Genomic DNA, 115343 nt, shown 5'->3' on the forward strand with positions numbered 1-115343 from the left:
GATCCGAGTAAGGTTGCCTATCCGACGATCGAAGATGGCTTGAACGGCCTTTATTTCATCGATGCCTGCATCCGATCCAATCAAGCCGCAAACGGCTGGGTCGATGTACAAACCTGTTCGAGGGAGAATGCATGATGAAAACCTATGACAATCTGATTGGCGTTCATGCACTGGTGTGGACCGGCGATACATCAAAAGCTTCAATTGAACTGGCTGCTAAGCGCAGTGTGGAGGCCGGTTACGATTTGCTGGAGCTCTCGTTGCATGACCTTGATAATCTTGACGTCGAGCATGCACGCTCTGTCCTAAGCGCATCGGACCTTTCGATTGTCTGCTCGCGCGGGCTGGCATTTGATGCCGATGTTTCAAGCGATGACACATCCGTGGTTCGCAAAGGTGCAGAATTATTGCGTCAGTCGCTTATCGCAACACATGGATTGGGCGGAAAATTACTCACTGGCGCGCTTTATAGTGCTCTTGGCAAGTATGGCAAACCAGCAAGCGCAAAAGGGCGCGAGAATGCTGTCGCTGTTATCAAGGATCTGGCAAATGATGCCAGCAAACTCGGCATCACACTGGGTCTTGAAGTCTGTAACCGCTATGAAACCCATCTCGTCAATACAGCAAGACAGGCGTTGTCATTGGCTGATGAGATCGGTGCCGACAATATGGTTATCCATCTTGATACTTATCACATGAATATCGAAGAGGATAACTTGATCCGTCCGCTGCATGAAGTTGGTGAGCGCTTGGGATATATCCATATAGGTGAAAACCATCGCGGCTATCTGGGGTCAGGTCATATAGACTTCACGGGCTTCTTTCATGCACTGGTGGATATTGGCTATAAGGGGCCCATTACATTTGAGTCCTTTTCGTCGGCAGTGATTGCTGAAGGGCTTTCGAACGATCTCGCTATCTGGCGCGATACCTGGACTGACGGATTTGAACTTGCACAGCATGCACGCTCATTTGTCGACACCCACCTTTGCGTCGGCTGACTGTTGATTTCAACACGGTGAGTTCAGGCTGAAGCGCGGCTTTTTTTGGTCTGAATTCCCACGCGATTATTTCCTAGCATCACAATGAACGGATTTCACTGAGAAAAATATATCCCTCGGGACGCTATACCGTCAGCCGCTCCGCTGCAGCCACTCGACGAAGGGCAGGCCCGATACTGGGGCCGACTAATCTTTTTCCAAAGGGCAGGTTTTGCAGACTGATAAACTGGGGATGAAATAACGCAAGCAGCAAATGCGACGTTTGCGTTGCGTTTCTGCGTTATGGCAAGTGTACCGCACCGGTTCGAACAGCGGATTGAGGGAATTGTCGTCAAAACGGCGCGTTGCAAGATAGTGTTGCCCGTCCCGGACGCCCTGGTGTTCGGGGCCTTGGAACGCAGTGCAACGCTGCACCACAGTTTCAAGAATATTTCCGGCATTGCTCCAAAGAACCTTGCGCGGCAATCCGCTGACTTCCGACAGTATTGGAATGACATGGCTAAGGTGCGCGTCAACAAGAAAAGAAAAACGGTCCTTGGAGTTGAGCGGGGTTTGCTTTGTGCCCTTTGAGCGCAAACCAAAACGCATATTACCGCCATCGTCATCCAGAGCGATCCGCATGGTTGAAAGATCAAGCTCAAGCTTCCAATCAAACAGGATTACGGCTGCGGCGGCGGGTAAAATAAGCCGAGAGAAGTAAAGTTTAGACCATTGCGAAGCCACCGCGCGCGGCTCAGGCTCCTCATACCGGGTAGAGAATTTTTTCAAAACGCTATCTAAGCGACTTGCAGTGAATATTGAAAGTGCGGGCTCAAAATCTGGCGCCGTTTCAACCATCAAAAAAAGCGTCTCAGCCAGTTCGGCAAGTGGTCCTGTAAACTGATCACCAAGCACTTTGATCATCGGCGACCTGCTACCGCGCAGACAAAGAAACCACCAACAAACGTGGCGATTAGCCCGGCTGGTATTTCCCAAGGAAACGCGACATACCTGCCCACCCAGTCTGCTAGTGTAAGGATGGCAGCACCCAACATGGCTGAAGCAAGCAAAAAAGGGACCGGCCTTTGCTGGCCAGTTAATCGAGCAATATGCGGCGCCAGCAAACCAATAAAGCTGATTGGGCCAATAAGGAGAATGGAGGTGCCTGTCATAATGCCAGTCAGAAGAATTATCAGCAGACGCGCTCTGCTCAACCTTAAGCCTAGTGAACGGGAGACTTGTTGGCCGAGTGGCAGGATCTCGATCCAACGCTGTTGTAGCAATGCCATGCAAAGGCCGGTCAAACAGATTGCTGATGCGATCAAAGCGTCGGACATGCGGACTGAATAAAGCGACCCCGACATCCAGCCCAGCAATCGGGTCAGTCTCATATCCCCAAGAAAAATCACAATTGACATGACAGAGCCAGAAAGCGCCGTGATTGCAATGCCGGTCATCAGCAGTCTTTCCGGCGAAAAACCGGATCTTGCCGTCAAACGAAGGGAGAGGGAGAGAAAAAATATGCTGCCGAGCGCCGCAATTATAATAGTTTCTGATCGACCGAGCGGCGGCAAAAACAGGACAACCGGGATCATTAGGAGCGCTGCTCCAGAGGAAACGCCCAGTAATTCAGGACTTGCCATCGGATTGCCGGTCATACGTTGCATGAGACATCCCGAAGTAGCAAGCATGGCCCCGCTCGCAGCTGCAGCTATTGTGCGCGGAACCCTCCAGTCAAAATAGCTTCTCCATTCACTGGGCGTCAGAATATACCAGCCTTCCGGATTTCGGCCGATAAAGAGGACCAATATCATCAAAGCCGGCAGTGCAAAAAGGCTAACTATGAGAAATCCGTAATCGGGGCGGTTGATTGAGGCGGCTGAAGTTAAAGTTGATATCTGGACGCCCAACGATCTTGATTTTCGCAGAATGATCAAGAGCAATGGCGCACCAATGACTGCCGTCACGCTACCCGCTGGGATATCAATCGAGGGCAGAAGGAATACCATCAGTTGATCAGTCGTCACCAACAGCCCGGCCGCAATCAGTGGTGCCGCAATCAACCGATCTTGGAACCGCCTTGCTCCAGAAAACTGGGCTATCGCTGCGCCGCCAAGGCCTATAAACGCAATCACGCCGCACGCAGCAACTACAATCGCTGATCCGACAACCGCCGCGACCAAAGCGATCCCCCGGATGAGTTTAGGTGATGAACCCAGGCTGGTTGCCACCTTTTCGTCGACACCCATCGCCGTCAAAGGGCGCAACAGCAGAAAAGCCACCGAGGTGAGAGCCAGAACTGAACCCAAAAGCAGCAGCGTCACATGCCAGCTATTCTGTGACAAAGATCCCGATTGCCAGACGATCAGTTCACCTAGATCTTCAAAATGCGCAATCAATAGCATTGCAGTTACGGCTTCAAAACAAAGCGAAAGCACCATTCCGTAGAGGACGATCCTGAGCGGAGCGAACCGTTCTGCGCGAGTGAGAAGTAGAATGATTGCCAGCGCAATGCTGCTGCCAATCAGTGAGGGAAGAATAAACCCAGAGTTTGCCGCGAGGGGAAGGAAGAGGATCGTCATAGCAACGGCAAGGCGCGAAGCCGAGAAAATGCCTAAAGTGCCAGGCTCGGCGAGCGGATTGGAGAGCACCTGCTGCAGTAGCGTTGTGCACAGACCAAGCAGTAAACCAGCTAGAATAGCGACCATTACACGTGGCAAATAGCCATAATGAACGAGCATTTCAGTAAGCCGCGCGTCATCGGGAATAAACATCGCCCTAATAGTGACAGGCCAGGCCCCACTTTGCCGAAGGTTAAGAGCGAAAAGGACAAGCCCCAGAACAATCAGAGAGCTTCCAAGGGCGATACTTTTATTGCGAGGGGTTTCAGGTTGCGACGCTGCAGTGGAGGTGGCTTTAGGCACGGGAAAGCCCTTCGCTCAATTGTATGGCCAATCGTTCAGCCGAACGCACACCCCCATTGGGATAGATTACAGGCATACGAAGAACGCGACCGGCACGCACCGCCGGAAAAGCATTCCAGATTGGATTTTGTGAGAGCCTTTCTAACGCCGCGTCTGTTTCTGAACCTCTGTCAAAGTGGACAATGACTGCTTCAGAATTCTCCGTAAGACGGTTGAGCGCAGCCGATGTAACACCAGATGCATTCACGCGGCCAGTAAAAGCATTTTGCAAATCAAGGCGCTTTAGCATATCACCGATCAAACCATTGCCGCCGAATATAGCTAGATTTCGGCCGTCACGATTGAAGCGGCAGACGTAAACCGGGCGGTCAAAGCCAGTAAGTGAGCGCGACGCTGCACTGATTGCACGTTCGCAGTCATTGATTGCTTGGTCTGCAACCGCAGAACAATCTGTCTGTTTGGCAATTTGGCGAAGAAGCGCCTGAACATGGTCAACGGCGGGGGTCTTGCCCGCAAAGACCGGGTACGCTGTGACTGGGGCGACTTTTCTAAGGGCATCGAGCGAGGGAGCCTGCCAGTCAGCGATCAATATGTGATCAGGTCTTAGTGAGAACATATATTCGATATTTGGCTCGTTCAGTGGGCCAAGATCAGCAACATTGCTATCAAGTACCGGATCGCCCACAAGACGTTGATAAAGCGGGACATTAGCCGTTGCCACCGGTTGTTGGCCCAGCGTCACAAGTAATTCAGTTAACAGCAAATCCATGCTGACAATGCGTGAAATCGACGATGTATCGCCTGATTGGTCGGTCTTGCCGGACGTACTAACAAACGCGAAAAGAGCGGCTAATGCCGCCCCAAGTAACTCTCGACGCGTGATGCTTCTATCGATTACCATTTATATCCGAGAGTCGCTGTGACTGTAAGCGGCTCGCCATAGCGGCATCCGTCCTGAGCAACACATGTGTAATACTTTTTGTCGAAAAGATTGCGTGCATTGATCGTCAAAGAGGTCCCCTCAAGTTCGTTTTTAAAGGCACCCAAATCGAACCGCATCATCGCATCGACCATCGTGTAGCCCGGGACATCCTGCTCCATATCCGGCAAGTTGGTTTTTCCAACATAACGAAGACCTGCTCCGACATTCACCCCGGTCACGCCGATCTTATCAAGGTCATAATCAGCCCAAAGTGAGAAACTATGGCGTGGAACGAGGGCGACCTGCTCTCCGATTTCGTAGGGTCTAGCGCTTTGTTCGATCGTCGCATCGGTAAAAGTATAGGCTGCAATCAGGCCAAGATCCCCAACTTGCCCTCTAGCTTCCAGTTCGAGGCCGCGCGAGTGAACTTCACCTTGTTGAAACGCCTCACCGAAAGAATTGTAGGTAACCACATTTTTTTGGGTCAGGTCGAACACTGCAGCGCTCAACATGAGATTGGTTCCATCTGGTTGATAGCGAATGCCAGCTTCGTATTGCAGTCCCTTGTTCGGCTCAAGAGCATCACCCTTTACATCTGCTCCGATTTGCGGATCAAATGACTGGCTAACGCTTACATAAGGGGCTACACCGCTATCAAAAAGATAGACGAGACCAGCTCGTCCGGTGAATGCGTTATTCTTCTGATCTGTGACCTTTCCATTTTGATAATTCGTCGTTGTGCTCTCAGACCAGTCATGTCTGCCACCAAGCAACAACGTCCAATGCTCGTCAAAATTAATTTGGTCCTGTAGATAAAGCCCGTATTGATTACCTAATGCTCTCTGACCGCGATTGACGGCGTGACTCACTGCAGGGCTACCAGTGTATTGGCCTGTTTCAAGATCGAGCACGCTATAAGCTGTGCCTCTGTATCGATTTGAATCATATGACCGTCGATAATAGTCGAAACCACCTATAACTTTATGTTCGATCGAACCCGTGTTGAAGGTATATTCAAGAGACGTGTCAGAGGTCGCGCCATACGACGTCTCAAAACGTTCACTCGCAAGACGCGTAAGCTTTCCATTGCTTGACGGAGCCAGATTGCCGAACATGTAGTTCCACTCAACGTCAGAATGAAAATAGCGATTGTTGCTACGCAACTTCACGCCATTTTCAAATTGGTGCTCGAACAATCCACCAATTGTATACATATCGACGTTGTATTTATCGAAGCCTTCAATTCCCAGAAAACGATCGCTCGGAATAGTCTGCTGGCTGACATCTTCATAACGAAGTGGAGTGGCAAAACCAGTTTTGATACGCTGATAGCTGCCAAGCACGGTAAGCGATGTCGCCTCATCCGGCTTCCACGTCAAAGCTGGCGCGATGTAAAACTTGTCGTCTGGAGTATGATCGACCCAGTTGTCCGCATCGCGGAATAGGCCCGTTAAACGATAGGTCAGACTGCCATCATTGGTAATTGGGCCCCCGAAATCGGCCGAGAGCTGCTTGCGATTATAGCTGCCATATTCAACATTGACTTCATGCAAAGGCTTATCGGTAGGGCGCTTGGAAACACCATTAACTACACCACCCGGAGAAAGTTGCCCATAGAGAACTGAGGAGGCACCGCGCAGAACTTCTACTCGTTCTAATCCGTAGGGCTCTTGCCCACCGTCATAAACGTTGGATTGCAGTTTCATACCATCGCGCAAAGTTCCACTGTTGCCGGAAGCTACATTGAACCCACGAATGGTCAAATCATCAACCATCCGGCTGAATGAGCCTGATTGCGCGGAGACACCAGGCGTATAACTCAGTGTCTGGGCGATCGATGTGGCTTTCTGATCTCGCACCTGATCGGCAGTAACAACCGTGATTGACTGCGGTGTTTCAATCAGTGGCGTATCCATTTTGGTTGCAGATGAAGTGCTGGGCGCGAAATAGCCGTCGACGGGACCAAATGCGCTCTGACCGGCATTTCCTTCAACCGTGATCGTGTTGAGCACCAAAGCACCGTCGGGCGCAACGCCGCTCGGATTGCTAGATTGCTGCGCCGATATCGTGACCGTATTGCTTTGCAGGCTATAGCTGAGACCAGAGCCGGAGATAATCCGGCTCAACGCTTCTGTACGTGTCAGAGAACCTTGTGCACCTGCTGAGTTTTTGCCACGCACAATATTTGCGTCAAAGAACAGCTGGACGCCGGTTTTGTTTGAGTATTGAACCAGGGCTGAGGAAAGCGGCTGTGCTGGAATGTCAAATGACGTGCGCTGCACCTGGCCATTTCCTGCAACTTGCGCCCAAACGGTACTTGGTGCGAGTGCCGTAATCGCTACCAGCGCACTGGCTGCAAGCAAATGCACAGAGAACCCGGTTTTAAGAAGAGCCTGAGAACCCTGGCTGTTACAGTTCCGAAGTTGGCTCTTCATATCGACGCGCATAGTTTAATCCTCGATGTCTGACGCCCCTGCGTTTGGCAGGATTTTCCTGTTAATTCATGGCCGCCGCGCAGCCCTCAGAGGAATAGACACCTCGGAAACACGATCTAATGATCGCCTTCGTAAAAAATCTGATTTTTCTGATTCAGTTACTATCGCCGTGTAACGACAGTTATCCAGCCTAAACCGTTGAGCACCCTAACCGGCAAGGCTTCGGCAATGGTCGCAAGAGCCGCTTCGGCATCACGCGTATCGAAAATGGCGGTCACTGGCATATTGCCGATTTCAGAGTCGGTGAGGAAAATCCTTCCGCGACGATAACGTTCCAACTCGCTGAGTACCCGGCGCAGCGGAACATCCTCAAAGATGATCCGGTCGTTCCGCCATGCTTCCACCGTCTGCGGGTCAGCGCGATGAGGGAAAGTTGCTTCATCGCCCCCATAGCTCAGTTGCCAACCCTCATTAAGGCGCACGGGTGTACCCTGATCGAACGCCACAGAAACCGCGTGTTCGATAACTGATACTGTGACTGCTTGATCTAGCAGTTTCACGTCAAAAACAGTCCCGAGGGCGGTTATCGTGCCTCCATTGGCACTAACTACAAAGGGACGTGACGGATCGGAGGCGACCTGAAAGAATCCCTGTCCCTCATGGAGCACAAGATTGCGGGTATTCTCCGAAAAATCGACGGAAAGAGCCGAATAGCTTCCCAGTTCCACAGAGCTGCCATCGGCAAGCCTAAAGCTGCGGCGTTCGCCGACACTTGTTTGATAAGTGGCAAAACGACCGTCGCGCGACATGAGATAGGCATTTGTAATGAGAACGAGAGCTGCAATTCCGCCCAAAACCACGCCACGCCGACCCACACGTCGAGCCGATGGATGACCCGATCGACGGAACCGGTCATATTCAGGCTTAACTGTGTCAAAGCGTTGCCATAGCGTTTGCGCACGCTCATAGGCCATCCGATGTGCAGGATCAGAATCAATCCATGCCGAGAACGCACGCCGGTCATCAGCGCTGACGCTTTTATCCTGCAACAGGACAAACCATTCCAGCGCTTTCATATAAACCGGATCGGTTTCAAACTCCGTCATGCGCGCCTTGATGTCCCGCTTATTATTATTCTGAAAGCCGTCGGTCGAGTTCAGCCAAGGCTGCAACAATTTGCGTTATAACAGTATTTCGCGAAATTCCCATACGTTCGGCGACCTCGTCATAACTCAATCCTTCAATTCTGTTGAGAACAAAGGCTTCGCGTCGACGGGGCGGAAGCTGCGTAATCGAATGTAAAAGACGATGAAGCTCACTGCGATAAAGCACAGTCATTTCCGGCGAAGGTCTTGAATCAGCAAATCGCTCCGGCTCATCCACCGCGACTTCGACATCCGCCCTGCGACGGGAATCGCGTAGGTGATTAAGCGCGAGATTGCGCGCTGTCCGCTTCACATAAGCGGGACCTGGCGCCTGTGCCGTATCATCATAGCGGGAAAGGAGGTTCAGGAAAGCTTGTTGAACGACATCCTCCGCAGTGGCAGAGTTTCCAACAATACGACGCACAAAAGCCCGCAGACCGCTCTGCTCACTTTCATAGAGTTCTGTCAGATCCCACAATCGGGAAGTCATTCCTTCGCGCACTCCGTACAGGGCATAAATCGTGACATCTGCAAATTCGCAGAAGCTCTCTCACGCATTAATGGTCTGAAAAATATTGCGCAATCACAGTGATTTAGAAGAATTCCAAGCAATCAAATAAAATATGTATTGGAAACTCATCTTTTATCTTTGCAAAACAGAGGCTTCTGCAAGACGAGGTCGCTGCTATCATTATTTGCAACAAGAATATAAGCCGAAGCCTTTGTCGTACTGATGTACCTAAAATATCACATTCACGCTCAGCCTGTCCAAGATAGAGTGGCGATGAAGCTCATCAACCCGGATCTGATTGAAATCGTCACCGACATAAATGCGTATCGGTGCTTGCGTGTACGCCGCTTTAAACCTCCTTTTCGGTGTTTTGCTTGTCATTCACACGCTTCTTAAAGCGGTTGTGCCGCTTCATTGCAGCCAATGTCTGTAAAATGGTGAATGGAAACTCTTCGATTTTATGCGCAATCGTTGATTTCCCCAGGCTTAGTACGCTTCTGCAAATTATGGTCTTTTAAAAAGAATTAGTATCGTGAAAGCAAGCAGACCTAAGCCAACGCTTGTCGGGACAGCACTTGGCGAAACCCATTCCAGAAGCAGGCCAGTGCCCGTTGATCCGATTGCGCTGCCGATGGAATAGGCCAGCGAGAAGCTGGCGGTTCCCGCTATCAGCATCCCGCCATCAAAACGTTCTCCCAGAATTGTGAGGGCGCAAGTGCTCAGTGCAAAGGTCGCGATGCCAATAATGGCAAATATAATCAAAATGAGGGTTTGGGACTGAAGGAATGGAATGATCAGGAATGCGATCGCGCCCAAAAGGCCACAGCTGATCGTCACACCGGCCCGCGAAGCCTTGTCTAGCAGCCACCCGACCACCGGCTGGGCAAAAGCTGTAGGAAGCGACAGCACAGTGATCGCGTAGGCTGCAAACGCTTCTGAGTGACCGACGCGAACAAAGTAGACGGCCATACCGGATATAGCAGCAATATCCGAGAAGCCGAAAGCTAACTCAATGAGTACCAGCATAGGCGCCGTGCTGATGAAGCGTAGCAAACCGCCAGCTGGCGCGCGTTCTGGTACTGTGCGCGTCCTGCCGTTAAAAACTGCGCACGCAAACCCAATCGTTGCAATATATCCAGCCACAACCGTAAAGGCCACGCCGCTGCTCGTGCCCAGAAGCGGAATGGCCAATGGGCCGGCTGCAAATCCCACACACATTCCGGCCCCGTAGAAACCGGATACCCGTCCGCGTATGGCGTCGGGGGTTGCGGTGTTAAGCCATGCTCCGCTGAGGATTGAGATCAAACTCGCACAAAAGCCAACAGTAAAACGGGCAATGAACCAGACTGACAACAAGTCAGTCATCGCGAACGCCGCGAGACTGGCCGAGCAGCCAAATAACGCCGCGACAATCAAGCGGCTTCCTGGAACTTTCACAGTGAGCCGATCTATAATCAGAACAGAGACAATGGCACCGGCAGCGTAGGTGGCGGCATTTAGACCGATCAAACTTCCCGTCACGCCTCTTGCTTCAAGCGCAAGTGATATGAGCGGAAAGGTGAGACCCTGAGCGACTGCAAAGGCTGTTACACTCAATATGACGATCACGATAGCGGCCCAATCCGTCACCACGTTCTGGTGTGTTGAAGTTGCGACCATGGCGGCAATGTCCCTTCGCTGTCCCAGTTTACGGCAAGAATAGCGGAAAACGCACTGTCTTTCTGTCGACGATTGATCTATCTATATCTAGATTTCGTCAAATCGACACTTGGTGCCACAGCGATGCCTGACGCAATGCGACCTCGATATATTCGCGACATTGAGAGCCAGGAGGCAGGACGAGACCTCGGCTGGCATACCCACGACTTCGGGCAGTTCTTTTCTGCCATTCGCGGATCAATGTATGTTGGAACGCGCGACCGTGTTCTTCTTCTCAATCCCGCTATGGCTGTTTGGATACCGCCTCATGCTGACCATTGGCTCCGCTATGTTTCGAACAATGAGATCATTTATGTCGACGTTAACCGGGCTGAGGCAGACAAACTCGGAACAGAGGCGCGCATCGTTCAGATGACACCGCTTCTTCAAGCCCTCATGCGCGTTATCCCAAACAGCGAGCGGTCTAGTTTCACAAAGCCACATGAGGCTGCTTTATATGACCTGCTCTGTCACGAAATATTGGCTGCCAGAGACATCCCACTTTCAATTGCAATGCCGCAGGATAAGCGTACCACGGCACTCGCCCAGGCTGCGCTAGATGATCCGGGCTCGATTACGTCTGTTGATCAATGGCTGTCTGGTGCCTCGGCTAGCCGTAAGACAATCGAGCGGCTTTTTATAGCCGAAACCGGAATGGCGCCTTCGCGCTGGTTGAGGCAAGTCCGCATTCTTCAAGCCGTTTCCCAACTAGCCGCAGGTAAAAAAATCAGCTCGGTAGCGCTCGATCTAGGATACCAATCGCCCAGTGCCTTCACCTACATGTTTCGTAGTGCCATTGGGTTGAGCCCGCGCGCCTTCCGTCAAACAGAGAAGAGAGGCGGCAGCTAGCGTACGCAGAGAATATAGTTTCGCTGCCAGGACGTTAAGACATGGCTACAGAGCAAGATGATTTGGGATCCTCAGATTGCAAGATGTCAAGGCGCGAATTCGTCGAACGGCAACTCCTATTCGGTCCAGCTTCCAAGATTTGTTCATCGCCGTCATAGTATCTAAAGCGACTGATCGCCGTTCTCGTCACTGACAGATCATAGCGGAGAGCGAGCGATCTTGCTGCTATCAAGGCATGGAGCAAAGAATGCTACCTGGCTGATCTCAGGATTGGTTGCATCCAGTCACGGGCGTTGTATTGAGAAATCAACTGATTTCAGACATTTAGCGCAAGTGCTTTTGAATTATTTATGTGCTCTGATAATGCTTCAATCGCCTTATCGGGATCTCGCGTTTCGATAGCATCGATGATGCGCAGATGTTCTTGCATGACGGGAGCGACGCGTCCCTCAATCGTATAGCGTTCTTGGTTTATCAGTCTGGTTTTAACTGAGTTTACCCGATAAGCCGTCGAGATGATATTATTGCCCATCGCGTCTATGAATGTGTTGTGCATTTTCCAGTCAATTTGCTGTGCCGCCTCTTCCTCCTCGGACGTTAGTATGCGTGACTGAGCGAGAGTCAGCATCTCTTCATGTTCTGCCCGGAGCGACTTTATGACAGCATCAGACGCATTGCGCGTAAATAGCTGCACGGCCTCTTTTTCCATGACGAGCCTGAACTGGAAAGCTTCGCGGATAAGGTTAAGGTCCACATGTGCAATCTGAATTCCACGCTGTGGCAGAGCGGTTAGAAGACCTTCTGACTCGAGGCGAGGGATAATTTCCCGGATGGGGCCGAGCGGGAGCCCAGTGCTTTCCACAAGCTGGCGCTGAGAGAGAAACTGCCCCGGCACAAACTCACGCGCCAACATCTTGTCAATAATGCTCGCATACGCAAGTTCGCGCTGTTTCGTAACCTCTTTGCCACCTGCCGTAGCCCGGCTTGTCGTCACCATGCAAGACCCTTGCGAATAATTGATTCATCACTGATTTATAGTTGAGTGCGGCCTGAGACGAAATGCAAGCTTTCCTTCTTGCCACAGCTCTCTGGACAGCAAATCAATCCCCAAACCGTGTGTGATCTAGTGGAGGATCTGACTGAGGAACAGCTTGGTGCGTTCATGCTGCGGATTGTCGAAGAACTCGGCTGGCGAATTCTGCTCAACGATCTGACCCTGATCCATAAAGATCACGCGGTTTGCGACCTGACGGGCAAAGCCCATTTCATGCGTTACGCAGATCATCGTCATGCCTTCATCTGCAAGGCTCACCATTGTATCCAGAACTTCCTTGACCATTTCCGGATCAAGTGCCGAGGTCGGCTCATCGAACAGCATGACCTTCGGGCTCATGCAAAGCGCGCGGGCAATCGCCACACGCTGCTGCTGACCGCCTGAAAGCTGGCCCGGATATTTGTTGGCCTGCTCTGGAATTTTCACGCGTGCCAGATAGTGCATCGCGATTTCTTCCGCCTGCTTCTTTGGCATTTTGCGAACCCAGATCGGTGCGAGCGTGCAGTTCTCCAAAATGGTCAGATGCGGGAAGAGGTTGAAGTGCTGGAACACCATGCCGACTTCGCGGCGCACTTCGTCGATCTTCTTGAGATCATTGGTGAGCTCAATACCATCAACAATGATCTGGCCCTTCTGGTGCTCTTCCAGACGATTGACGCAACGGATCATGGTTGACTTGCCGGAACCCGAAGGGCCAGCAACGACGATGCGTTCGCCACGCATGACCTTCAAGTTGATGTCACGCAGAACGTGGAACTCACCATACCACTTGTGCATGTTCTTGATCTCGATGGCCACATCGGTCTTCGAGACTTCCAGCTTTGAACGGTCGAGTTCGACACCGAGTTCGGATTGCGGGAGGGCGCTTTGTGCACTCATTTGTATTATTCCCTTTATTTTTTATCGTTTATGACCCGTGTCGAGCTTTCGTTCCATGTGCATTGAGTATCTCGACATAGCGAAGCAGAAAACCCAAAATACAAAGCCAGCGAATATTAATCCAGTCACTGGAGTGACGGGTGAAGCCCAATTTGCGTCGGAAAAATTCAGACGAACAATCCCGAGCAAGTCGAACATTGCGATAATTGTCACGAGAGAAGTATCCTTGAACAGGCCAATGAAAGTGTTAACGATGCCTGGGATCACCAGTTTCATTGCCTGCGGAAGGACGATGAGGATCATTTTCTGCCAATAGTTCAAGCCAAGCGCATCTGCGCCCTCATATTGGCCTTTCAGCATTGCTTGAAGACCACCACGTACCACTTCAGCCATGTAAGCTGAAGCGAAAAGCGAGACACCGAACAATGCGCGGATAAATTTATCGACGGTAAAACCTTGCGGGAGGAAGAGTGGCAAGACGACACTTGCCATGAACAATACCGCCAGCAATGGTATCCCGCGCACCAGCTCGATAAACGCAGTTGAAAGAATACGGACTACAGGCAACCCGGACCTGCGGCCTAACGCAAGCAGGACACCCAGCGGCAGTGATACAGAAATGCCCACAAAGGAAAGTGTCAGCGTGACAAGCAACCCGCCCCAGAGTGAGGTTTCGACATATGGCAAGCCGAAAATGCCACCAATAAGCAAGACCACTGAAACAACTGGCAATAGCAGGAACATAAGTGCTGCATTCAGCGCTTTGTGTCCGACCTTTGATCGAAGGAGCGGGATCAACAGGACTGCGAAGAGCACAAAGACTACAATCGGACGCCAGCGCTGATCCATTGGATAACGACCGAAAATAAACTGATCCATCTTTGCATTGACAAACGCCCAGCACGCGCCCGACCAACCTTCGGGCTGGATGCCACCCTGAGCAATCGTCGAACAGGCCTCGCGTCCGCTGCCTGACCATGATGCATCAATGAAAAGCCACTTTACTGCGGGCGGCAGCATCCATCCGATGAGAAGCAGAGCCATAATGGTAAAGATGCTATCTTTCAGGCTCCCAAACAACGAACGATGTATCCATCCGAGCGCACCAGTACGTATTGCTGGTGTTGGCAGGGCAGGGTGCATTTCTTTGCGGACGAAATGTGTATCGCTCATTTTACCGCTCCTTCAGCGCCACTTTTGTATTGAACCAGTTCATGAAGCCGGAAGCGGAAAGGCTTAGCGATACGAACACGATGGCCCAAATTGTAATGACTTCAATCGCCTGTCCTGTCTGGTTCATGATTGTTCCACCGATAGAGACGATATCAGCGTAGCCGACCGCAATAGCGAGTGAGGAATCCTTCATTAGGTTGAGATACTGGCTTGTGAGCGGAGGAATAATGATCCGCATTGCCTGAGGTACGACAACAAGGCGGTTGGTCAATGAGGGTGACAGTCCTAATGCATGTGCGGCTTCTGTCTGGCCACTGCTAACGCCAACGATACCGGACCTGACAATCTCGGCGATGTAGGCTGCCGTGTAAAAAGACAGTGACAAGAACAATGACAAGAACTCTGGTCCAACTGTCATGCCGCCCTGAAGACGGAAGCGTCCAAGTTCGGGAAGGTCGAAGGAAAGCGTGCCGCCACTCATGAGTAGTGTGAGTGTTGGCAACACTAGAAAAAGTCCAATTGATGTCCAAAGGACGGGCAAACGTCTGCCCGTCGCAACCTGCCTTTTGCGTGAGAAAAACCCAATTGTGATACTTGCTAGGATGGCGATGACAAAGGCTGAGAAAACCAAACTACTAGAACCACCAAAGTCAGGTTTCGGAAATGATATGCCCCGATTGTTAATGAAGATCGATAAAGGAAGTTCAATCGATTGCTTAATTTGCGGCAAGACTGAAATCACGCCAACGTACCAAAAAAAGACGATCAGAAGTGGCGGAATATTTCGGAAAATCTCGATGTAGACTGTACACAATTTGGCGACCAGCCAATTGTTAGATAGCCGGCCAATACCAATGAGGAAACCCAGAATGGTTGCAGCGACAATTCCAGTGGCAGCCACAAGCAAAGTGTTGAGAAATCCAACAAGAAGCGCGCGCCCATAAGTAGAGTCGCTCGAAAAGGGAATTAACGCCTGTGAAATATCGAAGCCCGCGCGGCCGTCCAAGAAGCCAAAGCCTGATGCGATATTCGCACGCTGCAAGTTTGTGATTGTATTTGAGATAACCCAGTATCCAGCTGCAACAAGGCATATGAGTACAGCTATCTGAAATAGTTGCCCGCGAAACTTCGGATCGTTTATGGGACGCATTTTTTTGTCTGGACCAAGCTCTTTGGTCATGACGTTTTCAGCCATGGATGAGTTCCCTCCGAATGTCAGGCGCGTCCTGGTAGGCTTTGGTGGAAGGACCCCAAAACTATACCAAGGCAGATATAAGGAAGAGCGCATCAGCGCTCTTCCGGATATGGCGAAGGATTACTTAGCGAACAGGTGGGGCATATTGGATGCCACCCTTATTCCAAAGCTGGTTCAAACCGCGGTCGATTTTCAATGGGCTGTCTTTGCCAAGGTTTCGCTCGAAGATTTCGCCGTAATTGCCGACGCTCTTGATCGCATTTTCAGACCAGGCGTTTTCGAGGCCGAGATCCGTGCCAATCTTGTTGCCGCTTTCAACACCCAGAAAGCGCTGAATATCCGGATTCACAGATTGCTTCATTTCATCAAGATTGGCCTGTGTAATGCCAAATTCTTCAGCATTGATCAGTGCGTAGTGAACCCAGCTGACAATATCGAACCATTGATCGTCGCCGTGACGTACGACGAGGCCGAGTGGCTCTTTGGAAATGATTTCAGGCAGGACAACGTGATTGTCTGGATCTTTCAAAGTCAAGCGCAGCGAATAAAGTGCCGATTGGTCTGTAGTGTAGACATCGCAGCGGCCTGCTGCATAGGCGCCGTCAACCTCTTCCTGTTTCTCGAAGACAATTGGTTCATACGTAATCTTGTTGGCGCGGAAATAATCCGCCACGTTCATTTCTGTCGTGGTGCCGGTTTGAAGACAAACAGAAGCGCCATCCAAATCTAGAGCGGATTTGACGCCAAGGTCTTTGCGGACCATGAAGCCTTGACCATCGTAGAAATTGACGGGACGAAAGTTGAAACCAAGGGCGGTATCACGGCTGATTGTCCAGGTTGTTTCGCGTGAAAGCAGATCCACTTCTCCCGACTGGAGAGCTGGTGTGCGTTCCTTAGAGGTCAAAGGAATGTACTTCACCTTTGTCGCATCGCCCAGAACGGCCGCGGCTACGGCTTTACAATAATCGACAGAAAAACCTGACCATTCACCTTTGTCATTTGGGGCTGCGAAGCCGGCTAGCCCGCTGTTGACACCGCAATGCAAAACACCCCGTGCTTTCACATCCGATAGGGTGGATGCTGAAGACATCGATGTTGCAGATGTGGCGGCAATCATTCCCATTACAGTGCTAAGAAGAACCTTTTTCATTGTTACACCCTATTTATCTGGCTTAAAGAGCCGCTTTAAGTTGAGAAGGTCCATCAGCAGGCGGCAAAACACTGCCTGCTGAAAATTTCTAGATGTTATTTCTGGAGTTTGTTGACTGCTGCAACGACGCGTGCGCAAGCACCGCGCAGGGTTTCAGTCGCTACTGCATATGCGAAGCGAATGTGGCCTGGCATGCCGAATGCATCGCCATGGACAACGCCAACATGTGCTTCCTCCAGAAGATATGAAGCGACATCGAGATCGCTTGCAATAACCTTGCCGTCAGTAGTTTGACGGCCGAACAAGGCCGAGCAATCTGCAAAAACATAGAACGCGCCTTCTGGAGCATCTGCTTCGAGCCCATCAGCTTGAGCAATCATGTCCATTGCAATCGCGCGGCGCTCACTCAGAATTCGGAGCCACTCGGGCATGAAGTCATGGCCACCATTAAGCGCTGCGACGGCGGCTCCCTGACTGATGGATGACGGATGTGCCGTGCTCTGGGACTGCAACATCTCCATTGCAGAAACGAGCCAGGCAGGACCGCCAGAATAGCCAAGCCGCCAGCCAGTCATGGAGAAACCCTTGGAGACCCCATTGATCGTAAGTGTGCGATCAAAAAGTGCGGGCTCTACCGCTGCGGGCGTTTCAAAGGTCCCCTGATAAACAACATGTTCATAAATGTCATCTGCCATAACAAGCACGCTAGGATGACGCAAAAGGACATCAGTCAATGCCTTGAGTTCATCCTTAGAGTAAACGGCTCCAGTCGGATTGCTTGGCGAATTTAGAATAACCCAGCGGGTATTTGGGGTGATTGCAGCTTCTAATTCTTCGGGCTGCAATATCCAGCGGTTGCTTCGCTTTGTTGCGACGGAAACTGGAACGCCGCCCGCAAGGCGGATCATATCAGGATATGAAACCCAGTAAGGTGCTGGGATAATGACTTCATCACCCGCATCCAGAGTGGCAAAGAATGCGTTGAAAATCAGCTGCTTGGCGCCAGCCCCTGCAATGACCTGGTTGGACTCGTAACTCAGATTATTCTCAGACTTGAATTTATGGATTATCGCAGCCTTTAGGGCCGCTGTGCCGGACACGGCCGTATATTTTGTTTCGCCATTACGGATGGCTTCAACACCTGCATCGGCGATTGATTTTGGCGTGGCGAAGTCAAGCTCACCTTCGCCGAGGTTTACGACGTCGAAACCTGCTGCACGTAAGGCGCGGACTTTATTGGAAATTTCGGCTGTTGGAGACGCGCCGATAACACTCATGCGTGGTGCAAGACGTTGGATGGACATGGGATAGTCTTTCCGGGGTGTGGCAAGGATACTTGCAAATTGAGGGGGTGCCGAATAGCGGCACGCCGTTGTCAGTATGCGCGCAACTTTTGATCGTCTGACCGTGGGGAAGAGGGATTACTGATGCTTTTATATGCGTCCAACGCGCCTTTCGCCGCATCGCGAAGAAGCGCGACGTCATGCGGTCCAGCAATAATACGATATCCACGTTCGACCAGGTCTGCGACCGAGGCGCCTGCGTTAGGAACGGTCCCCATGATCTTTCCTGAACGCAAAATAGCTTCTTCGGCTCTCTTAACGAGCGCACGAACTTCGAGATCATCCGTCTGTTCCAGCTTGCCGATAGATCCGGCCAAGTCATTAACGCCAATGAAGACGCAGTCGAGACCTTCAATTGCACAGATAGCGTCAATCTGCTCGACAGCTGAGGCAGATTCAACCTGACAAATTGTTAGAAGGTTTTCGTTTGCCTGATGGATGTAATTTGGAACGAGTCCATAGGTCGATGCGCGTACGACACCAGCCGCATAGCCACGGCGTCCATGTGGTGGATAATAGCAAGCTGCGACCGCAGAACGTGCTTCCTCAACATTTTCCACGGACGGGATCATGACTGACTGAACGCCAGCGTCGAGAATACGCTTCAAATAGACATGATCGTTCCACGGAACGCGTACAATCGCGGGCGTTGGGGTTCCTGCGACGGCCCGCAACTCATCAACGATTGTTGCAGCATCACCGACGCCGTGCTCATGATCAAGAAGTAAAAAATCAAATCCGATATGACCTAAAATCTCGGCAGCTGTAACGGAGCCGCCGGCCACCCAGCAGCCGAATGCGACCTCTCCCGCCAAAAGGCGAGCTTTGAGTTGATTAGTTTTAAACATGCAGTGAGGACTCCATCAGCTCGATACGTGCCGCCGACGAGACAAGCTCCTCCACAGCCTGATCGAGCTTTTATCAAGAGCTGAAACAAAGAGTCAATATGATTGATTGGTAAAAGATACTTCACTAACATGTCAGTCACAAATAAGGTAATTTAATAGAAAATTTCCCGCGCATTAAATCATCACAATCGCAGAGCCTATGATGATCGATTTTCGTTCCATTGCGGGGTGGGCACGCGTCCAATCGCAGAATTTCCGCGTCACAATTCAACAAAAGGCGCTAGCACTTCGACGGCAACGGGCTCTTCACACAAACTCAACCCAACTAAGCCCATAGGGATGGTTGGGGCAGGAGAGAGCTATTGCGAGGATCGCTACGGACAAGCCGATATTCATTAGTTTCAAATTCGAAGCGAGGGAAAAGTGTTTGTTTCCATGTTCTCCCGTTCCATCGAAGGCAAACGTGTCACGCCGTTGGCAGCGGAGGACGAAGGCTTTCGGCATGATTCAATGCGGGCATGAAGCGGCCTCCGTCACTATCCACTCGATAAATTTGCGCATTTCGGGTCGTTGTGTCCGATGCTCTGCGGTCACGATGTAATAGGCAAATTCCGTGGGCCAAGGCTGATCGATTGCCACGACCAATCGACCGGCGTTTACTTCCTCCGCGGCATAAATATCGCGGATCAAGGCAATCCCTTGTCCTGATATCGCAGCTCTGATGAGCAGATAATCATCATCAAACGAAGGGCCGCGCAACATACGTTCATCAGGAGCAACGCCCAGCGCTTGAAACCACAGCTGCCAGTCGGCGCGGTCAGCATCTTGGAGAAGTGGATGAGCCAAACAATCTTCTATAGTCCGTATCTTTGGACCTGAAGCCAACAATTCAGCGCTTGCGACAGCGACCATTTTAGGGGTGATCAAATGGGCGCTGTTACAGCCGGGATAGTTCCCAAGCCCGTGCCTGATCGCGATATCAACTGGACCACGACGCAGATCAACGAGATTGGGGTTTGCTTCAATGCGCAATTCAATATCTGGATTCTTGTCTTTGAATTTTCCCAAGCGCGGTACGAGCCAAGACGCTGCGAACGAAGGAACCGTCGATATCGTGACTGACCGGGACTTGGATTTGCTCTCGAGCTGATTGAGACTGAGTTCAATCTGATCGAAGGCCAGTTGAAGGGCAGGGTAAGCACACGCACCGTCATCTGTCAGTTCAACGCCGTAACGTGTGCGGGAGAATAGGCTTTTTCCGGTACGCTGTTCCAACAGGCGCAATTGTTGGCTGACAGCGCCCGCAGTAACGCCCATAGCCTCTGCTGCCCGTTTAAGGCTCCTATGGCGGGCGGTCTCTGTAAATGCCCGCAATGCCAGAAGCGGTAGCACTCGTCCCATCACTTCCTCTTATCTTTCAAGTCTGCTCGGGTCATCTAAAGGAGCCCCGCTAGGCCTGATTGCTAACACTGAAACCTTAAAACCTGAACAGATATTTTTCGTCTAAGAATATAGGAAATCTAAATTATGGTTGAGAATTGATCGTTTCTCAAACCCAGCCTCTCCTTTTAACTGTTCCGTACCGAATGCCCCACTCGTCCCAGGACAGGTTGAAGAAAGGACGCCATAAATTGTCAGATTTGAAAGCGAAGCACTTCGAAAGAAGACGGGATGATTGACCTCTATACAGATGCATCGCCCAATGGGTTCAAAATCACTATCGCGCTTGAAGAGCTTGACCTTGCTTATCAAACCCATCACGTGAAAATTGAAAATGCGGATAATCGCACGCTCGAGTTCCTGGAGCTCAATCCTCATGGGCGCATTCCGGTCATCGTCGACAACGATGCCGGCATAACACTGTTTGAATCAGCAGCAATTCTTCTCTATCTCGCAAAAAAAGCCGGGAGACTCTTGCCCGTCGATTCCGGTGATCGCTGGAAAGCAATCCAGTGGCTACAGTTCCATGCATCGAGCGTGGGACCAATCCTCGGGCAGCGTGTTCATTTTGAGATGTTTGCTCCCCAGTCTTTCCCGGCTGCAATCGAGCGCTACCAAGTTTTAACTGAGGAAGCCTTTTCAACTTTGGACCGCCATTTGAGCCGCAATCAATGGTTCGCCGGAGACGAGTATTCCATCGCAGATATCGCCAACTTTGGTTGGACACATATTGCAATGATCTGCGGATTTGACTTGTCGAATTTCAGCAATCTCTCAGCCTGGCATTACAGAGTGGCAGAAAGAGATGCTGTTAAGCGCGGCGTGCTTATCCCTGTCCCTGCTACTGGCCCTTAAAAATAGTCTGGAAATTCCTATGCATCTCTCGTCTAATCATAATCATAATCATAATCATAATCAGGCTCAATCCTTATCGGGGGTATCCTCCGACGCCTTTGAAAACCATCCCGGTTACAGACGAATGTTTGCACCAGACAAACTCACCCTCGGTGTTTTTCTGCCGTTGCGGTTCTATCAGGGCAGTCTCGACGTGTGCAGGATCAGTCGCGGGTGGTGCAAAACATCGACAGACTTGGGTTCGCTGCCATATGGGTCCGCGATGTTCCACTTTTTGACCCGGCATTCGGAGATGCGGGACAAGTATTTGATCCCTTTACATATCTCGCCTATCTCGCAGCAAAAACTAAGAATATCACTCTGGCGACGGGTAGCGCCATATTTACATTGCGCCATCCCATCGATCTGGCAAAAGCTGCATCGACTATTGATAATCTTTCTGGCGGGCGTCTTGTGATGGGTATAGCATCAGGCGATCGCCCCAGCGAATTCCCAGCTTACGGGATCGATATGGATCAACGTGGCGCTCGCTTTAAAGAAGCAGTTTCGTTTTTTCGTCAGCTTACCGTTTCACAACGACCGGAAATTGCTTCAATACTTGGTAATGTGAACGGGGTTGAATTCCTGCCCCAACCGACAGTGGGGCGTATTCCGCTGATTATAACAGGCTCGAGCCGACAGACACACGAATGGGTTGCACACAACGCGGATGGATGGCTCACTTATCCGCAATCTACCCACACAGCGGATGGACCCAGAAGTCTCGCACAAAACATCGCAGCGTGGCGTGCAAAGATTCCTGATGGAGGGTTTCGCCCTCACATGACAAATGAATGGATCGATCTCGTTGATGATCCAGATTTCCCCCGAACGCCGTTACAAGGTGGGTATGTTCTGAGGACTGGTCGCAAAGCTCTCGTCTCTCTGCTTGAAGAATGGCGGGAGGCTGGTGTCAATCATGCTGCTTTGGGAATTCAGTTCGCACAGCGCCCTCCATCTGAGATTATCGAGGAGCTTGCTCAGGAAGTTCTACCACTCTTCCCGGCACTAAGTGGGTCAGAGTCTTTAAAAGTGCAGTACTGAACCCGGTTTCTGTCACTTTGCATCTGCCATCCCCTCTCCACCAATGACCCTCAATTAATCGCGGTGAGAGCGGGATTGCAGTTTGATTGCCAATTTGTCCGCGGCGTGGGTCGTACCAAGCGCAGAGAGCTGCATAAGGCTCAGATGCGAAAGCGACAGCCGGTTGATGGTATGTTCGCGCCCGTTTTCAAGCAAGTCTTGCAGATCCGGCCGTGATCACGACCGCGGTTCGGGCGCAACGATTGCGATTTTTTCCCATGCTTCCGCCACAGCATTAGGGGTCGAAGCTCGGATACCACACAGGTCACGCGGGTAGTCGACGCTGTCGGCTTCCACCGCACGAGTGGCATGAAACTGACCGTTTGCAGCACGCAATATCCATCCCCCTTCTTTGCACTCGGGAGAAGCAAGAAAAGCTACACCTGGAGCGACGGTTTCCGGCTTTAGCTCGTCCGGTTCGCCTTCAACGCCCCACATCCGTGTCTTAGCAACGGGAGAAACAGCATTGACGACGATGCCGTGTGCCGCTCCCTCGTGGGCGAGTACATTCGTGATGCCCACGGCGGCCATCTTGGCTGCGGCGTAAGCGATCAGCCCTTTTTGAACGTATTGAGGATAAAGCGCGCGGCAGGAGGTTGTAAGGACGATCCGTCCATATCCAGCCTTACTCATTATAGGCCATGCTGCTTGAGCGATCCAAAGTGGTGCTTTCGCGGCGATAGTCATCATGCGGTCAAATGAAGCTTCCTCAAGTTCCTCAACCGGTTCGTAGTCTACCCAACCAGCGTTGTGGATGACCGCATCAAGACGTCCATTTACGTTCAGACAAGCCTCAATAAGGCTATGGCAGCAATCGCGAGTGTCGATTGGAGTGTGGAAGGGTTGCGCCATGATCCCATCACTTGAAAGGCTTGAGGCAGCGTTCTCCGCAATCGCGGGGTCCATTCCGGTTCCATCGCGTCTCGCGCCGACGTCGTGCACGAGGATCGTCGCGCCGAGATGACCGATGGCGCGTGCATAGGCGAGCCCCAAGCCACGGCCCGCTCCCGTTATAAGCACAGTACGTCCGCGAAAATCTAACTTCTTCATGATTTTTTCCTTCATTGCATGCAGGATGGTCGAAATATTATGATACGTCCAATATTGAAAAAATTAGGATTTGATATGTTTGATATATCGAGCGGGAACGCTTCACCAAAACGCGGCATGATCGACCTGCGAAAAATGGAGCAATTCGTGGCAGTCGCGGAGGAGGGGCACTTCCACCGTGCGGCCTCACGGCTTGGCATGTCTCAACCGCCGTTAACAGTTGCCATTCGACGGTTGGAGGAAGAGCTAGGTGTCGACCTGATCGATAGGGCCCCAAATCGGATCATCGGGCTTACCGCCGCAGGTCACGCGTTTCTGCGCGAAGCGCGCGAGACCCTTCGTCAGGCACATTTCGCAATCCGCACGGCGCGGGAAACTGCAGCGGGTTTCTCAGGCATTGTCAGACTGGGATATGTTGGCAGCGCGCTCTACGGACGGCTCCCCGACACGGTAAAGGCGTTCCGCCACGCAAGGCCGGACGTGCGATTGGAATTGCGCGAAGCAACAACGGCAATGCAAATTGTTGGCCTGCGCGACGGGGCACTCGATGCAGCTATCGTCATTCCTCCCCTTGGAGATGCTGACGGTATCGCTCAACATGTCTTCGATCATGACCGGCTTTGCATAGCCTTGCCGTTCGATCATCCCTTGTCTCAGAGCACGGGGCTAGTCCTCGCTGACCTTTCGGACAGCAAGTTTATTTTGTGGCCTATGCTTGAAGGACGTGGGTTTCACCTTAAGGTGGTGCGGTTGTGTGCGGATGCCGGCTTTGTTCCGCAAATCGCCCAGGAAGCGCACGGGATGCACGCCGTTTTATCGCTCGTTGCTGTGGGCGCAGGAATTTCCATTGTTCCCGCCAGCATGGCGAGCTTCCGCCCTGATCGCATTGCCTATCATGAAATCGCCGACCCACAAGCCGCGTTCGAGCTGTGTTTGATGGTTTGCGAGCCAACACCCGCCACCACGGCATTTGTCAAAATTGCCACAGACTCGACAGGGCGTTTCAGTTCTTAGATCGACTAGCGCCTGAACAACTGTGGAGTGGAGGAAATATACCCAAGTTTAAAAGGGGTGGGGAAAGCGGTCGCAACACCCGCGATTGTGGTTTCAGCCTAAATCGCTCTGTAATTGACCCAACCCGATGCGTTCAGTGGTGCTTGAAGCCACGAAGAAACGCGATTTGCAGCACTTTGGCTCCGCATACGCCCGCAACAAATAAGTTGCCCCTTTTTTCGACAGAGATTGCAATTTTTATCTGATAAATCCGTGTTCAACCATTTCGCATCTCGATAATCCTTGTCGGCTGGGGAACGGTAGCGGGCACAATGCCGGTGCGATAGGCATTAAAGCAAAGCAGTCTGGTTTTCATTTTCGTTTGGCGTATATAAATGTAAAGATCACATATTATAAAGTTTAGAATTAACGGAATGGAATTAAACAAGTAAATAAGAAATGTATTTTGATATATTTCTTGCATTACGCACTCGATTATTTTTCGCTTAAAACTTATAATATTAGAATATATATCCTGAATTAGCGCCACGCCTTTAAATGACCTTAATTTTTTTCTTGCATTATATATCGAAATGCCCGACTGTAGGCCGTCGGCAATAGATTTTTTAAACGGGTCGTCGACGGGGCAAAGTGTCCATGCCCGCAATGTGAAAGGAGGACGCCATGTCTTCCAGTATCCATCTTGTAAATTTCCATATCAGCAACAGAATCCTCAATCAGATGATGGCCAAAGCAGGTTACGTGACGGCTAGAATGAAGCCACTACCCGGCCCCCTCTTTCATCAATCGAATTTAGTGTTACATCACTTCATGTCGGGCGTGATGCGAGACCATCGGGTTGAAAGCGCGCCATTCCCAGAAGCGACTGCTGCTTACGGAACGCCCTAATTCATCAACTGCGCTTCTCTAGCGCCGTTGACCCCACCCACCTCATCGCTAAAAAACGTTTAAGTAATTCTTTCAGGTCATTCTCTTTCAAAATAAAATCAATAAAAGGTTTTGTTTTTCGAGATAAAACTTGACTAATAGAACGCTGAGAATATAGTACGAGTATAGTTTTCGCGCATTTATTAATGCGCTGTGAACGAATAGCATTCTTATAGATTGTATAAACTCACGCCAAGCATCAGAGCGAAGCAATTTATATTTTAGTATATTGGTTTTTCATAAAAACGAAGCGGCTAAGCGGTTAAATGCCCCTGCCTTTCTATTCGATGACCGCAGCGTGGACGCCGATGGTATCCTGTCAGCAGTTCGTCGGTCTGCCTCTGTGGCGCGTCGTATGGACTATCAATTGATCTGTAACATGAGACAAAGATGGCTGGCCGGGAACTTTAGCCTGTCAGTTCATCCGGGCATGGACGGCGCGCGGACGCGTATTCGAACTACGATGCGTGTTCAATACTCTGGATCAGAGCCGCTTGAAGATTAATATTTTACAGGAAGGTTCCTATGGTAAACCCCACAAGTCATGCATTTACACCTGTCGCACAAGCAGAACTAAGAGGTGCGTCGACTAAAAAGCCACAGCAAGTGCCGATTGTGCCGATAATCCAGCAACGTCGATCAAACGAATGGTCAATGCTCTCAAACGTCCTGAGACGGAGCGGCGGCGGATGTTCGAAAAGTCGTGCTCGATAGGCTCAAATCAAGCTCGGTTTGAGTGTGTGAGCAGACAAAGGAGTAGCGATGATGCCAGAACTCACTAAAGACAATCTCTTTAAGCCGCAGCCTGCGTTGAGTGCTTCTCAGAGATTGCGCGTGAACCATCCAGCATGGAAAATCCTCGATGATGAGAAATCAGCGGTTAAACTAAAGACGGATCGTTTGAGGGCGGCGCGCGTCGCACGTGACGATCTTGGTGGCCGCTAGGTCAAATCATGGTCTTTAAGCTGTGGTGCGAGAGAAAATGATCGCCCACGTCTTGCGCTTGTTTTTAAAGAAGCTGCCGCGAGAAGGGCTACTTTGGAAACTCTACCCAAGGGCGGCTATGAAAAGCCGATAGGCCAATGGTTGCGACAAAAAGAATGCCGCACCCGCGCCCCAATAACACGCCAGTAACAAGGCTTGACGCGCAAACTTGAACGCTTAGCTTAGACTTAAGCCCTTCTGCCGATGATTACGTCATTCTAGTGCAGGACATCTCGGCGATTTGCGCTGACCTTCTTAAAATCAACAACGTGGATATCGATCGCGATTTCTTCGCCATGCATGCAGACTCCTGGACCCTCGTCGAGGTTCAGATGCGCTTAGCAGAGAGGCTTCATCTACCGATCAAATGGAGAGACATACTTCGATGCAGAAGTGTCTCATCGCTTGCGTATTATCTCTGTTCTCGTCATCACAAAATGACGCCTCCTCAAACTGGCTCGAACATCAGTCTGGCGGATTTTGCTATCGCAAAGTTGGGTCACAAAAAAGCCAGCAACCAACCAAAACTTGTAATTGGTGGCGGTTTTAAGGACAATTATTCGCTGCTCCATCTCGAAAGTTTGCTCTTAAGCGACAGTCCATCATTCTCGTTGATACACCGCGCATAAGCGCCGCTGACGATATTCCAGAAGATGAGGGCTTCGCATTTCTGGCAGCCTGCATCTCTAAGATATCTAAGATCTCGAAGGCAGAAGATCTGACGAGCATAGATCTGACCGGTATATCCTAGGGTGGTTTAGTGCGACTGAGTTTGCGTATCAATGGCCAGAGAGAATTGAGCAGATGGTGCTAGTTGGTGCATCCGAAACCCAGAATGCGACAGCCAGGCAGCGATTAGACTATGCCCTTGATCTGCTTAGACGAGGCGAGAAAAATGCAGCCGTGATGGGAATCCTCATAAAACGAAGCTGGATGGCGGACACACTGATTGGTTCATAGCAATATTGGAGCAGAAGGAAAATAAGGTTAACTTAGAACCGCGCGGCACCCATGCATGAAAGACCCACGTGACCCACTGCTTTCAGCGTAAAGCGATGCTTGGCTAAGGAGGCCGGCCGAGTCTAGGAAATGATATTTGAAGGATACGCATTCAGCGTGGAGTATGGCCGTTCGGCCCACTTGACCGTCGAATAAGTCTCGCAAGTCAGACGGCATTCAACGTGAGTATTGTCACTTGGCAACAAAACTGGCTGGCCGACATCTGCGGTGCCTTGCGATTAAATCGTAATCATCGTGGCTGGTAAGGGGGGTATATTGGTGAGTATCACAGACCAAGTCGGCTGATTGTCACAGTTATTGGTAGGGCGTCTCTTATTTGAAAAACCTTGCCTTCATTGGAGAGAACGAGAGGCAGTCACTCGGCAAATAGCGTGGAAGTCCGAGTGACTGCCCTTTTTTCTTTAATTATCAAGTCATAAAATCTGATTTGAATATTTATAAGGCCTCGCTAATGCGGTGGATGAAAAATAATAGTTTAATATAAAAACACATTACTATTTAAGATTAACTAATGATACCCCAATATATTGCCCCAAATTTACTTATCAATCTCAATAAAATCGCAAACCGGCACGCACCACTTCTATTCTATATGGCTGCAGTCCGCTACTGATACGAGAAATTCTCAACCCGTTTGGTGATGGGGATTGAGCTTGAAAATTCAGTAAAATCATTGAGTGACGATTGCGCCCTCGACGGAAATTGCGAGGTTCTCAATCAGACGATACGCTTCCTGATTACATTGAACTCTTATCCGGAGACGACGATTGCAGGCCGGTCTCACCGGGTTCAGTGGCCGTTCCGGGCGCTGCCTCAATTCTCGTCAATCTAAAGAAAAGCCTGCGTTGATTGCGGGTCCGTTTGATATCGATTGCGGTTCGCTACAATCAAGTGCCGGTTGCGGGAGCGACCACGCTCACTTTACGCCAAGTTCCGCTATGTTGTTCTCCACAGCTGCAATGTTTAGTTCCAGCTCAGCAATTTGTCTGAGCGCATTATTGCTGGGCAAGCTGTCATTCTCAGATGCAATTTCCAGAAGCCGCCGCTGCTCGGCCTTCAAGTTTTTTGAAAGCTGCTTAAAGCGTTGCACAAGCTTTTTGTCGTCAGTTGAAGTCAACGGATTGTCCTTGTTGTCGTTTTGTTATTGCATTATCTAGCAAATAGGCACAGAAAAACATAGCACTGATCGCTCATCTAACTGTTAAAAGCTTCAGGTGTGCCGAAAGCTGTCAGACGGACAAATATCAACAGTGACTGAAATTCTTAATTTGTGCGGGTTCTGTGCAAGTAGCCATTTTCAGCGCATAACGCTCACTTCGAAATCGAAGTGAAAGCGCTTCATAAGGAAAACAGTCCAACTTTGGGTTTTCCGAGCTAATCGTGGCTACAATTTTTAAAAGTATCCCTCGATTACATCCTTCTCAATTAGACAAAATTTCGAGCGTAAGGATTACAGGGATCGTTGGAGGGTTCATTGAATCATACCTCAATCATCAATCAACGCTGTTTCGCACCTAAGCCAGACCAGCTCGCTCCTCCGAAGCTATTGGCTTTGGCTTAATACCCGCCTGGGCCAACGTGCGGTCAAGTAATTGCTCGTAAAGCGGTCGCCCACCCATGAACTGTGCAGTAAGGTTAGCCGCCAAGCAAGTCAAAATTAGCGGTATTGTAAGACCATAAGAAGAAGTGAGTTCTAGCGTCAAAACAACTCCCACGATAGGTGCGCGTACGGAAGCTGTAAAAAGGCCACCCATAGCAGCGATCGCGAAGGCAAGAGGGATATTCTCAGCATTCAGAACGAGCATTTCAATCACACCACCGAAAGCCAAACCAATGCAGGTTGCAAGTGCAAGTATGGGAGCAAAGATACCCCCAGGAACGCCACTGGAATAGCTGCCAACCATCGTTAAGAAACGTAAGCAAGCAAGTCCCAGAAGCAGCAGTAAGCCCGGGTTTCCATTGGTGAGTTGCCGAATGATCAGGTCGCCGCCTGTGACTGAGAGAGGCATGAGGATAAACAGCACACCAATGCCCAGACCAATCAGTGCAGGAAAAAGATAGGGTACCCGCGAATGCAACCGGGCTGCGATACCACCTGTCCAAAGGATGCTTCTATTCAATCCAACACCAATGAAACCAAGCAGGCACCCCAGAACAAAAAAGCCTGGGAGCAGGTGCAATGACACGTCAATTTTGGGCATTGAAAGGTCAGGGGCCGTGCCGCCGATGATCTGAGCCATGATCGTTGAGAGTAATGCGGCTGCTATAACGCCCATATAGGTGCGGAACGTGTAGGGGAATTGGCGGTGCGTTTCTTCAATGACGAACAAAACGGCTGCAAGCGGCGCATTGAAAGCGCATGCAAGGCCAGCCGCAGCACCTGCGGCCAGCAGTCCTCGGCGCTCAGGGACGCTGTTTCTGAAAAAATCATTGAGAGCAGCACCCAGCGAAGCGCCAATATGGATTGTAGGGCCTTCACGACCGAGTACCAGACCCGATGAGATCGATAAGATGCCCATACTGAACTTCACAGGGAGAATTCGCCGCCAATGAACGACCCGCAGGCCTTCCATTGCGCCTTCGATCTCTTGAACGCCACTGCCGCCCGCTTCTGGTGCAATACGTCTGACGATATAGGCGGCAAATACCGTACACAGCATCGTAATCAGTGCAACGCTGATCAGCAGCTTAGGACCACTGATATACTCACTGACCATATGAGGCCAAGCAATCAGAATATTGATGATAAGATGAAAGTAAGATCCCACGATCCCGGTGAGAATGCCTGTCAAACAAGCCAGTGCGATGAACCTTGCCTGAGCGGAACGGCTTCCGGCATTTCCCAGCAGAAGAACTGGATCAGAAATCTTCGTTAGAGAACCCGCATTCTCAGTAATACCATTTGTGGATTCTTCTGTCTTCACCACCACCCTTTACCCCATTTTCTATATCGAGAAACAGCAAACCCTCGTTTGATGTCGAGTACAATGGTTTGTCATTTATCCCTGATGGACAGAAACATTCAAGCCACGAAAGCCTCTGCAAGTGTATGTCAAATTGCTGCCTGCAGGCTACATTTCAGGAGAACCAAAGCACTACAAAAAAGCATAAGGCACCAAATAGCATAGAACTGTCCGAATATGTCAAAAACCCTTTGTGGGTTCTGACTTCGTTGCGGTGGATGCGATGGCTGAGAGCATAACAGTCCGCTGAGCAAATTGATAAAGACAGTCTGCCAAAAACGGTCAATCCAATGCCCTTCATCTCGGTATTCACGGATCTGTCGTGCACACTTCGATCTGTGGATGCGTGTCCCTTGAAGAGGGCTGCATGTAAAGCGTTTCACTTGAGAAAGCGAAGTCGGCACCATTTGAATGGACGATTTCGATAATTTTGAGGTAGATTTCCTGTTGCGCAGCCAGCCATTCTGCCCAAACGGTCGTTTTTGTGAAGCAATAGACCATTATATTGAGCGACGAGTCACCAAAGGCGTCAAAATAAACCAACAACGTCTGTTTTTGATCAATATCTTTGTTGCCTTTCAGCATATTGCGAATGCTCTCAACTACAACCGAGATTTTATCTGCATCCTCATAGCGCAGACCAATTGTCGTTGTGATGCGTCTGTTCGTCATACGTCCAGGATTGACCACACTGATCGTGGAAAAAACCGCATTCGGAACATAAAGCGGGCGTTTATCAAACGTCATGATCTTCGTTATCCGCCAACCAATTTCGACCACTGTGCCTTCAATGTTCCGATCGGGTGAGCTGATCCAGTCACCGATACTGAAAGGACGGTCGAAATAAAGCATGACGCCAGAGAAAAGATTGCTCAGCATATCCTTTCCCGCCACGCCGATGGCGATGCCGCCGATGCCACCGAAAGCGAGCAGTCCTGAAAGCCCAATACCAAAATGCTCGCCGAAAAGGAGCAGGATGATCAGAAATATAGTCAGCTTCAAAATTCGCGCAACCATACGTGCCGAAGTCACGTCATTGCCCCGATTGATCTGGCTGTGTGTCAGGCGGTTGATCAGCTGGAAGAGTTGTTGCATGGCAAGAAGCGCCATTACAAAACTAGTGGCAGTTTTGATCATATCAGGTGTAATGTCGGTGATATGATAATCCTTGAGCAACATATAGGCGGCTTGTCGGATCGTCAGGATCGCGCCGAACATCATCGCAATGAACACAAGATGGATAGATATGCTGTGTGACCATCCGCGCCTACGGCGCATCAGGAACCATGCCGCAAAGGCAGCGAGAGAAAATAAAATCGTGACACCAGCAGCTACCCAGTATTTCGACATCTAATCCCTGTAGCTCGAGTTTGAAACCAACAAACGCTTCGGGGTTTTGCTTCTGTTATTTCCAAACGAAAAACTCAAAAGTCATTCCTTACGCCAGCGAGGCTTTTGCTTGAAGTCAATGCACCTGTGAAAAATGCCAGATTGGCTGCGGCGATACGTGCACCTGCTTGAGCATCGGTTTGTGCGAGTTTCGCATCCAGCAATGCGTTGTTTGTCTCATTTACTACGGTGATTGTACCCAGGCCATTCTTATACGAATCGAGCGCTGCATCAAAAGCTGTCGCAGAAGTCTGTACCAGTACGCCCGCGGCTTTATTGGCAGCGAGGGCGGTTCTCAGCGCATTGGATGCGACGACAATTTCAGCAACGGCATCGAGCTGAACTCTGCGGAACGTTTCTGTCGCAGCATTTTGGACCGATTGCGCATTTTTGAGCTGTGCAGCCCGAAGGCCCCCGTCAAAAAGTGGTACTGTCGCGCCGATGAGGATGCCTGCGCCCGAGGATTGATTGCCAATCGTCGGCAGGCTCCCGGCATTAAACGAGTTCGAAGACGAGGCAAGAGTAGCTGCCACGAATACCTTTGGCATGAACTCGGCCTGTGCAACCTTGACGCCAGATTTTGTCGCCTGCAATGCTGCATAGCTTGCAATGACGTCAGGGCGCTGGGACAGAGCAGATTCCAGAACTGATTGAGTCACGCCGTCAAAGCTGGCCGGAAGCTTCTGTTTCATCGAGCCGTCGACCTTGATCTTCAGCATCGCGTTCACACCCATTGCGGCGAGAAGCCCCTGATAAGTATTGTCCTTCTGGCCTTGTGCTCTGACAATTCGCAGTTCCGATTGTGCTACTTGTTGGCGGGCAAGTGCCAGTTCAACCGTAGTAGCACGGCCTTCATTCAGCCTGGCCTGAACTGCAGCCAGCACTGCTTTGCTGTTGCGGAGGGTTTGTTCCGAGATGCGATAGCCTGCCACCGATGCGCAATATTCATAATAGGTGCGCGTAACGTCAAAAATGACCTTTTGGTGCATAGCGTTAAACGTAACATTTGCCGCGAAAGAAACCTGCTTCGCAGCATCTGCCAAAGCTGAGCGCTGTCCGAAATCAAAAACCAGCCATTGCAGGGCAACAGAAGGTGTTACACCTTTCAGCGTGGTGTCGATATCTCTTTCCCCGATCAGGGGTACATCGACGGGCGTTGTCGTTTTCTGTGCTCCCCCAATCACATTGGCTGTAATGATTGGCAGCATTGTAGCTTCAACCATGCCCACGGAAAGCGCGGCCTGACGGGCTTTTTCCCAGGCGTTTCGCGTCGCTGGATTGCTTCGCTGCGCAAGGTCGATCAAATGCGCCAGATCATATTCCGAATGGGTGTCCGCAGATACCGGGCTTGAAATCAAAGCGAGTTCCGGATTGGCCGGAACACTGAAATCTTTTGAATCCGGGGAAGCACTTTTAGGTGAACTAAGTTTCTTACCGTCAGTCCACGGCTTGTCGGGCGCTTCCGGAGCAAGTTTGAGTGCGTCTGTGGCACACCCATTCAATACCAAAGTGAGAATGACAGTCAGAATAACGGCGAAGGGCTGAGCAGGCTTAATCATACCTTACCATCCGCCAATATTGCTTCCAGATGTGTAAGATGCATATCGATCTTTTCTGCCCCCGTACTTTTCACACTAGCAACCGGGGAAGCCCGATCATCAGATAAGCCTTCACCTTGTTTGCAGATAGACCCGAGTTGTGATGACAGAATACTTAATCTTGTCACAGCATCTGGGATTATCTCATCTGAGAAGTAAACTTCCTTGTTGAGTGAGGCAAGCTGGTCGGTTGCAACACTCAATGTTTTTTCGAGTTCAGGAGATGGTCTTAAGCCCGGAGGTTCGAAAGGCAGAAGATAAAAGCAATATCGCACTTCATCGAGAAGGCGTTCAGCTTCTGCCGCTGTTGCAATCATCATCATGCGTTGCTGATACGGTGCTGCTGCAATTTCTGCAATTTTGCGGGCAGTGTCCGAAAGTCGTTGACCAATAACTGTTGCGACCGGGGCAGGCCATATGAGTGTCGAAACAATATAGACTGCAAAGTTACCGACCAAAATGCCAACAATACGGTCGCGCGCTGTGTCCATATCAGTCGTGGGACCAAAACCTTGTAGGACAGTGAGAGTGAAAGCCAGTCCAATCTGAACGCCGCCGTAAGATACTTTTTCACTGCCTGCTGTCACCCATGCAGCGAGGAGTGCCACGCCAAAAACAAGGATCATCAGGCCGCCGACAGATTCAAGCTGTGGCATGAGGAACATAAGCGAAACAATGCCGATTGTTGCGCCAATCAGGCATCCAGTAATGCGCAATGCAAGTTTGTGAATTGTGTCGCCGGCAGTCCCCATGGCAGCGACATAGCATGTGACCATAGCAGTGTGGATGCCCTGCCAGTTTATTGCGGCATAAAACAAATAGCACAGAATCGCCGCGAACGTCGTCTTGAGTGCAAAGCGCTGGTAAATAGGGTTCGAAAAGATATCTGCCGCAATGAAGCTGTCGCCAGATCCTTTTTTATATTCAGTCTTCTCACTCCCTGCGATATTTCTGAGAGCCTGGAGAATGCCCGCTTCATATCTGTCCTGCGATGGTCGAGGCTCTTGCTCAGGCGACGGAAGGGCCGCACCCCTATCCAGAGCTTCAACCATTTTATCGATGTGCTGAATATACTCTTTTTTGTTCTCAGCTGTCGTGTTTGACGGAAGAGCCGATACTGCAAAAAGTAACTGATAAGAGGCGGGTATATCGGTCTCAATCTGTGCTGCTTTGTGGCTTGTGGTTTGGTGAAGTATTTTTACAAGCATTGAGCGTTTGTATTGATCGTCGTTGGCGGCCCCCAGCTTTTCTTGCAACGCCGATGCGGCAACAGGTGTTTTCGCAAGCAGAGCATCCCGTGCCACCAGCAGGCGTTCCCGCATTTCCTCACGCAACAAAGACAAGCTCCAGCGACCGAAAAACAGACAGAAGCCGGCAATCATGAACATTGGCAGAATTGCCATTTCCCACGCATAGCGCAATGCAAACGAAATCACACCATTGATCGGCACTTCGTTCACCAGACTGAGAATGAACGCTATGATGAGCGCGACGATACTACCGCCTTCACCAAGTTTGCTCGCAGCTCCGATGAAAATAAAAACGAACGACACGACAATCATAACCAGAATACGAAGCAGCGCCGAATCCACCGTCCATTGCAGTACGGGGATCATCAAAGCAACAAGTAGTGTAATTGCAATGATCGCAGCGGTCGCAACAACGGTATTTTCGGCGCCGTCCGCTTTCATCAGAAATATAACAAGGTAACAGCTGATCGCGGATTCTGGGATGTGAAACATCATGGCGACGCCGGCAACAAGCGCGCATACCGCTGCTACGCGCCAAGATGTTGCTAGGCGTCCGGGAAAAGGTGCCAAATCCGCTAAAGTATCGCGGACGGCGCCCCAGAGGGTTCGTCTAGCACTTCTTGCCATTTAACACTGTCACAACTGCCGATGCTCCCGAACGCGTGAGCTGTTCCGGCGGATCGATTAATTTTACACGCACAGGGAAGCGCTGAGCAATCCGGACCCAGTTAAGATTTTTGGGAACATAGGGCAGACTTCGTGGAATATTGATAAGATCTTCCGAGGATACACCCCAGCCAATTCCCTCAACGATGCCTTGAATAACAATAGAGCTATTGGCAAGAATACGAACCTGAGCACAATCGCCGACTTTTATGCCACTAAGCTCCGTTTCCGGAAAAGTGGCCGAGGCATACCAGCTTGACGTGTCGATGAGCGTGAAAACAGACTGCCCCGGCGCAATAATCTGCCCCGTACCATTGATCACGCCAACCACGCGTCCATCGTGTGGTGCACGCACGATGCTGTTGTCGAGGTTGTGCTGAGCCAATGCCAGGGCGGCTTGCCTGGCGCGGACAAGGGCCTGTGCACTGTCGAGTGTGCCAACTAACGTATTTGCAGCCTCAGCCTGTTTGACAGCCTGAGTAAGGCTGATCTGAGCATCGTTTCGTAGTGTCTTTGCGTCATCCACCTGCTGACGTGTGACGTAACCTTTGGGACTTAGTGCCTCTAGTCGTTTAAGCGTTGCTTCTGCAAGATCAAGATTGGTTCGCGCGCGGGCGATTTGCTGGTCTGCGATCAATGCGTTCTGCGTTTCAGCCTTTACAGCGCGCCTTTGGGAATCCAGCGCCGCTTCTGCGATTGCGAGATCGGCGGACGTCTGCTCTACCAAAAGTCGAAGCGGTTCCGGATCAATTGTGAAAAGCAGGTCGCCTTTTTTTACGGCTTGATTTTCCTGAACTTCTATCGAAACGATCCTGCCGGGAACTGTCGCGCCAATATTGACAATATTAGCGCCAATGACCGCATCGTCAGATAGTGGATTGTCGTGTGAAGCACGAAGATAAAGCCATGCCATCACGAATGCGACGATCAGAAGAACACCAGTCACCAGCACGCCCACGATGCTGAATTCTCTTTTGCTGTAAGCGTTGCCTGTCATATCACCGCCCATATACAAAAAGAGCGAAGCCACAGGCGATCGCTATGACGATTGCGGTATAGGCTGTGAGGCGAAATGGAAAAATGTCATCAATTCCCAGACGAATAAACAACATCCGAAGCAACAGGGTGATGATTATTGAAATCAGAAGACAAAGCATCCATGATGGAAAATATGCCCCAAATAAAGATACTGACGGACCTGACACGCGATAAGGTCTCCGCTACCTACTTCTGCCCACAACGGGTAAACTGCCGATTCTTAAACCCAATGCAAGGTTACGAAAAGCCGAAAGCCGCTGCAAGCAGTATGATCAGCTATGCGTCAAATGCCTAATTAATAATAAAATATTCTATAGCTCCGACTGAGCGCTTTCTGCCTCACCCTGCAAACCGATGTTGTGAATTCAATTTGAAATAGTTTTTAGGCACAGATTATTTTAGTTGGCCGTAGAAATTACGTGGACATCCATGCTGCACGTCCTATGATTAGTCTGTAATTCGATTGCGTTTCATTAGACTTTCGACGCTTTGATAAGAAAAAGTTCGTAACAGTGTCTGCCAATGGGGGAGTTAAGATGCAGTTTCTATATGATTATTCTGTTTTTCTGGATGGTTTAGCGCTGTTTGCGCTTGTCTGTCTTGCGGTGGCAGCTGCAGTTCAGAACAAAAGTGTAATCATGGCGATAGTGGCGATAATCGTATCGATCTGGTCCGTCGTTCGCTTCTTTGGGCTTATTTAAGCTCGTGCTCCTCACCGTCGGCGCTGTTTGAAGGTTGAAAAGTATAACTTTCTTGTAGCACATCTATGGACTGCGACGGCGATTTTCGTCTGATGGGTTCAGCCAGAATAGGCTGTATCGCAAAAGCAGGTGTCATATGGGCATTGTTTGCAATGAGTGATCCGCCGCAAACGTGGATGCGTAATGTGTTCAACGTGCAGCCGGTAGTTTACTGGCCGTGGCGACACTCCCTGAGGCTTGCGCTTATAACCACCGTGCCGTTAACCATCGGGTTCCTTTGTGGCAATGCTGTAGCGGCGCTTTTCGTCTGTTTGGGCGGTTTGCTATCGGCAATAAGCGTGCAAACCGATCCTTATCGTGACCGGTTCAATCGCATTTTTACGGCCGTTCCGTTCGGTATCGGCGGATTTGCGATTGGCTCAGTTATTGCCGAACAAGGTCTGCTAACCATCGCAGGTGTTGTTTTGATTGCCATGGTTTCCGGTTGGATCAGCTTCTGGGGAAAGACCTTTTCGGCTGGTGCACTTCAAATGTTGATTATGACGGTGGTCGCCTCCCATGCGACGCAGTCGTCATTATCTATGACGATGCCGCTCTTGTTTGGTCTTGGAGCGCTATATGCAGCACTCCTTCTGGGCATAGAAGCGATATTAATTCCGAAACAGCCAGAACGTAAACTCACTTCGCTGCTGTTCGCGTCTTTGGCAAATCTTGCCCGCGTCGCGTCGCGGAAGCCGAAAGACAATGCCGAAATCAAAACTGCTTTGCACGAAGCGATAGAGGCGCAAGCTAATGCTTATAGCGTTATCCTCCGGGCGCAAACGCGCAAAGCTGATGGCAGCGAAGACTTTGAAACAGGGAAGAAGATTCTTACGCTCGCGGATCGGTTGATTGTTGTGCTAGCAACCCAACAGGCTGATGCTGGCAATTTAAGTGAGGTTGCTCAATCGCTTGAACTGATGTCAAAGGCTGTTCTCAAGCCCGGAATACAACGCTCATCGACCGCTCCAGCATTGGAAAATGGCGCAGTCGCCACTCTGGTCGCGCAAATGTGGGAACTGGCTTGCGCTCCACTTTGGTTCGTAAGCTCATCGCAAACACCTTCCCTGCGAAGTCTTTCCCATGAACTTGGCGGTCTCAATGAAGGCCGCCTACGTGCTCAGTTTGAAGCGCCGCGCAGTGATCTGGTGAACATTTTCAGTCTAGCCTTATGCATGCTGATTGCAATGCTTGCCGAGTTCTATCTTCCGGGAAATCGCTCTTACTGGATTCCGCTCTCGGTCGCTGTGATACTCAAGCCCGATTTTGGCTCCGTGTTTGTGCGTTCTTTGCAGCGAAGCGCGGGTACTATGGTTGGAGTTCTGCTCGGGATCCTGATCTTTTATCTGGTACCTAAAGGGCTATGCCTTGTCGTCGTGGTAGGTCTTCTGAGCGCAATTATTCCCTGGGCTTCACTTAAAAACTACGCCTGGCAATGTGCTTTCCTCACTCCACTCATTTTGATTTTGATCGATCTCATTGTGGCAGGGCCGACCGTTGACTATGGCCCGCAGCGCCTGATCGATACATTTCTTGGTGCCGTGATTGTGCTTGTTTTCGGCTATTTTATTTGGCCAAAACCAGTGAAAGTTTCGTTCGCTACGCGCTATGACAAGCCGCTCAAGGCGATAGCGAAATATATCGATGGGCTGCGGGGAGCCAGCCAAAGCTCGTTTGATGATACCGTTGAAGAACGGCATAACATTTACGTCGAGATATTTGGCCTGCGCAAATGGGTTCAAAGCTTTCTGGCAGAGCCACCTCCTACAAGCAAGGAAGCGCTCTTATGGTTGCCGCGCATCGATGACGCTGAACAACTCGTCGGTCGCGTGGACGATTACCTTGTTGGCTGTGAAGCCATCCATAAACTACCTGAAACAGCTAAGCTGGATGCCTTCATAGCTGAAGTGGATAAACTTGCCCCGGCTGCTGAAGCCAATGATATCGCTATAAGCAATCCGGGTTCCACTGTGTGATCAACAAGTTTCTTGAAAAAATTGTTGCCAAGAATGCCGCGTATGATTGCATTGTTCAAATTCAAGGTCAGTTTAAACGGTGCGATTAGAATGCCCTCATCCATAACTGTCGCAGTTGGTTTGTAATTACTTGAACATGTCGTAATCAGCTGATACTTCTAGAAAATAAGCATTTTACGTTAATCGTATCCGGTCTTTTCCAAGGGGGGCATAAAGTGTCTGTTCTATCAACTGTTCTGCCATTTCTTGCTGATTTTCAAAGTTCTCAGATGGCACCGGAGTTTTGGTTCGCTTGTACTGCTCTTTTATTTAAGGATGCAAATGCGGGGGCGTATGCTGGGCGCACCATGGAACTATCGATGGAATTGCCATACGTTATCGCATCAATCCCCAAAGGACATCGGTTTACCTCGGTTGTAGACGACCACAGTCCACTTGAATTTCAGGCGAAATATGCAATCTTTGCAATCGCTGTACCCAATGGCAGCCTTGCGGATCTCAAGATCGTTGAAGGGGTCAATGAGAAAGGTCTAACATTTAGCGTACTCGCCTACGCCGGCGCATCAGGGCCCGCTGACAATGCAGAAAAAACCAAGGCTTTGCTCGCAGCTATTGATCTGGGCGCATGGGTGCTTGGGCAGTTTGAAACCGCCAGTGATGTTAAAGCAAAGCTATCTGAAGATACCGTTATATTGACATCGCTTGCGCCCCTGCATGGTGCCAAAACGCCTTTCCATTTCGTGGTGCATGACACCTTAGGGCAATCAATCGTTATAGAGTTTTCTAGCGAAAAACAGAATGTTTATGATAACCCTGTTGGTGTGATGACGAACGGCCCGGAATTCACCTGGCATCTCACCAACCTGAATAATTATACGTTTCTGACCAATCTCGATCAGTCAACTGGAAAATTTGGTGGACTGGACGTCACTCAGCCGGATTCTGGAATTGCAACCGCGGGGCTACCGGCGTCCAACACATCAGTAGGGCGGTTTGTTCGCGCTGCATATTACTCGACATTCGCTGAAAAAACACAACCTGGAAACGCAGTTTCCGCACTTGCGCACATTATGAATAATTTCGATCGGCCCCGCGGCATAACGATTGACCCCCCTCAGTCTGGCGGGTTGGATATTGAAGGCATTTCGGCCACAAATGAACAGGAATACAAGACTGAATACACGTCATGGACTGTTCTTGCTGATCTCAACAAGAAAGAGTTCTACGTGCGAACTTATAGCGGTATAAATTTCACAAAGTTCGATCTTCAACGGCTGTTTTCTGTGACAGAACTTAAAGTTGCGTCACTCGAGAAGATTTCGCGCCTCAATCTTGCTGACGCGACGGACGCACTTCTCCAGTAAGGCGTTGAAATGATAAGAAGTTTGAAATCGGAGAATACTGGCTATCCCTTTTTCTCCCTTTCAACCCCCACTTGTCTTTTTTCTCGTGGTCTGATTTCAACATTTGTGTTCCTCTATGCAGGCGTTGAACAAATGTGTGGAACCCAAATGATTACGAGCAAGCTTTTATATCTAGGGACCGAGTTTGACGTTTGAAACGGTGTTGACGTAGGCTGGGGTTCTTGCGTCAAATTCAATCTACTGATTTTGATTTCTCACTTACTGTGCATGAAATGGTGGCGAGAGAGGTATATCTTATGCAGAGAATTACAATCACAGTGGATGATGGTCTGATGGAAGATCTTGATGCGCTGATTGTTTTGAAAGGTTATGCCAATCGTTCTGAAGCAGTCCGCGATCTAGTGCGTTCCAGCATGAATGAAGCAGCGGTTGCATCGGATTCCTCAGGGCAATGTGTTGGTGTTTTAAGCTACGTCTTTCAACATGATGCGCGTGACCTCGCTAAAAAACTAACTAGCTCGCATCACGAACATCACAATATGTCCGTTGCTTCGTTGCATGTTCATTTAAACGAGGATCTTTGCCTTGAGGTGAGCCTTCTCAGAGGAGATGTGAAGTCGGTAAAAGAGTTTGCGAACTCAATCATTTCGCAGCGCGCCGTGGTTTATGGGGATGTTTCAATTATTCCCCATGACAGTCACTCACATTAGTATCTTCGTGAGTGTCGGCCGGGAAAAAGGGCTTGTCCGAATTTTTACTTGGTGATTGCTCAGGAATTAATCGCAGTCTTGTCCGGGCGAGTATTGAAATATTGCATTGAAACCATTGCATTAAAATGTTCTATCGACAGAAAAATAAGCCAGGCGACGTTTACCTTTGCAATAGTGAGTAATCATGGATCTGACAGTTCTCGTTTTTTTACTCGTGTATCTTGCGATGGGCTGCGGAACTCTTCCAGGTTTCAAAGTTGACCGAACAGGCGCTGCTATTATTGGAGCGTTGGCGATGTTGGTGGTCGGCAGTATAACCGCTCAGGCTGCCTGGAACGCGATTGATTATCGAACACTGGGAATGTTGTTCGGCCTGATGGTCGTGTCGGCTGGTTTCTCGGTATCGGGCTTTTATGGCTGGGTGGCAAAGAGGATGACGGAGTTGCCATTGTCGCCACCGCTTCTGGTCGGCGTGATGATTATTACCGGCGCGGCATTCTCAGCATTTTTGACAAAGGATGTGGTTGCTGTTGCCATGACGCCATTACTGGTCTCTGTCAGTCTGGCGCGAGGATTGAACCCGGTCCCTTTCCTTCTTGCGTTTTGTTTTGCTGTGAATACGGGTTCCACGGCCACCCTTATCGGTAGTCCGCAGAACATGATTACCGCACAGCAACTTGGATTGTCTTTCAATGGTTTTCTGAAAATTGCTGCGGTGCCAGCCGTCCTTTCTTTGCCCGTTGTCTGGGGTGTGATTGTGTTTGCGTATCGCGGCCGTTGGGAGCTGAAGCAGCCAATGTCCGCGGCAACAGATACATCTGAAGCCGGCTCGATCGATCTGATGGAGACAGCAAAGACCGCAGTGGTTGCAATCGTCGTCATTGGCCTGTTCATCTTCAGTGATCTTCCACGTGAGCTGGTCGCTATGGGGGGCGCGGGTATTTTGTTGGTTAGCCGAAAAATTTCTTCACATGACATGCTAAAGCATGTCGACGGAGATCTCCTGCTTTTGATTATGGGTTTGTTTATCGTTAACGCCGCAGTCTCCTCGACGGGTCTTCCGCAAGACTTGCTCAATCATTTAAGGGAAGCCGGTCTTGACCTTAATGAACCGATTTCGCTTCTGTTAGTAGGTGGCGTGTTAAGTAATCTGGTCGGCAATAATCCAGCGGTTATGTTGCTCGTACCTTATCTTCATTCGGGTACGGGTGCTGATGCGCTAGGAGCGGCACTCGCATTAGGCACCGGCTTTTCAAGCAATATGATCGTCTTTGGAAGTCTGGCAGGAATTATCGTGGTCGAGCAGGCGGCGGCACGGGGCATTAGAATATCTTTTGCCGAATTTGCGCGAACGGGTGCAGTTGTTACGGTGTTATGTATGATCATGGCGGTGTCCTGGATTCTCGTTTTAGGCAAAATTTGACGCTGGATTCTAACGATCTACCTTAATTGCAAATTAATGAATTTAGATGTTATTCTGAAGAAGTATGAAGCGGATAGTCTTTATTCATATCTCGTCTTAATTTTATTTCGCTTTGTGAGCAAATATATCTTGCTCCAACAAAGTTGCGTTGTTAGCTTAATCGTGGTGAATAAAATGGGGGGTGGTATAAAAGGCGACTGAATGCCGTTTTCCCCTCTTCTTCGGACGGAGGTTTCGTATGCATTTCACGCCGCGAGAAATTGATAAACTGATGATCTATACGCTCGCGATCGTTGCGCAGCGTCGTAAAGATCAAGGTTTGAAACTCAATCATCCAGAAACAGTTTCCCTTATCGCCGTCGCAGCGCTTGATGGCGCGCGCGCCGGTAAAACCCTTGAAGAAGTCATGGAACTCGCCCGCAAGACCATCACGAGAGACGATGTGATGGAAGGTGTTGTCGAGATGATACCTTACGTACAAGTTGAAGCTGTGTTCACCGATGGCAGCCGACTGGTTACCGTCCACGATCCTATTCAGTAATCCCGCAGGGAGGCTCAGTTATGGCTGCAGACAAGAGTAAAGCGCCTGTTGGGGGTCTGGTTCTCGGCAAAGGTGATATTGAAATTAATGCCGGTTACCCAACCACCACGCTAAAGGTTCGTAACACCGGTGATCGCCCAATTCAGGTCGGATCGCATTATCATTTCTTTGAAGTCAATGCGGCTCTCGAATTCGATCGTGAGCAGACATTTGGCAAGCGCTTGAATATTCCTGCGACAACCGCTTTGCGTTTTGAGCCGGGCGATGAAAAGGAAGTTGTTCTTGTTCCTTATCAGGGCAAACAGCGTGTGCTCGGGTTCAATGGCCTGGTAAACGGCTGGGTCGGTGAAGAAAGTTACAACGAGACTCGGCCTCGCCTGACGGATGCAATGGAGCGCGTCGAGCGATACGGCTTCAAGAATAAGTCGTAATTGCCCGCCCCACATATCAGCGAACAGGATAATGAGATGGCAAAGATTTCAAGGCAGCAATATTCGGACCTTTACGGTCCAACGACTGGCGACAAAATTCGTCTGGGCGATACTGATCTTTATATTGAAATTGAGCAGGATCTGCGTGTTTACGGTGAAGAGGCCGTCTATGGCGGTGGCAAAACTCTCCGCGATGGCATGGGCTATGACAGCGAATATACCAGTGCAGCTGGCGCCCCGGATCTTGTCATAACAAACGTAACGATCCTGGATCCAGTTCAGGGGGTCATCAAGGCAGACGTTGGCATTAAGAACGGCCTGATCTATGGGATCGGTAAAGCAGGCAACCCGTCTACGATGACCGGTGTAACGCTTCCAATCGGTCCGGGCACTGATGCTATATCAGGCGAACATTTGATCTTGACTGCTGGCGGCATTGACGCTCACGTACATTTCATTTCACCGCAGCAGGCTCAAGCAGCGCTCAGCAATGGCGTAACGACTTTGTTTGGCGGCGGTATTGGCCCCACGGATGGCACGAATGGCACGACCATTACACCGGGAACGTGGAACATCGAAATGATGTTGCGCTCGTTCGACGGTTGGCCTGTTAACGCCGGGGTTCTGGGTAAGGGAAATTCATCATCAACCGCATCAATCGAAGAACAGATCCGCGCCGGCGCCATGGGCCTTAAAATCCATGAAGATTGGGGCAGTACGCCGGAAGCTATTCGCACGTCGCTGCGCGTTGCTGATGACTATGATGTTCAGGTCTGTATCCATACCGATACGCTGAACGAAGCGGGTTTCGTTGAAAACACGATTGCCGCTTTTGAAGGCCGCACCATTCACACTTATCACACGGAAGGCGCAGGCGGCGGGCACGCGCCCGACATTATCCGAGTGGCTGGTCAGTCGAATGTCATTCCAAGCTCGACCAATCCGACACTGCCATATGGCATCAACTCGCAGGCCGAATTGTTTGACATGACGATGATCTGTCACAATCTTAGCCCGAAGATTCCGACCGACGTCGCTTTTGCTGAAAGCCGAGTTCGTCCCGAAACCATTGCTGCTGAAAACGTGTTGCATGACATCGGCGCAATCTCGATTCTGTCAAGTGATAGTCAGGCAATGGGCCGCGTGGGTGAAAACTGGCTGCGCACGATTCAGACCGCACATTTGATGAAGATCCGTTTCGGTGCCTATGAAGGTGATAAGTCCGGTAACGACAATCAACGCGTTTTGCGTTTCGTCTCCAAGGTAACGATCAATCCGGCTATCGCGCAGGGCGTATCCCATGTGGTCGGTTCGATTGAAATCGGCAAGATGGCCGATCTAGTTCTCTGGGAACCTGCATTTTTTGGCGCGAAGCCAAAAATGGTCATCAAGGGCGGCATGATTTCATGGGCACTGATGGGCGATCCGAATGCTTCGTTGCCGACACCGCAGCCAGTGCTTTACCGCCCTATGTATGGTTCTTTGGGCAGTACATTGCCTAAAACGCGCGTCACGTTCACCTCGCTTGCCGGTTTTGATGCAGGTATTGCTAACCGTTACGAGCTTCAGTCACAAGTTGTGCCTGTGCATGGGACGCGCACAATCAGCAAAAGTTCAATGGTTCGCAACAGTGCTTTGCCAACTATTGAAGTCAATCCGGAAACGTTTGCGGTTACCGTTGATGGTAAACATGCAACGGTTGAACCGGCTACCAATGTTCCGCTGACGCAGCTGTACTTCTTCAGCTAGCTTGACGAGCCCCCAGGAATTTTCCTTCCTTGGGGTTTAAAAATGACTGCGCCGGATGAAATCACTAATTCTGTGAGTTTGATCCAGCGAAGATATGAAATTTGTAAGCTTCCGGAGCAACTAATGATTCTCGTTGAGAAGACACTCGGCAACATCAAAGATTCCCTTTGGCATGATCGCGCAAACGACGCTGCGGTCGATTATCTTGCGATGGAGCAGTGGGAAGCCCCTAAAAGCCGTCTTCGCAAAGCCAGTGAAAGTGGCATTGAGCTGGCTATTTCGCTGCCACGTTCTGAGCATCTGCACGATGGTGATGTGCTTTATTACGACCAAGAGAACAAAATCATTGTTGTCGCACGGATCGCCCTCAAGGAAGTCATGGTGATCGAGCTTCAGGGTCTTGAGGATCTTGCACCGCAGGAAATCCTGCGCATATGTTTTGAGCTGGGTCATGGTCTGGGTAATCAGCATTGGCCCGCCGTCATCAAGGGTGCCACCGTTTATGTCCCACTTTCTGTCGATCAGAAGGTGATGGCATCGGTCATGCGCACGCATGCTTTTGATCGGGTAAAAACATATTTCGCGCCGGGCGAAGAAATCGCCGCTAAGCTCGACGCCAGAGAAGTGCGCATGCTCTTTGCGGGCGCTGATGCAACGCCGCATCATCACCATGGTGCCCATGATCATGATCGGAACCACGATTTGCATTCCCATAAGCATAACCACGACCACCCTCATGATGGCCATGATCACCATAACGGCTAAATGATGTCGGATACACAGAACGAAAAGCGGGCTTCCATGCAGGACATGGTTCTTTTAGCGAGATTGCTGCAATTTTCGGACTCTACGCTACCGGTTGGAGCGTTTGCGTTTTCAAACGGCCTGGAATCTGCATTGCAGACGGAGGTGGTAACCAATACCGCCACTTTGCAACAGTTTGTCGAGCTGGTGGTTCGTCAAGCAGCCCACATGGATGGCATCGCTTTTCTTCATGCGCATCGCGCGACTGTAGCCAACGACTATGACGCGCTGCTTGCAGCCGATCATGAGATATGGGACCGCCGTGTCGGTGAGGAGCAACAGCTCATGCTTTCCCGAATGGGTAAGAAATTTGCGGAACTCTCTCTCAAGATCAGCGACTTTCCATCGCTCGAGCGATGGCTGAAAGACATTAAGTCCGGCAATACCCCGGGATGCTTTCCGGTGGGTCAGGCAATGGCACTTGCACATATGGGCGCAGACGAAAAGCAGGCTTTCGTTGTGCATCAATATGGCGTTGCATCGATGATCATGAGTGCTGCGGTGCGTCTGATGCGTATCGACCATCTCGACACGCAGCGGATATTGTTCGCTGCACAAAACCGCGTTGAAGGCGATTACAGCGATATTTGCGACCTTGCACTCGACGAAATGTCCAGCTTTGCACCTGTTTTCGACGTCCTGGTCGCCCATCACACAAAAACGCATGTCCGTCTATTCATGAACTGAATAGCATTTTAGAACAGGAATGAATTATGAAGAAGATCACGCGTATTGGTATCGGTGGACCTGTTGGTTCTGGCAAAACAGCAGTGATTGAAACAATCACGCCACGCCTGATCGCTTTGGGCATCAAGCCTTTAATCATCACGAATGACGTTGTGACCACCGAAGATGCCAAACAGGTGCGCCGAACCCTCAACGGCATTCTCATCGAAGAGAAGATCGTCGGTGTTGAAACCGGCGCGTGCCCGCATACCGCCGTTCGCGAAGATCCTTCGATGAATATCGCCGCTGTTGAAGAGTTGGAAGAGAAATATCCCGACAGCGACGTGATCCTAATTGAATCGGGCGGCGACAATCTCACGCTTACCTTTAGTCCTGCATTGGCTGACTTTTTCATCTATGTCATCGACGTTGCCGCTGGTGATAAAATCCCGCGCAAGAATGGTGCTGGTGTGTGCCAGTCGGATATTCTGGTCATTAACAAGAAGGATCTCGCGCCTCACGTGGGTGCTAGCCTCGAAGTCATGGACCGCGATTCGAAGCTTATGCGCGGCAAGAAGCCTTTCGTTTTCACCAACTGCAAGTCCGGTGAAGGCGTTGACGATCTGATGAGACTAATCCTTGATATGGCACTTTTCGATGTAGAGCTAGTACAAGACAAGGAAGCGGTCGGATAAGCTCATGAGCCTGCACGAGCGATTAAAACGTATCGATACAGCACGAGAACTGAGTGGGTATCACACACAACCCGCGCAGATGCGTGCTGCAGGGCCGGGTAAGATTGGCGAGTTGCGCCTAGGGTTTTCTATACGCCACGGCCGCTCGGTGCTCCATGATCTTTACCGGGTTGCACCACTTTTGGTGCAGCAGGCGCTCTACTGGGATGAAGCAATGCCAGAATTGCCGATATGCTCGATCATTTCGATCGGCGGCGGCATTTTGCAAGGCGACCGCTATAAGATCGATATTTCAGTGGGCGAGGGCGCCTGCGCGCAGGTTACGTCACAAGGTGCAAATCGTGTTCATCAGATGGACGCCAACTACGCCTCCCAATATCAAACCTTAACATTGGAAGCAGATAGCTATCTGGAATATCTGCCTGACTTCACTATTCCCTATCGTAACTCCCGTTTCATCAACCATACAGACATTGTTATCGATGAGCGCGCAACGTTGCTCTATGGCGAGATGATGATGACGGGACGTAAGCATCACGACGAGAGCGAACGCTTCGGCTTCGATCTTCTATCTATGCAGATCACGGCCAAACGCCCGGACGGAAAGAGACTTTTCGCAGACAAGGTGCTGATCGAGAAAGGCAATCCGACTATTGATTTCTCAGCCGTCATGCGAGGCTTTGATGCGTTCGCGAATATCATCTGTTTAACACCGCCTGATGTAGCCGAGCGCATCAAAGGCCGTGTGCAGGTCAATTTTGGTACCGACGCACCGCGCGCAGTATCTGGCGTATCGCAATTGCCTAACAATGCGGGGCTTATTTTACGCGCTGTAGGCATTGAGAGTTACGATGTTCGTGCCGAGGTTCGGCGCTTCTGGCAGATCGTAAGAGAAGAGGTGCGGGGGCGTAGTCTGCCAGAAGAATTTCTATGGCGCTGATCGAGAGGGGATGTTCGAATGGCTGAAAAGAAGAATAATTTTCCACTGGCGTGTCTGCGAGGATCCGGACAAGTCTTTTTCATGGAGAATGCCTTTACGGGATTATTGTTTCTCATCGCAATCGCCTACGCATCCTACGCAACAGGTGTTTGGGCCACCACAATAGGCGCAGTTATCGGCCTGCTTGTCGCGACACTAACAGCGCAGGGGCTCGATTGTGACAGGCCTTCCGTTAATGCCGGACTGTTCGGCTTCAACGGGATTCTAGTTGGCGTCGCTTTGCCGACTTTTATTGCCGCGTCACCGCAGCTCTGGTTCTATATTATTGTGGGGTCAGCGGTTAGCTCAGTCATTACCTCCGCCTTCAGTGCAACCATTACCAAAAGCTGGGGCATTCCGGGTTCGACAGGTCCTTTTGTCCTCACGGGCTGGCTGATGGTCGCGGGAGCCTATTCTTTTGGGTCACTCGCCGTAACCGGCGAGAGTGCGAAGCTGGTATCGGACTATGTGCAAGGTGCGACGACCATCCCCGCCAGTATTGAGCTCGTTCAGATTTTCTTCCGCAATATTGGGCAGGTTTTCCTGCTGGGGAATGAGGTTAGTGGCGCGATCATTCTTATCGGCATCTTTATTGCCTCACGTCCTGCAGGCATCGCTGCCGCTCTGGGATCAGTGATCGCCATGAGCACAGCAATTTTCATGCGGGCCGAACCATCCGTTGTCATTCAGGGGCTATACGGTTTCAGCCCAGTTTTGACGGCTATCGCAGTAGGGGTGGTCTTCCTCAAAACTGACCGCAAAGTCATCGCATACGCCGTACTTGCGATCATTACGACAGTGTTTATTCAGGGTGCTTACGATGTGATCATGTCCCCAATGGGTATCCCGTCGTTCACAGCGCCATATGTACTAACAATGTATTTGTTTGTTGCGCCAAAGAAGCTCTTCGCGCCCCATCCACACCGCCCTGTCCAGCAACATATACTGACAGATAAGTAAGGTATCTGGATTATAACCGAGCAAGAATCTGAACTTCAGTTCTGAAGGAGTGCAATATGAACTCTATCAATGCGGGTGATACAGCCTTTATTCTAATCTGCACTGCACTCGTCTGTATGATGACACCCGCCCTCGCTTTGTTTTACGGTGGGCTAGTCAGACAGCGCGATGTACTGTCGATCATGATACAGAACTTCGTATGTATGGGCGTGGTTGGCTTGATCTGGGTATTTGGCGGCTTCAGCCTTGTATTCGGTCCAACGATAGGCGGCGTCATTGGCGATTTCACCACCTATTTTGGCATGTACCATGTAGGTATCGATCCGAATCCGGAGATTGCTCCAAACGTGCCTTTCATGATGGTTTTTGCATATCAGATGATGTTCGCGATCATTACGCCGGCGCTGATGACCGGTGCATTTGTCGGGCGCTTCAAATTCGGCGCTTATCTTTTCTTCATCACCTTGTGGACGATCCTCGTTTACCTTCCAGCCGCCCATTGGATTTGGGGGGGTGGCTTTCTTGCAAAACTGGGCGTCGTAGACTTTGCGGGCGGTATCGTCATTCACGTATCCGCAGGTTTCTCGGCTCTTGCCGCTGCAAAATATCTCGGTAAACGTAAATTTGCAGCAGGTGAGGCAGAATCCCAGCCAGCAAGTCTACCACTGGTTGCCATCGGCGCTGGTCTTTTGTGGTTCGGCTGGTTCGGTTTCAACGCAGGCGGCGCTTACGCTGCAGATGCACTGGCTGCCTATGCGTTCACAAACACCATGCTCTCTGGCTCTGTTGCCATGCTGGTGTGGATGATTTGGGAGTGGAAGGAGTCCGGTCGGCCGTCCTTCTCCGGCGTTCTTGTGGGAGCAGTAACAGGTCTTGCAACTATCACTCCCGCCGCAGGTTATGTTGAACCTATCACCGCGCTGCTCATAGGTGCGATTGGCGCTTCGGCCTGCTTTAATGCGAAGTACGTCCAGAAGTGGCTGAAGATTGATGATACACTGGAGGTCTGGCGTGCACACGGCGTTGGTGGCATGACCGGCGCTATCCTGATTGGTATTACAGCCAGCTCCAGCATCAATGCGGTTTCGGCAAGCGCCTATCAACTCGGCGTTCAGGTGCTCGCCGTTGTGATCGTGGCCGCTTACGCGTGGATCATCACCAACATCCTTCTCAAAATCTTGGATGCTACCGGTCATTTGCGCGTTTCCGACGACATTCAGCGTGAAGGTCTAGATGACCAGCTTTATGGTGAGAATGCTTTTAATCTTTGGGGTATGAAAAAGCATATGGATAAGTAAAAAGTTATAAATCTCCCATACAATATGATTATATAGCCAGAGTAATTATGCTCTGGCTATATAATTTGCTAGGCGGAAAGTCGAAATACAATAATAATTCCGAGCTTGCGTATATCTTTGTTGCATCGCGAATTCTCCACAAGTAAGATGATTATAGGAAAAGATCATACTTCGGAGGGCGGGATGAAGTGGGCATGCGTTTTCCTCGGGGCGGTTGTGGGTCTGAGTGGGATTACATCAGTCGTTGCAGCACCAAAAAATACATTGGTTCTTGCAATTGGCGGTGAGCCAGAGAACGGTTTCGATCCAATGGCTGGTTGGGGCGGTTACGGTAACCCGCTTTTTCAATCAACGCTTTTACGCAGGGACGTTAATCTCGATACCCAGCCTGATCTTGCAACACAATGGAAGCTTTCGGACGACCATAAGATCTGGACCATCCAAATACGCGATGATGTTCGCTTCTCCAATGGTTCGCCGGTAACGGCGGATGATGTCGCTTTCACTTTCAATACTGCTAAAACCTCAGCCAATGCGATTGACATGAGTGTCATGGAAAAGGCCGAGGCGCTTGATAAAAACACTGTTCGTATTTCGCTCGCTAAGCCCTGGATTACTTTTGTAGAGGCTTTCTATACTCTCGGTATAGTTCCTGCTAATGCTTATGGCCCGGAATATGGTCGTCGACCTATCGGCTCCGGCCCATACAAGTTTGTTGCATGGAACGAAGGTGAACAGCTGATCGTTGAGCGAAATGACGCCTATTACGGCGACAAGTCGCCATTCCAGAAAGTCACATTCCTGTTTACAGGCGCCGATGCTGGCCTGGCGGCGGCGAGTGCTGGTTCGGTTGATATGGTAGCGGTACCTTCCCAGCTTGCAGATGCCGTTCCAAATGGCTTCAAGGCCGTGTCGGTTCAAACTGTCGATAATCGTGGCATCAGTTTGCCTCTTATAAAACCGAAAGTGATTGACGGTCGTAAAATCGGCAATGATGTCACGTCTGATTTGGCAATTCGGAAAGCCATTAATCAAGGTCTAGATCGCGAGCTTATCGTTGATGTGGCGTTGCATGGCCATGGAACGCCGGCTTTCGGCCCGGCCGACGGGCTTCCATGGTCGGGAAAATCGGATCAGATCGAGTTTAAACTTGATGGCGCGAAGGCTATACTTGATGAAGCTGGATGGGTTGTTAGCAGTGATGGTACGCGTGTCAAGGACGGTATACGGGCTGCTTTCCCTATCAACTATCCTGCAAGCGATGCGACACGGCAAGCATTGGCTGAAACTGCAGCCGAATTGCTTCGCCCACTCGGTATTGACGCAACACCGCGCGGCGCAAGCTGGGACGCCATCGGGCGTGTGATGAATTCCGAGCCAGTAATGTTTGGCTTCGGCAGCCATTCACCATACCAGCTTTACAGTCTTTTTGCTGAAAAACTCGCTGGCGTTGAATATATGAACCCGAGCTTTTACGCTAATCCGGACGTCGAAATTCTGTTCGAAAAGGCACAAGGGGCAGAGAGTTTGGAGGCATCATTGCCGTACTGGTCTAAAGCAGCGGATCACTACGGCTTAAAGGGAGATAATGCATGGGCATGGCTCGTCAATTTTGACCACGTCTATCTCGTAAATAAGTGTCTCGATCTTGGCCAAACCCAGATTGAGCCGCATGGTCACGGCTGGCCGATTACCGCAACAATCGCCAATTGGCGGTGGATCTGCGAGTGACGGTTCACATCCTGGCCCTGATCGCGCAGCGGCTGTTGCGTCTATGTGCGTTGATCGCCGTGGTAGCTCTCGCTCTGTTTGTCTTGTTGAAAGCGTCGCCATTTGATCCGGTTAATGCGTATCTTGGCCCTGCGATCGCGTATGTCGGACCAGAGCAAAAAATGCAGATCGCTGCTATCTGGGGATTTGACCGACCACTCCATGAGCAATTTCTGCACTGGAGCGGTAATATTCTCACCGGCGATCTTGGCTATAGCATTACCTATAATACATCCGTCAGTGAGGCTTTGAGCAGCCGCATCTGGATATCGCTAACCCTGACCGGTTTGGCGTGGCTATTGTCCGGTGTACTTGGCTTTGGTCTCGGACTTATTTCAGCCGCTTGGGAAGGTCGATGGATCGACCGCATGATAAGGCTCTATTGCTATGTTCTTGCCGCCACTCCGACATTCTGGCTCGGCATGCTCATGCTTGCGCTATTTTCCGTACAGCTTGGGTGGACACCAATATGCTGTGCGGGGCCGATTGGGGTTCCTTCCGATCAGGTAACATTTGTTGAACGCATTCAACATCTGGTCCTGCCATTGTCTGCATTGACCCTCTTTGGTGTGGCCCAGATTGCTTTGCACTCGCGCGCCAAACTCATCGAAGTTTTGCAATCTGACTACATTATTTTTGCCCGTGCTCAAGGTGCGACCCAAACGGATATTATCCTGCGACACGGTATTCGCAATGCTGCTTTGCCAGCCCTTACTGTTCTATTTGCGTCGATTGGCGAGATATTTGGTGGAGCCATTCTGGCAGAACAAGTTTTTTCTTGGCCAGGCCTTGGACGCGCCACTGTGGAGGCAGGTATCCGCGGCGATGTCGCACTGCTTCTCGCCATTGCGATACTGACAACAGTGATAGTCTCGACGGGAAATATGATTGCCGATCTTTTATACCGTTTCGCTGATCCGCGCTTGAAAGAGGGATTATGAGAAAAATCTCCTTCAATGGGCGAATACGGGCACTGTTAAGCACGCTTTTCGCCCTGACTATTATCACAACTCTCGCTTTGTCTGCCTGGCTCTACGGCGATGTAGGGATAAGGGCAGATTTCGCAGTAAGGAATATGCCCCCCTCCTTTTCCCAATGGTTTGGAACCGACCAGATGGGGCGTGATATGTTCGCGCGGACCATGCACGGGCTGACACTGAGTCTAAGAGTCGGGATTCTAGCTGCAAGCCTTTCTGTTATCATTGCACTTGTTGTCGTGTTGCTCTCGGGTTTTGGTAAAGTGACAGATGCTCTCTGCGCATTTGTCATTGATGGAATGTTGTCGATGCCGCATCTAGTGTTACTTATTCTGATCAGTTTTGCTTTAGGCGGTGGCACTGGCGCTGTGATCATTGCAGTTGCGGTCTCTCACTGGCCACGTTTTGCTCGAATTTTGCGTGCTGAGCTTCTTCAGGTTCGGGCAGCGCGTTGGGTCGAAGCATCGCGGAGCTTTGGTAAGTCACACAGCTTTATTCTCCTCAACCACATCCTGCCGCACCTGTTACCGCAGATGCTGGTTGGATTTTTACTGATGTTTCCACATGCCATATTGCACGAGGCTGGCCTGACATTCATCGGTTTCGGCCTGGAGCCTTCGAGGCCCGCCATTGGGATTATGTTGTCGGATGCGATGAAAAACATCATGGGGGGACGCTGGTGGCTCGCGCTTTTCCCAGGATTGGCTTTGTTGATTATGGTGTTGTGCTTCGATGTGATTGCCACCGGTATACGACGGCTCACTAATCCAAGAGAGGCTCAGATCTGATGTTGGAATTAACAAAACTTTCCGTTTCGTTCAGCCGGTACACCGGGCTTTTCCGGCAAGAGCGCATCGCTCGCTTGTCGGATATAGACCTTAACGTTGCTCAAGGTGAGATTGTGGCACTGATCGGGCATTCAGGGGCCGGGAAAAGTATATTGGCGCATGCCATTCTTGGGCTTTTGCCACCCAATGCTATGGTTGAGGGCAGCGTGTATTTTCAGAGTTCATTGTTGACTGAACCGGTCCTTATGAAAAAACGCGGCCGTGAAATTGCTTTTCTTCCGCAACAAACTACTTACCTTGACCCAACAGCTGATACCGGGTCTCTTATAAGCTGGGCGGCGCGACGCGCCGGTAAAACGCCGCAGATTAAAGCTCGTCTAGAACAAGTAGGACTAAGTTCTGAAGTTGCTAGCTTATATCCCCATCAGCTTTCTGGGGGCATGGCGCGGCGTATTTTGATGGCACAAGCCACTGCGGGCGGACCTGCCCTATTAATTGCAGACGAGCCAACCGCCGGTTTGGACCCGCTCAATTGTGATACGATCCTTCAACAATTGCGGAAGCAGGCCGATAATGGCGGTGCAGTGTTACTCATAACGCATGATCTTGTTTCGGTATTTCCCTATGCTGACCGGATAGCAATTCTCAACGAAGGTAAAATTTGCTGTGTGGCCCCAGTTTCAGCTTTTAGCGGTGCAGGTGAGAAGCTGAATTCCCGATATGCACAATCGATGTGGCGTGCATTGCCGCAGAACGGTTTTAACGCATATGCTTGAAGCAAGAAATATTAGCGTATTGTTCGGGAAGGCAACTGTCTTTTCAAACCTTTCAATGAGTGTAAAGCCAGGCGAGATTTATTGTGTTTCCGGCCCGTCGGGATGCGGAAAAACCACTTTGGGGCGGATTTTGGCCGGATTGCGTCGACCTGATTCAGGTGAAGTTACGCTCGATAACCAACGATCTGATTTGCACCACTGGTGGCCCGTACAATATCTGCATCAGTCTCCACTCTCCGCTATGAATCCGCGATGGCGTATCGGAAAAGTGATTAGAGAGCCTGGAGCGGTTGACCCGGAATTAGAGCGTGCGTTGGGTGTTCAAAGCGATTGGGCTGAACGATATCCGCATGAGTTGTCTGGAGGGCAATTACAACGTGTTTCGATACTGCGTGCCCTTGGTGCGAAGCCACGCTATTTGATCGCAGACGAGATTACTTCTGCCCTCGATCCGGTCGCTCAAGCTCAGATCTGGCATTTTTTGCTGGCCTTTGCCAACAAACTCCAAGTTGGCATATTGGCGATAAGCCACGATGAGGGGCTCCTCGCTACAATTGGAAATAAACAGCCCGGATTAAGGCTTGGTTGATAAGCTCATAACGCTTGGCGGCGATGAAAAGATCAACAGTTCCTTTTCAAATTAACGCGATGCAACTGGCACCCAATTCACCAGCCATGATCGCAGTGGGTAGAGTGATAGTCACCCTCGTTTGCAGGAAGCTTCATTTTGCTGAGTATACTGTTCTCGTGCGGGCACGCCTTATTGGAAATTATTCGAAGGCACGAGGCGTCATAAACGTTACCGGCTGACAGCCCTTGTTCCAGCGCCAACTTTGAACAAACCGTAATTCAACGGCTGCTGCACCCGAGGAGCAGGCCATGTCGTGCGGAGTAAAGTGGGACGAAGACATGCTGTTCCATGTCGATCTGGTATTTATCCACTTCCCAAATGCACAGTATTTGGTTGGTCTATTTTGCTGCTTGGTCTCGAGGCCCTACCATGCTCAGCATAACTGTTGACTAATTGCCCCGACGCTAAGCTCATACTCAATTTCATTTCACGATGAGGTATTTCGTCGAAATAGATCAAATTGCCGCTGCCAATCGCATGAATGTGCTACCGACAGGACGAAGGTAATAGTGCAAAAATGAATCAACTTTAAGAAGAACAGTTTTTGATGATCACTCGCTTAGCGACTGATTTATTCGCTATTGGCAGACGTGTTTATGTGAAGTGCAACTATTCTGAGTTGACTTGGTCGGCTTTCCATTCGCCAAGGTCTACATTGTAGGCCACTAAAAGTCCGATGCATATAAAAGCAACGACTACGCTCAACGAAATATGCATTCTTTTCAATTTCATGTCCTGCTCTCAGCTCACTGAACCCAGCGGTTTTCCTCTAGTATATACACAGCTAGTTCCTTACAATCAATCTGGCAGCGATATTTTGGAAAGGCCCGCTGATCCTTTGAGAAAGATGCATTGAAGATCAGTCCCAACGTGTTGCAACCGATGTTGACGGTAATACTTTTTTCATCCGGGAGCTATGCTCGGCGTCTGCTGTTATCAAGATTGTGAGAGATATTTGACCGTTTCTTTCCTCTGGCGATATCATGGATATTGATACGACAGATGGTGTTAATATGAGCCCTCTGACTGTGTTCAAAAGCGCTTCAACGTAATGCCAAGCTTTGAAGGGTCGCAGCGATTTCAATCCGCATATAGCCGGCCAGTACGGCTCAACCTCCGAGACGAGCAGAATCGAACTGCACACCCCCATGGATTTTCGCGCCGGATAATGCTGCCCACAATGATTGGATAAACTTTCCATTTTTACCAACGTTCAGAAATCGGTCGTCTGTTTAATCCGACGATTTGAATTGTTACATGCTTGTAGCGATGATCATACAGTCGCTGTTGGCTCAAACGATCAAGTGCGGCGTAGTCCAGAGTCCTGGTTGCTGAAGACAATTTGCAGAACGGCCTTCATCCACACGCTCTCCCGCAATTGTATAAAATGTCTTTGAATGCGGCTCTCAAAAGGAAGGGTGCCCGGATGGTTTAACTTTCCCAGCGCTTTTTGAGCATCCCCGGCAAATGCAGCTGGATTATATACACCAGCAAAGCTGCTGCCCATCCGAACATCAAGATACCGCTGGCTCCTGTGATAGGTCCGAACAGACGCGTTCGAGCGATTTGACTGAGGTCTCCGGATCCTAGCGTCGTGTAATTCAACATTGCTGTATAAAAGGCATCGCCATAGTTATCGACTAGGCCCATATGATAATATGTCAGCGCCCATATTGTCACACAGCAGCATAGGCAGATAAAAAGTATAATATATAAGCTGATCAGCGATACAACCAAGAATATTACTCTATTCTCGTTGAGTTTACTGCCAAGCAGATGAACGAATAGGTAGACGCAAAGGGTTGCGAGCAAGTGAACCAGCATCACGACGATTCCCACTGTCGAGCCAACAATAAAATCTGTAAGCATAGTATCCCCGTTCCAAAGCCTGACATCTGGTGCTAATTAGAGAATATCTATTAAAGGGCCGTTTAAGCTGAGCCATCTCTTGGAATTTATTCAGCGCCATTCTTGCGGTAGCGCTGGAGAAGATCGTGTCGTAAGATCTCTGGTGTTTTTGAATCGAGTGCTGAATTGGCAGTGTTTTTGGACCTTTTTTAGAGCAATCATTCTATTCCGTTGAGGTTTTCGTAAGCGGGATCGTCGCAAGGTTTGATGTTTGAGAGACGAACGCATTTGTCGAGCTACAAATAATTGTCGCCCCAATATGTGTCACCCCGTGCCTGTTGGGCGAATATCACTCTGCCCCTGTCAGATCGAGAAAAATCCGCGCTGGAAATTGACTGCTAGAGTCTGTCTCCTCGAGTTGAAATTAGATAATGGAGGCGCCGACGCTGTGTTGCCATTGGTCGGCTGCTGCTAGCTCGACGAATTTTACAGAACGATGGTATGTGTGACTAGATCGTTTAGCGCGGAAATCAGCCTTCAATCAAATTAAGTGCGTCATACAACCAAGTAACCGTAAGTGAAAAATAAGTGTCACGTATGGTTCTTAGGAAAGAATTTTCGCACACGGAAGTCAATAAGGGTGATAACTTGCATTCATCGAATGCGGTCACAACTGTTTCTATTGGCGTGGAGGGGCTCAATGGTGCCATTGGATATACTGTGGGTTGGCCTCGGAGGGGGGCTTGGGTCGTTATTTAGGTGGTGGGTGGGTGCGCTTGCTGGTGAATGCTACAAGGGCAAATTCCCGCTCGGAACATTCTTGATCAATGTCACTGGTGCTTTTTCAATCGGCTTTCTGTCTGTTTTGTTCACAGTGCAGTGGTACGATCGCTTTGGCGATTTATTGAGGGCTGGGGTACTAACTGGTTTCCTTGGTGGGTATACAACGTTCAGCTCGATGCAACTTGATGCAGTTAAGTTAGCGCGCGAGCATTACGAAAGCTTGGCAGTTATTTATCTCCTGGGGTCTGTGCTTCTCGGCTTGGCCGCAGCGGCGTTCGGAGCGCTTCTGGCAAACTTGATTGGGTGAGGGAACTGCGATGATGAACACAATCATTCTCGTATTCGTCGGAGGCGCCGTCGGTGCTATGGTCCGAGAATTTCCAATGTTGGGTATACCGAACCTTTCAGAAGGTTTTCCAATATCCGTCCTGGTTGCGAATGTTGCCGCCTCGTTTCTACTCGGGCTCTCAACTAGTCTTTATAAGAAAGGTTCACTCAGCGAAGACGTGAACACATTGGTCTCAACCGGTATTATGGGTGGGCTTTCTACGTTCTCCACCTTCGTTTACGGTGCCTATGTTCTCATGGCTGGAGGAGCGGCAAATATGGTGTCAGCGTCGTTATATTTACTGATTTCGGTTGTAATGGGTTATCTCGCAATCCTTCTTGGATTGCGATTGGGAGGCAAATCTTCAGTTTGAAGATATAAGTTAGAGCTAAGAACATCGAAAACGGACACACGAACCACGTAGTCTAGAAAAGAGATTTATGGCAAGCGTTTATTTAGGCTCATCCAGGTCCGGAATGTAAGTTACAGGACTTCACTGCTATTCCTTCTTTTGTACTCTCTTCAGAAGGAAAGTCACTCATATTCCTCCAAGCTAATATCGACCTTTCGGTTGCTCGTTAAATGCATTGGAAGAAAGAAAACATAAACTTCTGTGTAATTTATTCAGCTATAAATAAAAGAAATTATATAAATTAAAGAAAGTAGCCTTTCTTTTTGATTTAAATTCAGAAATCTTGGAAGAATACCTGTTCTATTTATACGTATGCCAAATAGTAGGGTCTTATTCTCTGTGCGTCAGGTTGTCTTCTTTTGGGTGCCGTTAACTTAGCTCATTGTCTTTGATCACTACTTTTCAGGCGAGCGCCGCGGTTCAGTACAAGCGCAGCTTGGTGCGCATACCCTGAGGCCTGTTGGACTCTCGGAACATGCAAGCGATGTGGCAGGTCGCTTCGAATTTGACGTAGCCTTGCTGGATATCAATATTGCCGCCGCGTTAACTCCATGGGCACTTTCGTTCTCAACCCGTTGGTTCGCGAAGGAGAACCCAACGGCTTCGTCGAAATAAATCACTGATATGGCCCCGTGGTCGCCTCTATCGGCAACGAGCCACCGGTCTTCGTCGACTGTTGCACGGGTCCGTTCAAATGAACAGGGTACGCGAGCCGTCTTAGCCATCGACCGAATGTAGTGGCAACAAGGTTTTCATCTTTTCACGCGGATTGGATTTGATTAAATGCATGCTGCGCAGCGGAAGGAAGTTTGGTCGCATCCAGTTGCGCTGCCCCGGGATGTTGGGAGACGTGCCGGGGCTTTTGACATTTTCTCCGAATACCTCCCGCTCCTGAGTTCCAGCTGGTCACTGACAATCCGGTTTAATTTCGTCGGTGCGCTTAGTAAGCTACCATTCGCTCGGATCCTCCATCTATCGAACGTCGCAGAAATAATCGAAAGTTAGGGATGACCGGTTTTTGTCTCGATGGTAAAAATAATCTGTTGAACAGAAATGGGGCGAAGATGGGAGGAAAAATCATGGACGAGAATAGCTTCCACAAATCTAGTAAGTTACAATCGCTCCTTATTGATGGAAAGCAAGCCGCGACAACGTCAGCCCGGGCTCCAGAAACAATAGACGTGGTCGACCGCCTGCCCAGTTTACAGTTTGCCGCAATTGCACTGGCGTGCGGCGTAGGCACTGTCGTTTTTATTACGAACGTTCTCTAGATTTCAGCACTTTTCGAAAGGCATTGGGAAATGCGATCATTCTTGGTCTCATCGTCCTAGATTTTGCGCGACTTGACCCGTTATAGCTATTTAATTTGCATCCCTTAAGGATCGTCGAAAAGGGCAGTGGGCCATAAATAATAGTGGCCCATGACGCATATGCTTCCGGTTTAAAGACAGTCACGCGCTGATGTTGAAATTGCTGTTGTCATTGAGGGTGAGCGACGATGTCAGTCCTACATCTCAGACAGATTCGAAAAGGAGAAGTGGAAGTGCGGGAAATGTCCGGCAGCAATTTGCCTTCTGTATAACGTTGGCGTTGGCTGAGTTTTTCGGGAAATGGGGTGCCGTGCAATATTGCGCGGTGATCGCCTAATATTGCAATGAGGTCAAAAGCTTCCCACTGACCAATAGCAGGAATGGCTCCCCTAAGGGGGCCATTCCGCTTTGCAGAGATGGCATTTAGCTTATCGCTTCCTGCGATAGCTTGGTGGGGCCGAGCGTTCCCCTGTCAGGCCTTGAACTGCTGAGTCCCGCCCATCCAGGTCTCACTCACCTTGATCTTCGAGATCTTTGCGTCCTTTTTTGTAGGATCTTGCTCTAGGATCGCAAAATCTGCGAATTTTCCATTTTGCAACGATCCAATATCTTCGTCCATATGACATTGCCAAGCTGCGTCAATTGTTACAGCACGCAAAGCAGCTTCGACCGGGATACACTCATTGGCAAAGAAGACGTCTCCGCCCTCATTCATCACACGTGTGACGGCGTCTTCAACATACCGCAACGGTTCAATAGGCGTCACGTTCCAATCTGAATGCAGTGATATTTTCAAACCGGCCGCGAGTGCCGACGCACAAGGATCGTAGAATTGAGCACGTTCAGGACCTAAAATTCGATCCCGGAACGCTTTGCCCCACCAACGGATATGACCTATGAGGAAAGAAGGCGAGACGCCCATATCCTTCATGCGTTGCATCTGATCAGGGTGAAACACGCTACAATGCTCAATCCGATGACGTAGCGGGCTATCTGCGTTCTTGCCTAGCGTTGTTTCATACGCATCTAGCACCATATCGATTGCTGCATCGCCATTTGCATGAACGCCAACCTGCCACCCGCCCGCATGAGCGCGGCGGATCACCTCGGTGACTTGTTCGAGAGTGTAATTGAGCGCTCCGCGTGAATTCGATCCCAGATAATTCTCCCTTTGAAAGCCCGTCTGAGCCTGATTGGAACCATCAGCCCAAGCCTTTATCCCATCGACCCGGAAAATATCGTCTCCACGCCCTGGCTTGATCCCTTCTTTTTCCCACTCGTCCATTATCGTTGAGACCAACATACCGCGATAGCGAACAGGGGAAGTGCCGTCGGCAAATACTGCATCCAGGAGTTGGAGATCTTTTGCGCCTGCCATGATGCCAATGCCGCAGTCGTGAAGCATGGTGCAGCCAACCGAGCTTGCCTGGGTCAAAAGCTGTTTCACACGCCCGACCATCTCAACTGCGTCGGGAGAGGGCATAGCCGTCAGGAATTCTTGCTGCGCTGCCATCTCCTCAATACGCCCGGTTAGATTTCCGCTGCTATCTCGCACGAAGCGAGCACCAGAAGGATCTGACGTATTGCGAGTAATACCGGCTGCCTTGAATGCGGCACTATTGGCGTAAGCTATATGGCCATTGCTCTCCTGCATGAAGAAGGGATTGTTGGGAGCCAGTTCATCCAGTTCTGCAAGCGTGGGTATCTTAGCGCCGCTTGTGATGCTGGCGTCGAATTGCTGAGCACGAACCCACTCTCCGGCTTTCGCATCAGCCACGCCTTTACGGAGCTTTGCCCAAACAGTTGCATAATCTGGCGTGGAGATTGGGCTGACGTCAATCCAGTCCTGAAATGCAGTGAATACAAAATGCATGTGTGGATCGATCAATCCCGGCATTAAAGTGCGGCCTTCGAGATCGACTACTCGAGCGCCCGCCCGTATTGAAGCTTGCACAGCTTCTGCCGTCCCAACAGCTAGAATTCGATTGTCGCGTATTGCGACGGCCTCCGCACGCGGTTGCGATTGATCCATCGTAAAAATGGTGCCGTTCTTGAAAATTATGTCCTGCACACCGTTTGACGATGTTTGCGCTTGCGCGCTTTCCGTCGTCGAGCAGGCAAACGCTGTGGCAGCTGCGCCGGCGCCAAGAAACTTCAGAAAATCCCGGCGTGAAGCCATGGATTGAAGATAAGAAACCATACCAGGATTACAGGCGATACACATTTTTGGAACCCTTTTGACTACGGTTGGGTGCTCACATCAAAATATCAATCAAGCAATTTCGACTAATAAATCAAAAATCGAACAAGTAAATAATATAAATATATTGATATATTATATTATAAATTTCTAATATTAACTTAATTATATAAATGAATCACACATTATCACGCTGTGGAGATTTAACATGATAATCATTTTCATATAGTTAATTTCATTTCTATCGGAATTAATTATTTATATTAGAATTAATTAATATTGATATAGATCTACAACTTCAATCTCTATTGCCTGGCGTCGCGACGCTGTGGAATAATCTTGAATGCCTCCATCTAGCTATATTGCTTAAAGCAATTCGCACGAAACTCATGGCGGGGCCAATGCATGACACGCTAGCCGCGACTGACGTTAACCAATTGAGTTCAAGGACATAAGGTCTCCCCCGAAGACATCTGGGCGCTGATCGCCATCTTTCTGTTAGGTCGAGCCAATATCTCATCAGCAGTCCCTGTTTCATTGAGTCAGGATTCGTTGTGCTGGCAGCAAGGTATTCATCAAGTTCTTGTCTTTGATGAGGGGTGAAATCTCGCTGTTCTCAAGCTGGTTAATGTCGTTTCAGCCAACCGGAGTGTCGGTTCATCCGAATGGGCTTGTATAACTGCTGAGATAAGCAAAATTGCATTCTGATGATGACGCTCTCGGGGACCATGAATGCGTAACTTGACCTTGATCGGAAAGACTGGTGCAAAGCTTCTAGGACAATCGGGCAGTCTAGACTATCGCATATACAAGATTGGCCGACGCTCAAGGGACCATTACGTGAGCTCTTGTCTATCTGGACCCGCATGGTTTGCGTTTGTCGGAGTTGCGGCTGTGATCGCGAGCACATCTCTGACCCAGACAGCATTCGCACAGAAAACGTCCGGCGGTGGCGGTGCAGGCGGCGCTGAAGGCACCCCACCTTCGCATTTTGATGCCAAAGGTAATCCTGGCGGGAAAGGTGCGGGCTCGACAGCAAATTCCGGTGGCGGCGGTGGTGGTGGTGGTGCTGGTGGCGCTGCCGGCGGCAAACATGACGGTAGGAACGCATCGATAACTGGTGGCGGAGACGGCGGTGAAGGTGCGAGAAGTGCGCAAGGCGGTCGAGCGGGTAACAATGGTGCCATTGGGTATTCAGGTCCCACAATTTCCGACTATTCACTGATCCAAGCTTTTGACGGAGGAACCGGGGGGAGCGGTGAAATCGGAAAAGAAGGACAAAGTGCTTTTGCAACCGGCAACGGCGCCTCCGGTGGCGGTGGCGGCGGAGGCGGGGGTGGTGGTACTGGTGTGATTTTAACCGCACCAGCAAAAACTCTTGTCGGCCAAACAATCATCGGGGGTGCTGGCGGCGCGGGCGGCGCGGGTGGTCAAGGCGGCGACGGGGTCGTCGTCTGGAATGTGTTCACTGTCACGCCTGGTGAAGGAGGCAGCGGTGGCGGCGGTGGCGGCGGCGGCGGTGGTGGAATTGGAATTGCTACGGCCTATGATCTAACCGTTGAGAGCGGAAGTCTGGTTCTGGGTGGCGCCGGTGGTCAAGGCGGGGTCGGAGGGATCTCGGGGCAACATGCCGATGAAAATAGCGGCGGCAGCATTATGGTCTGTGAAGACGATGAAGGCGAGATCGAATGTTCCAGCCCTATTTCTATTCCAAGTGCACCCTACGACACGCTGACCACGGGCGGGGGGCGCAGTGGTGATGGGGGCGGAGGAGGAGACGCTATCAGTGTCTCCGGACAGTCCGTCTTAGTGATTGCAAACGGCGTTAAAATAGAAGGTGGTGCTGGCGGACATGGTGGCGCAGGTCTGGCTGGTGGTAATACGGCTTCGGATGGCGGCAATGGTGGCAGTGGCGGCAACGGCATTACTGCAATCAGTGGTTCTCAAATAGTCACCAATTCTGGCACAATCATCGGTGGCACAGGGGGAGACGGGGGGCGCGGTGGTGGTGGCGCAGATACAAGTGGCAATGGTGGCGATGGCGGTGATGGTGGAATTGGTATCTCGATAAATACGGGAACTCTAGGCGCGACGGTTAACAACTTGTCTGGAGCCACAATTTCAGGTGGAAGTGGAGGGGCCGGCGGTAAAGCCCCCACGACATCGTCCAATCCACCGAGCTGGTGGTATACTGGTACGAACGGGCGCAACGGGACTGCGGGCGTTGGCGTCTTTTTTTCCACCGAAGGCGCAACCCTTTATAATGCTGGTGCAATCGCAGGAGGACAGAACACGGATGGGACTTATGCCGATGCAGTTCAGTTCACCGGCAGCAATAACACGCTGGTACTCGGCGCCGGCTATAGTTTCAAAGGCAACGTGAAGGCCGAGCCATCGAATTCTAACACGCTGGCTTTTGGTGGCGCGCAAGCCGCGCAATTCGATCTGTCCGGCTTCGAAACAAGATTTCAGGGCTTCAACACGCTAGAAAAGCGCGACAATAGCACATGGTCTCTCACTGGATCATCGCAAACGTTTGATGGGGACCTTGGTGTGCATGGCGGAACATTGGTGCTGTCCACCAATTCTCAGTTAAAGGCAGACAATGTCGTAATCGGGTCATCTCAGGGCGATACGGCCATGCTCAGGATAGAGGGGGCAAATAGCAGCCTCAAAGTCAATGACGCACTAAGTGTTTCTGGATTTGGCAACGACACGCTGACGATTGCGGATGGCGGCAGAGTGACTGTCAACGGCGACTTATCGGTGGGAAGTACAGCCGCAATCATCGCCGGTTCTCAGAACGCGCTCGCGGTAAGCGGGCAGGATGCAGTCCTGCATGTTAACGGCTCGGCAAATATAGGTAGTCGCCTTTCAATCTCCGATGGTGGCGCGGTTTTCGGAAAGAACATGCAGATCGGGGCAGGCAATCCGGGCGGCGATATAGCTACGCTTTTGGTCGATGGAGTGGGATCGGTACTCGACGTTGCGCATATCAATGTAGGTTCTATTGGCGATGGCTCTCTAACGGTCTCAAATGGCGCAACGATCGGACATGCACCAAACACCAACATCATACGGGTTGGAGAAAACGGGGCACAGGGCGTAGTGAATATCGGCGCGCCTGCAGGACAAAACGCAATGGCACCTGGAAAAGTTCAGGCAAATGTAGTTTTGGGCAGTGAAGGAACGCTCAATATTAATCATAACCGCAACGACTACGGGTTCAACACCGACGTCAAAGGGACTGGAGAGATTAACTTCCTGGGTGGTACTACCACGATAGACGGACAAGGCTTGGCGGGGTTTTCCGGGCAATCCAGTATTTCCAACAGTACCGTCGTGTTAAAAAGAGCAGCTGCGCTCAATGGCACAGTCAAGATTGAAGCCGGTGGCAATCTCATCGGTTCAGGTACGCTCGGCGACACAACCGTGGAAAATGGCGGTACAATTGCAGCCGGGTTGCAAACGCCATTAACGATCAATGGCGATCTCGATCTGAAATACGGTGCAAGTTTTAATTTTAACCTTGGGACGTCTAACTCGAGTAAGGCCGCTGCCTTAAAGATCGAAGGCGATTTGAAACTGGATGGGGCAACGCTGAATGTCATTGGTACGTCAGACACAGGGCTGATCGGCTATCACCGGCTGATGAGCTACAGTGGAACGCTTACAACTACCAACGACGGTTTGATAGTGGGCGAAAAACCCGACAGCAGCCCGTTCGGTTACTCCTATACCTTTGATTATGCGCCCAATGTGGTTGATCTCCTCGTTCAGCCAAACGGGTTGAATGTTCTCCAAACTTGGGGAGGAAGCGCTACCGCACTTGATGGTGGGGATGGAACTTGGTCTGGAAGCGAACAAAATTGGCTTGATCCGCTTGGTGGTAGCAGCGGAACCGGATCGAGTTGGGGTAGCGGCATAGCAGTCTTCCGAGGTGTCGGGGGTACCGTTACGTTAGACGGAGCGCAGACCGCTGTTGGTCTGCAATTCGTCCATGGCAATTACACCCTCGCTGGTAGTGGTTCTCTGAACCTTGTGGGATACTCAGGTAATGGCATATCCATCGCTGTTCCGGAACTTCGCGTGCTCACCGGAGAAACCGCTACGATTGCCTCTACTATCAGCGGTCACGAAGGTTTCGAGAAAACAGGCGACGGATTGCTCATCCTATCCGGAACAAACAACTACACTGGTGATACCGTAGTCAGTGGCGGCACGCTGCAGATCTCGGCTGACAACAATTTGGGATCAGCCGGCAACGGCCTTACGATCAATAGCAGCTCGTTTCAGACAACCAGCAATCTCTCAATGGCAAGAGTCGTGACATTGGCGGATGAAGCAGCGTTCGACGTGATGGACGGCACAGAGCTGCGAATGTCGGGCGCTATCACCGGATCGGGTTTATTGGTCAAACAAGGCGGCGGCACCTTGCTGCTTGGAAACGCTGCGAACAATTGGTCGGGGGGAACGCTTATTGAAGCGGGCACGCTTCGTATGATGGCCGATAGCCCAGGTGCGATTCCTGACATGACCGATTTTGCTTTGACGGGCGGACTGCTTGATCTCAACGGAAATTCGGTGACCATGAGCTCGCTCTTTGGAAGCGGTGGCACGGTCTCCATTGATAATGCAAGCCTCACCATCAATCAGGACGCTGACACTGCTTTTGCTGGCGATATAATAGGCGTTGGCGCAAACAGCAATTTCACAAAGACCGGCGATGGAATTCTTGTCCTCACTGGTAACAACAACTTTCAAGGCCGGACGGAGATACTTGGTGGCACGCTTGCTATAGTGGCGGCGCAAAATATCGGACCCGGGGTCGCGCCTATTGCAATCGACGGTTCAACGCTAGCTACTCTTGGCACTTTCAGTCTTTCACGCGACATTGAGGTGGCAAATGAGGCCACAATTGATACTTTATTTGATACTACACTTCATCTCAAATCCGATATTTCTGGGAGCGGCAGCCTCAACAAGGAAGGAGCAGGTACACTTATTTTGAGTGGCAATGCCAACCATAGTGGCGGCACCACAATTACAAGCGGCCTCTTGCAAATTGGCGATGGTGGAACAACAGGCTCGATAATCGGCGATATTTTCAATAATGGCGGCCTCGTTTTTAGCAGGAAGGACGGCGTTAACTATTCTGGAGTGGTTTCGGGTGCGGGTGCGCTCATCCAATCGGGTCCTGGCGTTACGACCCTCACAGGTAACAATACCTATACTGGTGGAACATTCATTACTGGCGGCACCTTGCAAATCGGCGATGGCGGCACCGGTGGATCGATTATAGGCGGTATATTGAACGATGGCACATTAGTTGTCGATCGCTCGGATCAATACAGCTTCGAAAGCTCCATCATAGGAACGGGTGCATTTGTGCAAGCGGGAACGGGCACGACTGTTTTTAATTCTGACAATGCTTATTATGGCGGTACGACGATCGCCGGGGGAAGCCTTCAACTGGGAACCGGTGGGAAAACTGGCTGGCTTCAAGGAGATATCAAAAATAACGGCTCTTTACTCTTCAACCGTTCCGATGCAGTTTTGTTCGCGGGCAGTATTTCTGGCAGCGGAACAGTTAGTCAGATCGGCGATGGTATAACTGTACTTACTGGCACAAATTCCTACAGCGGTGGTACTGAGATTATATCTGGTGCTTTAGTAATTGGAAATGGCGGCACTTCAGGATCTTTGATCGGTGACATAGGTAATGCCGGTGTATTAGCCTTCAACCGTTCTGACACAATCAAATACGATGGAATAATTAGTGGTTCTGGCAGTCTACAGCAGATCGGCGTTGGAACCACTGTTCTGACTGGTAATAGCAGCTATACAGGCTCGACGACGATTGCTTCGGGTCGTCTTCAACTCGGCGACGGTGGGACATCAGGCTCGATTGGCGGAAATATCCAAAACAATGGCATACTTGCGTTTAACCGCTTGGACATCTTGAATTTTGGCGGCCAGGTTTGGGGCGATGGAAAACTTGAGCAATTGGGGACGGGCACCCTTATTCTCACCGGCAGAAATCAATATGGAGGTGGTGTAACAGTTGCATCTGGTACATTGCAACTGGGCGATGGCAGCGAACAGGGCACGCTTGCAGCAAATGTCGAGAACAACGGGGCGTTCAACGTCAATCGGTTGGGAACCGTTGTATTGAAGGGCGAAATCTCCGGTTCAGGGTCGTTTGGACAAATCGGCGATGGCATCACTGTGCTTGCTGGCAAAAACACTTATAGCGGGGGTACCGCAGTTGCAGCTGGCATGTTGGTGATTGGTCTCGGTGAGGCTGGCAGTATCGATGGGGATGTAATTAACAACAGCACACTCGCCTTCAACCGTTCCAACGACATGACATTCTCAGGAAGAATATCCGGAATTGGTGATGTTTTGCAGATTGGAGAGGGTACAACCAATTTCACTGCCGACAGCAGTTACTTGGGCGCCACAAATATTTATGAGGGGAGGCTTGCCGTAAATGGCTCGATTGCGTCTTCATCACAGGTCACCATCTATGAGAATGGTGAATTGGGCGGAACCGGCGTAGTACCGACAACTTACGTGGATGGGGGCACCCTTGCACCCGGCAATTCCATCGGAACGTTAACCGTTAACGGCGATCTGAGCTTCTCTAGAGGGTCAATTTACGCTGTTGAGGTGTCTGGTTCAGACGCCGATCGCGCGAATGTCGTGGGAGAGGCCGATCTTGGCGGGGCGACAGTATTAGCAACCTTCGCAGCTGACAAGTATGTCATGCGCCGCTACACGATCCTTAATGCGGTAGGTGGGATCAAAGAGAGCCGTTTCGGCGAGGAGTTGACAACTGACCTGCCGACTAGCTTTACCTCGAATTTGAGCTACGACGTAGACAATGTATACCTTGATCTGACCCTCAATCTCAGTGGCCTCAACGTAAACCAACGCAATTTGTCGGCGGCTCTCGTCGACTACTTTGAAAGAAACGGCCAAATCCCACTGGCTTATGGTGGACTAGATTCGAAGGGTTTAACGGTTGCTTCTGGCGAATTGGCCACCGCAATTCAACAAACGACAGTGGACGCAATGGGCCAGTTTATGGGAACAATGACGGACCCGTCGACTCTTATGGGCAAGCCCTCAACAGAGCCTTTTGGCCCTCTTGTGGGACGCTGGAATGTGTGGGGCGGAGGCTTCGGCTCTGAGCGGGAATTGAGTGCGAACAGATTTGTTGGATTCCATGACTTAGTCAGCAAGACTGCAGGGTTGGCTGTAGGCGCAGATTATCGGATATACCCCGAAACGTCTGTCGGGTTTGCAATAGCGGGTAGCCGTAGCAGTTTCAGCCTTGCCGACAGTCTTGGCAGTGGCAATTCAGATTTATTCCAGCTCGGCGTTTACGGTCGCCATGAAGTCGGAAATCTTTATGTCAATGCGGCACTCGCTTATGGTTGGCAAAACGTCGAAACGGACCGCATCGTTGCACTGAATGGGGCGGATCGGCTACATGCTGGATATGATGCGGGGGCGGGGTCAGGGCGTCTGGAAGCTGGTTACCGCTTTCAGACATCTCACATTGGTATCGCACCCTATGTTGCAGGACAGTTCGTAAGTTTCGATCTACCATCCTATTCAGAAAGCGCCGATGCCGGGCAAAGCGCTTATGCTCTAAGCTTCGCGTCGAGACATGAAACTGTCGGACGAAGCGAAATCGGCATACGTGTTGACCAATCATTTCCTTTCAACGATGGGCTCCTCACTATTCGAGGAAAGGCTGCGTGGCTTCGAAATTTCAACAATCGCCGCGCTTTATCTGTATCTATACCCGAACTTGAAGGCACGGATTTTAAGGTTTATGGAGCTTCTCTGTCACGCGATACCGCCCTTGCGGGTATTTCAGGTGAGATGCTCTGGAAGAGCGGGCTATCGCTCAGTGCCGGTTTCGACGCTGAGTTTTCCGGCTCAGACAGCAGCTATGCAGGAAAAGGCGCTCTCCACTACAGGTGGTGATTGTCTGATTATGGGGCCTTCATGCTGGGCCCCATAACATCCTGACTGCTATTGCTGCGTTTTGGTCCACTGACCTGTGCCATCACTATTATAAAAATCGATAGTAAAGCCTTGTGCTCGATCCTGTTTGACCTTGAAACTAATTGACGCGAGAGAACCAACGAGTTCGGCTTCTCCGACTGGAACGAAAGAAAAAATGTCGCCGTCCCAATGCTGCAATGGAAACTCCATTTGTTTCGGACCCAGAACCAGTATTAGCGCTCCGTTGCTCTCTTTGATTGTAGTCTTGCCGAAATAGGGATTCTCGAAAACACCGGTATAAGCTTCAAGAGGCTTTGCAGGCGAAGGGTTTGCTGGCTTCTCTTTGAAAGACAGGTCGCCTTGCGGCGTAAAAAAGCCCTTCATCGCTCCATTATAGGCCGCAAACCAGTCGCGAGAAGGTTTGCCGTAAAGGGCTTTATCAGTGAATTGAGCAACGACTGACTCAGCAGCGCCAACCGGCGCGCCGTTGGTCAGTACGATAATACCAATACCCGCGGAGGGGACGATCTTGAATGCCGTTCCTGCTCCGAGCAGAAATGCTCCTGAATGACCCATGGACGGCCGACCACCAAGCTCCGTGTTCACGTTGAAACCAAAGCCATAAAACCCCGATCGTGACGAGGTATCATGCGCGCGCGCACTAAACGACTGTGGTGAAAGCGCGGGCACGAGCGCGTCTTCAGCGATCATGCGCTTTCCATCATACTCACCATTTTCAAGAAGTAGTTTTAACCATTCAGCTAAATCGACGACATTGGACGACACACCGCCAGCTGGGGCCTGCTCGTCCGCGTCTCGCGAGCCCAATCGCAGGAAAGAGCCATTCTGATAGGCATGTAACGCCGCACGATTGTCTTTTGCAGTGAAATCGGAGAAGCGATAACTGGTTGCTGTCATTCCAAGCGGTTTCAGTAGCATTTCATCCGCCAGCTTGTCCCATGGCTGATGCATTGACGCAGCTATTGCTTCTGCTCCAATCGTCGTGCTGAAATTTGCATAATGATATGAGGTTCTGAACTGATCGAGCGGCAGAAGTTTCAAACGTTTAAGGACATCATTACGTTTAAAGCCGAGGTCCTCGAGATCATCTCCAGCGGTGCCGGGTAAACCGCTGCGATGAGCGAAAAAGTCCCCGATTGTCGCGCGCTCCGAGACATAACTGTTGCTCAATTTGAAGTCTGGCAAATGTTTGGAAACCGGATCGTCCCATTCAACAGCACCATTCGTCACGGCGATTGCAGCAATCGTCGCAGAAAGCGACTTTGAAATTGAGGCGATCTGGAACACGGTGCCCGCATCAACCGCCCCATCTTTACCCATCTCTCGTTTGCCGTAACCTTGTGCAAAAACCGTCTTCCCACCACTGACAACAGCAACTGCCAGGCCAGGTACTTGACTGCGCTTCATCACGTCAGCGATGATTTCAGGCAAGGCCTTGAGGGCTTTGGCGGTACTCCCCTCGGGAATCTGCACGACGTCGCCTGCTGGGTTGGTTCGGTTCTGAATGAAAACAGACTGCGCTTCGGCGGCAGTCGAGTAGTTAAACGCGACGATGAAGGCAATAGCGATGAACGACGCTCTGGTTCTCATGGCTGGTTCAAAACTCCTTTTGGAAAGCAAGGCGCAAAACGCCCTGATTGACAGTCACAGTCTGATCTTGTTGATGGACCAGCCCAGTTTGCAGGATAATTCCGATGGGCGTGACGTAGGTAACGGTTCCAGCCACGCCCCAATCCCCGTCGGGCTGGAGGCCGTATGGTGCCAATTTATCCTCCTTGCCCGAAAGTTTGCGCACTGCACTTGTTGCGGCGAACTGCCATCGATCATAGGTGAGCGATACTGAAGTGACAGCGTTTCCATTGGAAACAGGTGCCAAGCGAAACCCAGTGGAATAGGTCGCTTCACTAAACCAGCTCAAGCCCCACTTGTCAGACAAGGCGGTATCATAGCGCAGCCGGGCGGAAATCGTGCTGGAACCTTCATCAGAACCCGGCTCTGCTGAAGGCCGCCCGATGTCCACGCCGCCCGATATGCCTTTAACGCCCGGAACATTACGGAAGTCATAAGACAGCACAAAAGAGTTCAAGTCGTCGCTAAAGGCGGGCGGCTGATCATGTGTGGGGAATATAAAGCCGTCATTGAGGCTCAGACGACGGCTAAGAACCGTGTCATCGTGTTTAAACACGATACCAGCTAGAGAGTGAGATCCCCAATTCTCGGTGTTGAACGTGTAACGACCGCCAAATCCCAAGGAGCCTTTATACGCAAAATCGTCGGTAAAACCACTATAGAGGCCATCGATCGCATGCCAGCCGTCCCCAAACCCCAGATCCATTTTGCCGCCATAAAGTGCAAAATTATCGCCGGTGTACGAAGCAAATAAGTTTTTTAGAACAATACCGAGATCGGAAAAAGCATTGTCCCTCGTAGCTTCTTCGGAAGAGTCAATGGTGACTTTGGAAAGTACCGAGAACTGCGGCGACAGCTGCCAGACAAGCGCTGCTTCTGCCGTCGGTTGTAAACTGTTCCAGTGCGACCGAGGTATCTGGTGGTTACTGTCATCAATGCCAAAATAGCCAGTATAGCCAGCCATAAATAAAAGCTGGCCGTTCAGCCGCGGATAGCCGTCTGCCTCGCCCGCATCGCCTAATTTGCTATAGGGTGTTAAAAAAATCTCAGTTTTAAAAATATCCCTCTTTTCCTGCGCGGATACTTTCGTCGTAGTCACCATAAATGACGCTGCGGAACCGAATACGACAATGCTGAATATCTTTTGATAAATAGCGAAGGTCCAGCACCTGCCGATGCAGGTGGACATTGATCTTGTGGACGATTGCATGATTAACGCGCCAGCTCAGCAGCTAACTCGCGCACTTGTGAATGAATATTTTCGAACATGCCAAAGTTTACCCGGCTGGCAACGACAAATATGCCGAGTTTGCGTTGGGGCGACAGAACTGCGTAACTCATGAACCCTCCAAGCCCGCCGCTCTTTCCTAGCAGAAACGGCGTTTCGTTTCGGGGCATCGTGGCAACCCAGCCTAGTCCCATGCCATCGCCAGCTGTGACTTCAGTTCCCACCACATGTTTAAGACCGTCGTAGGGTAACCAAAGCGTATGATCGAGCAAGAACGCCTCTTTGGACTGCGCGGCTCCTTCAAGATGCCAATGCATCCAACGCGCCATGTCGTCTGCTGTCGTGTAAATACCAGCGCTGGCGTACATGATTTCGGGAACAGGGTTGTTTGGATCCGGCTTACCGAATGGGTCAAGCCCCGTCATCAATCGTTGTTTCTGAGTTTCGTCCAACACATTCGTCGTATCAGTGAGGCCGGCCGGCTTTATCACGGTTTGGGCGAGGACAGTTGAATAATCAGCGCCACCAGCCTTAGCGAGGGCGTCGCCCAAAAGGCCGTATCCCAGATTCGAATAGATCGTCGTTGTACCAGGCGAGTATGCGGGCTGATTACTTCCGATCCATTTCCAGTAATATTCGCGATCGAAAGCTGCAAACGGATTATCAGTGATTTTAACGTCCGGATTTGGTAACTCTCGTGGTAGACCAGCCGAGTGAGTAGCCAAATCAAGAAGTGTTATAGGTCGACCGTTCCTCTCAACATTAGTCCCGTCTGGCGCATATTTTGCCAACGGATCCGTCAAGCTGAGTTTGCCAGTTGCTGCAAGTGCTGCGAGTGCGTCGCCAGCGAAGACCTTGGAAACGGACGCTATGCGAAAGATTGAATGTCTGTCGGGCTCGACGTTGCTGCCTGGCGCCGTCTCCCCGTATGCCTGAATAACCGTGTTATCTCCCTGCACTACGGCGATTATCAACCCAGGTGCGCCGGAATTGAGGAAGAGTTGCATGCCGGCCATCGACACAGCATCTTTCAAGGCGAGGTCTTCCGCTTGCGCACTATTATTATTTGCGAGAAATATATTGGCGGAAAACACAGAAAGGAGGGAGAGTTGCAGGAGCATCCGCGAAGACATGGCAAAACCTTCCAGTGAGTTTGAAGCATGTTCTTATGCGGGGCACTATCAAAGAATTTCAGGCAACCACAACAATTCAAGTACGAGCCGACGTGCCGGTTTGACGAATGGCATGATCACAACCGCGTAACGGTTAAAATCGGTTGTCTGCATAGAATTGTAGTTTCACCTTGAGGTCGTTGCACAGAGGGGCCTCGTATCGAATGATTCTGAGCCATCAACAATTAGAACAATATGCTTGAGAGCAAGGCGTTCACGTGTGACGATGGCGTGTGTTTCAAAAGGACGATCTTGTTCAGCAGAGTGTTTGGACGAGTTAGACGATCCGTCTTTTAGGTCATAACCGACCATTGCATCTAATCCCGATAACGATCTGGGAACCTGAACACGTGCTGCGCATCACTAGAATGGCGACCGGTTGCAGCTTTACGATAGAAAAAATGACGGGATATCAGCTTCTATATGCGCTTTTAAACGTCGTTAACATTTTTCAAAACACCGCCCGATGTGTTTGGGGTGGTATGAGATAGATCGCGATTGCCGCCCCTGTTAACAGGACAGGGGCGTTTGGTAGATTTTGCTCTCCAGATCAACAGTAAAATTTACTGATCAATCCAAGCACGATACCGCCGAATTAACCCCTCCGCACGTTTCACTGAACGTACAATGGATTGTTACTGCAGTTATCGTTGTTCGCTTCCCCACTACAAACTGGGCGGCTTCTTCGCTGTAATTCTTCGATAGCATTTTAAACTCCTTTTTCACAATCAATTTGCTTCACTCAAATATCGATAGCACTCAAATACAACCTGATCCGCGACGACGAGATGTGTCTATGCCTTGACCGTATACTGTTGCAGACTAAATGCCGTCGAACCAATAATATCGATTGGGGACCTCGATCGATATCCCTCAATTCGCTCAGCTAGAATGTGGGATTTCTGTTCGCGTACTACAATTGCTAGGGAAAACCGCCATAACCGAGATTTTCTTCCACTATAGGATGTGGTCGCCGATAAACACGCCGCTCACACCGTTCATAGCACCAACCATCTCAAAGTTTGTCAATCCGAAGTCCGTGCGTAACCCGCCTCGATTAATTTCATCACGCAGTTGATCAAGAACCGTTATCTCCTCACTCCAACCCATAAGTTTGGCGAGATAATAGTCGGCGCTCAGTCCATGACAAAGACATAAGGATTGATATCGGGTACCAATTCGATTTCTGACAATAGCCATGTCTTCATCAAAGCCGGTCTGAGACATAAATGGTCTAATCGATCTCCTCGAGAACCCGAAACCATTCGTTCCATGACACCACGATGAAGTCCGAATATTATCGTGGTCGAGATCGGGCCAACCTAGCTCGGTCCTTAGCGAAGTCTCGCGCAAGACATTGAATTCGATTAGTTTTCTTGCTTGCGGGTCCTCAAATGAAAAATGCGTCATGTAGTCGGCTAACGCAGAGGAAACACCCGCCGTGCCATGGGCATATCCAATAAGCGTATTTTCGCGGATCAAGTCTGGTGCTCGCCGCAGCAAAACGCGATAGGCCAGTTCGGCGATACGCTGAATAGCAGCGGAAATTGGATACTCGCTTAAAAGCGCGTGTAGGCGGATCAACATCTCCAGTGTACCTGCGACCCCAGATACGATATCCATCTGAAAATAACTCCGGTAATCGGTGGTTATCAAAGTGTAGCTAAGCTTCGAAAGCTCGGTCTCTAAAGTCTTCATAACAGGGATTAAGCTGTGTTTTTCAATTTCACAGAGTGCCCAAATTGTCCCTGCGGTACCGATGTAGGCTCCGAGTGATGCATATTGCAGAAATGTCAATTGCTGGCGGATCTGCTTTGATATCTGCTTTGCTAACGCCAAGAAGTCCGGTCGGCCGACGCGCCCGCCAATAACGTTGTAGGCTAACGCGATACCGGCTAGCCCATTGTAAAGGCAAATTTCACTGATGCCGGCCCTCACAGCCTTGTCTTCAAACGCATTGATTTGACGCCAGTATATAATATCGCGGTGCCGGCACATCTTCGCTTTAATCTGGTCCATCGCGTGGATTGAGCAGTCATTAAACCAAGTCTTGCTGGCCGTATATTCTGGCGTGGTCTCTTGTTTAGAGATGTTCGGAGTGTGCCCAGTTTTCATCCCGATGCGTACGTTGTATGCGGAAAAAGCGTATTCAATATCTTCGGCAAGCAGCTTCGCAACTTCGGTGTCGTCACGGTCTAATTGATGCTCAAATTTATACCTGGGTGAGTGGTGGAGAGGAATGTCGATGAGTGCGCCCTTGCCGTCACGGATATGACATCCATTAAATGATACCTCAAAATAAGGCACATCACCGTTTAATAAGTCTGTAATCTCTGAATGAAGTACTGTGTAGTCAAAATAATCCTCGCATAGGACATTTACGTCCCGTTGCATTGTGCTCTGATGCAGCGTGACCGGATGGCCAGAATTATATATAATTTTCAAATATTCTTCTGTTGCTCTGAATATCACGCGGACACTTGCATCTTGGAAAATCGCGCTTATTGCATCACAGAAAATTTTCTTATCTTGATAAATTACCTCTAAAGCTTCGTGGCATCCGTCGATAACTTCAGCTCGATATTCACGAAAATCAATTAGCTGACCATCCTCCCACACCTCAGCCTCATTCATTCCTGTAACAAATGGAGTCACTTCCATCCGAAGTGTACTCTTCCGCCGTTGCGGATTGAAAGTGGCTTTCAAATCCGTCATCGCTTGCGGCGAAGCACTTAGCGGGCTTGTTTCGACTTGATCTTCTACGGCATGAGTTGGCAACAGGAGCGAAGCATAGGAGTGATAATAACTGGGATTGTCCTTTTTTACCGTCGGTGTGCAGGAAAATAGCGTCTCCAGGTCAACGATGACCGGGTATTCTCCATGGGCAATAACGTTTTCCATGTGAAGATCCGTGGAACCAAACACTGAAGCGATCGCTAGGAGTGAACCGTAACGTCGGTAATAGTTATGGGCGCCACCCGGTGCACATTCAAAATGGCGGACAGCCTCGACCCACCCATAACTCCCTTTGTCGACGACCCTTGGAGCTTTATGGGTGATTGCGCTTCGTTTATTCCACCAATCGACAAATTGCCCATATCCAACATCAGTTTTTAAATTCCGAGGTTTATAATAGAGCGTTAAAATTTCACTTTGATCCAGTTTGTAAGCAATGCGAGCTCCGCATTGGAGACCGCGATGAAAATCACCTACAGGGGTTATCTTTCGAACCACGAGTTTTGAACAGTTTCCAACCAACTGACGGACGACTTCATGAAGATCAGTCTCGATGCGTCGCAGAAGGGTGATAAGATTCCTTCCGATAAGCGTGGATTGTGGTGGCCAAATGGCTTGAAGGCCCGGATACTTGGTGTAAAGCGCGTGGAGATTGTTTGGCTTCAAGAGATTTCGGCAAAAATAGTCAAAACGCTGTTCCTCTGTTGTCCCTTCGAGCACTTCTCGCTTATCTGCATGATTAAGCTCGAGGATTAGAATGCGCTCCCAAAACGTTCGAAGAACTGGCATGTACGATTCTTGGATCAAATCGTCCAACACGTCATCAGAGATAACAACTGGCGACGCCGACCTGATTTCAGCTATTCGATCGACGAGGATCCCTTGATATATAGTCGAAAAAGCTTGATTTGCGAATATTCGGCTGTTTGTTTTCACGAGAAGCGACCGGGGGTTTCTTCGAGAAATATCGAAATCATGGGATTGTGCTCATGAGCAGGTTATTCGCTAGGAGACAACACGTCGAAACGGAAAGATCTCAACGCTCTCGCTCAGGGAGAGTCAATAAAGCTACTTTCATAACCAATCAGTGACAACGGGCCAGGTCCCGAGGGTACACATCAGCAATCACTGTGCCATCCAGAAGTTTGTTTTTGGCTAGCTGAAGAAAATGGCCGTGAAAAGACTTTCGAATCGTCAGTGCTTGCAGAGCTGAGTGGCGTTTGGCGCGACTAGAATTGTGCAAAAGCCGGAAGTGTACTAACCACTTCTATTGCGGTCCCCACACAGACCGATTGCTACTGCGCCACTCAGGCAATGCGCTGCGTAAGCGGGCTATTGAAGGCAACCACTTTGCCCACAACTGGAACAGGCTGCGGTTCCGCAGCTATTGTCGCTACACAGCTCACTTGACCGTTTGAATGCAAGTTTTTCACCAACAACTGTGGATGCAAGTGATACGTCTAAAAATGAAGCAATCATTGTACTGGTTCCTTGTACAGCTCAAATTCTCCCGTTTTCCTCCTACGCGGGTAGGGGGAGACAAGCATCATTTTAGTGAATTTGGGCGACAGGATATATTCCTATAAATGTCTAGTAGAAATTGCGAAAAGACAATTTTGTACCGCCTGTGGACATGGGCCGGTGTCTCCTCCCGTTTACTGGTGTTCGGAACGATGTCTTTCCTCCTTTAAAATTCGATAACAGTCTGTAGGTTTCTTCTATCACTACGGTCATAGCGCAGGTTTTCCGCCGATCTCCTTTCAGTGAGGGTGCCAAGATGAAATGAATTTCTTTTTATTGGAGGGCTCACGCCATTGACCGCGCTAGCTGTGACGACATTCATTGCAACTTGATGTTTCTTCGTCCAAAGATCACAAAGGCCTGATATTATCTGATATTGTTCGCCGCAAACCCTAGAGTATCGTTCCCTATTTTAGGTAGTTGAAAAATAGAAAAATAAAACATAAGTTCCTACCCGTGATCACATATGTTCTTCAGGTTAAAATTTATTCTGAGGAATTTAATTTGCTATTTGGTATATCAAGATATTTTAATAATAAACTAGCAATCAATATTATTTTAGAAAATTATTAAGGAGAATCGTAATGACTAGGTCTATCTTTAGATTTATTTTGACTTCAGCATGCATTGCGGGTTTTACACAAGCATCATCGGCCTGTGTGTTTGGTGGAAAGGATCCCGTTTCCTGCATCGAAAAATGCTCCCAGTCACCAACGGAGATTGGCGTACCGACATGTATTGTGGGTTCGACAATGCATGGCGCTAACCGGTGACAGATCTTAGGGAACAACGCCGGACTTTAACTTCCGGCGACTGAAGCGATTGCGACGAGGCTACATATAATTCTTAGCCTCGTCGCAGTAACGAATGATCGAGGATTCATCGATCGAAGCTGTCGCAGCAACGCGAACAATCCAACTTTTGGTTTCGAAAAGCAGTAACAACGGTCGTTCAACAGGTGTTCTATGCGAATGTACTCGATTAGTCGACGATTAGATAGAAATGCCAGATCCAAGAGGCCAAGCACGAATATGTCAGGGGACATAACATTTAGAAAGCAGTGATGCCTTCACGCCGCACGTTGGAGGCCTAGAGTCATCGCAGTTTCAGAAAATTGCAGAGGCAGTTTGGAAGAGGCCCGCCCATTCTACAGATTTTTTAAGTCTTGAAGGTTTACTGGCATTTGCCGTCTGAAACGCAGATCGGTTATCTTACGTCTAGATTTTAGAGAGATGGATTTCAACAACTCCAGCGATTTTAGCTTTGGTTAAAATGAATACGAAATGATGAAGTCGTCAAATGATGCGTTAGAGGAATTCGCCAGCCGAGCCCAACCGGGAAATTACATTATGGGACGTTGAGTTCCACGTGGCGTTCGCAAGATATTAACTTTCAGGACATTCCGAGGCTCTCATATTTCGGGTTTTGGAGCAATAATTTCATGAATACTATTTCTAAGTCATTCAGCGTGGCACATGGCGCAGCCTTTATGGTCGGTAGCGGGGCAAGCTACGCGGGTGTTAATGTCATAACTCAATGGATGGTTACTCGCATCGGTATGTCTTCCGTAACGATCGCCTTGTTTCAGTATTCAATAGCCGCGATTATAACACTCCTATGTGTCGGGCCACCCACAATTTTGGGACTACGTACCCGGCATTTGGGATGGCATCTAATTCGCGTCTGTCTCGTGGTAACGAGTGTGCAACTATGGGTATATGCTTTGAATCGCATCCCGATTTGGCAAGCCATAGCTTTGTCTATGACTACACCGTTCTTTGTAATTTCCGCCGCGCGTTCTTTCCTTGGCGAGAAGGTCACTGCCCATCGGCTGGCTATGACCCTCTTGGGCTTCATCGGTGCACTGATTATAATTGCGCCTGGGTCAAAGCATTATAGCGCATATTCGCTCTTGCCGTTGGCAGTTGCAGCGCTTTGGGCTGGTTACTCAATAATCACCAAGCATCTGACGAAGTTCGAGAAACCTTCTGAGACCTCTCTATACATGCTCCTGCTTATAACGCCGTTTAACGGGGCCGTTTGGCTCATCGTCAACGGTGGACTGCCGACAAGTGCCGGCTACTCTACGGAAAGTTGGTTGCCAATACTCGCGCTGGGCTCGCTCACGGCTTTGGCGCAGTACCTTCAAGCGAGAGCTTACACCGTTGCAGACGTTGCCTTTCTTCAGCCGTTCGATGACCTTCGACTTCCAATTAACGTGCTTTTGGCCTGGCTTGTGTTCGCCGAAAGGCCAGCCAACGCATTCTGGCTAGGCGGTGCCCTTATCGCGGGAGCATCCTTTTTCCTTTTGCACCGAGAACGAGGTATCGGCAATTTGGAAAGAAATTGAACATTTGCAGCTTTCGATAATCCAAACTTATCAATTCTGTTCTATTCAATAATATATATAGCTTCTTCACTTGGCCGAAATTCAAAGAGTTCAGTGTAATATTAGTCAAGATCCCAATAATCATCGGGATTGAATTTGCCAGTCAATAATAGCAATAGATGAGAAGAGCGTTTAGCATCATACTGATAGTCTTTCTAGGAAGCTAAAGGGAAGCGCCATGATTGATACTGTATTTGGCTTTGCGAGGGCTTACTCGTATTGTTTCATTCCCCCGCAGATGTTTGACAAAGAAACCTATACCGAGGACGAGTTGGAGTATTTAACCTACCTTCATCCGTTTAGCTTTTGGTTTTAGGACGCTGTTGAGCTCCAGGCGCAGTAAATCCAATTCAGCGGGCCCGCTTAAGCGCCACGCCTCCATTTCTTTGTATTAGAAGTGCCCGTAAGGCGGCGGGCGACCGAGGAGCCAAGTCCTCGGTCTCACTTACGCACGCCCTCGAGAGTCGCGCTGAATATAGGTAATCAATACGCTTACCATATCCCAAGCTTACGAGCTTGCACCGACAGATGATCATGAAGAGTATGGATCTTTGCTTCGGAAAAATTAACAGGGGTGTTGTTCTTAATAATCGCTTTTGGTGGAGAGCCGAAACGCGAACTAAACGCCTTGGCAAACCGCGCCGCATCGAGAAAACCGGACCGGTAGGCGACCTCTTTGAGAGTGGCCGGCTTCGGGCCCGCATTGATAATTTCTCGATACGCTAGATCCAGACGTCTTTCACGAATGAGTTTGGCAACACCCCCATCGCTTTCAAATGAACGATAAAGATGCGAGCGCGATACCTTGAACTGGCTGACGATGAGAGATGGTCCAAGTAATGGATTCGTGAGGTTCTCATCGATGAAGTCCATAATACGCCGTCTCATCGTAAAGTTAATGGATCCAACTGTGTCATTGCCTATTCCCAAACCGAGCACAGCTGAACGCAGTAACAGCATTACGGCATCGTACGCATTCGTCGTTTCGGCGGCGTTTAGATCCGAGGACACATCATTGAGTGATTTAAGAAAACCCAAGAGAAGTCGAGTGTTTGGCACATTCGCTCTAAGCACCGTCCCATGAAGACTGCGGCCGCCAGACATTCGTTCCAACTCTTCTCTAGGCAAAACGACAGTAATTCTCGCACCTGCTGATGCGTTACTCTTTATAGTCTTTGCCAAATCAAGAATAACAATGTCACCGAACTCGGCGTTTACGTCGACTTCGCCGAAATTGCCAACCAAATTCCCTTCCATGATTACTTGAAGGATATACTGGTTCATTCCTCCTTGCGCTATAATCCTATGAGTACGCTGGTATCTCTGGGCATTGTGAGTTGTCGATCCAACAAGCATCCCCCCGACTGGATGGGAATGAAGCGTTCCCGAAAACCCTCCAATCACTTCCTCATTTGTCGAGGATAGATCGTAAATTGGCTTTACAGCATCGCGCCAAAAATCATCTCGATCTTGAACGTCGATCATCTCAGTCGATAAAAATAGGCCTCTCATCAGTGCTTCCCCCATATACACCGTATGCCCTAAAAATTTCCAAATCTTCTGAAAATATAGTCTCTAACAAAAATAATACTTCGAAACGAAATGAACAAAGCAAGTGATTGCTTTCTGTCGAAAGGCGACGGTATATATAATTAATGTGATAAACAAGCACAAGCAACAGAAATTCTTTTGTTAGAGATTGTTTGAAAGCATATATTGAATATACCGTCAGGTTGGAAATCATCGCGATGCTCAGCCGCTCAAAGTTCTAACTAGAACGCTATACGGTATAGATTTGGACTAAACGCTTCGAACATCGCCTTCCGTATGTGCAGTCCTTGTAGGTTGAGGTGGTGCAGTCATCATCGCTCCAGGCAAAAGTATTGGATAGTTGCATGCGTAGTTCTTTGGACCTGACCCAATCGCTTTAGGAGTGAGGGTCAACGAGCTTTTCTACCCTGTGTAGAAAACGACCGAGGGCACGAATGGCAGGTGAATTGTCTGGCGCGTAGCCACTATATACTAAATTTCACGGTACCCTGCACAGGTAGCTAAGTCTGGCGATAAAAAAATCTTGATGAACAATCAAAGACGCGAAAGCGGGTCGCTATTAGTTAGAGTTACGGATCTTTTCTGATTCACCTAAGATTTCACTAGGGCCACGTCGCCATTCTTTGGATTAACAAGGAACAATGAGTTGTACGGTATATTTAGCATAGTGAGCATTAGCCAGTGTTTTTGCGTCGCTTTGATTTGTACGCCGTTATCGGCTCTTTCCCAACCAAACACGACACATGTCTGCATGTTTGTGGACGACCAACCCAGCCACGCTCCCTATAACGCGGCCTCTACATATCGGGTACACCGAGGTGAACCGGCGTCTATAGGCGCGAGTGCTATCATGAATGTTCGGCTCAATGACGCCTATGGCCAACAAATATTCGTACAAGAATCCCAGACCGTTTATCACGCAGTCAACTTACAGCCAATTATCGACCGTGCAATCACGCTTTGGAATGGGCGTCTACGGCAATTCGACTTGCCGAGTCAACGCTTTCACATCCGTGGAATAGACATTCGACAACCGAATGAAGTGGAAATCATAGTCGATGCGCAGTCGGTTTCAGGGCAGGGGCCTGGGGCGGTTCTTGCACGTTCCGAACCCTTTGAAACTGGCACATTTCCTGGAATCCCCCATGGGCTAATCCGTTTTTATGGTAACTGGAGTTATTCTGATCGGTGGGAGGCTTTACGGGAGGCTTTCCCGCGATACGCATCCGATTCTGTTGTCGCCGAAGCCTTGGTCTATCTTGTTGTTCTTCACGAGTTGGGTCACATTATGGGGCTTGCTCATCCGGGTGAGGCTCCAGTCGGCCGCGACGTACCTGCGACCGGCTCAGGAATAATTCGTGTGCTGAATATGCCTTTCGCGTCGGACGGGCGTCCACAGATCATGCTGCCGGATAGTTTGGATTATTTTCGAGCGCTTCGTCGTTATCGCGGAACGCCTATCAGTTGGGAGGACATCGACATCACTCCGGCAGAAGCAGGAGCACTGGCGGACGTGATAAAAGGCCAATGTACAAGTACTGAAGCTGAGTCCACTATAAGCAGCTTCGAGACCCACAAGCTTGCGACCGATTCAACTGGATGCGGCAAATTGAAATACGTTCGGCGATTGATGTTCTATACAACATTGCCAAGTTTGTTCGGTATTTTTTCATCAACTCAGTAAGCACTGAATCACTCCAACACATTTTTCTCAAGGAATGGATCAAACCATGTCGAGCCTCCGATTTCTGTCTGGGACGACCCTTGTCCTATTCGCTCAAACGGCTGGTGCGACTCCAGCATATAATTGCGATGCGTCCTACCAGGCTATTGGAAGAGTTTCGGAGGTGCTGCTGGGTGTGGATGATAAGAACGATAAACGGATTTCCTTCACTTTCGTGAATGAAGCTACGAAACTTCCCACAACAATCTCTGTTCACAACAAGATTGATACAGCTGACGGACAAGCGGCTTATTCAATGCTTCTTACTGCATTTACCACGAGAAGTCGCGTTCAAATCGACCGTTGCACCAGCAAGGAGTTGACTGCCTTGCGTTTGTTTGATTCTTAAAAGGGAGCATGATCGATCTGAATTCCGACGAAGACCCTTAACGTATCTTTGGGTTTAGATGTAGTAACTCGGATCTCTCCATACGAGACGTGTTTGAGTAGACATCACGTCTGTCTTTAAATGCCGATATTTTTACGCGCCTTATGATTCAACATCCCAGAGCGCGCAACATATAATTCTTTGTCTATAAGGTCCCTAAGGCAGGCCTAACTTGGGGTGACTTGTTAATGCAAGATAATAATATTTTGAAGGGCTATACTGAATGTATTCTAATTTACGAGTGTTACCGTCTTCTCAGAACTGTGTTGGCGACCCTGATTTTAAACGCACGATAAGTGGCATTGGGTGCATTGGGAACCTTGTTGGTAAGCGGCTTCTTCACATGAAGAACGTAGCTCTTTTTAAGGCAGCGAAGCACCTTCCTGTAGAAGACCAGGGTCAAGAAGCGCATGTGACCGAGCAAGCTATAATCATCGCGTCTTCATTCGGTTTAGATACGGTGTCCGTTCGCAAATTTGTGAGTTTTCAAATGAAGGCAGCAAAGGCAGTGCAATATAGACACCGTGCGCAGTTGCTATTTTTTGACAGGATGCCGGATGCTCCAAAGTCCCTCGATAAGGAACGCGAGCGAATCGCAGCGATTGGTGAGGAATTGCTCAGGCTGCTGGCTACGCGCTTATTGTGTGGCATCAAGATCGAGGGTTCAGACCGTCAAAAGTTCATAGCCATGCTTGATGCACACGACCTGACTAAGGCAGAACGTGGTATGCTTTTCGACGCAGTTCAACGCGTCATACTTGCCTGACGGCTCCTACAGATCGTGTATTAAAACTCAAAATGACGATGAGATTCTCAAAGTTATGATAGCATATTTGTTTAAAAACGTCGGAGTTACGACATCTAAGCGGGGATTTCATCTGGTAGGAATTGCCATTGCTACAACCACGATTTTGATTGTACTGCTATCGCGTCCGGGATTTACAGATGTTACTTCCAAGTCTAGGCTCGACGTAATTCTTTCACGCGGCACATTGAAGGTCGGAACAACGGGGGATTACAAACCTTATAGCTTCAAAGACCTCAAAAGCGGAGCGTTCAAAGGGTTTGATATAGATCTAGCTTACGATCTCTCCAAAGCGCTCGGAGTTGAGGTGGAGTTCATAGAGACGAGCTGGCCGACGCTCGCGGAGGACCTTAAAAATGATCGTTTCGATATAGCGATGGGCGGGATATCGGTGACGCTCGAACGACAAAAGACAGGGCTTTTCTCCAAGCCTTACTTAAATGACGGCAAATCTCCAATTTCTCGCTGCGCAGAACGGCATCGATACGTCACAATTGAAGACATAGATCGAGCGAATGTAAAGGTCATCGTCAATCCTGGAGGAACGAATGAGAGATTCGTCGTAACTCATTTAAAACATGCGAAAATTCTGGTTTGGAAGGACAACACAACCATCTTTGACCAAATCGTCGAGGGAAAAGCTGATGTTATGATTACAGACGCTTCCGAAACAATGTATCAACAAAAACTTCATCCTGGAATACTTTGCGCAGTTAACCCAGACCGGCCATTTAACAACTTTGAAAAGGCCTACTGGGTTCAACGGGCGCCTTACCTCACGGCTTTTGTCGATCAATGGCTCCACCAATTGAAACGCAACGGAATTTTTGATGCGCTCTACCAGACTTGGTTCCGGTAAGTTGCCCCACATCCCAACGATCCCCGTTTGGCGCTTCGACTTAGAATCGTCGCAAAGTTTTATCGGGGCCTCGAGAGAGGGAAATCAGCTTTGGTGAATTGGTGACACAGGTGGTATTGATCAATTGTACTTCAGATTACCTGCCAACGCTATTCTTGGAAGGCATCGGCAGCGTTGGTTTAAAAAAGGTCATTGTTTTTGTGGCCCGCTCCTATCATCTTGAATGGACCTTTATCGGCGGGGACATGCACGTCGAAAAGAAATCTTGAACACTTGGAAACACTTACTCCAGGCAGTTCCGGACAAACTGAGGAATTTTTTGCCTCTCCGCCCATATAGCACTGACTTACAGAGGTTGTTCACGGATGCTTCAGATGCGTGCGTGTTCACAAATCCGAGAGGTTCTTCGCTGAGAGAGCCCATTTCGGTTCGCCGGTCAGAGTGCTCATCGGATTGGGTTGGCAACTTCGCTCGCACGCCTCGTTAACTTTGAGAAGGTAGCATTGCCAAATTGCTACCATTCCAACATTCTCATGGAAATCTACGGCTCGGAAGAGAAAGCAGATTAAGCATTTGAGTCCTTTGCTCTAGAGCGCGGTTCTCCGGTCAAATCCGCTCCATTCCTTTGGCGAGGCCCATGCATAAGGGGACGGATAGGGGATCTCGACGCCTAAATCATGGGCGGCATGCCAGCCCCAACGTGGGTTATCCAGAAATCCACGCCCTATAGCAACTTGATCGGCCGATCCCGCAGCAATGATTTCGTTCGCTTGTTTTGGCGAGGTAATCATCCCAACCGCGCGGGTGATTAATCCAGTCTCATTTTTTATGGCACTCGCTAGTGATGCGTGCGAGGCTTCCGGATTGATATTAGTAGGGCAGTCAACTGGTATTCCACCCGATGTGACGCATGCGTAGTCAATACCTATGTCTTCTAATTGCCTTGCAAGTGTGACCGCGTCCCGAAGTGTCAAACCGTCTTCACTCCAATCACTGCCCGTAATGCGCGCGCCGACTGCGATATCATCACTGATTTGTCGAACTGATCGTGCAATTCGCAAAGGGAACGCCATCCTGCGTATATTGTCACCACCCCACATGTCTTGGCGGGTATTTGAAAGCGGTGAATGGAACTGGTGAAGCAGATAACCATGGGCAATATGGATTTCTAGAACCTTGATGCCCAGACGTTTGGCCCGAATGGCTGCTTGTTGGAAATCCTCAGCAATCTTATCAAGCTCGTCTTCGCTGGCGGCATACGGAAGCTGCCAACCGGCCCGATGTGCGATTGTCGATGGTGCAATCGTCCTCCACGCATCGGAGCCCGTTAAGCTACCTCCAGGTGTCTCCCAAGGACGATGAGCGGAGCCTTTTCGTCCAGCGTGCGATAGCTGGATTCCAAACTGAGTTCCAGGCAGGGCGATACGACGGGCCTGACATAGAATTTCACCAAGCGCATCCTCATTGGCATCGGAATACAATCCGAGGCAGCCATGCGTTATGCGTGCTTCACGGGAAACGGCGGTGGCTTCGATCATGATCAGACCGGCACCGGACATCGCGAGCGACATGAGATGTTGCGTATGCCAAGCTGAAGCACAACCATCATTGGCCATATACTGACACATGGGCGCAACAGCTATACGATTGGGGACTTTAATATTCCCCAACTGTAGCGGTTCAAACAGGATGGGATCTCTCATTTTGGGTCGTTATGCTCCAAGCCGCATAGCGACTTTTCCAGTTTCGTTGCCGGACCAGAAAGTCTATTTATTTCCGACTTGGCAACCCAATTCACGTTCATATCCGTGAATCAAACCTCCCCAACCTGTTGCGTCCCCTAAAACTCTGGTCTCGTCGTGTCCTTACTGGCGTGATAGGGATGCTGTCGCCGGCAATGAACGGCTATGTTTCGCTCGCCTATGAGAGAACGCGCTCACCGGCTTTACCCTCGAAGGCACCGTCAGCGGTTGCTAGAAAAGCGGCAGCGTTCAGATAACGCTCTCCACTATCGGGCAACACTGCAACAATTGTTTTGCCAGCAAAACTCGGGCGTCGTGCAATTTCCGTCGCGGCATAAAGCGTTGCACCCGCAGATGTCCCTGCGAGAAGGCCTTCTTCGCGGGCCAATGCTCTAGCCGTAATTGCTGCAAGTTCGGGGCTTAGTGCTATGATTTCATCGACGATATCTCTGTCGAAGTTTCGCGGTAGCTGCTGCGGCTCTGCTTCGGTTACATTGTGTACACCATCGATTTCAGGCGGATTGGGGTTTTCTTCACTTGGCAAAGTCGAGACGTGAGGTTCAGAGATTGCAAGCCAAATGTCAGGGTTCTTTTCGCGCAGAAAGCGACCCGTGCCCGAAATGGTACCTCCGGTGCCTACACCTGCAACAAAAGCATCAACGACACCGTCGGTATCGCGCCAGATCTCCGGACCAGTGCTGTTGTAATGCGTTCTAGGATTGATTGGATTGGCAAGCTGATCTGTGAAATAGGCGTCCGGGTTCTCACTCCTGATGAGTGCAGTAACATTTTCAAGTGCGTCTGCGTCGAGAAAATACGAGTTGGGAATGCGAACAATTTCAGCGCCGTAGTGTTCGAGCAAGCGGAACTTGTCTGGGCTGATGTTGTCGCTCGCGTAAAACTTGGCTTTGTAACCCTGCGCTGCCGCTACCGCTGCAATGCCGATCCCTGTATTACCACTCGTTACGTCAACAATTGTTCCACCCGGCTTGAGTAGATTGCGCTCCTGTCCATCGCGAACGAGTGCCCAGGCAATACGATCTTTCACGCTTCCGGCCGGATTTAGATACTCAACCTTCACGAGGATACGCGCAGTTAATCCACGATTTTTACGATACCGATGTAACTCGAGTAACGGAGTGTTACCGATTAGATCTGTGATGTTATTACTGATTTGTGCCATCGCGGTTCCGACCTTCCCGTCCTGCGCTTGATTGAACGAGAACGATTGTAACGTTGCGATGCGGCGGCAAAAAACTATAGGATAATATTATTACGGTGTAATGGGGTATGAGTGGTCAAATTGCTTCAAACAAATAGAAATTTTGTGCAAAGCGTTTGAAAACAAAGTCAACGACAGTTGATAGGGTGTATTTAGCTCCAGCAATCAATCGTTGCTATCCGTTGAACCGCAAAGTTCTAAGCTTCGTGACATGCACGCGTGTATTGCCTCATTTCGCTCGAAAAGCCACAAACTAATCCACCCTAAACGCTGTTACTAAGGGACACTCCCATGTCGAAGGCGAGATTGTTAAAGCACGGCATGAAGAGATGTGTATGTATAGGATGGTTTTGTGATGAGACTAATCAACTGTTAGTCGAGAAAGGCTATGAGCGCGCCGACCCTGGCCTGTAATATCTTCGCAGAACCGATCCACTATTTCTTATCGACAGCCTTTTACGAAGAATGTTCATACGGGACCAAATGAAAGGGATCTGGGACGAGCGCGTAAACAGACAAAGTGTCCGCCCCGCCAATTGCTCGGAAATTTCAGGCAGCGGGGATTAAGTGTTCAAAATTGGTCGCTAGCGCATGTTGATTTACAGCCTTAACAGCGGCGCAATGCAGCGTTTTGAAAATTAGCTTATCCATGTCATCAACTTCGGTCTGATCGAACTGATCGACCATTCCCATCAGCGCTGCCTCAACGATTGCCGCCTTTAAGCGCTTGTTTGGTGTGTAATTCCCTGCCATTTGGTAGAGCAATTGCCACAGTTCCGATGACATGCATGCACGCGACAAAGAAGGGAGAATCATAGTACTCCTCCTAGCTAGCAGGCAAGAGCACATCTCAACCCTTAGCCGCCACCGCCTACAAATTCGGATGATGACGATTTTATAAGCATACTCTTATAAACAAAGGTGTCAAATAGCGCTTAATCGTTCGAAATGTGTTCCGGCGCCGCTCTTGGATTGTTACTCCGTTGCGCAATCCATGCAGATGTGCCGTAGGCATGCTCCTACGATATGCATTAACGGTCATATCTGCATAACCTATTAAGTCGTCTGAACTGCGATAATTAGAAACTGCAGGTCGCATTTGATGTCTTTGCCTTCCATTATCTATAGATAATCAGAACGTTTATTGATTGAAACAAGAATGAAAAGGAGAACGTCTTTCCTTCTAGCCATATTGCTTTGATCAGTTTACTCTCCTTCTTGTTGCGCCGCGTTTTGGTGAGGGCGTAGCATCTCATTAAATCTTTTGGGCACTGACAGAGAGGTTGATCATTGATGAAATCATGGGGCGAACGTCTTATTGGAGGACTGAAGAGGTGGCGCTCGCAAAGAAGCGAATCCTCTGTAGATGAACAACCCGATCGTCAGAAAGGGTCTGACGAAAATCGCGAAACAACCGATCGTGATACGCAGGAGATAATTGCGAACAATTTCAAAGGCGAAAATGTTGATATAGTTCGTCAGGTAACACTTGAAACCCCTGATGAGGAAGCGAATGCAGACGAACCAAAGGCCCTTCGGCCATCAGTGCACTCGGTGATGAAGAAAGAGGAAACGACAAAAGAGCCTTCCTCCTTTGCTTCCAAAGCGCGAAAAATGTCACCTCGAGTGAGGCCACCGGAGACGAAAGCCGCACAAGAGGAGCAGCAAATAGTCTCTTTGGAGGAAAAGCGCACGTCAACGAGCGCGATCCCAGATAAGCAAAGGATGATCACGGAGAGTATCTCTTCAATGGATCACAGCTCCCCAGATTCAGAACTTGCGACGGAAACAGCACAAGGAACTCACGAAGCAGTTGTTGCCGCGTCAACGGTGGCTGCGAGCGAGAATGCAATTGTCGCTCTTGCCACAGACAAGCAGCTGCTTGAAAAAAGGTCAATCTCCGATAAGGCAAATAGCAAGGACGACGCGAACCAACAGACAAAATCGTCGTCTCCACTTGAAGTCGAGTCAAAGCGACACGAGTCCCGAGCCAAGAAATCCGAGGACGGTTCGGTGACAGATGCTGAGCTGGCAGAACTGGAAGCAGAGAATGCGCGGCTTAAATTACTGATATTGGAAAAGTCGAAAAGAGAAGCGAACAGCTCTTAAAGGTTCTTCCACGATCACGACTTCAGGTGACAATTCTTCGGTGGCTCTGTCCTGCATTACACGATTGAAGACACATTGCTACGAATGAGCCTGGCGTTTTCAAAAAGCCCGGCCAACAGTTCTGGTTCAAATGGAAAACAAAGGCAGTCGCGAGCAGCTCAACGGGTCAATGTCGCGGATCCAGACCGGCTTGGACGTGCCTCGTGCGTTGACCGCAGTCTATACCTGTCCCCAGGATATGTGAACCGACTGCGCGTTACTGCGATACCATCCCGCCAGGTTTGCCGGTCGACTAGCAGACATGGCTGACTTGAGTCGATTTGCAGGTTTTCGCGTGTTTCATCGTCCGCGCGTATTGCGCGTATCGTGTTTTCGACCGTTGTGACGATTGTATTACGGAGCAGCCATGCATTTGGGGTTGTGACTGTAAAGTCCTGCTGAAGGTAATCTGGCGCTTCGATCGCATTCACGTAGCGCTCCTCGATTTGAATGGGTGTTCCATCTTCGAAATGCAGAAGCTTACTGTAAAATACCGGGCTATCGGATCCAGCCTGCAGCATACTACGTCTTGGATGGTCAGCGCCTAGCATTTCGTGCTGTAGGATGCGGCTACTGTGCGCGCCACCTGATAAAATCACATCCTCGGATGCATCAGGGAGATTGAATATTGCGCACTGCATGCGCGGCCCGATTACGAAGGTGCCGCGTCCTTGAATGCGCAGCAATACGCCGTCGGCCTGCAATTCTCGTAAGGCCCTTCGAACGGTTAGGGGAGAGGCACCAAAAGTGCCTGCCAGATCATCCTCGGATGGCACCTGGAAGTTGGCGGGCCACTCCGCGGATTCTATCTTCCTGTCGATGGCTGTTTTAATCTGGACATAAAGGGGCTGGTCAGAATTGCTCATATCTTTACGCATAATGATGTTATTATCTCATTATAATCACATTATAACCGTAGCCGGGTCAAGCCAACTTTGGCGATTTGTAAGTTTTGATGGTGGATATGCGAAGTAGTCGCCCAATCCGCATATGCTGATGATTATAAGGCGTTATGTAGCGGCAAGTGATGCAGTTATCTCAATTTCCACCTTGGCGCCGTCCACGGGGATCTCGCAGATCAGAAATGTGCTAGTCGGGCAAATATTGGCGAATAATTCCCCCAGAACTGGCGTCACCTCGGCCGCTGAGGTCCGGTCGCTCACATAAACACGGCTTGCGACAGCGTTTTGCAAGCTGGCACCTAAATTGCGCAGAACCTCATCGATATCCGCCAAGGCATTGCGCGCTTGTTCCCCGGCGTTTGTTGGGAATTGACCTGTGGATTTGTTTCGTCCGGTGGTGCCCGAAATATAGACCGTAGTGCCATCAATTACGGCCTTAGCATAACCCGCAATCTTTTCCGAAGCTGCTCCCGTGAAAATTCGCTCTACCAATGTCACTCTTCCTCTTTTGTTATCTTTATAGCCATAGATTTTCGAGATCATCTCGCGGCTTGCCGCTGAAATCTGGCGGGTGACAAAGCTCTGATGTCAGCGCTTACAGCCCTGCCAGTCGCGAGTTCTGCGAGCACTTTACCGACCATCGGACCTAGGCCGAAACCATGCCCGCTGAATCCAGTTGCAACAAGAAGTCCTTCGAGGCCGGGTAGGGGGCCGAGCACGGGAATGACATCTGGCAAGGTATCGATGATCCCGCCCCATACCGCTTCAATTTCGAGCGAGGCCACTTCTGGCATGAATGCACGCAACTCGCTTTGTGCCTGCTCAACACGTTGCCTGTCAGGCGCGGCGTTCTCAGAACCCGGCACTATATCGGCGATCGTCGGTGGGGATTTTATTCGCCTCATTTTATCGAGCAGATGAAGGTAGTTAATCTTCGCTGCGTCCGGATTGCTGCGCATTGTTTGTCGATAATGACGAAGATAACGCCATGAATCGAGGCGCAGATCGTACTCCCCGCCTGCGACGGAAAACACAAAAGCCCCCCGCACGTCTTGTCTAATTCCGGTGAGTGGTAGAGAAACGCAAGGATCCATCGATAGCTGGGGCGCAGCAACAGTTCGGCAAACTGTGGCACGGATACGTTCCTGAGGTAGGTCAAATCCGACCGCACGCAACAGTTTTCCGCTCCCAGTTCCGGCACAGCAGACAACGCATTGTGACCGATAAAGGTGCCTATCAACCCAGACCCCACCTATTCTTCCGGCCGCAATTTCGAGCTTTGTCACCTTGCTGCCAAAGATCGCAGCAACGCCTATTTCAAGAGCAGCTTCAAAAATAGCTCTGGTTGCCCGGCCGGGTTCGGCCCTGCCGTCAGTCGCCGTAAACATTGCGCCACGGATCTCGGTGCCTTCCCTCAGTAGCGGAATTTTCTGATGAATCTGCTTCGGGCTCAGCAACAATGTGTCTAGCCCGTATTCTCGTGCACGGTTCTGCCAATTCTGCTGGTGTTCAATATCCGTGTCATTGACTGCGAGCGCGACATTACCGCCACAGAACCAGCCAACACAGCGTCCGATATCCTTCTCTAAGCCCTGCCACAATTGGCGTGCGCCCATAGCCAGAGGCAATTCTCGGAAATCGCGCCCCTGTTGTCTTACAAAACCAAGATTGCGTCCCGATTGGCGGGAGCCTGGTACGTCATGCTCGATAATCAAAACGCGCAACCCGAGGCGCGATGCATAAAGAGCAGTAGAACAACCGACGATGCCGCCGCCAACGACGATCAAATCCCAGTCTCTTGTGCTCTTCAGATTGTGTCCATTCAACATTCAATGAACCTTTGAAAGGAAGGAGCGGGTTCTTGCAAAAGCAGCATTGCTCAGAATCTCGCTCGGCGACCCGCATTCAACAATGCGGCCCGCCTGCATGAAGGCAATCCGGTTACAGACTTCGCGGGCAAATGACATTTCATGAGTGACTACCATCATTGTCAGCCCCTCCTGCGCGAGTGAACGAATGACGTCGAGAACCTCTCCAACAAGTTCCGGATCGAGTGCACTGGTCGGCTCGTCAAACAACAGCACTTTTGGTTTCATGGCAAGTGCCCGCGCAATCGCTACGCGCTGCTGCTGGCCGCCCGATAGCATGCGAGGATAGTTATGCATTTTATCCGCAAGTCCGACCCGCTCAAGCAGGACCTTCGCCTGCGCTTCTGCATCTTTACGTGCGACGCCGAGGACATGCACCGGCGCTTCCATGATGTTTTCAAGGGCAGTCTTGTGGCCGAATAGGTTAAAGTTCTGGAATACCATACCGATCCGGGCGCGTTGCCGAGCAATCAACTTTTCTGGCAGTTCGTGTGCAAAATTCCCGATACGTCGGTAACCGATCAGCTCACCTCCAACGGTAATGCTTCCCTTCTCGATTGTTTCAAGATGGTTCACACAGCGTAGAAGTGTTGATTTCCCAGAGCCCGAAGGGCCAATCAGACTGATTACTTCACCTGCTCCCACCTCGAGGCTGATTTCTTCCAATACAGTCAGGCTTCCGTATTTTTTCGAGACACGGTCAAAAACAATCATCGGATCGAACATTTTCATCGGACCTTCTGGCGAAACAAGCGTCTGGATGGTTTGGTGGTCGTGAGCTTACCCGAACGACCAAAATGGCGTTCAATGCGCGTCTGGACCGAACTCAGGATAGTTGTTGCCGCAAGGTACCAGATACAGGCGACGATCAGCAGTGGAATGGTTTGGAAGTTTCGGGAATAAATGGTCTGCGCGGAATAGAGAAGGTCGGCAAGCGAGATCACACTGACCAGTGATGATGTCTTGAGCATGCCGATCGTCTGATTGCCGGTGGGTGGAATGATAACAGGCATTGCCTGTGGCAGTACAATGCGCCACATCGATTTGCCGTTTGTCATACCAAGGGATTTCGCTGCTTGGCGCTGCCCCGGGTCGACCGCCATCAGCCCGCTTCGGATTATTTCTGACATATAGGCACCTTCGTTCAGCCCCAGCCCAAGAACTGCCGCCGTAATCGGTGATATCAGCGTATTAGTGGGAACAGAAATCCAAAAGGATGTGAACGGGACGCCAATCGATAGCTGCGGGAACAACGCGCCCAGATTATACCAGAAAATGAGCTGAACGAGTACGGGGGTGCCGCGAAAGAACCAAATATAAGCTTTTGCGATTGTTGAAATAACCGGATTTCCCGACAGCGTCATAATGGCAAACACTGTGCCCAACACCACACCAATTATCATAGTGACGGCTGTTAGCCATAAAGTTAGGGAAAGCCCCCAAAGGATGCGTTGGTCAAACAGATATTCCCAGACCACCTCCCATCCAAAATTCGGATTGGCTGCAATCATGGTTGTACAATAAACAACCAGTATCATAAGCAAAGTTGCAGCGAGACGTGTCTTCCAGGCACTTGCTTTGACATAGGTAAGCATTTCCCGTTGAGGGAAGGGGAGCTGGGAAGGGATTCGGTTGTCGGACATTGGCGCAGTCTCTCACAAAAGCAGTGGGGAGCAGCCGGTGCCTAACACACCGGCTGCCGTCATCATTTTGCGCCAGGTATCGTGGCGAGATTGATACCGGGTTCGTGATCCATTGCCATAGGAGAAACAGTCCACTTGGCGTAGATCTTCTCGTAATCTCCATTGGCCCGCACCTCATTCAACGCACGAAGCAAGGCTTCACCGAGATCACCTTCGTCCTTCCGGAACGCAATGCCACTTGGCATTCTTGGTAAAATAGGCATAGCAATGACCTTGACGGGGTGCGGTGCTGCTTTGGAGATTTCCCCCGCAAGGGCCGCAGATGTCAGTACAAAGTCGCTGCGACCGGAGTAAAGCGACAGCAGGGTTCCTTCTGAAGTTCCAAACTCGGAAACAGTTGGCTTTTCTTTGCCAGCCTCAACACACGCATCGCCAAGTTCTTTGGTGATCATGCCGACCCATTCCGTGCCGCTTTGCGCCGATCCTTTCAGGCCACAAAGACCAAGATGATCGCTAACGCCTGCGCCATTTTGCTCAAGAACATATGCCGAAGATGTCGTATACCCATAATCGACGAAACTTACGACCTTCTGTCGCTCGGCATTGTCAGTGATGCCTTCCATCGCGATATCCCAACGTCCAGACTGCACACCGGGGATGAGAGAGTCGAATGCGACCGAGGTAACATCCATCTTAACCTTGAGGCGATCGGCAATTGCATTCCACAAATCGACTTCGAAGCCGACGATTTCACCCGCATCATTCACAGACTGAAATGGAGGATATTTAGCGTCAGTGACAAGCTTGAGAACGCCCGCATCCTTATACTTCTGAGGCAGGATTTCTGAGGCAGTCTGCGCGTGGACCGGGCCTGTCATTACAAGGAGTCCAGTGGCGACAATCGCCGCTGCCATCCGTTGAGTTAATCTGCTTTCAATATTCATTTTAAGGTTCCCATTTATTGGCCTTGATTATTAGTGAGCCGTACGGCCTTTACGGCTCACCCGTTTTGTTTACATCCGCGGTTAACCGATAACGAACGGGTTGGCTATTTCCTCTGCGGTCGACAGCCAGACCGCTTTCGTTTGTAGGAACTCTCGGATTCCTTCCAGCCCATTTTCCCGGCCTATACCGCTCTTTTTATAACCGCCGAACGGTGTGGTGTAGGATACATCACGATAGGTGTTAACCCATACACTGCCGGCCTCAAGACGTTCTGACATCAGGATTGCCCGCCGCATATCGGCGGTCCAAACCCCCGCTGCCAGTCCGAATTCACTATCATTCGCAATGGCGATGGCCTCGTCAGGGTCATCGAACGGAATAGCAGCAAGCACCGGACCAAAAACCTCTTCACGCGCTATCCGCATATCGTTGTTAACACCCGCAAAGATTGTGGGTTCAATAAAAAAGCCATCCCGGCACTCGGCTAGATCTGGCCTTTTGCCTCCTAGCAGCAGTTCGGCTCCTTCTCCACGCGCCACATCGATATAACCTAGTACCTTCTCGTATTGCATGGCGTTTGCAATAGGTCCGATCCTCGTATCCGGGTGCGTTGGATCACCGATCCGTGCCGTACGGGTAAATTCGGCCAATTTTTCCAGGAACTGATCGTGAATTTTTCGCTGCAATAGCAAACGAGAACCTGCAATGCAGGTCTGTCCGACCGCACCGAATATACCCCCCACGACGCCTCGCACGGCATTATCGAGATTTGCGTCCTCAAAGATGATATTAGGCGATTTACCCCCAAGCTCTAAACTCACGCGCTTTATGTCTCGGGCCGCAAGCGAATAAAGATGGGCGCCGGTCCGCGTCGAACCCGTAAACCCAACATGGCGGGTAAGCGGATGGGTTACGAGAGGCTCTCCAACCTCTGGTCCATAACCTGTGACCACATTGATCACACCATTTGGAAAGCCAGCCTTGCAGACCAGTTCCATCAATTTGAGCGCCGTTGCTGAGGTATGTTCGGCAGGTTTCATCACGAGCGTGCAACCCGCAGCGAGCGCCGGGGCGGCCTTGAGTGAAAACAAGAATAGAGGGGCGTTCCAGGGCACGATCCCAACACAGACGCCGAGCGGCTCATGGCGCGAGAAACTTAGCGCATTTTTGTCACAGGGATGGACCGCCCCTTCAATCTTATCCGCCAGCCCGGCATAATAGTGGTACCATCGCGGTATGTAGCGGATTTGATGGCGCATTTCGGCCAGTAGTCGGCCATTATCCCGTACTTCGATTTCGGCGAGCTCGTCTGCATGTTCTTCGATCAGTTCGGCAAAGCGCTGAATGATCCGACCTCGTAAACTGGGATGCATAGACCGCCAAGGGCCCTCAGTAAACGCTTTGTGTGCCGCCAGAATTGCGCGATCAGCATCTTCCGCGTTGCCGCGGGGAACCAGTGCCCAGGGCTTTGCGGTAAAGGGATTGACTGTTTCAATATATTCTCCAGATGCCGGGGCAACCCATTCACCATTGATATACATTTGAAGCTTCGGAAGGTCCTCAGTCGACATAATTCCTCCTGATTTACGGTCACACACGCCAGTATAATCACTGATTGACACGCCATCTGACCAAATTCTGCTTTTTACGATATTGTTATATATGGGAAATGATATCAGTATTAATGTCAATAGAAAAAGTTACTCGTTGAAAACGCGAATTTACGCGAATTCGAGCGTGGAAAAAGGCAGGAGAATCCGGAAAAGCGTGAGGCCGAGCAGGCGAGATGCGGGTGAAATGGACCGTCGAACGAAATTTATGTCTTGATTATGATATCATAATAGGAGAAGTCTGATAGTAGTTATGGCGATTTGGTGAGCGTATCTCCGTGAATTCAGACCCGCATCTTTACGAAAAAATTAAAAACGAGATCGATCGGCGCATCGAAAAACAGATATGGCCCGTCAATTTTCAGGTGCCTTCTGAATGTGAACTCGCTGCCGAATTTGACGCTTCGCGACCGACAGTGCGTCGCGCGCTGCGAGAACTCCAGGTCGCAGGTGCAATCATGCGTGTTCCACGTCGGGGTACTTTTGTGCTCGGACCACGGACCCAATGCGCAGTCTTCAATCTCGTCGATATTGGCGAGGAGATCATTGGTTCAGGTGGGGCGCACACCTGCCAAATTCTGGTCCATACGACGCTTGCAGAAGATGACCCGGCGAGAAATTTGCTGCATTTGGCTGCAAAGGAACCAATTTTTTATAGCCGTATTCTGCATCTTGAGGACGGAACGCCTATTCAGCTCGAAGAGCGCTACGTCAACAGCGCGGAAGCTCCCACATACGCAGAACAGGACTTTAGCGTTCGCGGTCCGGACATGTGGCTACAACGCGCCACAGAGATAACCTCAGTTGAAAATACAATACGCGCGATCAGAGCAGATGATGATGTTCGGCAATTATTGCAAATCGATTGCAATCAGCCCTGCCTGCTTCTGGATCGTTCAACATGGCGCGATGGCATTCCAGTCACTCGTAGTCGTTTTATCTATCCTGGTGATCGCTATCGACTGCGTTCTGCTCATGAAGCTCGAACCCATCGATTAGGCCTGATGTCCAGTTTTAGTAGTGTCCGCTAAAATACACAAGGGAACTGTAAATGAGAGATTTTATTAGCCTACTCAAAGAGCGCGGTGAATTGCTCGTCGTCGATCGCGAGATCGATCCGGCCCACGAGCTCGCTGCCGTCACACAGCTTGCGCAAAAGAAATGGGAAAAGCCCGTAATGTTCACAAACGTGAAAGGCACGCGGTTTCCAGTCGTCAGTAATATTTACAGCACACGTGAGAGAATCGCCGAAGTTATAGGTATTGATGCGGGCGATTTTTGCAGACAATGGAGCAGACTCGCATCGTTGGGTGCGTCGGAGATGGCGCATCCATTGCGGCTTGCAGCAGACGAAGAACTACCCGAATATGAAGATGTAAAATTATCGGATTTACCACTGATCACCTATTCGGATCGCGATGGTGCGCCTTACTTCACATCCGCGATGTTTATTGCGCGCGACCCTGAAACGGGAGTGGGCAACCTTTCCTATCACCGGTCCATGTATATTAGTGATAATGAGCTTCGCTGCAGGCTGGCACCTAGACACCACCTCACGATCTATCATGAGAAGGCCGAAAAGCTTGGAAAGCCATTGGAGGCGGCAATGTTGATCGGGACGCCATCTGCGGCATTCCTGACTGCGGCAGCGCCCTTGCCCTACGACGTTGACGAGCTGGAAGTTGCTGCGCGACTGCGTGGAAAGCCTATTCCAATGCGAAAATGCAAACATATTGACTTGGAGGTCCCGGCCGAAACGGAAGTGGTCATTGAAGGGCGCTTTTTGCCAAATGAGCGTCGGCCAGAAGGACCGTTTGGTGAGTTCATGGGATATTATGTTCCGGTGGGGCCAAATGCCGTTTTTGAAGTTCTGGCGGTGACTGTGCGCAAGGACGCCATGTTTCATTCTATCTTATGCGGCTCACCCGAAGAGGTCTTGACGCTTGAACTCTCCGTTTCAGCAAACATCTTCCAGAGACTGAGTGCGGCGTTGCCAGGAATAGTGAATGTCACTTGCCAACCCTTCGTCAATCACGCAATTATTCAGATTGAACCACAGTTCGAGGGGCATGCGCGTCAAGTCATGCTTGCTGCAATTGGCGCTGAGCCGATTTGGTCCAAGCAGATCACAGTCGTGGATAGGGATATCGACATTTACGATATGGATGACGTTCAATGGGCGATCCTGACGCGATGCCGTCCAGACAAGGATATGCTGATCATACCCGAAACACCTTCCTTCTATCGGGATGAGCAAAAGGATCATTGGGGACGCCTGCTTGTTGATGCGACCAAGCCCTGGGGGCGTGAGGCCGAGTTTGAACGTAAGCGGCTGCGTCTTGGGGATAAGGTAAAGGCTAGCGACTGGTTCAAGGGAGCTTAAAATCATGGCCCCGGCTCGCATAATCATTGGTATATCGGGCGCCTCCGGCGCCCTTTACGGAGTAAACGCACTCCGGCTTGCACGCGCATCCGGTGTCGAGACGCATCTAGTGGTCTCACGCGCGGCGCTACTTACGCTTCATCAGGAGATGGGAATTCAAAAATCTGATCTTACTAGTATGGCTGACATCGTGCATTCGGCATCGGATGTGGGTGCATCAATAGCTTCGGGATCATTTAAAACGATGGGCATGCTGATCGCACCATGTTCGGTCAAAACGCTTTCCGAGATTGCAAGCGGAGTGACGTCGACTTTGATGAGCAGAGCCGCCGATGTGATCCTTAAAGAACGACGGCGACTTGTACTTATGCTCAGGGAAACGCCACTTCATCTCGGCCATCTAAAATCAATGACTGCGGTAACCGAGATGGGTGCAATCGTTATGCCACCGGTGCCTGCATTTTATTCACATCCCGCTTCAATCGATGAAATGGTTAATCACTCTGTCGGCCGCGCGCTAGACTTGTTTGACATTGAGACTGGGGTCGTAAAACGGTGGCAAGGATTAAAGGCTCAGACCGATCAATGAAGGTCAACCGGCCGCGACGGGCCATCCGAAACTCATCTACCTAGCATCACCGGATATCACGGGGGATATGATGAAGCACAGTGAAGTCACATCGGGGCTTTGGTCATTCATGATCACGTTCTACACCCTGCCCGGAGCAGCGGAAACATTGCTTTCGTTGCAGGATGAGCATGATGTCGATGTGGTTTTGCTACTGGCGGTGCTCTATGCTGTGTCAACAGGAACCCGTCTCAGAGCTGGAGACATAATGAGCATCGATGCGGAGATAATGCGCTTTAGAGAAACTGCAATTATTCCTCTGCGCACTATTAGAACGCGTTTAAAATTGCTCCCTGAATTCCCAGCCGACAGCTTTGTGGTGGCACTCAGGAAAAAGGTGAAGCGACTGGAGCTGGAAGCTGAAAAAATTGAAGCTTTAGCGATCGCGCAGCTGTTAAAAAAGTACCAAGTTACAGAAGAGCCGATTACCGATCACGGAGTTGATAGTACGATCGCGGCCTTCTTTCAATTCATCGGGTATAGAAGCCCAGGCAACGAAGCTGCTCCGCTTGACGCCACCATGCAACCTTTGAAGAATTATCTAAGGGACATGAACGCACTCTGCGCGCACCGGCCGCTGTGAAAGTTGCTGAAAGCAGCTATTCATTTAGTCGAAAAATTGCCTTTTGGGGGTACGGTTTGCATAGATGCATGTCTTCACCTTGCCGTGAGGATTGAAAAGCTTTTGTATTGCGTATTTTGCAGAATGTTAGCAATTTTGTCCCCAGATTTCAGCTGTTTATGAAATTTGTTTCACAAGTAGAAACGCTTAGTTGCTGAGCGTCCCAAAAAGTATTAGCAAAAAGCTGCGTTTATATTCTTTTGAAAGAGAAAACCACATGAAGCGTCTGATCTTAACTGCGATTTTTACTGGTGTCACTTTAACGGCATCAATGGCTCAGCAGCCGACTCCTGAACAGATGGAAATGGCGTATAACGCTGCGCGAAACCAAGCTGGTGTCCTCAAGTACTGTGAGGAAAAAGGTCATATCGACGGCAGTGCGTCCGAGATTCAAACCAAGTTGCTAGCTCTTGTACCGGCCCCTGCGGACGTTTCAAAAGGTGATGCGGCTGAAGAAGTCGGAAAGCAGGGCAAGGTCGCGGTCATGGGTATGGAACAAGACATCGCCACAGCCGCAAAAGCACAAGGCATTGACGAAGCTAAACTTTGTGAAACAATGGCAAACGCACTTAAGCAGGCCGCAGCGAACCTTCCGCAATAAAACTTCTTCAAGCGCATTTACTTTATCGATATTCTGCAGCCCGTTTAGCCGAAATGCTGTACGGGCTGTAAGCATTTTTGCGCCTGAATCCGCGGCGAACAGGCGACTTTGGTGCTCGCCGCTCGTGACAAAGCGAAGAAGTGGCTCGGTCGGAAAGCCCGTTCGGATCAACTTAAGCTGAAGGCCAAGCCAACAATAGATATTAAAGCGGGACGAGCGGCAAAGCTTTTGCTCATTCGCTACAGCTAACTCACAGTATTAAGTCCGCAAAGGTGGGTAACATAACAAAAATGAATCCGTCGCAAACAATCGATTCATAAAACTCGTTAGACCTGATTGGAGGATTGGTAGATCCTCCGATTATGTCAAATTCAATGAATTTCTGCTTTCGAAAAATCGTTCCAGAAAGAAACATGAAGCGTTATTACTCAATCACGCTCACAAAGACGCTTTTTGACGAGTGGTGCATCGTTTGCATTTGGGGTCGATTGGGGGGTGGCGGTCAAAGCCGCCAATACACCTTCAAATTTGAGCATGAGGCACGCTTCCTACTCGAAAGGCTCGTCAAACGGCGCTACACGCGCCAATATCATCTGGCATGACTGAGTGTTAGTCAAAAGCGCATCCATTGATCTCATCGAGCAACAATTTAGCACGTCCATGAGTGGTGCTTTCTGAATACCCACCCAGTGAGCAATAAAGCGATAATTATCGCTAATGTGACCATTCCGACAGCGCCGTCGGAAGAAGAAAGAAACCATGTGAGCGCAGGGTGGTCACTCGTGGTGGTTTGATCAAACATATACCAGCGATTAGTGTTGCGCCCTCCGCTTCCTGAGCGAACAACTGAGCCGCCAATGAGGGCTGCCAGCCAGGGCCGTATGAGAGCGTTGAGAATGACGCAAAATATTAACGGGAAAATGACAACAAGCTTGTTAAAGGACGGACGCAGCTTCTTCGCCTTTGACCAGACTGAATGTGCGACTGCTGTTAATTGCTGGTGCGATTGCTTCATTTTAACGACCATCGACCTTTAAAGGGATCACACACTCTACAACCTTGCCTGGACCATTGACGCTTCGAACGCTTCCGCCCAGCCGATGGCAATCTGAATAGGGCCACAACGACAAAGGCAATACCGAACCGATCAGCCAACCCGCGAATAGTGGGGCAACCAATAATGAAACTCTCTTGATCATATTGAGATGATAGACCGCGGAAGAACAAGCTGCAGCTATTTTTTTGCTTTCCTGTAATGCTGGTTTTGCTATTTACCAAGCCGTCCCGGCAAAGCCTGTTGGCTCAATTCTCTCTGAGAGTTTGGCTTCTAAAGCCTCCACATTTGCATTTGAGAGGGCGTTGACTTTTGTCAGTATCATTGACTATTGTCAAAACACTTAACGAAAGAGCCTCAATGCCTGTCCGACCGAATGATCAGATCATCCACAAGGCCGCCTGGCTTTATTACACACATGGGCTGCGGCAAGACGAAGTGGCCCAGCGCCTTGAAATATCCCGTGCGTCGATTGCGATGTATCTTCGTAAGGCACGCGATATGGGAATTGTCACGATTTCGACCTCGTCGGAGTTGTTTTCCGACGACGTCCTGGCGCGAGAACTGGAAGATGCGACAGGCCTGACCACCGCTTGGCTCGTGCCAGAAGATCGTCAAGCTATGGATCCAACGGCTGAAATGCCTGTCGTGGCTGCGGCCGTTTTCCTAGAACTCCTCAATAAGGGCGACAGGGTAGGGGTGGCATGGGGCCGAACGGTCTACCACATTGCCGATGTCATGCCTTTCGCGGATCTTAGTGGTGTTACAGTTGTTCAGCTTTGCGGCAATCTCGGCGCACCTTATTCTTACCGCCCTGACCAATGCACCACAGAAATTGCGCGTCGGCTCAATGCGGAAGGTCTGAATTTTTATGCGCCGCTTGTACTTTCATCAGAGCGCTTAGCCGATGAATTGCGAAGTGAACCGGTTATCAAGGAGCAACTCGCGGCAATATCGGATTGTAATCTGGCGCTATTTTCCGTCGGTGGGATCGAAGACGACAGTCATCTCGTCAAATGTGGCGCGCTTTCTGCTGACGACATGCAGGCTATGGGAAAGAAAGGCGCGGCAGGAGTCATCGCCGGCCAGCTGATTGATCAGGATGGTAATCGGCTGGATTGCAATCATAACCGACGCTGCATTTCTGCCGACCTCGACTCCATACGTGCAATTAAAAAGCGCATGCTCGTCGTGCAAGAAGACAACAAATTTGAACCGCTCGTGGCCGCGTTGAAGGGCCGATTTGCCTCGCACTTGGTGATCACGACCTCTATGGCGCGTCGTATTCTGGAACGCTGGAGCAAGGATGGCGTGGACAAAGGTGCCTCAAGGGAGGGTTGAGCTGGCAATCTCTTGGTCCGGGATGCGGTCGGGCCAGTTTATTGAGACGCTAGCCAAGAATGGAAAATCTCTGGTGCGATGGCGAGACGGAAATTTCTCCGAAGATGCAAAAGAAAATGAGTGTTAGCCGCGATCTCGCGCTGCTGTGAAACCAGCGTGGGATTTCCCAACCAAGCGATAGACGATGCGCTGCCTCGCCAGAATGTTGAATTGAACTTCATTGCCGATCCGGCTGCTGCATCGAACAGTGTTGTTGTGCAACGCTTCCAAGCAGACGTTCAATCCCGGCGCTAAGTTCGCTTCCTACGGCGTGCCTGACGCCGCAATGCTCTTTCGCTCAAGTTGGGGGCGGAACAAGATTAGTTCAAAATCGTACGTTTAGGTCAAACGAACAATGCACTTCACGCGGCACGTAGCATTCGGCCGGTGCGCCGCAACGGCCTGAAGCCGTCTGTCATTTGCTGTTCTGCATCCCAAGAATAGATCCCGGTGAGGTTTATGTGTTCCCAACTGAGTGGCGAGACATGTTTCAATAACTCGTCTGGAATATTCCGGCCTTGTTGCCGCAAATGTGCAGTGGCGCGACTAAGATAGACGGTATTCCAGTAAACAATAGCACTGACGACCAGATTGAGGCCGGAGGCCCGGAATGCCTGGCTGTCGTAGGAGCGATCACGGATTTCACCCCGCTCGTGGAAGAAGGCGGCGCGTTTCAGCTTGTGGGCGGCTTCGCCCTTGTTGAGACCAGCCTGACAACGTCGGCGCAGCGCCGAGCTGGAATACCACTCGATCATGAACAGTGTGCGCTCAATACGGCCAAGTTCACGCAAAGCTTTTGCGAGTTCGCTGGATTTCGAGGAAGCAGAGAACCTTTTCAGGATTGTTGATGGCGCAACTGTGCCTGTTGTGATCGATGCGGCCAGACGTAGAAGGTCATCCCAATGTTCGAGAATGAGCGCGGTATTGATCTGTGCGCCGATATGGCTGTCCAGCGCCGGATAGGCGTCGGCTTTCTCGAATGTGTGCAATTTCCGGTCCTTGATGTTTCGAAGTCGCGGCGCAAAACGCTTGCCGATCAGGGCGAAGAGCGCAAAGACATGATCGCTCGCGCCACCGGTATCGGTAAAGTGCTCCTCGATCTCCAGAATCGTGTCGTGATCGAACAGACCATCGAGGACATAGACGGCCTCGCTCTCAGTTGGGCTGATTGGCAATATGCCGAAGTATCCGTACTGATCTGAGAGATGGCTGTAGAATTTCGAGCCCGGCTCACTGCCGTAATGCAGATTGATGTCACCACGTTTTGCAGCCCGGTCGCTGGCACGGAAGAACTGTCCATCGGACGAGGCAGTCGTTCCATCTCCCCAAAGCAGCGAATGCGGATGGGGCGCATGAGCGTCTGTTACACAGGCCTGCGCGGCCCTGTAGGTTTCGGATCGGGCGTGAAAGGTGCGCATCCATCCGATCTGGTGGGCACTGATCCCCTTCGACGCTCCTGCCATGCGTTTTGGTCCCAGATTTATGCCGTCCGCCAGAACGCCGGCGAGCATAGCGGAGATGTTTTGCGGAGCATCTCCCGTCCGGACATGCGTGAACTGGTCGGCAAATCCGGTCCAGTCATGTATTTCCCTGAGAAGGTCGGGCACTTCGATCAGCGGATACATTTCGCTGATTTCGACGTTCAGTTCATCGGCTGCAGCGGGAATATCGCTCGCACGTGGCGTCACGATCAGTGTTCCGGCATCCAGCCTGACGCCATCGAGCTTTCCATTGCGAGCGCGATAAACCAGGCGCTTGAGATTAAAGTCCATCATCTGCCTGACTTCCGCAAGCCATGCAGCACCATCGCCCTGAACTCCAAGACCGAGTTTGCCTTCATCTTTCATGGCGACAAAAGCAGGCTTAGGCATGAGATGTTCGTCAATCGGCCGGAACGATCGTCTACCATCAACCCAGACATCCCCCGAGCGTAGCCGATCGCGCAAATGGGCCAGAGTTGCAATTTCGTAAAGCCGCCGATCCGGCTTTCCGCAATCAAAGATGAGCTTTTTCTCCGACGAACCGAGATGACCGACCGGCACGCGATCAGGCAGAACGCGCTTCCCTTCCGCATAAAGCCCTCTGGCGGCAACGTTTGAAGTCAGCAGAATAGCGTGTTCCTTATTCGTTCGACCTAAACGTACGATTTTGAACTAATCTTGTTACGACCCCTCTTTGTCCGCATAATTTACGAGTTGATGCCAATCTGACATTGTATGCCTCAAGCATATTTCCCCGATATATAATTAATATGCTGGCTAAATATTAGGTATTAATATTTGCAGTGCCATCAAGTATTAATCACGTATTGGTAAGCATGACTTGATCAATAATAGAGGATCTTTACCAGACGCTGACCTAAGTAGTGGGGATATAATTGATGGGCTTCAGAATATTGGCTATGCTGTTTGGTTTGAGCGTGATCGGTACATATGATGCTGTTGCGGATGAGCATTATCCTTGCAAGCCAGCACCGGATATCAATACAGCTTGGTCGAAAATCCAGAGCATGGATAAGACCTATCCTGTGAAACGCTATCTTGGTCCATATACCTTTAACATCCCGTACGGTTATTTCACCGGTCGTCAGACGCCAGAGGAAGTAAATTGCCATCCTAAAGAGAGCAGCCTTGAATTTGCATTCTGGATGCCAGATTTGCGATTCCCAAAAAAAGATATGTGGTACGACGCAAATTTTCGTCCCAAAGAAGAAGGGCAAGCTCCCCCCGGACCACAGGACTATATCGTTAAGGTAATCAGCCTGAAGTATATAGACGAGGCCGCTGGCGAATCTGAAACCCCATCAGTTTGGTTTTCGAACGGTTTACCTTCTGATGAAGTTGTTCGTCTTGAGCGGCAGTATGATCTCCTTCATGTCATTCCTGAAAATCCACGCCTTTCAGAAGCTTATGCTGACCTGTCGAAACGAGATTACAAAATCTCACTGGATTGCACTTCGGTCCGCAGCGGGGCGGATAACCCAAGTTGCAAAACCTATTTGTATCTAACGGATCTGCATCTTGAGGCTTTGCTACTTATACCTGCAGACGCTTTGACTGATTGGAAAAATGTCAAAGACAGCGTTCGCTCATTGGTCGAACAATGGCGGGTCAAGTAATAATATTACGCATTCTCGATTTATTGAATTTTGAGCACGGAGTAGTTTTTATATGTCTGGCGAATTCCAACTCAATCCTGAGCAGCTTAGAAAGCTTAAAGAAATCACGAATGAAGGCACAGGGAACTTTGCGGACGGATATGATTATATGCGCCAGCAAATCCAGTCTCTTTGAAGATCGCCATGATCCGCTTGCCGCCGAGCAGGCGCTCAATATCGTAATCGATGAAATTTGGCATGAAATGTTGGGCTTTGCCGGCGTTGAAACCCACCGTCGTATCCTTGGCCTCGCCCACAATGCGGATTTTGAAACAATCGCCGACCCCGACCGTCGTGCCTCGTGCGAAAGCAAGGCTCTGAAGTTTGGGCGTCATCTCGCCGTCAACCGGCAGCGCATCCATAGCCTGCGGGATATCCGCGAGACGGTGGAACGACTTGAAAAGGAGGTTCTCGCGTGAAAGTTGGGGAACGTCACTACCAGACAATCTGGCTAAATAGGGATGGCCGATCCGTCGACATCATTGATCAGCGGTGGCTGCCACATGAGTTCCGCGTGGTTACGCTCAGGACCGTTGCCGACGTTGCGGTTGCAATCCGGGAAATGTGGGTACGAGGGGCGCCGCTTATCGGGGTTACGGCTGCGTACGGCGTTGCGATCGCTATAGCCGACGATCCGTCGGATACGCATCTTGACGCCATTTGGGAAGAACTCAATGAGACCCGTCCGACCGCAATCAATCTGCGCTGGGCACTCAATGAAATGCGAGAATATCTGCGAACCATTCCAGAGGCGGAACGTGTTGATGCTGCTTATAAGCGCGCTGCAGACATCGCAAAAGAGGATATCGAGCTTAACCGCGCTATCGGCGCAAACGGCCTCGATATCATCCGACAGATCGCTTCAAAGAAAAAGCCTGGTGAAGCTGTAAAAATCCTCACCCACTGCAACGCTGGTTGGCTTGCAACTGTCGATTATGGCACCGCGACCGCGCCAATCTACATGGCGGTTGAGGAGGGAATGCCGGTCGATGTCTATGTTGATGAGACACGACCACGCAACCAGGGGGCTTTTCTGACCGCTTGGGAAATGAACGGACATGGAGTTCCCCACACATTGATCGTTGATAATGCAGGTGGGCACCTTATGCAGCATGGCGATATCGACATGGTCATCGTCGGCACAGACCGTACCACGGCAAACGGCGACGTCTGCAACAAGATAGGGACCTATCTTAAGGCACTCGCAGCACGTGACAACGGCGTGCCTTTCTATGTCGCACTTCCATCGCCGACTATCGATTGGTCGGTACATGACGGCATTAAAGAAATTCCAATTGAGGAGAGGGCCGCAGATGAAGTGAGTTTCGTCCAAGGTCGGGCTGCGGATGGCTCGATTGCAAGTGTCCGCATCTCACCAGAAGGAAGCCCCGCCGCCAATCCTGCCTTTGATGTTACACCCGCCCGCCTCATTACTGGCCTCATCACGGAGCGTGGCATTGCGGCGCCTTCGCCTGAAGGCCTCAAGGCGCTCTTCCCAGAAAGGTGCTGAAAGGATGGTAGCGATAAACCGAGGCCAATCCACGACAGCCAGCCCTCACACTCAGCAATTGGGCTTCTTCCGGCATGGACAGCAGCTTACGGTCATACCAATTTCTTCTGCGGCGTATAGCCTTGTGAAGCGCCATAACTATGAAGGTCACCGATAAACTGCATTCGCTGGGAGGAATTTGTTAGCGGGGCGTTTTCTTGACGTTTCATCTCAAACATCCAGCCCCTCTGGACCGCCGTTTAATGAGATCTGCGCAATGACAACAGCTGATACCGCAGACCGCCGGAATTCGATCATGAATAACTCGCAAAATTCAAGTCTTCCGGCGGTGTTACCCGAGGGTTGTCAGAGATGGATTTGTCAAAATGCACCCCAACCCTGAGCGAAACCTCAATATCGGTATCACCCCGAACGTTTGATGCGACAACCGTATCGGTGCGTACTCCGCGCTTAAAGTTCTAGCTCAGCCGCCTGAAGACATGACGCGGTGGCAATGTTGCCGCAATTCCTCTGTCACAGGAATGGATTGAGCATCCGTGTTCAGCTCAGTGAGAACGACATCTTGTTCGAACTTCGCGAGTTCGATTTCGTCGAGATAGGCTGTGAGATTAACCCTGGCATCCTCAGTAATCGGATCCCAGGAACTTCCGAACTCCTTTTTGCATGCCACTGCATTGACGTAGGTTCTTTCCAGCGCGGCTCTTACATCTGGCTGATTTGCGAGCGCAGTTTGTGTCATGATGCAAATCAGTAAGATGCCTGACATCGTAAGCGTGTTTGTAAAGCTTTCCATTGCACTCCTCAGATAAAATTAAGCTGCAGACCGCCTTAACATGTTATTCAAGGGGCGTTAATCCTCCCCGTGATTTTTGACCCAACCCAATCACATTCTGTAAGAAACGCGTGCTTTCTGTCGTTGATCATCAACAGCATGCGTCTGGAAAACACCTTATCGCTCAAGGAAGTACCACAATACCGTGTGTGATCTTTATGTCCGATGTCAAATCTTCGTAAATGGCAACCTGCGGGAAACCTTAGGCCAAAAGCGCATCGCACCGCAAAACCGCAGTCTTTTTGCTGTCGCTTTTGGTTATGGCATAGAGCCGACCAACATCGCCTTAAGCCAGAAAGAATAGAACCAGACAGTAAACTCGTACGGAGATTTGAATCGGTAACTTCGCAGAACTCGACCGGAAAAGCCAGCCATAGGCAGCTACTCCGCAAGCAGGCGTCTTCTCTTTAATTTGACCCTAGTCACCAAGACAAAAATGACTTTGTCTACTTGGACTTCCAAACTCTGACTATTAAAACTATCAAAAATATGGGCAATTACTCGGGGTCGATAAGCGCTTGCTATTAATATAAAGTCTCAAATCATGTGCGGCCATCGGCATGCTAGGCATAGCTTCAAGATCACGCAGTTACCCAACCGTATCCATTTGCCCCATTTCTAGTATATGGAGAGCACCATGAGTAAATTAGAAGTACATACAGGACCTAATCTCAAGCACCACCAATCTCCGATCGATGTGGCAGTGATTGCCGAGAAAAAATTTTCCATAATTGAGGCATATGATCTATCGCCTGTTATTGAGCGTTATGCAAAAGATTTCCACTTGGACCGAGTTGTTGCTGCCGAGCATTTTATAGAACTGAAGAAGTTTCTATCAATTTGCGCGGCAAGCGATGAGCCAATCGGCATGGCAGGCCCAGTGGATGATGCATGGCATACATTCCTCATGTTCACACAGGAATACCAAGCATTTGGGGGCCAGATCGGGAAGTTCATCCACCATGTACCTGACGTAGATGATGAAGACCGGGAAGCCTCATCAACAGGTTACACATCATTCCTTCAAATTTACGAACTCGCATTTAAAGAATGTCCGCCCCCGTCAATATGGCCTTACCGCCGTACAGGGAATGGTCTTTTTGCCAGTACGTCCTGTGCAGGTTGCGGTTCACAAGGTGGCGGCGGTGCAAGCTGCAGTCACTGCAAATCCTGCAAGAACGATTGATGTCTCTCTGAATTCCGTTGAATGAGTATCTTCTCGAAAAACAGGAGACCGCATGCGAACCTCTCAGCCCCCAGCCAATGATGACAGCAATGCGTTGCGGGACTGGAAAAGATTATTTATTTTTAGTTATCAGTCGTTAAAGCTGGATACGGTCGGTCGCGTACGATTTTTATTTGCGTTATCAATCGTTATTGCCGGTGTGGAGTCTTTTTCTCTCGCGGCTACGCCATATTTCTTTTCAAGAGCAGTTGATGTTCTATCGAAAAATAGTGTATCCCAAACAGGACTTATTCTTGTATTGATTTCAATAAGTTGCTTACTGGCTAGTAAAGTGGCGCGCGAGTTGGGCTGGCTTGTTTACTATCCAGCGGAGACGCAGTGGACCAATGCAATTCAATTGCGTTATCTCGATCACGTCCTGAATCTTCCTCTACAACAGCATCTTGAAAGTTCGACTGGTCATTTTGATGCCGTTCTTGGCAACGGACTGGGCGCACTTCGTATGATCTTGAGCGGTATCGTCACTAACGCGCTGCCACTTCTATTTGAGCTGACAAGCGCTTTGATCATATTCGGTGCGGTTGTATCGTGGGATTTAGGTGCATTGCTGACTATTACGATCTTAGTCTACTTTGCTCTCTTGTTCTGGGCTGGGGAGATCGTCGCCAAAAGACAAGCGGTCGCCATCAAGCTCGCAATTGACTCACAATCAAGTTCAACAGATATGCTGTTGAACGCAGAAGGGATTAAAACAAACGCGATAGAGCGTGCGATCCTCGAACGATATGATCGCTTAATTCATCAAGTTGCAGCGGCCTTTAATCTGTTTTTTTATGCGCGAGGGACACTCGGTATTTCGCTCATATCGGTTCTCATCACGGGATTCGCGACAATTACTTTTTTAGCATTAGGACGCTTCCAAACAGGTCAACTCACGCTTGGGCAATTGGTTCTGACAAACAGCTATCTCATTAGTTTGTTTAGACCTCTGGAAATAACGGGATTCAACTATCGGCAAATAAGGCAATCCCTGGTTTCACTGCAACCTTTCATGTATATTTTTGAAATTGATACGGAACAAAAGACGGGCATTTCGGTTGCCATCCACAAAGCGCCTTTAGTCGAACTTCAAAATGTGTCATTTCATTTTGATGAGAAGCGAGAGCTTCTTAAAAATTTAAGTGCCACGTTCGCACCGTCGCAAATTACAGCTCTCAAAGGAGCCTCCGGATCAGGAAAATCGACAATTGTACGATTGCTGGTAAGGCTTCTCTCCCCGACTTCCGGCACCGTTTCAATCAATAAAGCAAACATTGAAAATCTGCCTCTTTCACAGTTGCGCAGTTTTATTTCTGTCGTTCAACAAGATGCACTCATTCTGGATGAGGGTCTAGCGTTTAATATCGCTCTCGATGATAAAGCTGACGAGAAGCGCCTCAACAATATTATACATCTATGCAAGCTGGATAGTGTGGTGATCCGCCTGAACAACGACTTCAACGCACCAGTCGGTGAACGAGGTCGCAAACTGTCAGGAGGAGAACGTCAAAGGCTGGCTATTGCAAGAGCTTTGTATCGCGAGCCTTTAGTGCTGGTGCTTGATGAAGCGACAACGGCGCTTGACGCCGAGAATGAGGCGGCGATTTTCTCAATTCTTCAAAGCATTAAAGAGAACCTCAGCATCATCTTGATTTCGCATAATACGGAACATGTACGTATGGCTGATGCAGTTGTGGACTTGGACAGGCTTAGCGAAGACGGACAAGAACGCACTATTTTCCTTAACTCCATAAGGAAGTCAGAATGAGAGTACTTTTTTGCGGAAAATGGCCCCCTATTCAGGGTGGCGTATGCCGAGAAAGCTACGAATTCGTAGTGGCGTGTCTACAACAAGAGCATTCGGTGACAGTAATCACGAATGCCTCCTGTGTGGAACCCGGCTTCCAAGTTGCATTAAAGGGCAACGAACTTTCGGATCGGTTTACATCATTTGGAGACAGATTTCATCTCATAGACATAGGGTCGGAAAAATTCCCTTCTTATATACCCTATGTGCAGCCAATGATGTCATCCTTGCTTGGAGCGATATTGACTAAAGTCGACGATAATCCTCCAGACGTAATTGTTGGGTCCTACTTAGAACCCTACGGTATGGCCGCTCTATGCGCGGCATCATTTCACAGTATACCGACTTATATTCGTCATGCTGGAAGCGACGTCGGTGCGTTGGCTATCCACCCCTTACTTAAAACAGCTTATAGTCATGCATTGATTCAGGCCGACGGGATACTTAGTCACAATAGCGTTGAAAATAGAAAGTTTTTGAAAGCGCTGAATGTAAAAGATCAATATGTAAAAGATATAATATCAGTAAGTAATTTTGCGCCCTTTTTAAGCAATAAGTGCCTGGATATCGAATCCTATGCTGAAATAGCTCAAAACCATTATGCGCCTCCATATCTATCCAATATTGCATTTGATTGTCTCAAGTCAATAAACTCATCAAAATGGGGAAGTAGCGCTCCTACAATCGGAATTTATGGAAAAACCGGGCGCTTCAAGGGTACTTTTCAATTGATAGAAGCCCTACAGCAATTCGCCACCGAAGCCACCCCCTTTCGTTTCCTGATTGCTTTGGCGGGGTGGAAAGAATCAGTAGCCAAGGTTATTCAAGCGATATATAATTCCAATCTTCGAATGAGAGCCAGAATTCTACCGCCATTACCCCTTTGGAGAGTTCCCGAATTTCTCTCGTGTTGCGATGTAGTCGCTTTCCTAGAAAATAATTTTCCAATTGCATCACATACTCCACGAGTTCCTTTGGAGATCATATCAAGTGCAAAAACCTTGCTTGTCACACGCGAGCAGATTGAACGAATTTGCTTGGACAACATTCTAATCCACAATGACAATGCATTAATTGTAGAGCCTCCTTACAACGCGGCCGCTATCTATGAGGCTTTATCATCGTCATTGCAAAACCCAGCGAAAATGAGCGCCGTTTCCTCCAGAGCATCGATTGTAAGGAAGCTTCTCGGTTTAAAGAGTGATTGTAAATTATCGTTTGCGAACGATATGTTGGCTACACTCGAAAAGGAGATGCGTGCATCATCATCTCGCGAGCCGCCCATACCGGCGAATTGAGGCACGATGTGTGGATTTAGTGCGATTGTAGGCCCACGAAAACATGGTGAAATTGCTTCAATGCTCTCTGCTATACAGCATCGTGGCCCAGACGAGCAATCCATCATCAGGCAAGGAAATTTTGCTGTCGGAGTGTGCAGA

90 protein-coding genes and 2 pseudogenes (2 of these 92 running past the window's edge) are annotated in these 115343 nt (G+C 50.0%); 50 read left to right on the plus strand and 42 right to left on the minus strand.

All coding sequences use genetic code 11. The features are described 5' to 3' along the window. Together QSJ70_RS13675 and QSJ70_RS13680 are read left to right on the plus strand one after the other, a co-directional pair. Positions 1-135, plus strand: the 3' portion of a protein-coding gene (locus tag QSJ70_RS13675; protein WP_285537126.1) for a Gfo/Idh/MocA family protein. Its footprint begins 1029 nt before the window's first position; only the last 135 of its 1164 coding nucleotides appear in the window; the start codon falls outside the window, past its left edge; it ends in the stop codon at positions 133-135. Continuing rightward, positions 132-1001 carry a sugar phosphate isomerase/epimerase family protein gene (locus tag QSJ70_RS13680; protein WP_285537128.1) on the plus strand — a complete coding sequence of 290 codons (870 nt, stop codon included), beginning with the start codon at positions 132-134 and terminating at the stop codon, positions 999-1001. The genes QSJ70_RS13675 and QSJ70_RS13680 overlap by 4 nt, the downstream gene beginning before the upstream one ends. Positions 1002-1187: 186 nt before the next feature. Here QSJ70_RS13680 and fhuF read toward each other — a convergent pair whose 3' ends face one another. The 7 genes from fhuF to QSJ70_RS13715 form a co-directional block, all read right to left on the minus strand. Beyond that, positions 1188-1904 carry a siderophore-iron reductase FhuF gene (gene fhuF / locus QSJ70_RS13685; protein WP_285537130.1) on the minus strand — a complete coding sequence of 239 codons (717 nt, stop codon included), beginning with the start codon at positions 1902-1904 and terminating at the stop codon, positions 1188-1190. After that, positions 1901-3904 carry a Fe(3+)-hydroxamate ABC transporter permease FhuB gene (gene fhuB / locus QSJ70_RS13690; protein WP_285537132.1) on the minus strand — a complete coding sequence of 668 codons (2004 nt, stop codon included), beginning with the start codon at positions 3902-3904 and terminating at the stop codon, positions 1901-1903. The genes fhuF and fhuB overlap by 4 nt, the downstream gene beginning before the upstream one ends. Next, positions 3897-4805: an ABC transporter substrate-binding protein gene (locus QSJ70_RS13695; protein WP_285537134.1), complete on the minus strand. Its 909-nt coding sequence runs from the start codon at positions 4803-4805 to the stop codon at positions 3897-3899. The genes fhuB and QSJ70_RS13695 overlap by 8 nt, the downstream gene beginning before the upstream one ends. Next, positions 4799-7273, minus strand: a complete 2475-nt coding sequence (locus tag QSJ70_RS13700; RefSeq protein WP_285537136.1) for a TonB-dependent siderophore receptor — start codon at positions 7271-7273, stop codon at positions 4799-4801. Before QSJ70_RS13700 ends, QSJ70_RS13695 begins: the two co-directional genes overlap by 7 nt. Before the next feature lie 149 nt (positions 7274-7422). Beyond that, positions 7423-8367, minus strand: coding sequence for a FecR family protein (locus tag QSJ70_RS13705; RefSeq protein ID WP_215780378.1), 945 nt, complete (start codon positions 8365-8367; stop codon positions 7423-7425). A 25-nt stretch (positions 8368-8392) separates the two neighbouring features. After that, a complete protein-coding gene (locus QSJ70_RS13710) occupies positions 8393-8896 on the minus strand; it encodes an RNA polymerase sigma factor (RefSeq protein ID WP_215780379.1) in 504 nt (167 codons plus the stop codon). Between the two features lie 525 nt (positions 8897-9421). Continuing rightward, positions 9422-10576: an MFS transporter gene (locus QSJ70_RS13715; RefSeq protein ID WP_215780381.1), complete on the minus strand. Its 1155-nt coding sequence runs from the start codon at positions 10574-10576 to the stop codon at positions 9422-9424. A 123-nt stretch (positions 10577-10699) separates the two neighbouring features. Here QSJ70_RS13715 and QSJ70_RS13720 point away from each other — a divergent pair, with 123 nt between their 5' ends. Further along, a complete protein-coding gene (locus QSJ70_RS13720; protein WP_285537141.1) occupies positions 10700-11464 on the plus strand; it encodes a helix-turn-helix domain-containing protein in 765 nt (254 codons plus the stop codon). A gap of 316 nt (positions 11465-11780) precedes the next feature. Here QSJ70_RS13720 and QSJ70_RS13725 read toward each other — a convergent pair whose 3' ends face one another. From QSJ70_RS13725 to QSJ70_RS13760, 8 genes are all read right to left on the minus strand, one after another. After that, positions 11781-12461, minus strand: a complete 681-nt coding sequence (locus QSJ70_RS13725) for a GntR family transcriptional regulator (protein ID WP_215780384.1) — start codon at positions 12459-12461, stop codon at positions 11781-11783. 126 nt (positions 12462-12587) lie between these two features. Then, positions 12588-13397, minus strand: a complete 810-nt coding sequence (locus tag QSJ70_RS13730) for an amino acid ABC transporter ATP-binding protein (protein ID WP_215780386.1) — start codon at positions 13395-13397, stop codon at positions 12588-12590. Positions 13398-13418: 21 nt separating this feature from the next. Next, complete coding sequence (locus QSJ70_RS13735) at positions 13419-14570, minus strand: amino acid ABC transporter permease (RefSeq protein ID WP_502871682.1); 1152 nt, start codon at positions 14568-14570, stop codon at positions 13419-13421. A 1-nt stretch (position 14571) separates the two neighbouring features. Beyond that, positions 14572-15765, minus strand: coding sequence for an amino acid ABC transporter permease (locus QSJ70_RS13740; RefSeq protein WP_215780390.1), 1194 nt, complete (start codon positions 15763-15765; stop codon positions 14572-14574). A gap of 124 nt (positions 15766-15889) precedes the next feature. Continuing rightward, positions 15890-16915, minus strand: coding sequence for an amino acid ABC transporter substrate-binding protein (locus QSJ70_RS13745; RefSeq protein ID WP_215780392.1), 1026 nt, complete (start codon positions 16913-16915; stop codon positions 15890-15892). Positions 16916-17010: 95 nt separating this feature from the next. Beyond that, positions 17011-18219 carry a pyridoxal phosphate-dependent aminotransferase gene (locus QSJ70_RS13750; protein WP_285537146.1) on the minus strand — a complete coding sequence of 403 codons (1209 nt, stop codon included), beginning with the start codon at positions 18217-18219 and terminating at the stop codon, positions 17011-17013. 71 nt (positions 18220-18290) lie between these two features. Further along, positions 18291-19106: an HpcH/HpaI aldolase family protein gene (locus QSJ70_RS13755; RefSeq protein WP_285537148.1), complete on the minus strand. Its 816-nt coding sequence runs from the start codon at positions 19104-19106 to the stop codon at positions 18291-18293. Positions 19107-19613: 507 nt separating this feature from the next. Continuing rightward, positions 19614-20507, minus strand: coding sequence for a LysR substrate-binding domain-containing protein (locus tag QSJ70_RS13760; protein WP_285537149.1), 894 nt, complete (start codon positions 20505-20507; stop codon positions 19614-19616). Between the two features lie 270 nt (positions 20508-20777). Between QSJ70_RS13760 and QSJ70_RS13765 the strand changes: the two genes are divergently transcribed. Beyond that, entirely contained in the window at positions 20778-21401 is a 624-nt protein-coding gene (locus QSJ70_RS13765) for a glutathione S-transferase family protein (RefSeq protein ID WP_285537151.1), read from the plus strand. Positions 21402-21596: 195 nt separating this feature from the next. Next, the gene (locus tag QSJ70_RS13770; RefSeq protein ID WP_285537153.1) at positions 21597-22484 is read left to right on the plus strand and encodes an LLM class oxidoreductase; all 888 of its coding nucleotides are present in this window, start codon (positions 21597-21599) and stop codon (positions 22482-22484) included. 216 nt (positions 22485-22700) lie between these two features. On the opposite strand, the gene QSJ70_RS13775 is transcribed toward QSJ70_RS13770, so the two are convergent. Next, positions 22701-23573: an SDR family NAD(P)-dependent oxidoreductase gene (locus QSJ70_RS13775; protein WP_215780401.1), complete on the minus strand. Its 873-nt coding sequence runs from the start codon at positions 23571-23573 to the stop codon at positions 22701-22703. A 75-nt stretch (positions 23574-23648) separates the two neighbouring features. Here QSJ70_RS13775 and QSJ70_RS13780 point away from each other — a divergent pair, with 75 nt between their 5' ends. The 4 genes from QSJ70_RS13780 (at position 23649) to QSJ70_RS27685 (ending at position 27127) form a co-directional block, all read left to right on the plus strand. Continuing rightward, complete coding sequence (locus tag QSJ70_RS13780; RefSeq protein WP_285537156.1) at positions 23649-24587, plus strand: LysR family transcriptional regulator; 939 nt, start codon at positions 23649-23651, stop codon at positions 24585-24587. A gap of 663 nt (positions 24588-25250) precedes the next feature. Next, complete coding sequence (locus QSJ70_RS13785) at positions 25251-25475, plus strand: hypothetical protein (protein WP_215780404.1); 225 nt, start codon at positions 25251-25253, stop codon at positions 25473-25475. An 801-nt stretch (positions 25476-26276) separates the two neighbouring features. Further along, on the plus strand, positions 26277-26459 hold the full coding sequence (locus QSJ70_RS13790) for a hypothetical protein (RefSeq protein WP_285537159.1): 183 nt from the start codon (positions 26277-26279) through the stop codon (positions 26457-26459). A gap of 260 nt (positions 26460-26719) precedes the next feature. Then, positions 26720-27127 (plus strand): acyl carrier protein, encoded by a 408-nt coding sequence (locus QSJ70_RS27685; protein ID WP_352231003.1) that lies wholly within the window; start codon positions 26720-26722, stop codon positions 27125-27127. 1307 nt (positions 27128-28434) lie between these two features. Here QSJ70_RS27685 and QSJ70_RS13795 read toward each other — a convergent pair. From QSJ70_RS13795 to QSJ70_RS13825, 7 genes are all read right to left on the minus strand, one after another. Further along, positions 28435-28635: a hypothetical protein gene (locus QSJ70_RS13795; RefSeq protein ID WP_285537160.1), complete on the minus strand. Its 201-nt coding sequence runs from the start codon at positions 28633-28635 to the stop codon at positions 28435-28437. A 397-nt stretch (positions 28636-29032) separates the two neighbouring features. Next, positions 29033-30448 carry a H(+)/Cl(-) exchange transporter ClcA gene (gene clcA, locus QSJ70_RS13800; protein WP_285537162.1) on the minus strand — a complete coding sequence of 472 codons (1416 nt, stop codon included), beginning with the start codon at positions 30446-30448 and terminating at the stop codon, positions 29033-29035. A 342-nt stretch (positions 30449-30790) separates the two neighbouring features. Continuing rightward, positions 30791-31831: a mechanosensitive ion channel family protein gene (locus tag QSJ70_RS13805; protein WP_285537164.1), complete on the minus strand. Its 1041-nt coding sequence runs from the start codon at positions 31829-31831 to the stop codon at positions 30791-30793. A 74-nt stretch (positions 31832-31905) separates the two neighbouring features. Next, a complete protein-coding gene (locus tag QSJ70_RS13810; RefSeq protein ID WP_215780409.1) occupies positions 31906-33429 on the minus strand; it encodes a TolC family protein in 1524 nt (507 codons plus the stop codon). Then, positions 33426-35213 (minus strand): FUSC family protein, encoded by a 1788-nt coding sequence (locus QSJ70_RS13815; protein ID WP_215780411.1) that lies wholly within the window; start codon positions 35211-35213, stop codon positions 33426-33428. Before QSJ70_RS13815 ends, QSJ70_RS13810 begins: the two co-directional genes overlap by 4 nt. 115 nt (positions 35214-35328) lie before the next feature. Next, complete coding sequence (gene mdtN / locus QSJ70_RS13820) at positions 35329-36381, minus strand: multidrug transporter subunit MdtN (protein ID WP_285537169.1); 1053 nt, start codon at positions 36379-36381, stop codon at positions 35329-35331. Position 36382: 1 nt separating this feature from the next. Beyond that, positions 36383-36589 (minus strand): YtcA family lipoprotein, encoded by a 207-nt coding sequence (locus QSJ70_RS13825; RefSeq protein ID WP_285537171.1) that lies wholly within the window; start codon positions 36587-36589, stop codon positions 36383-36385. A 369-nt stretch (positions 36590-36958) separates the two neighbouring features. Between QSJ70_RS13825 and QSJ70_RS13830 the strand changes: the two genes are divergently transcribed. The 19 genes from QSJ70_RS13830 (at position 36959) to QSJ70_RS13920 (ending at position 55658) form a co-directional block, all read left to right on the plus strand. Further along, the gene (locus QSJ70_RS13830; protein ID WP_215780416.1) at positions 36959-37123 is read left to right on the plus strand and encodes a hypothetical protein; all 165 of its coding nucleotides are present in this window, start codon (positions 36959-36961) and stop codon (positions 37121-37123) included. Positions 37124-37215: 92 nt separating this feature from the next. Beyond that, positions 37216-39138: an FUSC family protein gene (locus QSJ70_RS13835; RefSeq protein ID WP_215780418.1), complete on the plus strand. Its 1923-nt coding sequence runs from the start codon at positions 37216-37218 to the stop codon at positions 39136-39138. Between the two features lie 269 nt (positions 39139-39407). Beyond that, positions 39408-40502: a linear amide C-N hydrolase gene (locus QSJ70_RS13840; protein WP_285537284.1), complete on the plus strand. Its 1095-nt coding sequence runs from the start codon at positions 39408-39410 to the stop codon at positions 40500-40502. A 296-nt stretch (positions 40503-40798) separates the two neighbouring features. Further along, on the plus strand, positions 40799-41212 hold the full coding sequence (gene nikR, locus QSJ70_RS13845) for a nickel-responsive transcriptional regulator NikR (RefSeq protein WP_215780420.1): 414 nt from the start codon (positions 40799-40801) through the stop codon (positions 41210-41212). Positions 41213-41396: 184 nt separating this feature from the next. Then, the gene (locus QSJ70_RS13850; protein WP_285537173.1) at positions 41397-42635 is read left to right on the plus strand and encodes an ArsB/NhaD family transporter; all 1239 of its coding nucleotides are present in this window, start codon (positions 41397-41399) and stop codon (positions 42633-42635) included. Between the two features lie 238 nt (positions 42636-42873). After that, positions 42874-43176 (plus strand): urease subunit gamma, encoded by a 303-nt coding sequence (locus QSJ70_RS13855; protein ID WP_215780423.1) that lies wholly within the window; start codon positions 42874-42876, stop codon positions 43174-43176. 20 nt (positions 43177-43196) lie between these two features. Further along, the gene (locus QSJ70_RS13860) at positions 43197-43607 is read left to right on the plus strand and encodes an urease subunit beta (RefSeq protein WP_215780425.1); all 411 of its coding nucleotides are present in this window, start codon (positions 43197-43199) and stop codon (positions 43605-43607) included. 36 nt (positions 43608-43643) lie between these two features. Continuing rightward, positions 43644-45356, plus strand: coding sequence for an urease subunit alpha (locus QSJ70_RS13865; RefSeq protein ID WP_285537177.1), 1713 nt, complete (start codon positions 43644-43646; stop codon positions 45354-45356). Between the two features lie 123 nt (positions 45357-45479). Continuing rightward, complete coding sequence (locus QSJ70_RS13870; RefSeq protein WP_285537178.1) at positions 45480-46121, plus strand: urease accessory protein UreE; 642 nt, start codon at positions 45480-45482, stop codon at positions 46119-46121. Further along, entirely contained in the window at positions 46122-46847 is a 726-nt protein-coding gene (locus QSJ70_RS13875; protein WP_285537181.1) for an urease accessory protein UreF, read from the plus strand. 26 nt (positions 46848-46873) lie between these two features. Next, on the plus strand, positions 46874-47521 hold the full coding sequence (ureG, locus tag QSJ70_RS13880) for an urease accessory protein UreG (protein ID WP_285537183.1): 648 nt from the start codon (positions 46874-46876) through the stop codon (positions 47519-47521). A 4-nt stretch (positions 47522-47525) separates the two neighbouring features. Further along, on the plus strand, positions 47526-48461 hold the full coding sequence (locus QSJ70_RS13885) for an urease accessory protein UreD (RefSeq protein ID WP_215780431.1): 936 nt from the start codon (positions 47526-47528) through the stop codon (positions 48459-48461). Between the two features lie 18 nt (positions 48462-48479). Then, positions 48480-49460, plus strand: a complete 981-nt coding sequence (yut, locus tag QSJ70_RS13890; protein ID WP_285537185.1) for an urea transporter — start codon at positions 48480-48482, stop codon at positions 49458-49460. A 56-nt stretch (positions 49461-49516) separates the two neighbouring features. Further along, on the plus strand, positions 49517-50758 hold the full coding sequence (locus QSJ70_RS13895) for an ammonium transporter (RefSeq protein WP_215780433.1): 1242 nt from the start codon (positions 49517-49519) through the stop codon (positions 50756-50758). Between the two features lie 183 nt (positions 50759-50941). Beyond that, on the plus strand, positions 50942-52489 hold the full coding sequence (locus QSJ70_RS13900; protein ID WP_285537188.1) for an ABC transporter substrate-binding protein: 1548 nt from the start codon (positions 50942-50944) through the stop codon (positions 52487-52489). After that, complete coding sequence (locus tag QSJ70_RS13905; protein WP_285537190.1) at positions 52486-53469, plus strand: ABC transporter permease; 984 nt, start codon at positions 52486-52488, stop codon at positions 53467-53469. The genes QSJ70_RS13900 and QSJ70_RS13905 overlap by 4 nt, the downstream gene beginning before the upstream one ends. After that, complete coding sequence (locus tag QSJ70_RS13910; RefSeq protein ID WP_215780435.1) at positions 53466-54293, plus strand: ABC transporter permease; 828 nt, start codon at positions 53466-53468, stop codon at positions 54291-54293. Before QSJ70_RS13905 ends, QSJ70_RS13910 begins: the two co-directional genes overlap by 4 nt. Next, on the plus strand, positions 54293-55069 hold the full coding sequence (locus QSJ70_RS13915) for an ATP-binding cassette domain-containing protein (protein WP_215780436.1): 777 nt from the start codon (positions 54293-54295) through the stop codon (positions 55067-55069). Before QSJ70_RS13910 ends, QSJ70_RS13915 begins: the two co-directional genes overlap by 1 nt. Next, positions 55062-55658 (plus strand): ABC transporter ATP-binding protein, encoded by a 597-nt coding sequence (locus QSJ70_RS13920; RefSeq protein ID WP_285537193.1) that lies wholly within the window; start codon positions 55062-55064, stop codon positions 55656-55658. The genes QSJ70_RS13915 and QSJ70_RS13920 overlap by 8 nt, the downstream gene beginning before the upstream one ends. Before the next feature lie 1473 nt (positions 55659-57131). On the opposite strand, the gene QSJ70_RS13925 is transcribed toward QSJ70_RS13920, so the two are convergent. Next, positions 57132-57569: an ion channel gene (locus QSJ70_RS13925; protein WP_215780438.1), complete on the minus strand. Its 438-nt coding sequence runs from the start codon at positions 57567-57569 to the stop codon at positions 57132-57134. Between the two features lie 679 nt (positions 57570-58248). On the opposite strand from QSJ70_RS13925, the gene crcB reads away from it, so the two are divergent. Beyond that, the gene (crcB, locus tag QSJ70_RS13930) at positions 58249-58638 is read left to right on the plus strand and encodes a fluoride efflux transporter CrcB (protein WP_215780439.1); all 390 of its coding nucleotides are present in this window, start codon (positions 58249-58251) and stop codon (positions 58636-58638) included. Positions 58639-58648: 10 nt separating this feature from the next. Then, positions 58649-59032 carry a CrcB family protein gene (locus QSJ70_RS13935; protein WP_285537197.1) on the plus strand — a complete coding sequence of 128 codons (384 nt, stop codon included), beginning with the start codon at positions 58649-58651 and terminating at the stop codon, positions 59030-59032. A gap of 1821 nt (positions 59033-60853) precedes the next feature. Here the strand turns inward: QSJ70_RS13935 and QSJ70_RS13940 are convergent. Continuing rightward, positions 60854-62605, minus strand: coding sequence for an amidohydrolase (locus QSJ70_RS13940; protein WP_285537199.1), 1752 nt, complete (start codon positions 62603-62605; stop codon positions 60854-60856). 870 nt (positions 62606-63475) lie between these two features. On the opposite strand from QSJ70_RS13940, the gene QSJ70_RS13945 reads away from it, so the two are divergent. Next, the gene (locus tag QSJ70_RS13945; RefSeq protein WP_285537201.1) at positions 63476-70582 is read left to right on the plus strand and encodes an autotransporter-associated beta strand repeat-containing protein; all 7107 of its coding nucleotides are present in this window, start codon (positions 63476-63478) and stop codon (positions 70580-70582) included. 48 nt (positions 70583-70630) lie between these two features. Here the strand turns inward: QSJ70_RS13945 and QSJ70_RS13950 are convergent, their stop codons facing one another. The 4 genes from QSJ70_RS13950 to lanM all read right to left on the minus strand — a co-directional run bounded on the left by QSJ70_RS13950 (position 70631) and on the right by lanM (position 78325). Next, complete coding sequence (locus QSJ70_RS13950) at positions 70631-72214, minus strand: serine hydrolase (protein WP_285537203.1); 1584 nt, start codon at positions 72212-72214, stop codon at positions 70631-70633. 7 nt (positions 72215-72221) lie between these two features. Continuing rightward, positions 72222-73463, minus strand: coding sequence for a hypothetical protein (locus tag QSJ70_RS13955; RefSeq protein WP_285537205.1), 1242 nt, complete (start codon positions 73461-73463; stop codon positions 72222-72224). 2 nt (positions 73464-73465) lie between these two features. Beyond that, a complete protein-coding gene (gene ampH / locus QSJ70_RS13960; RefSeq protein WP_352231004.1) occupies positions 73466-74614 on the minus strand; it encodes a D-alanyl-D-alanine-carboxypeptidase/endopeptidase AmpH in 1149 nt (382 codons plus the stop codon). A gap of 996 nt (positions 74615-75610) precedes the next feature. After that, the gene (lanM, locus tag QSJ70_RS13965) at positions 75611-78325 is read right to left on the minus strand and encodes a type 2 lanthipeptide synthetase LanM (RefSeq protein ID WP_285537207.1); all 2715 of its coding nucleotides are present in this window, start codon (positions 78323-78325) and stop codon (positions 75611-75613) included. Between the two features lie 2074 nt (positions 78326-80399). Between lanM and QSJ70_RS13970 the strand changes: the two genes are divergently transcribed. After that, positions 80400-81260 carry a DMT family transporter gene (locus tag QSJ70_RS13970; RefSeq protein WP_215780550.1) on the plus strand — a complete coding sequence of 287 codons (861 nt, stop codon included), beginning with the start codon at positions 80400-80402 and terminating at the stop codon, positions 81258-81260. A 531-nt stretch (positions 81261-81791) separates the two neighbouring features. On the opposite strand, the gene QSJ70_RS13975 is transcribed toward QSJ70_RS13970, so the two are convergent. Further along, on the minus strand, positions 81792-82811 hold the full coding sequence (locus QSJ70_RS13975; protein WP_285537209.1) for a helix-turn-helix domain-containing protein: 1020 nt from the start codon (positions 82809-82811) through the stop codon (positions 81792-81794). 889 nt (positions 82812-83700) lie between these two features. Between QSJ70_RS13975 and QSJ70_RS13980 the strand changes: the two genes are divergently transcribed. The 3 genes from QSJ70_RS13980 to QSJ70_RS13990 all read left to right on the plus strand — a co-directional run bounded on the left by QSJ70_RS13980 (position 83701) and on the right by QSJ70_RS13990 (position 86625). Beyond that, on the plus strand, positions 83701-84534 hold the full coding sequence (locus QSJ70_RS13980) for a zinc metalloprotease (protein WP_285537211.1): 834 nt from the start codon (positions 83701-83703) through the stop codon (positions 84532-84534). 650 nt (positions 84535-85184) lie between these two features. Further along, the gene (locus QSJ70_RS13985) at positions 85185-85727 is read left to right on the plus strand and encodes a chorismate mutase (protein WP_352231005.1); all 543 of its coding nucleotides are present in this window, start codon (positions 85185-85187) and stop codon (positions 85725-85727) included. Between the two features lie 67 nt (positions 85728-85794). Further along, positions 85795-86625, plus strand: coding sequence for a transporter substrate-binding domain-containing protein (locus tag QSJ70_RS13990; RefSeq protein ID WP_285537214.1), 831 nt, complete (start codon positions 85795-85797; stop codon positions 86623-86625). Between the two features lie 587 nt (positions 86626-87212). Here QSJ70_RS13990 and QSJ70_RS13995 read toward each other — a convergent pair. From QSJ70_RS13995 to QSJ70_RS14005, 3 genes are all read right to left on the minus strand, one after another. After that, positions 87213-88328 (minus strand): oxidoreductase, encoded by a 1116-nt coding sequence (locus QSJ70_RS13995; RefSeq protein ID WP_285537215.1) that lies wholly within the window; start codon positions 88326-88328, stop codon positions 87213-87215. A 217-nt stretch (positions 88329-88545) separates the two neighbouring features. Then, positions 88546-89550, minus strand: coding sequence for a PLP-dependent cysteine synthase family protein (locus tag QSJ70_RS14000; protein WP_285537216.1), 1005 nt, complete (start codon positions 89548-89550; stop codon positions 88546-88548). A gap of 588 nt (positions 89551-90138) precedes the next feature. After that, positions 90139-90405, minus strand: coding sequence for a hypothetical protein (locus QSJ70_RS14005; RefSeq protein WP_215780452.1), 267 nt, complete (start codon positions 90403-90405; stop codon positions 90139-90141). A gap of 477 nt (positions 90406-90882) precedes the next feature. Here QSJ70_RS14005 and QSJ70_RS14010 point away from each other — a divergent pair, with 477 nt between their 5' ends. Continuing rightward, positions 90883-91698, plus strand: a complete 816-nt coding sequence (locus QSJ70_RS14010; protein WP_285537219.1) for a hypothetical protein — start codon at positions 90883-90885, stop codon at positions 91696-91698. 158 nt (positions 91699-91856) lie between these two features. Here the strand turns inward: QSJ70_RS14010 and hutC (QSJ70_RS14015) are convergent, their stop codons facing one another. The 7 genes from hutC (QSJ70_RS14015) to QSJ70_RS14045 form a co-directional block, all read right to left on the minus strand. Further along, the gene (gene hutC, locus QSJ70_RS14015; RefSeq protein WP_215780454.1) at positions 91857-92603 is read right to left on the minus strand and encodes a histidine utilization transcriptional repressor HutC; all 747 of its coding nucleotides are present in this window, start codon (positions 92601-92603) and stop codon (positions 91857-91859) included. A gap of 144 nt (positions 92604-92747) precedes the next feature. Beyond that, positions 92748-93182: a Rid family hydrolase gene (locus QSJ70_RS14020; RefSeq protein ID WP_252349219.1), complete on the minus strand. Its 435-nt coding sequence runs from the start codon at positions 93180-93182 to the stop codon at positions 92748-92750. After that, positions 93179-94468 carry an NAD(P)/FAD-dependent oxidoreductase gene (locus QSJ70_RS14025; RefSeq protein WP_285537225.1) on the minus strand — a complete coding sequence of 430 codons (1290 nt, stop codon included), beginning with the start codon at positions 94466-94468 and terminating at the stop codon, positions 93179-93181. The genes QSJ70_RS14020 and QSJ70_RS14025 overlap by 4 nt, the downstream gene beginning before the upstream one ends. Continuing rightward, positions 94469-95233 (minus strand): amino acid ABC transporter ATP-binding protein, encoded by a 765-nt coding sequence (locus tag QSJ70_RS14030; protein ID WP_276572351.1) that lies wholly within the window; start codon positions 95231-95233, stop codon positions 94469-94471. Positions 95234-95235: 2 nt separating this feature from the next. Beyond that, a complete protein-coding gene (locus QSJ70_RS14035; RefSeq protein ID WP_285537288.1) occupies positions 95236-96102 on the minus strand; it encodes an amino acid ABC transporter permease in 867 nt (288 codons plus the stop codon). Between the two features lie 110 nt (positions 96103-96212). Then, the gene (locus tag QSJ70_RS14040) at positions 96213-97094 is read right to left on the minus strand and encodes an ABC transporter substrate-binding protein (protein ID WP_285537227.1); all 882 of its coding nucleotides are present in this window, start codon (positions 97092-97094) and stop codon (positions 96213-96215) included. Positions 97095-97175: 81 nt separating this feature from the next. Next, positions 97176-98666, minus strand: a complete 1491-nt coding sequence (locus QSJ70_RS14045; RefSeq protein ID WP_215780457.1) for an aldehyde dehydrogenase — start codon at positions 98664-98666, stop codon at positions 97176-97178. A 317-nt stretch (positions 98667-98983) separates the two neighbouring features. Here QSJ70_RS14045 and hutC (QSJ70_RS14050) point away from each other — a divergent pair, with 317 nt between their 5' ends. The 7 genes from hutC (QSJ70_RS14050) to QSJ70_RS14080 all read left to right on the plus strand — a co-directional run bounded on the left by hutC (QSJ70_RS14050) (position 98984) and on the right by QSJ70_RS14080 (position 105334). Then, entirely contained in the window at positions 98984-99736 is a 753-nt protein-coding gene (hutC, locus tag QSJ70_RS14050) for a histidine utilization transcriptional repressor HutC (protein WP_215780458.1), read from the plus strand. A gap of 20 nt (positions 99737-99756) precedes the next feature. Next, positions 99757-101088 carry a UbiD family decarboxylase gene (locus QSJ70_RS14055; protein WP_215780461.1) on the plus strand — a complete coding sequence of 444 codons (1332 nt, stop codon included), beginning with the start codon at positions 99757-99759 and terminating at the stop codon, positions 101086-101088. Positions 101089-101092: 4 nt separating this feature from the next. Further along, positions 101093-101677, plus strand: coding sequence for a UbiX family flavin prenyltransferase (locus tag QSJ70_RS14060; protein WP_215780463.1), 585 nt, complete (start codon positions 101093-101095; stop codon positions 101675-101677). 67 nt (positions 101678-101744) lie between these two features. Beyond that, positions 101745-102299 carry a TIGR02444 family protein gene (locus QSJ70_RS14065; RefSeq protein WP_285537231.1) on the plus strand — a complete coding sequence of 185 codons (555 nt, stop codon included), beginning with the start codon at positions 101745-101747 and terminating at the stop codon, positions 102297-102299. A gap of 256 nt (positions 102300-102555) precedes the next feature. Further along, complete coding sequence (locus tag QSJ70_RS14070) at positions 102556-102939, plus strand: pore-forming ESAT-6 family protein (protein WP_285537233.1); 384 nt, start codon at positions 102556-102558, stop codon at positions 102937-102939. Positions 102940-103313: 374 nt separating this feature from the next. Further along, on the plus strand, positions 103314-103541 hold the full coding sequence (locus tag QSJ70_RS14075; RefSeq protein ID WP_256443886.1) for a WGR domain-containing protein: 228 nt from the start codon (positions 103314-103316) through the stop codon (positions 103539-103541). Between the two features lie 812 nt (positions 103542-104353). After that, positions 104354-105334 carry a sugar-binding transcriptional regulator gene (locus QSJ70_RS14080; RefSeq protein ID WP_285537235.1) on the plus strand — a complete coding sequence of 327 codons (981 nt, stop codon included), beginning with the start codon at positions 104354-104356 and terminating at the stop codon, positions 105332-105334. Between the two features lie 401 nt (positions 105335-105735). Here QSJ70_RS14080 and QSJ70_RS14085 read toward each other — a convergent pair. Further along, positions 105736-107481, minus strand: a pseudogene (locus tag QSJ70_RS14085) (Tn3 family transposase); the annotation flags it as partial. Between the two features lie 269 nt (positions 107482-107750). Here QSJ70_RS14085 and QSJ70_RS14090 point away from each other — a divergent pair. The 3 genes and pseudogenes from QSJ70_RS14090 (at position 107751) to mtnA (ending at position 110040) form a co-directional block, all read left to right on the plus strand. Then, positions 107751-108491 carry a hypothetical protein gene (locus QSJ70_RS14090; RefSeq protein ID WP_285537237.1) on the plus strand — a complete coding sequence of 247 codons (741 nt, stop codon included), beginning with the start codon at positions 107751-107753 and terminating at the stop codon, positions 108489-108491. Positions 108492-108658: 167 nt separating this feature from the next. Next, positions 108659-108949 (plus strand): annotated as a pseudogene (locus tag QSJ70_RS14095) (S-methyl-5-thioribose kinase); the annotation flags it as partial. Next, entirely contained in the window at positions 108946-110040 is a 1095-nt protein-coding gene (gene mtnA / locus QSJ70_RS14100; protein ID WP_285537239.1) for an S-methyl-5-thioribose-1-phosphate isomerase, read from the plus strand. The pseudogene QSJ70_RS14095 and the gene mtnA, both read left to right, overlap by 4 nt. Positions 110041-110503: 463 nt before the next feature. On the opposite strand, the gene QSJ70_RS14105 is transcribed toward mtnA, so the two are convergent. Further along, complete coding sequence (locus tag QSJ70_RS14105) at positions 110504-110833, minus strand: hypothetical protein (protein WP_285537241.1); 330 nt, start codon at positions 110831-110833, stop codon at positions 110504-110506. A 676-nt stretch (positions 110834-111509) separates the two neighbouring features. On the opposite strand from QSJ70_RS14105, the gene QSJ70_RS14110 reads away from it, so the two are divergent. The 4 genes from QSJ70_RS14110 to QSJ70_RS14125 form a co-directional block, all read left to right on the plus strand. Further along, the gene (locus QSJ70_RS14110; RefSeq protein WP_285537243.1) at positions 111510-112058 is read left to right on the plus strand and encodes a glycine-rich domain-containing protein; all 549 of its coding nucleotides are present in this window, start codon (positions 111510-111512) and stop codon (positions 112056-112058) included. A gap of 52 nt (positions 112059-112110) precedes the next feature. After that, complete coding sequence (locus QSJ70_RS14115; RefSeq protein WP_285537245.1) at positions 112111-113865, plus strand: ABC transporter ATP-binding protein; 1755 nt, start codon at positions 112111-112113, stop codon at positions 113863-113865. 95 nt (positions 113866-113960) lie between these two features. Beyond that, positions 113961-115202, plus strand: coding sequence for a glycosyltransferase (locus tag QSJ70_RS14120; RefSeq protein WP_285537247.1), 1242 nt, complete (start codon positions 113961-113963; stop codon positions 115200-115202). Positions 115203-115208: 6 nt separating this feature from the next. Further along, positions 115209-115343, plus strand: partial view of an asparagine synthetase B family protein gene (locus tag QSJ70_RS14125; protein WP_285537249.1) — the start only. It continues 1608 nt past the right edge of the window; the window shows 135 of its 1743 coding nt (coding positions 1-135); the start codon lies at positions 115209-115211; its stop codon lies beyond the right edge, outside the window.

The sequence above is a fragment of the Brucella sp. NBRC 12950 genome, from assembly GCF_030268145.1.
Taxonomy (GTDB): Bacteria; Pseudomonadota; Alphaproteobacteria; order Rhizobiales; family Rhizobiaceae; genus Brucella.

Excerpts from the sequence above, each read along its gene's own strand:
- QSJ70_RS13680 (WP_285537128.1), top strand. The coding sequence starts at position 132 with ATGATGAAAACCTATGACAATCTGATTGGCGTTCATGCACTGGTGTGG.
- fhuF (WP_285537130.1), bottom strand. The coding sequence starts at position 1,904 with ATGATCAAAGTGCTTGGTGATCAGTTTACAGGACCACTTGCCGAACTG.
- QSJ70_RS13695 (WP_285537134.1), bottom strand. The coding sequence starts at position 4,805 with ATGGTAATCGATAGAAGCATCACGCGTCGAGAGTTACTTGGGGCGGCA.
- QSJ70_RS13700 (WP_285537136.1), bottom strand. The coding sequence starts at position 7,273 with ATGCGCGTCGATATGAAGAGCCAACTTCGGAACTGTAACAGCCAGGGT.
- QSJ70_RS13705 (WP_215780378.1), bottom strand. The coding sequence starts at position 8,367 with ATGACGGAGTTTGAAACCGATCCGGTTTATATGAAAGCGCTGGAATGG.
- QSJ70_RS13710 (WP_215780379.1), bottom strand. The coding sequence starts at position 8,896 with ATGACTTCCCGATTGTGGGATCTGACAGAACTCTATGAAAGTGAGCAG.
- QSJ70_RS13715 (WP_215780381.1), bottom strand. The coding sequence starts at position 10,576 with ATGGTCGCAACTTCAACACACCAGAACGTGGTGACGGATTGGGCCGCT.
- QSJ70_RS13720 (WP_285537141.1), top strand. The coding sequence starts at position 10,700 with ATGCCTGACGCAATGCGACCTCGATATATTCGCGACATTGAGAGCCAG.
- QSJ70_RS13725 (WP_215780384.1), bottom strand. The coding sequence starts at position 12,461 with ATGGTGACGACAAGCCGGGCTACGGCAGGTGGCAAAGAGGTTACGAAA.
- QSJ70_RS13730 (WP_215780386.1), bottom strand. The coding sequence starts at position 13,397 with ATGAGTGCACAAAGCGCCCTCCCGCAATCCGAACTCGGTGTCGAACTC.
- QSJ70_RS13735 (WP_502871682.1), bottom strand. The coding sequence starts at position 14,570 with ATGAGCGATACACATTTCGTCCGCAAAGAAATGCACCCTGCCCTGCCA.
- QSJ70_RS13740 (WP_215780390.1), bottom strand. The coding sequence starts at position 15,765 with ATGGCTGAAAACGTCATGACCAAAGAGCTTGGTCCAGACAAAAAAATG.
- QSJ70_RS13745 (WP_215780392.1), bottom strand. The coding sequence starts at position 16,915 with ATGAAAAAGGTTCTTCTTAGCACTGTAATGGGAATGATTGCCGCCACA.
- QSJ70_RS13750 (WP_285537146.1), bottom strand. The coding sequence starts at position 18,219 with ATGTCCATCCAACGTCTTGCACCACGCATGAGTGTTATCGGCGCGTCT.
- QSJ70_RS13755 (WP_285537148.1), bottom strand. The coding sequence starts at position 19,106 with ATGTTTAAAACTAATCAACTCAAAGCTCGCCTTTTGGCGGGAGAGGTC.
- QSJ70_RS13760 (WP_285537149.1), bottom strand. The coding sequence starts at position 20,507 with ATGGGACGAGTGCTACCGCTTCTGGCATTGCGGGCATTTACAGAGACC.
- QSJ70_RS13765 (WP_285537151.1), top strand. The coding sequence starts at position 20,778 with ATGATTGACCTCTATACAGATGCATCGCCCAATGGGTTCAAAATCACT.
- QSJ70_RS13775 (WP_215780401.1), bottom strand. The coding sequence starts at position 23,573 with ATGAAGAAGTTAGATTTTCGCGGACGTACTGTGCTTATAACGGGAGCG.
- QSJ70_RS13780 (WP_285537156.1), top strand. The coding sequence starts at position 23,649 with ATGTTTGATATATCGAGCGGGAACGCTTCACCAAAACGCGGCATGATC.
- QSJ70_RS13785 (WP_215780404.1), top strand. The coding sequence starts at position 25,251 with ATGTCTTCCAGTATCCATCTTGTAAATTTCCATATCAGCAACAGAATC.
- QSJ70_RS13790 (WP_285537159.1), top strand. The coding sequence starts at position 26,277 with ATGATGCCAGAACTCACTAAAGACAATCTCTTTAAGCCGCAGCCTGCG.
- QSJ70_RS13805 (WP_285537164.1), bottom strand. The coding sequence starts at position 31,831 with ATGTCGAAATACTGGGTAGCTGCTGGTGTCACGATTTTATTTTCTCTC.
- QSJ70_RS13810 (WP_215780409.1), bottom strand. The coding sequence starts at position 33,429 with ATGATTAAGCCTGCTCAGCCCTTCGCCGTTATTCTGACTGTCATTCTC.
- QSJ70_RS13815 (WP_215780411.1), bottom strand. The coding sequence starts at position 35,213 with ATGATGTTTCACATCCCAGAATCCGCGATCAGCTGTTACCTTGTTATA.
- mdtN (WP_285537169.1), bottom strand. The coding sequence starts at position 36,381 with ATGACAGGCAACGCTTACAGCAAAAGAGAATTCAGCATCGTGGGCGTG.
- QSJ70_RS13830 (WP_215780416.1), top strand. The coding sequence starts at position 36,959 with ATGCAGTTTCTATATGATTATTCTGTTTTTCTGGATGGTTTAGCGCTG.
- QSJ70_RS13835 (WP_215780418.1), top strand. The coding sequence starts at position 37,216 with ATGGGTTCAGCCAGAATAGGCTGTATCGCAAAAGCAGGTGTCATATGG.
- QSJ70_RS13840 (WP_285537284.1), top strand. The coding sequence starts at position 39,408 with ATGGCACCGGAGTTTTGGTTCGCTTGTACTGCTCTTTTATTTAAGGAT.
- nikR (WP_215780420.1), top strand. The coding sequence starts at position 40,799 with ATGCAGAGAATTACAATCACAGTGGATGATGGTCTGATGGAAGATCTT.
- QSJ70_RS13850 (WP_285537173.1), top strand. The coding sequence starts at position 41,397 with ATGGATCTGACAGTTCTCGTTTTTTTACTCGTGTATCTTGCGATGGGC.
- QSJ70_RS13855 (WP_215780423.1), top strand. The coding sequence starts at position 42,874 with ATGCATTTCACGCCGCGAGAAATTGATAAACTGATGATCTATACGCTC.
- QSJ70_RS13860 (WP_215780425.1), top strand. The coding sequence starts at position 43,197 with ATGGCTGCAGACAAGAGTAAAGCGCCTGTTGGGGGTCTGGTTCTCGGC.
- QSJ70_RS13865 (WP_285537177.1), top strand. The coding sequence starts at position 43,644 with ATGGCAAAGATTTCAAGGCAGCAATATTCGGACCTTTACGGTCCAACG.
- QSJ70_RS13870 (WP_285537178.1), top strand. The coding sequence starts at position 45,480 with ATGATTCTCGTTGAGAAGACACTCGGCAACATCAAAGATTCCCTTTGG.
- QSJ70_RS13875 (WP_285537181.1), top strand. The coding sequence starts at position 46,122 with ATGATGTCGGATACACAGAACGAAAAGCGGGCTTCCATGCAGGACATG.
- ureG (WP_285537183.1), top strand. The coding sequence starts at position 46,874 with ATGAAGAAGATCACGCGTATTGGTATCGGTGGACCTGTTGGTTCTGGC.
- QSJ70_RS13885 (WP_215780431.1), top strand. The coding sequence starts at position 47,526 with ATGAGCCTGCACGAGCGATTAAAACGTATCGATACAGCACGAGAACTG.
- yut (WP_285537185.1), top strand. The coding sequence starts at position 48,480 with ATGGCTGAAAAGAAGAATAATTTTCCACTGGCGTGTCTGCGAGGATCC.
- QSJ70_RS13895 (WP_215780433.1), top strand. The coding sequence starts at position 49,517 with ATGAACTCTATCAATGCGGGTGATACAGCCTTTATTCTAATCTGCACT.
- QSJ70_RS13900 (WP_285537188.1), top strand. The coding sequence starts at position 50,942 with ATGAAGTGGGCATGCGTTTTCCTCGGGGCGGTTGTGGGTCTGAGTGGG.
- QSJ70_RS13910 (WP_215780435.1), top strand. The coding sequence starts at position 53,466 with ATGAGAAAAATCTCCTTCAATGGGCGAATACGGGCACTGTTAAGCACG.
- QSJ70_RS13915 (WP_215780436.1), top strand. The coding sequence starts at position 54,293 with ATGTTGGAATTAACAAAACTTTCCGTTTCGTTCAGCCGGTACACCGGG.
- QSJ70_RS13920 (WP_285537193.1), top strand. The coding sequence starts at position 55,062 with ATGCTTGAAGCAAGAAATATTAGCGTATTGTTCGGGAAGGCAACTGTC.
- QSJ70_RS13925 (WP_215780438.1), bottom strand. The coding sequence starts at position 57,569 with ATGCTTACAGATTTTATTGTTGGCTCGACAGTGGGAATCGTCGTGATG.
- crcB (WP_215780439.1), top strand. The coding sequence starts at position 58,249 with ATGGTGCCATTGGATATACTGTGGGTTGGCCTCGGAGGGGGGCTTGGG.
- QSJ70_RS13935 (WP_285537197.1), top strand. The coding sequence starts at position 58,649 with ATGATGAACACAATCATTCTCGTATTCGTCGGAGGCGCCGTCGGTGCT.
- QSJ70_RS13940 (WP_285537199.1), bottom strand. The coding sequence starts at position 62,605 with ATGTGTATCGCCTGTAATCCTGGTATGGTTTCTTATCTTCAATCCATG.
- QSJ70_RS13950 (WP_285537203.1), bottom strand. The coding sequence starts at position 72,214 with ATGAGAACCAGAGCGTCGTTCATCGCTATTGCCTTCATCGTCGCGTTT.
- QSJ70_RS13955 (WP_285537205.1), bottom strand. The coding sequence starts at position 73,463 with ATGCAATCGTCCACAAGATCAATGTCCACCTGCATCGGCAGGTGCTGG.
- ampH (WP_352231004.1), bottom strand. The coding sequence starts at position 74,614 with ATGTCTTCGCGGATGCTCCTGCAACTCTCCCTCCTTTCTGTGTTTTCC.
- QSJ70_RS13970 (WP_215780550.1), top strand. The coding sequence starts at position 80,400 with ATGGTCGGTAGCGGGGCAAGCTACGCGGGTGTTAATGTCATAACTCAA.
- QSJ70_RS13975 (WP_285537209.1), bottom strand. The coding sequence starts at position 82,811 with ATGAGAGGCCTATTTTTATCGACTGAGATGATCGACGTTCAAGATCGA.
- QSJ70_RS13980 (WP_285537211.1), top strand. The coding sequence starts at position 83,701 with ATGAATGTTCGGCTCAATGACGCCTATGGCCAACAAATATTCGTACAA.
- QSJ70_RS13985 (WP_352231005.1), top strand. The coding sequence starts at position 85,185 with ATGTATTCTAATTTACGAGTGTTACCGTCTTCTCAGAACTGTGTTGGC.
- QSJ70_RS13995 (WP_285537215.1), bottom strand. The coding sequence starts at position 88,328 with ATGAGAGATCCCATCCTGTTTGAACCGCTACAGTTGGGGAATATTAAA.
- QSJ70_RS14000 (WP_285537216.1), bottom strand. The coding sequence starts at position 89,550 with ATGGCACAAATCAGTAATAACATCACAGATCTAATCGGTAACACTCCG.
- QSJ70_RS14005 (WP_215780452.1), bottom strand. The coding sequence starts at position 90,405 with ATGATTCTCCCTTCTTTGTCGCGTGCATGCATGTCATCGGAACTGTGG.
- QSJ70_RS14010 (WP_285537219.1), top strand. The coding sequence starts at position 90,883 with ATGAAATCATGGGGCGAACGTCTTATTGGAGGACTGAAGAGGTGGCGC.
- hutC (WP_215780454.1), bottom strand. The coding sequence starts at position 92,603 with ATGAGCAATTCTGACCAGCCCCTTTATGTCCAGATTAAAACAGCCATC.
- QSJ70_RS14020 (WP_252349219.1), bottom strand. The coding sequence starts at position 93,182 with ATGATCTCGAAAATCTATGGCTATAAAGATAACAAAAGAGGAAGAGTG.
- QSJ70_RS14025 (WP_285537225.1), bottom strand. The coding sequence starts at position 94,468 with ATGTTGAATGGACACAATCTGAAGAGCACAAGAGACTGGGATTTGATC.
- QSJ70_RS14030 (WP_276572351.1), bottom strand. The coding sequence starts at position 95,233 with ATGTTCGATCCGATGATTGTTTTTGACCGTGTCTCGAAAAAATACGGA.
- QSJ70_RS14035 (WP_285537288.1), bottom strand. The coding sequence starts at position 96,102 with ATGCTTACCTATGTCAAAGCAAGTGCCTGGAAGACACGTCTCGCTGCA.
- QSJ70_RS14040 (WP_285537227.1), bottom strand. The coding sequence starts at position 97,094 with ATGAATATTGAAAGCAGATTAACTCAACGGATGGCAGCGGCGATTGTC.
- QSJ70_RS14045 (WP_215780457.1), bottom strand. The coding sequence starts at position 98,666 with ATGTCGACTGAGGACCTTCCGAAGCTTCAAATGTATATCAATGGTGAA.
- QSJ70_RS14055 (WP_215780461.1), top strand. The coding sequence starts at position 99,757 with ATGAGAGATTTTATTAGCCTACTCAAAGAGCGCGGTGAATTGCTCGTC.
- QSJ70_RS14060 (WP_215780463.1), top strand. The coding sequence starts at position 101,093 with ATGGCCCCGGCTCGCATAATCATTGGTATATCGGGCGCCTCCGGCGCC.
- QSJ70_RS14065 (WP_285537231.1), top strand. The coding sequence starts at position 101,745 with ATGATGAAGCACAGTGAAGTCACATCGGGGCTTTGGTCATTCATGATC.
- QSJ70_RS14070 (WP_285537233.1), top strand. The coding sequence starts at position 102,556 with ATGAAGCGTCTGATCTTAACTGCGATTTTTACTGGTGTCACTTTAACG.
- QSJ70_RS14075 (WP_256443886.1), top strand. The coding sequence starts at position 103,314 with ATGAATTTCTGCTTTCGAAAAATCGTTCCAGAAAGAAACATGAAGCGT.
- QSJ70_RS14080 (WP_285537235.1), top strand. The coding sequence starts at position 104,354 with ATGCCTGTCCGACCGAATGATCAGATCATCCACAAGGCCGCCTGGCTT.
- QSJ70_RS14105 (WP_285537241.1), bottom strand. The coding sequence starts at position 110,833 with ATGGAAAGCTTTACAAACACGCTTACGATGTCAGGCATCTTACTGATT.
- QSJ70_RS14110 (WP_285537243.1), top strand. The coding sequence starts at position 111,510 with ATGAGTAAATTAGAAGTACATACAGGACCTAATCTCAAGCACCACCAA.
- QSJ70_RS14115 (WP_285537245.1), top strand. The coding sequence starts at position 112,111 with ATGCGAACCTCTCAGCCCCCAGCCAATGATGACAGCAATGCGTTGCGG.